Below are 115,343 nucleotides of genomic sequence, written 5' to 3' on the forward strand. Positions count from 1 at the left end.
ATCTCGTTGCTTCCGTATCCGGCAATGGTCTCGACTTCGGAGGAGCGGGTATTCTTCCTGCGCCAGCCACCAGCATCAAATCCATCGGGACGGCGATCAACACCGGTGGTGTAGAAGATCGGGATGCGTTGGTGCCGGGCGGCTTGCAGGAGCTTCTGGATGTAAGGAATGGCTTCCCAGGCGGCTTCACCACAGCTATTACGCCAGTGCTTGACCGAATCCAGAATCGGTTCCTTCTCATGTCCACAAAATCCGTAGCTGACATCAATCACCAGCAGGGCGGGGCGCTGGCCAAAGCCAGCCTTGGCGTCATAACCGGCACTACCGAATACTTGCTTATCACGATCCGTCAAAAAGCGGTCCCATACTTTCATATTGATACAGCCTCCTTAATAGTGCGTGTTCAAAAAGTCGGGTTTTCAGGACCAAGAAGGTTGGATGAAGCTAGGGACTGAGTAGCGGAGCGTACGTATTGGGTACGTGAGCAACGGAAGTCCCGGCTGAATTCAAGATTCGATGTCGAACCTGCTTCTCGAACTGCTTCGTTCTGGAAAGATGACTTTTTGAACAACCTTTAATAGTGTGGTGAATTTGAGTTATTTAACAAATTGGGTGTCTACAATGTCGCTATAGCCGATGTTCTCATCCTTCAGCAAGCCGGCAGCCCGGACAACGGATAGCCCTGTAGCGACAGATTCTTCGGTGATTTGGCCGGAATACTCCCACATTTCATCCTCGTAAGACCGGTCGATCGTGGCCTCGAGCAACTCCTGAGACATGGTCGGAAATTCCAGCTTGGCAATCTCCATGCTTTCTTCCTTGTTGTCGCGTATGAATTCCAACCCCTTATGGATGCCTTCTACAAACTTCTCAACGGTGTCGGGGTCATTTGTAATGTTGTCCAACTTGATATTAATCGTGGAATAGGCGTACGGCCCAAGCTCCTGCGGAACATTGTAGAACGGCTCGCCCCAGATGCCTTCCTCGATGCCTTGCGTCAACAGAGGTTCGGTCACGACGGCCACATCCCCTTGACTTTGCTGCAATACGGCAGGGATGGCTCCATTATCGACTTCCTTGAGCATCAGGTCCTTGTTCAGTTCCATTCCCCATTCGCCAGCCAAGTAACGGATGATCGAGTTGGGCGTTCCGCCGTATTGGGATACAGCAACGGTCTTGCCCTTCATAAAGGCGGCGATATCTGTGCCGGGGTCCAGATCAGACCTTGCTACCAGGTATACGTTGCCACGGTTTACGATGTTGACGATGGCCCGAAGTTCGGCTCCCTTGGCTTTGGCAAAGGCATTATGCTCAGGGCCGCCGATGAAGCCAAAGGCCTGGTCGGTCAAGACGGCATTGGTATGCGCGCTTCCGCCGGAGAGGGTTACTGCCTTAACGCTCAGGCCGTCAAACAGATTTTTGCGAATGGCGATGTATAGTGGCAAGTAACCGGTGCTGTGAACGGGCTCGGCTATCGTCAACTCCTTAACGGAAGTGGAGCCACCTGCGTTGCTGGCTTCTGCGCCTCCAGCCGAAGCCTCTGCTGGGGGAGTTGCCGGATTCGGTGTGGCATTGCTGCCGCATCCTGCAATAAGTGTGATGATTAGCCCAATGGCAAGTAGCCAAACGTGACGAGCAAATAATGAGCGTTGATTCATGATAGTTCCCCCTCCATATCCGCGTGTTCTCTTTATGTGCGAGTTTGTGAACAACCTATTTATGATTTATTTATGGGTGAAGCCCTTGAGCAAATACCCTTCCAGCTTGCCAACCAGGATGTACAGCAGCATGGACAGGATAGACAAGTTAAAGATATTCGCCCAGATCAGGCTGATCTCGTAGGTTTGTCCGGCATAGAAGATCATTCGGCCCAGGCCTCGCTCGGAGCCGATATATTCGCCTACGATAGCCCCTGTGAGCGCCAACCCAATATTGATACGCAGGGCGGAGATCATCGCGGGGATGGCCGTTGGAACGATAACCTTACTGAATACTTGCATCCTGGAAGCGCCCAGAGAATACACCATGCGAACCAGGTCTTTGTCAACGCTGCGCACCCCGTTGTAAGTGGTCAGGGTAGTAATGACAACGGTAATGGCGAAGCCCATGGCTACCTTGGAGCCCATGCCGATTCCGAACACCAGCACGATGATGGGAGCAAGGGCCAGCTTGGGCATGGCTTCAAACATAATAATGAACGGTTCGAAGATACGGGCGTAATATTTGGACCACCAGAAGGATAATCCCAGCAGCGTGCCACCTGCGGTTCCTAGCAAGAACCCATACACGGTGGAGCGGAAGGTATAGAAGGTGTCTTGCCAGACGGCTCCCGTCTGTACGCCGATCAACCAGGTGCGGGCGATCTCCGATGGCTGACTCCAGAAGAAGGAATTAACCAATCCCATACTGGCCCCCAGCTCCCACAGCAGAAGAACGGCGAGGAATAATGCGAGACGGCCAAGGTTGACCAGCCAGGGCTTGGGTGTAGACATTTCATACTTCAAGGCGTTGGTGCGCGTGCGGGGAGCGGAAGAATTCCTTAACTTGCTCAAGCTTCCCTTGCGTTCTACGACATCCTCACTTGGCATCGATGCTCACTCCTTTCTGTTTTGGCATTAAACGGCAGCTTCCTGCTGATACGCCTTGAGGGTTTCTTCGGATAGCGTGCGTAGCGCTTCTTCCTTCAATTGAGTGAATTCTGGCGAAGTAATGATCTGCGGCTTCCGTGGCCGAGGCAAGTCAATCATCAGATGCCGCTTGATCGTGCCTGGACGGGAGGTCATAATGTATACCTCATCAGAGAGGTAAATCGCTTCTTCCATGTCATGGGTGACGAAGAGAATCGTTTTTTGAAAGTCGTCCCAGAGGTCGAGCAGCCATTCCTGCATCATAGCCCGGGTCTGGGCATCCAGAGCGCCGAAGGGCTCATCCAGCAAAATGACATCCCGGTCATAAAGGATGGTGCGAAGTAGTGCAGCTCTCTGTCTCATGCCTCCGGAGAGTTGAGCGGGGAAATGATACTCAAACCCCTTAAGGCCATATTTGTGTAGCAGGGGCAGTGCCTTGGCTTTGGCCTCCCGTTTGGAAGTGCCTTGAATCTCCAAGCCAAGTATTACGTTGTCCAGAATCGTCCGCCAGGGCAGCAGCAGATCCTTCTGCAGCATGTAACCGGTGATGCCGGTTAGTCCATCGACACGGTTCCCGTTGACATAGATGGCTCCTTCCGTATTGTCGAGCAGTCCGGAGATGATATTAAACAAGGTAGACTTCCCGCACCCACTGGGGCCAACGATGCTGACAAAGCGGTGGTTGGGAATCCGCATATCAATCGGACCTAGTGCTTGAACCAGAGTGCCGTCTGCTGACGGATAGGTTTTGCTGATGTTCTCAAGCTCCATCTTGTAAGGGTTCATCTTCATCGCCACCTCCTTTGTGTTAAATATATAGTAGTATATATAACACAACCTGGGTGATAAGAGGTTTTTATGTTAGATAATATAACATTTATATTACATAATTATTGAGGGAGGATGAACGGAGTACTTTATTGATTCCCGTTATTGCGGAATTGATCTACTTGAGCGATAATGCCGGCTTGCAGATTGGGCAGTAAATTGAGGATTTGATCTGATGCGGAATGTGAATATACACAATAGAAGCTTTGTTGCAGGTGGATTTCAGGTAGGGAGATTTTTTCGATGGCGGCATCGCGGCCGGAAGGCCATAGAGAAGATACGGGCAGAAAGGAGCAGCCTGTCCCTTGTTCGACCATTTGGCGAATGACGTGCGAGGCGTCTACCTCAATCAGCTTTTGGGGGTACATGCGTAAGGGGGCAAATAGTTCATGCTCCAGCAGCTCTCGCAAAGGCATATGCCTTTTGAGCAAAATAAAGGGCACCTCCCCCAGATAGGTAGCAAGACTGCGGTAGCGAGGAAATGTGGGTTGTTTGGGTCCGATGAAGGCGAGAGGCTCTTCAAATAGCTTAACGCTGTGAAGCTGAGGGAGTGGTGAGAAGGTTTGGTTGATGAAGGAGATATCGAGTTCTTCCGAAGCCGTGCGCAGCGCCAGGTCCAGTGACTGGCCGGTGCTGATCTTCCATTCAATCAGAGAGGCTTGCTCCTTCATGGATTGTATAATGGAGGGAAGCATCACATGGGTCAGTGATTCGACGATACCGATACGCAGCTTCTTCTCCGTAGGTGGCGCTGATAGCGTGCGAAGGGATTCTTGCCCGGCTTCCAGGGCGCTTAGGGCATATTGGGCATAGAAGTAAAATTTGCGTCCGGCTTCTGTCAGGAATGCGCCCGAGCGTGTCCGGTGAAACAACGAAGCGCCTAGCTCGGCCTCCAGTCCTGCGATGCGAATGCTGACGGCAGGCTGTGTCAAAGCAACATAGTGGGCCGCCTTGCTCATGCTCTCTGTCTCGGCTACGGCAATAAATACTTTCAGATCCAACATGTCCACGGGTGCTGCCTCCTCGCTTCTATTAAACATCCGGTTCAATAGTGTGAGATTATTTTACATGAAAACGTCGGGCGTGGCACTGGTTAAATTTCCCTCGAGTTAAGTTGAATTCTGCTCAAATTTGCCACGGAGGGACTGCTAACGCAGGGTTTAACTTAATTTCGCTTTTCTCTTCAATTCTCTTCAATACGTTACTTGAGTTAGCCCTACTGAAGTATTTAAGCGAAGTAATGAAGTATTATAGAAATCTTTGTACATGAGTGGGAAATCCTCCTGCTAATTTCAGTGAATAGGCTGATTTTGAGCATTTAGCGGGAAAAACTCCCTATAAATTCACACTTTGAGGCTGTTTCTGGCGATATGGTCGAAATTATATGGAGGAATTCCAGTTAATTGTTTGCTGATGGGGAAAATGTGGATTTTAGCTGGAACATTTCCCGCTAATTTAATGAGGGGCGGCACGATAGGCGATAATATGTTAGGTGATTTATTCAAGTGCCATATTAGGTGCCGCATAGTTATTCTGAAATGCAAGTTTCATTCCCTTTATCCATGTCTCAGGCTCCGTCGCTCAGCAGGTGTTATATAAAATATCTTGGAGAAGTCGACCATGGGGGAGCTATTCATTTCCCGTATTTTATGCTATAATAAAAAGTCGTTTACCCCGGTTTATTGAAGAATTATTAGTGGAAGAATTATTGTGAAATGTGAAGAGAGGTGACTTCCCTTGTTGGACCGACTACAATCCCTGGCCGACCGTTATGAGAAGCTCAGCGAGCTGCTTTGTGATCCGGATGTGGCGAATGATTCGAAGAAGCTTCGGGATTACTCCAAAGAACAATCGGATTTGCAGCCGGCTTATGAGGCGTTTGTTGAATATAAGCATGTCATTGAAGAGCTGGATGCGGCAAAGGCAATGCAAGCCGAGAAGCTGGATGATGAAATGCGTGAAATGGTTAAAATGGAGATTGAGGAATTGAGTGCACGCCATCAGGAACTCGAAGAGAAGATTCGTGTGCTGCTGCTTCCCAAAGATCCAAATGATGAGAAGAACGTGATTGTGGAAATTCGTGGTGCTGCCGGTGGAGACGAAGCGGCGTTGTTTGCTTCTGATCTGTACCGGATGTATACGCGTTATGCCGATTCCCAAGGCTGGCGTGTCGATATTATGGATATGAACGAAAGTGACCTGGGCGGCTTTAAGGAAGTGATCTTCATGATCAACGGACGCGGAGCCTACAGCAAGATGAAGTATGAGAGCGGCGCGCATCGCGTGCAGCGTATCCCGACGACGGAATCGGGTGGACGGATTCATACCTCTACCTCCACAGTTGCGGTGCTGCCGGAAGTGGAAGATGTGGATATCGAGATTATGGATAAGGATATCCGGGTGGACACCTTCTGTTCCAGTGGTGCAGGTGGACAATCGGTTAACACTACCAAGTCGGCGGTGCGGGTGACACATATTCCGACAGGTATCGTAGCGACTTGCCAGGATGGCAAGTCGCAGAACTCCAATAAGGAGAAGGCCCTGCAAGTGCTTCGCGCCCGGATCTTCGACCTTAAGCGTCAGGAAGAGGAAGCGAAGTATGCTGGCGAACGGAAGAGTAAGGTGGGTACCGGTGACCGCAGTGAGCGGATCCGGACCTATAATTTCCCGCAAAGTCGGGTAACCGATCACCGTATCGGATTAACCTTGCATAAGCTGGATCAAGTCATGAACGGCGAGATTGAAGATATCGTGTTGGCGTTGACGATTGCGGAGCAGGCTGATCTGATGGATAAAGGAGAATAAGACGATTGAACAGTGAAGGCTACCGGTTATCCGGAACAGTCACCATTTGGGAAGCCCGTAAAGAGGCTTCTTCTTTTTTAGCTGCGGTCGGTATTGCGGAGCCAGATTCCAACGCCGAATTGCTGCTTCGCCATGTGCTGGGACTTGAGGGGGCGGCTTATCTCGCCGCCCTGCGTGATCCTTTCCCGGCGGAGCGCAGAGACGCCTGGGAGGCGGTCATCCGCCGCAAAGCGGCGGGCGAGCCAGCGCAGTATATTATCGGGGAACAGGAGTTTTACGGATTGACCTTTCAGGTCAATTCGGCGGTGCTGATCCCCCGGCCCGAGACGGAGCTGCTCGTGGAGCGAATCGCGCTTGAAGGCGATTCGTTGTGGCCTGGCGGCACGCCCCGCGCCGCCGATATCGGCACCGGCAGCGGCGCGATTGCCGCCGCGCTGGCTTCCCTGCGCCCGGCGTGGCACGTCGCGGCGAGCGATATCTCGCCGGACGCCCTGGCGGTGGCTCAGGCCAATGTCCGGCGGCTTGGCCTTGCCGTCACGTTCAAGCAGGGGAATCTGCTTGAACCGTTCGCTGGCCAGCCGTTGGACATCCTGGTGTCGAATCCGCCGTATATTCCGGCGGAGGAAATCACGCACCTTCAGCCGGAGGTGCGTGATTACGAGCCTCGCGGCGCGCTGGACGGTGGGCCGGACGGCCTCTCGCCCTACCGGATCATGATGGCGCAGCTTGCCTTGTTGCCTCAGCCGCCTCGCTTGATCGGCTTCGAGCTTGGCATGGGCCAGGCCGGGGCGGTGGCTGACCTGCTCCGCGCCTCCGGGCACTGGGACGAAATTATTACTGTGCCCGATTTGGCAGGCATCGACCGCCATGTGCTGGGCGTGGCCCGGAACAAGATGTAGCTGTAGTTGATCAGTAGATGATTGTCCGGAAATCTAGCTGATTATCCCGAAAACCTCAAAAAAATGGATGAATCTCCTCAATCAAATGTCGCTAACCACTATGAAATAGTTTCATAGAATGTGGTATAACCCGAAAGGAGGAGATTCAACATGCCTGTTACTTTCACACTGCCTTATACGCAAGGCGCCGGAGTGGGGCAAGGGTATTTCGTAGCCCCTGATCCGCTGGGTGTCGCCGGGGTTGTCACAATCACGGCAACGGCGGGGAATGTGGAGCTTCGTATTACTCGTTATAATGCTCCTAGCTTCATCCAGCCGGTAGCTGCTGGCAGCACGTTCTCTGTTGGACTTGACAAAATTCAGACCATTGGAGTGTTTGCGGTTACCGCTGCTACGGGAGTGGTGACTTTAACTACTACGGTGTCAGCCTTGTAGTGCTTTACAGGACTTCCGCATGAAGCCTGATACGCAACCCCCGGGTTTGCGTATCGCCTAGTGCAACCTTCCTTGCGCGCCCCCTTTCTATCCCGAGGTTTCTTATTGGACGCCGATGATCCATATCGGCGTTCTTTTTTTATTTGGCAGGAGGAGCAACCATTTGTGCTTTAGCTCCGTATCTCTTAAAGTAGAGATGCGGGAAGTTTAAGCCGAGCAAGCTGGAAAGTCTGCTGATCGACTTGAAGAAAAGAGGGCTTGTCATGCTGAACAAACTGAAGAAAATTGATTACACCATCGTGTTTATCCTTGTGCTACTGATGGGGATCAGCATTGCTGTGCTGTACAGTGCGACATCGAATACAGCGTATCATGGTTATCATTTGCGGATGCTGGTGTATTATCTGATCGGCCTCGCTGTGTTTTTCGGCGTTTCTTTGCTGGATTACCGCCTGGTCATCAAATATGCTCCTTATTTATATCTGTTTGGCTTTGGGCTGCTACTGGTAGTCATGTTCGTTGGTAATACGTATTACAATGCCAAGGGATGGCTAACCATCCCGATCATTAAGCAAAGCTTCCAACCGGCTGAGTTCTTCAAGCTACTGTTGGTTATCTTCCTGGGCTTCATGCTGCTGCGCAAGCGCAAGCCTCGTCTTGCCTTCTGGCGTGATGTCGTTCCAGTCTGTCTCATGACGTTTATTCCGTTCGTGGCCGTTATGGCGCAAAACGATTTGGGGAACGCACTGAGCTACGTCGTTATTCTTGCCGGGATGCTCTGGATTGGCAACATCAAATACATGCACGCTCTGATTGCCATTGTCATTTTTGCCGGGTCCGTCATTGGCGGAATTACCGCTTATAAAACGTATCACGACCAAGTGTATGATTTCTTTGTAGAGATTGGCCGGGAACACTGGATTAGCCGGATTGATCCATGGCTGATTCCGGAGAAGGCAACGGAAGACGCGGCCTACCATACCCGTAACGCCAAGCTGGCGATTGCCTCTGGTGGGATGACCGGGGAGGGTTATATGAAGGGGGAAATGGTACAGTCCGAGCGTGTGCCGCTGACGTATTCTGACTCCATCTTTGTTGTCATTGCCGAGGAATTCGGCTTTATCGGCAGTTCGGCGCTGTTGCTGCTTTATTTTGTGCTAATCCATCGACTTATTCTGATCTCCCTGGAATGCCGGGATACTGGTGGGCCCTACTTAATCGTGGGTATTGTAGCTATGCTGCTGTATCAAATTTTTGAGAATGTCGGTATGTTTATCGGTTTGATGCCGCTGACAGGGATTACTTTGCCCTTTATCAGCCATGGTGGGACCTCGCTCTTGATTAATATGGCCAGCATCGGTATTGCGATGAGTATACGCATCTACGGCCATGAGAAGGAAGAGGAGAAGCACATGCACAGACCACGTTATTCCCTGAGATCGCAGGGGCGTCCAGAGGGGCAACATTAGAAGCGTGACTAGAAGCATGTCTAACGCGTTGGAGTTACTATAACGCTGGTCTGAGGCTGTAACCACCAGGCAGGCAGGTGCCTCAAATACCTTATTTTTCACGTGGCAGGCTTAGGTTTTTCACAAGATTAGTCAAAAGAAAGGTTACGCCGAAAAAAATAGTAGATTTGTAGTTTCATAGGTTTAGGGCTCTCTTAGGCGGGCATACTGATAGACATCAGCCGCTGAAATACCGTTTTACAGGTTAAGGAGAGCACAGGTCATGGGGAACGCCAAATCCGTTTATCAGAAAGTTGCACTTTTCTTTTTTAGTCTTGTTATGCTGGTCATGTCCTGGGAAGGGCAAATGGTCGATACCGCCGCTGCGGCGGAGTCTACAGGAGTTATTCCGCAAAATTCCATTCGCTTGCGCATTCTGGCGAACTCGGATGGGGCTGGAGATCAAGTGGTGAAGCGTCGCGTTCGCGATGCCGTTGTTGAGCAAATGAACGAATGGGTGGGCCAGCTTGATAATCCCCAAAGCCTGGGAGAGGCTCGCCGGGTCATTCGTGAGAATATGCCAGCGATCGAGGCGCAAATTGCCAAGACGCTGGAGGATAATGGGAAAAGCTATAGTTATAAAGTGGAGCTTGGCACGGTGCCGTTTCCGACGAAAATGTATGGTGGTGCTGTTTACCCAGCCGGGGATTACGAGGCGTTGCGCGTCACGCTTGGACAAGGTAAAGGCGCAAATTGGTGGTGCGTATTGTTTCCACCACTGTGCTTCATTGATGCGGGTAGCGGAGATGCGCTGGCTCAGAAGGATGCGGGAGTGGTTCAAGCTTCGGCAGACGCACCCTCCGGTACGATTCAGGCAGACCCGGAAGAGGCAGAAGTACGCTTCTTTCTATGGGACATGCTGGTGAAGCTGTGGGACTGGGTAGCGGGCTTGTTCTCTTAAAATGCTTGTTGGGGATGGACAGCGGAAGACTTCGCGTAACAGAGCCAACAAATCACAAAGCACCGTGCGCTGGGAGTAGCGCGCGGTGCTTTGTGGCATGACGGTGGTTAATTTCATGATGGTGGTTGCTTGAACTACATGTGGCAAAGCTGGTAAATGATATTGAGGATGATAAAAGGTGAAAGGTAACGGGGAAAAGGTAAATGTAGTACGTGAAATGGCGGGATATTCGTTCGAGGATACTTGCAGGTTAGAAGCGAGAAGGATTTAAACTTCACGGAGAATTGAGCGTGGGGCAAAGGGGAAAGGATTGTGAGAGACCGAGTGAGCACGCCTTGGCTTTAAAAAGGAAGATCACAGTTCGGAGGGGCATGGACTATTATTTACTACGAAATAAACTCAAACCAAACAATGGCTAACCACAGACCTCAAACCAAATCTCAAACCAAACCAGAAACCAAACCTCAAACCTGAACATCATCTAACCAGATGAACTGGAAGTCATAAACAACAAAATTGACAGGGGAGATGGGAGAAGTGATATGCAAAATGAAACTTGACGATGTTCTTGCACGCTAGTGGGAATTTCTCCTGCTAATTTGCGTAAATAGGCTGATTTTTGATGTTTAACTGGAAAAGCTCCCTATAAATCGGTATTTTAAGCCTGTTTCTGGGGATAGAGGCAATATTATATGGAGAAATTACCGCTAATTCAACATTATTGATAAATAACTAAAATTTAGTAGGATAATTTCCTGCTAATTGGTCATGCTTGCTGAGTAACTAAGATTTACCTGAAGGGACTTGCGGTTTAATAGGTGCTTTAGGACGTGCAAAAAAGTATTGTCGGCTTTGTTATTTGTGTTTCAGCTTGCCTAAAGCTTGTTTAGGGCTTGTTTCAATCTTCTTAAGTCTTCTTTAAATCCGGCATTTCATTGTTTGTTAGTTACTTTAGTTTTATATACGCCCTGTATCCCATGTGTAATTTGTGATTGAGGCGCTTTCCCTGGCTTGTTCGGTTATAATAGACCATATACTTTGATGTTTGGGATGAGAAATAATGAAGATCAACGAAGATTGGCTTAAGAGTGAGGAGCGAAAGAATGATAAGGGCTTGCCGCCTTTGACAGAGGGAGAACATAAGCATACTCGTTGGTGGACGCTGGGGGTAGGTGAGTCTGTTGCCGGCATGGTGGAGGAAGGGTATTCCGCTTCGGCTACAACGTTGGAGGGTGACGAGCGGGGTGCCTTGGCGGAAGCTGCTGGTCTTCTCGCGTCTGGCGGGACGGTGGCCTTCCCGACGGAGACTGTGTATGGGCTTGGTGCGGATGCGCGAAATACAGGGGCAGTGGAGGCGATCTTTGCCGCCAAGGGCCGCCCGTCAGACAACCCGCTGATCGTGCATATTGCCGACATTAGCCAGCTAGAGGGTCTCGTCACGGAGGTGAACGAAACGGCCAGGCGGCTGATGGAGGTGTTCTGGCCGGGGCCGCTGACACTGGTGCTGCCCGTGGCCCCCGGCGCCGTTTCGCCCCGCGTAACGGCGGGCTTGTCCACCGTGGCCGTGCGTATGCCGGACCACACGGTAGCGCTGCGGCTGATTGCCGCAGCGGGTTGCCCGGTGGCGGCGCCGAGCGCCAACCGGTCGGGGCGCCCGAGCCCCACGCTGGCGAGCCACGTGGGTGAGGACCTGGCCGGCCGCATTGACGGCATCGTCGACGGCGGGCCCACCGGGGTGGGCCTAGAATCGACGGTGGTGGACGCCGGCCGGGACGGGATCGTGACCGTGCTCCGCCCTGGCGGGATCACGGCAGAGCAACTCGCCCGCGCGACAGGCGCGGACGTGCGGCTGGACGCCGCCCTGCATCCGTCCGCGGATGCGGGCAGCGGCGAGGGCAGCCCGGCGCCACGCTCGCCGGGCATGAAGTACACCCACTACGCCCCGCGGGGGGTGCTGCGTGTGGTGCGCGGGTCCGCCGACAGGATGGCGGACCGCATCCGGGCCGAGCTCGCGGCGGCCGCGGCGCGCGGGGAGAAGACGGGGGTGCTCGCCTTCGACGAGCGCCTCCCGTCCTACCGCGCGGACTGCGCGCTCTCGCTCGGCCGCGAGTCTGAGCTGGAGACGGCGGCGCACCGTCTCTATGCAGCGCTCCGCCGCTTCGATGAATGCAGCGTCACTTACATTCTCGCCGAGTCCTGTCCTGAGGAGGGACTCGGCTCAGCCGTGATGAACCGGCTACTGAAAGCTGCCGGTCACCAGGTTATTGATGCCGGTGGATCATCATAGAAGCGGGGGGAGCAAGTAAGCCATGATCCAGATTGGGTTAAGCGGCTGGGGAGATCATGACGATCTATACCCTCCCCGGTTGCCCGCTAGAGATAAATTGTCTATGTACGCACGTTATTTTTCTATGGTAGAAGTAGACAGCTCCTTTTATGCCATCCAAAATCGGACGGTGTATGAACGCTGGCTTGCCGAGACTCCGAAGGATTTTACCTTTGTGATGAAGGCTTACCAGGGAATGACTGGACATATGCGTGGGAAGTCGCCATTTGCCACGCCGGGCGAGATGTTTCAGGCGTATCTTGATTCCGTTCAGCCAATGGTTGACGCGGGGCGCTTGAAAGCAGTGCTGTTTCAGTTTCCGCCATGGTTCGATTGTGTACCGGAACATATTCGGCAGCTTCGTGCTGTTCGCAAGTGGATGGGCGACCTGCCCCTGGCCTTGGAATTTCGCCACCAGAGCTGGTTCGCCTCCGGAACGAAAGAGCGTACCCTGGAATTCATGCGTGAGGAAGGCTGGATTCATGTTGTGTGCGATGAGCCTCAAATTGGCTCGGGTTCGGTCCCTACCGTACTACAGCCGACCTCTTCAATATTGACCCTGGTGCGGCTACACGGCAGGAATGCCGCAGGCTGGAGCCAAGGGAGCTCCCCGCGCTGGCGGGAGCTTCGCAATCTTTACCGTTATTCGCGCGAAGAATTGTTGGAATGGCAGGGGCAACTACAGGAGTTGCTTGCCAAGGGAACACGTGAGATTTGTATGGTATTCAACAATAACTCCGGCGGGGATGCTGCAGGTAATGCGCTGGAAATGCGCGAGATTCTTGGCATGCCACCCCGTGAGCTTCCTCCCCGGCAGATGGATTTGTTTGCTGGCTGGGAGACAGAGTAGGCTAATCAAGTCCAAGCCCTTTCTTTTAAAAGTAAGCTGTACCCCATGTCATGATCTTGTCCTTGTCCGCATATGGTTGTACAAACTACTCGGACATGGGGGACATTGGTTATGGCGGAGGCTTATGAGCGTCTCGGGGAGCTGCTGACCATTCTGTTAATGGCGGTCGCCCTGGGGATGGATGCCTTTTCTCTGGGAATCGGCATGGGCATGAAGGGAATTCGGCGGCAAGTAGCGCTGCGCATTGGAATGATGGTGGCACTATTCCATGTACTGATGCCACTCCTTGGTATTGTGGCCGGACAGTATGTTGGCGTGCTCCTGGGGAATCTTGCTCAATACGTTGCGGGTGGACTTCTCTGCCTGCTGGGTGGTCATATGGTCATCAGCTCGATTCGTGGGGGAGGCGTACAGCGAGTTAATCCTCATTCATGGGTGGGTGTCATCTTGTTCTCGCTCAGCGTCAGCCTGGACTCATTTTCCGTGGGTGTCTCATTAGGTATGTTCCGCGGGGATTGGTTGTTTACGGTACTTGCCTTCGGCTTCTTTGGCGGAGTGATGTCGCTCGCAGGTTTGGCTATGGGCCGGGGGATGGGCCGAAGATTTGGAGAATATGGTGAAGCGGCGGGAGGGGCCATTTTATTGGCTTTTGGTCTGCTCTTCATCTTTTGATACAATACTACTTACAGAATACAACATGGAGGTGATAGGGCATGCGCATTTTATTTGTATGCACAGGGAACACTTGCCGCAGCCCTATGGCAGAGGCACTGCTGCGCAAGCTGGCTCATGAACGAGGGGTTAATGTGGAGGTGCGCTCTGCCGGAGTAGCGGCGGTGTCGGGCGCTTCCATATCCCGGCATGCTGAAGCGGTGCTTCGCGATCATGGGATTGCCGAAGCTTTTGCATCTACCCCGCTCGGGGCCCAATTGACGGAATGGGCGGATTTGATTTTGACATTGACTCAGGGACATAAGCGGCAGGTCGTACAGACTTTCCCTGGGACGGCTGAGAAGATTTACACTTTAAAGGAATATGCCGAGGACGACGCCAAAGTGTTGGCTGATCTGGAAGAGTTGCGACGGTTGACCGCGGAATGGGAGCTAGCTCGGGCGCTTGGTCGTGAATGGACGGAAGCACAAGCGCGTCAGGTGCGTGAATTGCAGCGGCGGATGCCAGCTTATGATATTTCTGACCCGTTCGGCGGGTCACGCCAGGATTATGACCGAACGGCAGCGGAAATTCGGCTGGCCTTGGACAAGCTGATAGACAAGCTTGAACGGGGAGAAAGAGGGCTTTGAAGACCGGCAATATTTGAGTAAAACATGGTTGCATTTGTCGGGTTGTTGTTTTATTCTTAAAGCAGCAAGAGTTGTTCCGATGTAACTGGCGACGAGAGTGGATCAAACCACGATGGAGCATCGGAGAATACGGCCGGTCGCCTGGGCAAAGAGCACGACACACCTGTGTGTGTTATGCTCTTTTTTTGTTGATATGAATGAGGCTCCGGTTGAATCTTGCTTATCATTTTAAGGTACGTCATGGACTGCTTTTAGGTATAATAAGGACAGGCTAGCGGTAATGGTCATAACTTATGATTTCTAAGCGGAAAGAGGCGTCAAGGTGATGGAGCAGGATATGCTGGGAACTATTCGGGCACAAGTGGCGGCGGTTGTGGAGGAAGTGGCGCTTGCTGCCAAGCTGGGTCCGGGCAAGTTGATGGTTGTTGGGACTAGCACAAGTGAGGTCGCAGGCAAGCGAATCGGGACCGCCGGTGCGGAACTGATCGGGGCTGAATTGTTCGCGGGCATCTGGGAAATTCGCGGCAAATATGGCTTCGATCTGGCATTTCAGTGCTGCGAGCATCTTAATCGGGCGTTGGTGCTTGAGCGGAAAGTGCTTGAGCGCCTATCACTGGAAGAAGTGGCAGCGGTGCCTGTGCCGTCTGCGGGTGGTTCGATGGCAGCAGCGGCCTATCGCCGGCTAGGCTCTCCTTGCCTGGCGGAACAGGTGCACGCTCATGCTGGTATTGATATCGGCGAAACACTGATAGGCATGCATTTGCGGCGTGTAGCCGTACCTTTTCGACCGATGATCCGTGAGATCGGGTATGCGCGGGTAACGGCGGCCATCACTCGGCCCAAGCTGATAGGCGGAGAACGGGCAGTCTATGCCTTGCCGTCGCAGCAGGATTCCCAGACTTGTGATTAATGGCAGAGGTAATGTGTAGTAAAGGCAATAATTAAACAACAGCGCGGGAGTGCGAATGAGGAGGATTATGGAACATGGAAAAGTTGAGAAAGCAAGATCCGGCAGTGCTGGAAGCAATGGACCTGGAACTCAAGCGTCAACGCAATAATATTGAACTGATTGCCTCGGAGAATATTGTTAGCGAAGCGGTTATGGAAGCCATGGGCTCTGTCCTGACCAACAAGTATGCCGAAGGTTATCCGGGCAAACGCTATTATGGCGGCTGCGAGAAGGTGGATATTGTAGAAGATATCGCTCGTGACCGTGCGAAAGAATTGTTTGGAGCCGAACACGCCAACGTGCAACCTCACTCTGGAGCGCAGGCCAACCTTGCGGTATACCTGGCTGCTCTCAAGCCTGGCGATACTGTACTTGGTATGAACCTGGCCCATGGCGGGCATTTGACGCACGGCAGCCCCGTGAACGCTTCCGGCTTATATTATAATTTCGTGGCTTATGGCGTACAGGAGGATACCTTCCTGATCGATTATGATGAAGTGCGCAAGACGGCGTTCAAACATCGTCCCCGGATGATTGTGGCTGGGGCGAGTGCTTATCCGCGTATCATCGACTTTGAAAAGCTGGCTTCCATCGCCAACGACATAGGTGCGTTGTTCATGGTTGATATGGCTCATATTGCGGGTCTTGTTGCTGCAGGCTTGCATCCTAGTCCTGTGCCTCATGCGCATTTTGTAACAACTACAACTCATAAGACGCTTCGCGGTCCGCGTGGTGGTATGATCCTGTGCAGACAGCCTTGGGCTGCTGCTATTGATAAAGCGGTATTCCCAGGCACACAAGGTGGCCCACTGATGCACGTCATTGCTTCCAAAGCGGTAGCACTTGGCGAAGCCCTTGAGCCTTCCTTCAAGACTTATGCGCAAAACGTAGTCAACAATGCTAAGGTGCTGGCCGAAACGCTGATCGGTGAAGGGCTTAACATCGTATCGGGTGGTACGGATAATCACTTGATGCTGGTGGATACGCGTAACCTGAACATTACTGGTAAAGAAGCTGAGCATGTGCTGGATGCTGTTGGCATCACGGTCAACAAAAATGCGATTCCGTTTGACCCAACCAGCCCGTTCGTGACCAGTGGTATCCGTATTGGTACTCCTGCGGCTACTTCTCGCGGCATGGATGAGCAGGCTATGCGTGAAATCGGACAGATCATTGCAGTGGTATTGAAGTCGCCGAAGGATGAAGGGGTTCTTGACAGTGCCCGTAAGCAGGTGTCTGCGTTGACGGACCGCTATCCACTGTACCCTGAATTAAAATACTAATAGAGGTAGTTCAAAAAGTCGTCTTCCCAGAACGAAGCAGTTCGAGGAGTAAATTCGACATCGAATCTTGAATTCAGCCGGGCCTTCCGTTGCTCATGCTCTCATGCTTCCGAAGTCGTTTTCTTCGAAAACGTGTAGCTCCGCTACTCAGTCCCTGACTTCATCCAACTCAAGCGTTTTGAAAAAACGCACATCGAAAGCATAGGCTTCGGTTCTGCAAACCCGACTTTTTGAACACGCACTAAATATAGAGATAGTTGAACATTCACTAATAGATTTTTCCTTACCAACCTCCGGCAAGAGGGATGCCTTGATAGGGCTTCCCTCTTGCCGGAGGTTTTGTTCTATTATCGGGATTGGTTACATGGTATAATTGCTTATATACAGGGATATGGTAACGATGGTCATATTTCTTGAAGAGCTGAATACTGGAGGTTGGCACTATTGAAATTATTAGGAGCCATTGAGGCAGGGGGGACCAAGTTCGTTTGCGGAGTTGGTCATGAGGATGGGACAATATTGGATCGTGTAAGCTTTCCGACAACGACCCCGGAAGAAACGATGAAGCGGGTCTTTTCATATTTTGAGGATAAGTCCGTTGAGGCGATCGGAGTGGGTTCATTTGGCCCGATTGATCCGATTCCCGGTAGCCCGACTTATGGTTATATTACAACTACGCCTAAACCGCATTGGAGTAACTTTGATATTGTAGGTGCTATCAAGCAGGTCAAGGATTGTAAAGTAGGTTTTGATACGGATGTTAACGGTGCGGCGCTTGGGGAATTGCGCTGGGGAGCGGCTCAAGGGCTGGATAACTGTCTGTATATTACGGTAGGTACTGGTATCGGAGCAGGGGCAGCGCTTGGCGGTGGGTTGATCCATGGACTCTCCCATCCCGAGATGGGGCATATTCTGGTTCGGCGTCACCCGGAGGATGTGTATGAGGGAACCTGTCCGTACCATGGCGATTGCCTGGAGGGGTTGGCTGCGGGCCCGGCTCTCGTGAAGCGCTGGGGCGTAAGTAATGGTGCCGATTTGCCACCTGAGCATCCGGCTTGGGAAATGGAGGCTTACTATCTCGCGCAAGCGCTGATGAGTTATGTATTGATTCTCTCCCCCCAAAAGATTGTGATGGGCGGTGGGGTCATGAAGCAAAGCCAGCTCTTCCCGCTAATCGGCAGCAAGTTGCAAACGTTGCTGAACGGTTACATCCAGCATCCAAGCCTGCAGGAGAATATTGGCGATTATATCGTTCCGCCGGGTCTTGGTGATAATGCTGGGCTCGCAGGAGCCCTGGCTCTGGCTGAACTGGCACTCAGAGGCTAACCTCCTACCCGAGTGGTTAATCTAGATTAAACAAGTTGCAATACGAAAGAGCCGGCACTGTCCGCCATAGTCTGGCGCGGCGCCGGTTCTTTTTTTGGCTTATATAGCGGGTATACTTGGTTGGGATAGGGTGCTGAGGGATCGTTCGTTTGTGCACAGTCCGGGGAAAGGCGACAAGGTTCGTGGCAATCGAAAAAAGACAGTGATATAATAGATAGGATTTGTGGGACGTACGAGGAAAAGAAACGAACTGGCAAGTCGATACTGAGGCAATAAAAGCGGAGGGACGAACGGATTATGGCAAAATTGGTGGTATGCGATCACCCCTTGATTCAACACAAGCTGACTTTTATCCGCGATATGCGGACGAACACGAAGGATTTTCGTGAATTGGTCGATGAGGTAGCCACGTTAATGGCTTATGAAATTACGCGGGATGTCCCGCTGGAATCGATTAAAGTACAAACCCCGGTTGCTGAGGCGGAATCGAAAGTGATTTCTGGCCGAATGCTCGGACTTATCCCTATTTTGCGTGCAGGGCTAGGAATGCTGGATGGCGTGCTTAAGCTGCTCCCGGCGGCAAAGGTGGGCCATGTTGGATTGTTCCGTGACCCGGATACATTACAACCGGTTGAGTATTATATCAAACTGCCGACGGATGTGCAGGAACGTGAACTCATTGTCATTGATCCGATGCTGGCCACTGGTGGCTCTGCCATTGCGGCAATTACAGCCTTGAAGAAACGTGGCTGCACGCAGATCAAGATGATGAATCTGATTGCCGCTCCGGAAGGTGTGAAGGCCGTGCATGACGTGCACCCTGACGTGGATATCTATGTGGCCGCGTTGGACAGCCATCTGAATGAGCATGGTTATATCATCCCTGGTCTGGGCGATGCCGGCGACCGTCTATACGGCACGAAATAAGCTGTATGACCGGATGAAGATTTGAAAGTTAGGTTTTCAGCGTTGAGTAGGCCTGAAGCCACATCGCGCTGGGAAGCTAACTTTTAAATTACCTCTAAAAGGAAGGAAATGAGCATGGGGAAGATTAAGGTAATGACCATCTTCGGCGTTAGGCCCGAAGCGATCAAGATGGCTCCATTGATTCTTGAATTACAGAAGCATCCGGAGCAAATTGAATCCATTGTTTGCGTGACGGCACAACATCGTGAAATGCTGGATCAGGTGCTGGACGTGTTCAAGATCGTGCCGGACTATGATCTGGATGTCATGAAGCCGAATCAGAGCCTGAATGAAATTACGATTCGTGTGCTGGAAGGACTGGAAGGAGTGCTGCGTGAAGCCAAGCCGGATATCGTTCTAGTGCATGGCGATACGTTGACAACGTTCCTGGCCAGTTATGCGGCATTTTTGCAGCAGATCAAGGTTGGCCATGTGGAGGCGGGACTACGTACCTGGAACAAATTGTCCCCGTATCCAGAAGAAATGAATCGTCAGTTGACTGGCGTTTTGTCGGATATCCATTTTTCTCCTACCGAGTGGTCAGCAGGGAATTTAAGGAAGGAGAATAAGCAAAAGTCAACTATATATGTCACAGGCAATACAGTTACCGATGTGTTTCAATATACAGTACAGCCTGATTATCAACACCCTGTGCTGGATTGGGCCGCCGGAAAGCGGCTTATTCTAATGACGGCTCACCGCCGCGAATCGCAAGGCGAACCACACATGAACATCTTCCGTGCCGTAAGAAGAATCGCCGATGAGTTCGAGGATGTGGCCATTGTTTATCCGGTCCACCTGAGTCCTGCGGTTAAAGAACCGGCTTACAGAACTTTGGGGGATCATCCTCGGATTAAGCTTATCGACCCTTTGGATGTGGTGGATTTGCATAATTTCTATCCACACACGCATTTAATACTTACGGATTCGGGTGGTTTGCAGGAAGAAGCACCTTCTTTTGGCGTGCCTGTTTTGGTATTGCGGGACACCACGGAACGTCCGGAAGGAATCGAAGCGGGGACGTTAGAGTTGGTCGGCACAGATGAGGAGATGGTTTATGAACGGACAAAGGTGCTGCTCAGCGATTCTCAGGTCTACGAATCCATGAGTCGGGCAGCTAATCCGTACGGTGACGGTAAAGCATCACAACGAATCGTCAATGCGATTTATCACCATTTCGGAGTTTTGGACGAGCGTCCTGAAGATTTTCACAGAAAATTCACAGGTTCAAGTGAAGAATAATTGTGTTTTTAAGCAAGATAGCATACAGTTATACTGTATGGTTTAGCGCTTTCTTTAAGATTGCGGGCCTGAAGATGCACTATTTCGCTTTACTGCTTCGTTGACAAAAAGTCGACACATTCAGTAAAATAAGTTGGGATTGCAAAGATGAGAAGAAATGATAACAATGTAAACCCTTGGTTTATGGGCGCCTATATTGGAGGCGCGGGTGTTATGCTTGCGGTTTATATCGTTGCCGGCTATTGGGGCTCAAAGTGGTTGGCGGAATGGCTTGGTGGTCCTAGGTATTGGATTGCAATCGGGACAATCACGGGGCTGTTGTTAGGTATCGCCAATTTATTTATCCTCATCTATAAAGTTGTGGGGGAGAAGGATGGATGACTTGAACTCTATAGTGGCCACGGTGACGCGGACGACGCTAATGTTATTATCCGCTTTGCTGCTTGGATGGGTATTACTCCCGGAGCAAAGACCTCTGTTTGCGGGTTTGCTGCTAGGCTTGGTAGGTGGGCTTTCGTATACGCGGTTTCTATCCGTCAAGGTACGTCAGTTGGCTGAAATAGCAGTTAGCACGGAGAAGAGTCGCTTCAGCTTCGGATTGCTCACGAGGATCTGTTTGGTTTTGCTGACTGTCATGGTTGCGGTTAAGCTGGAGCAAGTCTCATTGGCAGGCACGCTTATCGGTTTTTTTGTCCCGCAATTGTTGACGATTCCGACCAGCATTGTGGTCGGGCTTAGAAACAAGTCTTGAACAGCCTAACGCCAGAAGGGGGGGAGTACATACTATGCATGATGCGCCAATAATCAATCTTGGAGGATTTAACTTGGATTTATCCGCAGTGCTGATGCTCCTGGTTACGATGGGAATCGTGTTCTTGGTCTGCCGATTGGCTGTGGCTAACGTCTCTGTCGAGAATCCGACGAAAATGCAAAACTTTATGGAATGGGTTGTCGAATTCGTTCAGGGCATTATCGGGGGCACCATGGATTTAAAGAAGGGTAAACCTTACGTATCCTTGGGACTCACACTGATTCTTTTTATTTTGGTTTCTAATTTGCTTGGATTGCCAATGGGCTTCATTACTGAAGCGCATAAGCCGGAAATGATTTTTGGTCATGTAATCGAAGCGACAAGAACCTTGTCGAATGGAGCACATGCTGAAATTCTATGGTGGAAATCACCGACGGCTGATATCTCGGTTACGGCAGGACTTGCCCTCGTCGTCTTCATTCTGATGAATTATCTTGGACTGCGTAACAACCGGAAACATTATCTCAAGCATTACATTGAACCGTTCCCGATCTTCCTTCCACTTAATATTATTGAGAATTTGGCCAAGCCGATCGCGCTGGCGATCCGGTTGTTCGCCAATATCTTTGCGGGTGAGGTATTGATCACGGTCATTCTGAAGATGGGATATTTCGGAATTCCGTTTATGGGTATCTGGCAGGGCTTCAGTATCTTCGTTGGTGCGTTGCAGGCCTATATCTTTACCATCCTGACGATGGTGTATATCTCGCAGACGACGATTCACGAGGAAGAGCATTAATAAACTCTGGGACGGCAGTCTTTGCTGATTAGCCTATCAGAGGTCTATTATATTATTTAAAAAACTATTAAACAGGTCTAGAGGAGGATAATAAAGATGGAATTTTTGGCAGCAGCTATTGCAGTAGGTTTGGGTGCGCTTGGCGCAGGTCTTGGTAACGGTATGATTGTAAAAAGTACGGTGGAATCCATTGCTCGTCAACCAGAAGCAGCGAACAAACTACAAACCACAATGTTTATCGGTGTCGGTATCGTCGAAGTTGTTCCGCTCGCGGCAACAGTTATCGCGTTCCTGATCATGTTCTCCTAAATAATAGTAACAGGTTTGGCGGGGAGGGCCGGTGCCATCCGCGCCTTCGCTTTATGAGGACATTTTCGACGGGCGAAATGCCAGTCGTGCTTAACGGAAAGGAGTGACAACGTTGACAGTACTGTGGGAAAATATTGTGATTACCATGCTTGCATTCGGTATCCTTTATTGGCTGTTAAATAAATTTGCTTTTGGCAAGCTTTTTGCAGTAATGGAGAAACGCCGTGAGTTGGTGCTTGGCCAGTTAGAAGAGGCGAAGCAAACCCGGGAGCAGGCTACGGTCTTTGTGGAAGAGCAGAAAGCAGCACTTCAACAAGCTCGCCAGGAGGCTTATGGCATTATCGAGCAGTCCAAGCAAAGCAGCAGCAAGCAAGCGCATGAATTGCTGGAGCAAGCCAAGCATGATGCAACGCGCCTGAAAGAAGAAGCCATTCGCGATATCGAAAGCGAAAGAAAGAAAACACTGGATGCCCTGCGCGGCGAGATTGGCTCTTATTCCGTAAATATTGCGTCCAAGCTGATTGGGCGTGAGGTAGAGAGTAATCCGGCCGAGCAAGAGAAGCTCGTCAATCAGTATTTGAGCGAAGTGGGTACTAAATCATGAGCCGCAATACGGTTGTAGCTGGCCGATATGCTAAGGCGCTGTATGAAATTGCCGCTAAAGAGGAACGTACTTTGGAAGTGGAACAAGAGCTCGGTGCTCTGGTAGCTGCGCTCCATGATGATTCTGATGTGCGAAAATTTCTGCTGAGTCCCAAGTTCTCGGAAGTAGATAAATGGAATGCCCTTCAAGGTGCATTGGAAGGGAAATTATCAGAGTCCGTTGCCTCTTTAGCTAAATTGCTAGTGGAGCGGGGCAGACTCGACATTTTGCCCGATCTTCTGGATAGCTACGTGAAGGTTGCGAGTGATGCGCTCGGATTGGCCAACGCTACCGTGTATACCGCATATCCACTTGGTGAGGAAGAACAGCAGGCGATTGCCAAGGAGTTTGGTGAACTGCTGAAGAAGAAATTGCGCGTTCAGGTACAGCTTGATAAGAGCCTACTCGGCGGCATTAAAATTCGTATCGGCGATACGGTTTATGACGGAAGTCTGGCAGGCAAGTTGGAACGGCTCGAAAAGTCTTTTCGAAGACAAGCACTGTAGATAGGGGTGAAACACTTGAGTATCAGACCTGAAGAGATCAGTACACTGATTAAAAGTCAGATCGAACAATATAAATCAGAAATTGAAGTGGCCGAAGTCGGCACCGTTATTCAAGTTGGTGATGGTATCGCCCGTGTCCACGGACTAGAGAACGCCATGGCAAACGAACTGTTAGAGTTTGAGAACGGCGTTTTTGGTCTTGCTCTTAACCTGGAAGAAAGTAATGTCGGTGTCGTTATTCTTGGTCCTTACAGCGAAATTCGTGAAGGTGACGAAGTAAAACGCACAGGACAAATCATGCAAGTTCCTGTAGGGGACGCATTGCTGGGTCGCGTCGTTAACCCGTTGGGTCAGCCGGTAGATGGCAAGGGACCTGTGGAAACGACGGAATTCCGCCCGGTAGAGAACAACTCTCCTGGGGTTATCGACCGGAAATCTGTTCATGAACCGATGCAAACCGGGATTAAAGCGATCGACTCGATGGTTCCGATTGGCCGTGGTCAACGGGAACTGATCATCGGTGACCGTCAAACGGGTAAAACGGCGATTGCCATCGATACAATTATTAACCAAAAAGGTAATGGCGTGAAATGTATCTACGTCGCTATCGGTCAAAAGCAATCCACCGTTGTTAACGTAGTGGAAACATTGCGTCGTTATGGTGCATTGGACTACACGATTGTGGTTACCGCTGCAGCTTCTGACCCATCACCATTGTTGTATATTGCTCCATACGCAGGTGTTGCGATGGGCGAATACTTCATGTATAAGGGCGAGCATGTACTTATTATTTATGATGACTTGTCGAAGCAAGCTGCGGCTTACCGCGAATTGTCCTTGCTGCTTCGTCGTCCACCGGGTCGTGAAGCATTCCCAGGTGACGTCTTCTACTTGCACTCTCGCTTGCTGGAACGTGCTGCAAAGCTGAGTGATGAGCTTGGCGGTGGATCAATTACGGCGCTTCCGTTCATTGAAACGCAAGCTTCTGACGTATCAGCTTATATCCCAACCAACGTGATCTCGATTACGGATGGACAGATCTTCCTTGAGTCCGACTTGTTCCATGCAGGTCAACGTCCGGCGGTTAACGTAGGTATCTCCGTATCCCGGGTAGGGGGTTCGGCGCAGATCAAAGCCATGAAGAAGGTTGCGGGTACTTTACGTTTGGATTTGGCCCAGTATAGGGAACTTCAAGCGTTCTCGCAATTCGGTTCCGACTTGGATAAATCGACACAAGCGCGCTTGACTCGTGGATCACGTATGATGGAAATCCTCAAGCAAGGCGTCAATCAGCCTTTGGTTGTTGAACTTCAAGTCGTGAGCTTGTATACCGCGGTCAAGGGTTATCTGGATGATATTCCGCTGACGGATGTTCGCCGCTTTGAGTCGGAATTCTTGTCCTTCATTCAACATCAGCATGATGATGTACTGCAATCGATTCGCGATACCAAGGATCTGACGGCAGACAACGAAGCGAAGTTGAAGGAAGTCATTGAGCAATTCAAACGCGGTTTCGCGACGCTGGCATAACATGAGCTGCATGAACCGGCTTGGGCCATAGAGCAAAACGCCGGTCTGCAGTTGTATAAAAAGATAGCTTTGGCACGATGATGTTTTGCCAAAGTTCTGAGGTGGTGAAATCATGGCAAAAGGGATGCGCGAGATCAAGCGTCAAATCAAGAGCGTTCAAAATACCCGGCAAATCACCAAGGCGATGGAAATGGTAGCTTCGGCCAAGCTGCGGAAGGCTCAGGAGAGAGCGCAAGCCTCCCGGCCTTATGCGGATAAGCTGAAGGAAGTGGTTTCCAGCATTGCGGAAGGGACCCAAGAGGTTACCCATCCGATGCTTGAATCGCGTCCGGTGAAGAGAACGGCTTATATTGTAATTACGTCGGACGGTGGACTTGTAGGCGGTTATAATGCCAATATCCTGCGGAGAGTGACGGACTTGATCCAAAGCCGGCATTCATCCAAATCCGAATACGATTTGTTTGTCATTGGACGCAAGGGTCGCGATTACTTGAACCGCCGTAATTATCCGGTAATTCATGAAGTGACCGAGCTCTCGGATGCGCCGAAATTTGCGGATATCAAATCTCTGACTTATGCAGCGGTTCAAGGCTTTGAGGCCGGACAATTTGACGAGATCTATATCTGTTATAACCGTTTCGTAAACGCCATTACGCAATTACCGACGGTAGAGCGCTTGTTGCCATTCGATTCCGTTGAGCACGACGGACCAACCAGCAGCTATGAGTATGAGCCTTCAGCGGAAGGTGTATTGGGAGTCTTGCTTCCGAAATATGCCGAGACGCTTATTTTTGGCGCGTTGCTTGATGGCAAGGCGGGCGAGCTGGCTGCAAAGATGACGGCAATGGGTAGTGCAACAAAGAACGCAAGCAAAATGATCGGGGAATTGACCTTGACTTATAACCGTGCGCGTCAAGCGGCGATTACGCAGGAAATTACGGAGATTGTTGCTGGGGCGAATGCGCAAGGCTGATCGTACCGGGTAGCACTATTAGGAGGGAAACGAAGATGAACAAAGGACGCGTTGTCAGCGTAATGGGTCCGGTTGTCGACATTGAGTTCGAACGTGGTCAACTGCCGGAAATCTTCAACGCAATAAAAATCGAGAAACCAGACGGTGAAGCGGCCTTGATGCTGGAAGCTTCCAATCATCTCGGCGACAACCTGGTTCGTTGTATTGCTATGGCTTCAACGGATGGTCTGGTTCGCGGAACGGGAGCGTTCGACTTGGGCGCGCCAATCTCGGTTCCAGTTGGGGAAGCAACGCTGAGCCGCGTATTTAACGTGCTTGGCGAAACGATTGATAATAAGGGAGCAGCCAATACGGAGCTTAGATTCCCGATTCACCGTGAACCGCCAAAATTCGAGGACTTGTCCACGCAAGCTGAAATGCTGGAAACCGGGATTAAAGTTATCGACCTTCTGGCGCCTTATGCCAAGGGTGGTAAGATCGGTCTGTTCGGAGGTGCCGGTGTAGGTAAAACGGTAACCATTCAGGAGCTTATTCGGAACATTGCTCATGAACATGGCGGGATTTCCGTATTTGCCGGTGTAGGGGAACGTACCCGTGAGGGAAATGACCTTTACATGGAAATGACGGAATCTGGCGTTATCGAGAAAACGGCCATGGTATTCGGACAAATGAACGAACCTCCAGGTGCTCGCTTGCGCGTAGCCTTGACCGGTTTGACAATGGCCGAATATTTCCGTGATGAAGAAGGCCGCGACGTGCTGCTCTTCATCGATAACATCTTCCGCTTTACACAAGCAGGTTCCGAAGTTTCGGCCTTGCTCGGCCGTATGCCTTCGGCAGTAGGTTACCAGCCAACGCTGGCAACGGAAATGGGGCAATTGCAAGAACGGATTACCTCTACCAAGAAGGGCTCCGTTACTTCGATTCAAGCCATCTACGTACCTGCCGATGACTATACTGACCCTGCACCGGCAACGACGTTTGCTCACCTTGACGCAACGACGAACCTGGAACGGAAGATTTCCGAGAAAGGGATTTTCCCAGCGGTAGATCCGTTGGCATCCAGTTCCCGGATTTTGACGCCGGAAATCGTAGGCGAAGAGCATTACGCTGTCGCTCAAGGCGTTAAGCAAATTTTGGCTCGTTACAAGGAGCTTCAAGATATCATTGCCATCCTTGGTATGGATGAGTTGTCGGATGACGACAAAACGCTCGTAGCTCGCGCACGGAAGATTGAACGCTTCTTGTCGCAGCCGTTCAACGTGGCCGAGCAGTTTACCGGTATTTCGGGTAAATACGTACCGATTGCCGAGACAGTTCGGAGCTTCAAGGAAATTCTGGAGGGCAAGCACGATAACCTGCCGGAAGCCGCGTTCCTGTTCGTAGGAACCATCGAAGAAGCTGTTGAGAAAGCCAAGACGCTGTAATACCGCGCCGTGAATGCGGATGTTTCAGAAATGAACGGTCCCGCGAACAGGAGGGATAAACTTGAGCACCTTATTATTGGAAATTGTTACGCCGGAGCATGTGGTGTTCTCTAAAGAGGTGGACAGTCTGACTGTCCGCGGTATTGAAGGGGAACTCGGTGTTCTGCCAGGGCATATCCCGTTGGTAACGCCGCTTCAGGTTGCCCCGGTGGTAGCCAAGAAGGGGAATGAAACGACAACGATTGCGGTGCATGGCGGCTTCGTTGAGATACAGGGCGATAAGGTCATTGTATTGGCCGAAAGCGCCGAGCTTCCAGAAGAGATCGACATTGAGCGGGCCATCGCGGCACGCGAACGTGCCGAACGCCGTCTGGCAGCACGCAGCAACCAGGACCGAATCGATCATCGTCGGGCTGAATTAGCGTTGCAAAGAGCAGTGACCCGGATCACCGTATCCAGCCACGATAAACCGTAAGGCTGTAGGAATCCGGCTTTATTAACGGGTGCCTCATGGGCACCCGTTTTTTTATCCCAGGAATAGTTCATTAGTCTGATTTTTATAGGCTAGAGTAAAATGAAAACCCTTGCATAGGAAAGAAAAGCTGGATTATTTGCGTGGTGGCAAGTATGATATAAAGGGTCTATATTTTTACATGTTTGTGACCGATATATATTAACAGATTGTGAAATTTAACTCAAAAGGTTATAATTGGCGGATTAACCGATTAGAGGCTTGCAGCATAAATATAGAACGTGATGGGGGATTAGATTATGAATCCGATCGACCTGGCATCTGCTTCGGTCGGCGCGGGTGGCCTGACGGCTATCCTGGTATCACTGGCCTGTGTCGCCGCTTCTTGGTGGGCGCTGCAAAACTTAAAGCTGGATTTATTTATCCGAAATCCCAAGGGGCCGCAGGGAAAATTACTGCAGCTTTTGCTGGCCGTCGTGCTAGGGCGTTATGTCGCTTTATTTGTATTGGATTATTGGGGGTACACCCAGATGCTGAGATACATGTTCTGAATGCAGCTTGGCAGAGAAAATGTCGAATAACATCAATTCATTGTGTCAACAATGGTGAATAGGGACTACAACTCGAAAGCAGGTCCATCTACGGGACTGACGGCGGATTCTGAGCCAAAACACGCTTTTTCGACAGGATTAGAGCCTTGTGTGCCTTAAATGACCGGTGATATGATGAAATTTAGGGAATGAACGGGTTAATCTTTTTCCATATCGGGAAAAAAGTGAAAATGAACGCGCGGAGGGAAACATGATGAGCAAATTTATCGTCCGCGGTGGCAATGTTTTGGCCGGGAACGTAAAAGTCAGCGGAGCTAAAAATTCAGTGCTGCCGATTATTGCAGCGTCTTTATTGGGTGAAGAAGGGGTTAGCATCATTCGCGATGCCCCTCCATTAGACGATGTGATGACCATTAATAAAGTGTTGGAATCACTTGGGGCGAGTGTTACATATGACCGGGAAGTGATTACGGTTGATGCGCGCAAGATCGCTTCATGTGAAGCGCCTTATGAGTGGGTGCGAAAAATGCGGGCGTCTTTTCTTGTCATGGGCCCGTTATTGACACGGACGGGATTTACTCGTATCTCCTTACCGGGAGGGTGCGCCATCGGTACAAGACCGATTGATCAGCATCTTAAGGGATTTGAGGCGATGGGCGCCGAGATTAACCTCGGTCACGGGTTTATAGAAGCGAAATCGAATGGCCGCCTCCGCGGCGCAAAAATATATTTGGACGTTGCCAGTGTAGGTGCCACGGAAAATATCATGATGGCAGCGACGCTTGCTGAAGGAACGACATTGATTGAGAACGCGGCTAAGGAGCCGGAAATTGTGGACCTGGCCAATTATTTGAACAGCATGGGAGCCGTTGTACGTGGTGCCGGCACAGGAATGATTCGCATTGAAGGTGTCGAGAAGCTACATGGTTGCGAGCATACTGTTATTCCTGACCGAATCGAAGCCGGGACGTTTATGGTTGCGGCTGCAATCACGGGTGGGAATGTGTTTGTGGAAGGGGCTATTGCTGACCATTTAGGTCCGGTAATTGCCAAGCTGGAGGAAATGGGCGTCAGAGTGGAAGTCAAGGAAAATGGAGTCCGCGTGATTGCCGATAAGCCGCTGAAATCAGTGGATGTGAAGACATTGCCCTATCCGGGGTTCCCAACCGACATGCAATCACAGATGATGGCTTTGCTATTAGTATCAGAGGGCAGCAGCATCATCACGGAGACCGTATTTGAGAATCGTTTCATGCATGTGGATCAATTCCGGTTAATGAATGCGGATATCAAGGTAGAAGGACGCAGTTCCATTCTGGCTGGTAGAGCCAAACTGAGTGGCGCTAAGGTCTGTGCGACGGATTTGCGTGCGGGAGCAGCCCTTATTATTGCTGGCCTTGTAGCTGATGGAACGACAGAAGTAAGCGGCACACACCATATTGATCGTGGCTATGTGGACCTGGCGGAAAAACTGACGGGTCTAGGTGCCGACATATGGCGCATTTCGGCAGAGGAAGCTGTGGCGGAGGCCGATAAGGTAACGGCTAACGTCAAGGAAGAAACCCCTATATTGAAAATACAGCCGTCATGGGCGTAAATTACTCATGCGTTTGTCTATAGTTTAGGAAGAAGAAGTTCTCTCACGGTATCATGTGCAGGGAGCTTCTTTTTTTGCTTTTGATGGAGGTTGTGGTTCTGAAGGTTATGACCTAAAATAAAGAGTACAAACTTAAAAGCATATAGATTACATTTATATACTATTGGGAAGGGACGAGCGACATGGGAAGCCGTGAAAACGGAGATAAGACTTATCCTAGGGGTGATGGTTGTCCCGTAGAATTTACGTTGCATATTATTGGTGGCAAATGGAAGGGATTGTTGCTCTATCATTTGATGGACGGGCCGGTTCGATTCAATGAATTCCGGAGAATTTGTCCAACCATCACTCAACGGATGCTGACCTTGCAGCTTCGTGAACTGGAGCAGGATGGTATTGTGCATCGTGAGGTGTACCGGCAGGTACCGCCCAAGGTAGAATATTCCTTAACGGAATTTGGTACTACGCTAGTACCGATTATTGAAAGAATGAAGGAATGGGGAGAGCTGTACAAGAAAGAGGCCCCACATCGAAGCAAGGATCAGGTAGAAGTGTAATTTCCATAGTGTTGGCGCATGAGAACGACCCGGGACGCCGGGTCGTTTTTTTGTACGGAAGAAGTTGAGCTCAACCTGGGAAGCTTGTATTTGAGAGGGTGTGTTTATTGAGAGAATCGGATGAATACGGGTTCTAGCAACTGGAACAAATTCATATCTATAAGTATAGCGGGGAAAAGGTATAAGAGAGAAGACGCAGGGGAGTGCAGTGGGAATGATGCAGCAGCATAGACCGGCCGATAAGCAGAAGAAGAAAGGAACGGCAGATTCTTTGAAAATAAATGTAATGCCTAGAGTGGCACAATTAGCAGGCAATGAAGAGAAGGAAAAGAAGGAGCAAGTAAGACACAGAGCGCAAGCGCCGGAGGGTACCGGGATTGGAAGGGAAACAAAGAAGCCTGTAGGGCGAGGACTCGTGGCCGTGGCCGATGCTGAGAAAGGCCCGGTTGTGGGGATTGGGAAGAGGACTGTGCCTGAGGCGAGTCCGCTATCCTTAAGAGCTGGCCAGTCGGCGCAGCCTGGCCAAGCGTTAACGGGCCCTCAGCTAAGAGGAGGGCCGATGGTGGGGGCGGCACGGGAGGGTCCAGGCCGAGCTGTTCGGCCTGGACTGTCGGGGCAAGCCGCCCCGCGGGATGGAGCTGCGGTGCCGCCGCTGCTCCCTGGGCCGGACCGCGTGCGGGTACCCGTCCGCCCGCGAGGAAGCGCCCGCCGCGCTGGCAGCGGGCGTCGTGGACCGCGCGCCGCGCCATGGCTGGCGGCGCTGGCCGTGCTTGCGCTGGCGCTGCTGCTGCCAGCGATGCTCGCGTGGCGCGCGGCTGCGCCAGCCGCGCCGCCGGACCCGGCCGCGGCGCAAGCGGCTGAGCCGCCCGCCAGCGCGACCGTGCCGCCTCCGGCGGAGGCGGGCCCGCCAGGCACGGGCGTGGCCGCCCCTCCGTCAGCACCCCCTGCGGGTGTGGCGCTGACGGAGGGGGTGCCGGTGCGCGTTCATCTTACGCGCACCGGCAAGATCGAGACCGTGCCGCTCGAACAATACGTCACCGGCGTGCTCGCCGCGGAGATGCCGGCAGACTTTGAACTCGCGGCCCTGAAGGCACAGGCCATTGCCGCGCGTACCTATATCGTCCGGCGCTTGGCTATGGACGAGACGGGGGATATGGCTGGCCGTGCTGCCGACGTCAATGATACGACGGCCCACCAGGCGTATCTATCCCGCACGGTTCTGATGGCCTGGCCGGAGCAAGGTAAGGCGGCTCAGCTTGCCAAGCTGCAGGAGGCGGTACGTCAGACCGAGGGAATTGTGATGACGTTTCGCGGGCAACCTATTACTGCGGCCTTCTTCTCATCCAGCGGAGGGTATACTGAAAATTCAGAGGAATATTGGTCGTTGAAGGTACCCTATTTACGTAGCGTGGCTAGTCCATGGGATGCTCAAATTCACCCGGAAAGCAAAGAGACTGTGGACTTGCCACTTACGCAGCTTTACCGCAAGCTGGGTCAGCCCGTTCCCAAGACGGTTCAGTCGGCCATGGCTGTTTTTGCTCAGGAAGAGGGCAAGAAGGAAATGAAGCTGAAGGTCGATAAACTCTTTCAAATACTCTCCTGGACGACTGGCAGAAGAGTGAAAGAAATCCGCATCGGAGAGAAGACCTATAGTGGACGAGAATTACGAGAGAAGCTGGAGCTTCGATCCAGCCAGTTCACCTTGGCTCTCAGTGGTGACAAGGTAAAGATTACAACCTATGGATACGGGCATGGCGTTGGGATGAGCCAATGGGGCGCCAACGGCATGGCGAAGCAGGGATTCACGACCACACAGATTCTCAAACACTACTATACAGGGATCGATTTTGAGCAGGCCTCTTCCTTTTTGAAAAAAATTTAATATAAACGAAGTATAAAAGAGTTGACCCCGGTAACACTGGTTACTGAGGTGATGAACAAATGAATGAAAATCAAAACAAACAACCCCACGAGGAGTCTTCTAAAAATGGATTGGGAGAGCCGGTAGCCCCGGTATCCGCGTGGAAGAGATTATTGTCCAAGAGATGGGTTTACCCGGCAGCATATGTGGCGGCAGCGGCAATTATACTAACCTTAGTGTGGGTCTACCAGGATGCGAGCAACAAGCCGATGGATTCGACCCCCGCCAGCGTGACCGATGCCGTCGATCTCTCCGGCGAGGAAGCTGGGACACAACAAGGGATGAACGGGGAAGAAGCGACGGAAGTGATTGCGTCCGCGGAAGACCTGGCCTGGCCGGTAGCTAACAGTGCCGAAGTATCTGTCGTCAAGCCTTTCTATGAGAAAGAAGGTACGGCAGAACAGCATCAAGCTGCTTTGGTTCAGTACAACGATACGTTTACGCCAAATACAGGGATTGACCTGGCGCGTGAAGATCGTAAGCCATTTGAAGTGACCGCTGCGATGAGCGGTAAGGTGACTCGAGTGGAAGAAGTACCGTTGCTGGGGTATGTAGTGGAGATTACCCATGCCAGCAATCTGAAGACTTTGTATGAAAGTCTGTCGGAAGTCACGGTGAAGCAGGATATCGAAGTCAAGCAAGGTGATGTCATCGGAAGTAGCGGGCGCAATGAAATTGAGAAGGATCTCGATAACCATTTGCACTTCGCCATTTACGAGAACGACCAATTGGTCAATCCGGAAACGGTGCTTCCGAAGAACTGAGTTAAACCCATCTAACCTATAAGGCAGGCCGCGTATTCTTCAAGCTAGAATACGTTACTGCTGCCCACGGAGAGCGAAAGCTCTCCTTTTTTTGCGTAGTTATTCACCACGCTTTTCGAGGTTGTCCGTAAAATAAATGGCCTCGCCCAGGCTTGTCAGGCTTGGAAACAAAGAATATATAGGCCCGCCCCTCATATAATGTACCAAACTATCTCGAGTTGAGGGAGGCGGGAGCGTGCACGATTACATCAAGGAACGGACAATTAAGATAGGGCGGTGCATCGTGGAGACGCGGCATACGGTTCGGACGATCGCCAAAGAATTTGGTGTATCAAAAAGCACGGTGCATAAGGATTTAACGGAACGCTTACCGGAGATTAATCCGGATTTAGCCGATCAGGTCAAGCACATTCTCGAATACCACAAATCCATTCGCCATCTACGCGGAGGAGAAGCGACGAAGATTAAGTACAAAAAAAAAGGGGAACCTAAACGAGAGGTGATCAGCTCCTTAAATTAGTGGTGTATGCGGCAGCATTCTATCGGACGATTATCATTGAATCCATCCCCTAAAGTATGGTATTTTTAAATATGGTATAAGATTATGTGGATTTTCATCCAATTATCCCGAAAATCAACGATTTGCATCGACTTTTGTCGAATTACAACTTCTGCGCTAAGGGAGACTTTTACCATATGGCATGGAAATAGGCAGCACTTCCTTTCCGTGATCTACAAAAATACGCTTTGGGGGATCAAATGATGAGCAAGGATATTGGTATTGATTTGGGCACAGCCAATGTGCTGATTCATGTCAAAGGAAAGGGAGTCGTTCTTGACGAGCCTTCTGTTGTGGCGATTGATAGCGACGGGAGACGAGTGCTGGCCGTAGGTGAAGAGGCGAGACGCATGGTAGGCCGCACGCCTGGAAATATCATTGCGATTCGTCCCTTGCGCGATGGGGTTATTGCCGATTTTGAAGTTACGGAAACGATGCTGAAATATTTTATAGATCGGGTAGGGGGCCGAAGCTGGTACAGCCACCCGCGAATTTTGATCTGTGCTCCAACGAATATTACATCCGTGGAGCAGAAGTCAATTCGGGAAGCTGCCGAGCATAGCGGCGCCAAGGAAGTATTTCTGGAAGAAGAGCCGAAGGCCGCTGCCATCGGCGCTGGCATGGATATCTATGAGCCTAGCGGCAACATGGTGGTTGATATCGGCGGTGGGACGACGGACGTGGCGGTGCTCTCTATGGGAGATATCGTCACGGCCTCGTCTATTAAAATAGCGGGGGACAAGTTTGACTCGTCCATTATCAAATATATCAAAACCAAATATAAACTGTTGATTGGGGAACGTACCGCAGAGGACATCAAGATTGGAATCGGGACGGTATATCCGAACGGACGTGTGGCCGAGATGGATATTCGTGGCCGCGACATGGTATCCGGACTTCCGCTGACGATTACAATTACGGCTAATGAGATACAAGAGGCGTTAGCTGATCCAATCTCCTCTATTGTATCTGCGGCAAAATCGGTGCTCGAGCGCACTCCGCCGGAACTTTCCGCTGACATTATTGATCGAGGTGTCATCCTGACAGGGGGAGGCGCTCTGCTGAACGGATTGGACGAGCTACTTGCCGAAGAGTTGCGGGTGCCTGTCTTGATTGCCGAAGACCCAATGCATTGCGTTGTAAAGGGAACGGGCATCATGCTTGATAATTTGGACAAGGTGCTTAAGAAAAAGTTCTGATCCGCCGATATATAAAGAAGTGCGTGTTCAAAAAGTCGGGTTTACAGGACCGAGAAGGTTGGATGAAGTTAGGGACTGAGTAGCGGAGCGTAGATAGATCTACGTGAGCAACGGAAGGCCCGGCTGAATTCAAGATTCGATGTCGAATGTACTCCTCGAACAACTTCGTCATGGGAAGACGACTTTTTGAACAACTTCTAGAAGGAATGAATCGCCTCGTAGGGGCGCTGAATATATAGATAGTTTGGAGGGAAGGCCATGTTAAGAGGTCTCTATACCGCAGCCTCCGGCATGATAGCGGAGCAGCGGCGTCACGACACGGTGACGCAGAATATTGCTAATTTGAACACCCCGGGTTACAAGCAAGTGAACACGGTAGCTCATTCTTTTCCCGAAATGTTGATTTCCTTGGTGGGCGATAAGCAGACGGGTGGCAAGCTTGCGATCGGGAAGCTCATGAACGGAGTGTTTGCGGAAGAGAGCATGGCCTCGTTTGCGCAAGGAGACCTGAAGGAGACCGGTAAACTGACCGATTTCGCATTAATCTCTAGCCTTGGTCTGGTTGATCCAGCTACTGGGGAAGCGATCCCTTTTGATGTCTCCGGGAAGTTTGTAACGGAGGATGGCGAAGTGATCTATCAGCCACAGGCCTTTTTTGCTGTGGAAGATCAGGAAGGCAACGTCCGCTATGCGCGGGACGGCAGCTTTCGGGTAAATACCGAAGGCGAACTGAGAACTTCTGCTGGTCATCAGGTGCTTGATGTGGATGGTGACCCTGTTATTTTACCTGTGGGTGTAGCAGTTGATACTTTGATTAGTGACAACGCAGGAAATTTGACAGGAATCGACGCTGCCGGAGAACAGGTGGACATTGCTACCTTGGGCATTACCGTTGTGGAGCAGCCCCATCAGATGATCCGGGATGGCCACGGGGTCTACCGCATCGATAATGAGCAAGCAGCGGGAGTTCGGGCTTTGGCTGCAGGTGACGCAGCCGAGGTACGGCAAAGATATGTGGAAGTATCCAATGTGGATACAGCCCAATCGATGGTGGATCTCATGACAGCCCAACGGGCTTATGAATCAAATCAAAAGGTCATCCAATACTACGATAGAAGCCTGGATAAGGCGGTTAATGAAATTGGCCGCGTATAATAGGGGCTGTTTAAAACAGGAGGTGCGACATGAATAACTCTGTCATCGGCGCGATGGTAACCATGAGCGGAATACAGCAACGGCTGGATCTGCTTGCTGACAATATAGCCAATGTGAACACGGTAGGATATAAACGCAAGGAAGCCAGCTTTGAGGATACTTTAACCCGGGTACAGCAGCATGCTTCGGATTTCTCTCTGCCTGGGCGGGCAACTCCTTCGGGCTTTAACCTTGGGTTTGGTTCGAGGATGTCTCATATAGGTTTGAGCTTTGAACAAGGCTCCTTCAAGGAAACAGGTAACTTTACTGATTTGGCCATTGAGGGGAATGCTTTGTTTAGTGCTCTGACTCCTGATGGCACCGTGGTCTACACTCGTGCGGGGGATTTTCATGTTCAGCCTGATCCGGATGATGAAGAAGCCGCTTTTCTGGTGAATAATCAAGGCTATGTCCTGCTCAATGCGGAGGGAGATCCGATCACTTTTTCTGCGAATGCAGCACTAAGCATTGATGAGCAGGGAAATATTCTGGCTACAGAGGGAGAAGAGACCACCGCTCTTGGGCGGATTGCCTTGCTCACTCCTGAACGGCCGGAAGCGTTGCAGCAAAGAGGAGATAACTTGTTTGTTCTGGCTGAAGGAGTAGATCCAGCGGCTGCTTTGGTTGATACACTAACCTTGCCGCAGAATCGTCAAGCGCGTGTACGTCAAGGGATGTTGGAAGAATCTAATGTGAATTTAACAGATGAAATGGCTGAGATGGTGCAAGTGCAGCGCGCGTACCAACTGGCGGCCCGGGCATTGACTTCTGGTGAGACGATGATGGGCCTGGCTAACAACTTGCGCGGATAGGTGGTAGTTTGCATGAGTAAGGAGAATGAACCAGTGGTGAGACGTGCGGCATGGGTTTCAATCTTGCGCATTGTCATTATATTGCTAATTCTTGTGCTGGCATTGGCCGGAGGTACGGTCGTCGGCTATGTTGTATTTGGCAAGCAGGACCCTTCCGAGATTTGGAATTGGTCGACTTGGCGTCATGTCTTTGATCTCGTATTCGCACCTTGAACAGGGTCGAGTACCAACGGCAAATTCAACGTATATACAAGTGCATATATAATAGAAGAAACAGAATAAATGAACCAGAAATATCCAAGAACTCTCGGCGAACGGGAGTTTTCTTTTTTTGCGCGGAAAATGTATAATGATGGGGGACTGTATGTGAAAAAAGGGCTTTATCCGTAAACGACATGCGGTCGCTTGTGGATAAGCCCCTTATCTTAACCTTCGCTTCTGCAGAGGCGAAGGATAACTACAGTGTGACCGGAATCCGCTGTTTTTATTCATTTTGAAAGGTAGTTCAGTTGAAAACCAAGATACAGATATAATGAACCGAAAGGAGATATACATATGTTAAATACAAATGAAATTCAGGAGATCTTGCCTCATCGTCCTCCCTTTCTGCTGGTCGATCGGATTATTGAGTTGGAGGAAGGGAAACGTGCCGTCGGAATCAAGAACGTAACGATTAATGAGCCTTTCTTTACCGGACATTTTCCTGGTTACCCCGTAATGCCTGGCGTTCTGATTACTGAGGCGCTTGCTCAAGTTGGAGCTGTAGCTATATTGAATGTGGAAAGCAACCGGGGGAAGATCGGTTTCTTAGCTGGACTAGACGGATTTCGTTTCCGTGGACAAGTTGTGCCAGGGGATACGTTACGTTTGGAGGTTGACGTCATTCGTATGAAGGGCTCCATTGGCAAGGGCCGGGCCGTAGCTAAGGTAGAAGATAAGATCGTCGCCGAAGGCGAAATTATGTTTGCGTTGTCTTAAGATGTTAAGGAGGAGAAACAGCCATGACTGAAATTAGCCAAGCCGTTCTGGAAAAAGTAAAAGGATGGTTGCAAGACCCGTCCATTGATGAAGGCACCAAACAGGAATTACGTGATTTAGAGAAGACTAACCCCGTAGAATTGGAGGATCGGTTCTATCGGGATTTGGAATTTGGTACAGGTGGATTGCGTGGTGTGATCGGTGCAGGTAGCAACCGTATGAATCGCTATACGGTCGCCCGGGCTTCCCAGGGCTTTGCGGAGTATATTTTGAAGGCGCATGCAGGCAAGGCGGGACAACCTTCGGTTGTGATTGCTCATGATTGTCGCCACTTTTCGCCGGAGTTTGCGCTCGAAGCTGCCTTGGTGCTGGCCGGTAACGGTATTGTAGCCAAGCTGTTCCCATCTTTACGTCCCACGCCGCAATTGTCCTTCAGTGTGCGTGATCTTGGTGCTACCGGTGGTATTGTTGTTACAGCAAGCCATAACCCACCTGAATACAATGGCTACAAAGTATACAATGCTACGGGGGGACAGTTGGTTCCGCATGAAGCGGAGGAGGTCATCGACCGGATTCATGCTATCTCATCATTTGCGCAAGTGAAACGTCTGAGCCGCGAGGAAGCCGAAGCCCAAGGGTTGCTGGTTTGGCTCGGAGAAGCTGAAGACGAAGCATTTGCGGAAGTGGTGGCAAATACTAGCGTGAACCGTGAGCTTATGGCCGCAGGCGCTGCCAAGGACGTGGTTGTGGTCTTCACTCCACTGCATGGAACCGGGAATTTGCCGGTACGACGCGTACTTACGAAGATCGGTTTCACCCAGGTTCATATTGTGAAGGAGCAAGAACTACCTGACGGCGATTTTCCTACCGTTAAGTCCCCGAACCCGGAAGAACGCGAAGCCTTTACGATGGCTATTGAACTGGGGAAGAAGGTAGGAGCTGATCTGCTCATCGGTACAGACCCTGATGCGGACCGGATGGGGGCCGTGGTAAGAACGGCTGATGGAGAATATGAAATTTTGACAGGTAACCAATCCGGTTCTTTGCTCGTTCACTATGTACTTAGCCAAATGAAGGAAGCGGGAACGCTACCGAAGAACGGGGCTGTAGTGAAGACAATCGTAACTAGTGAGCTAGGTGCTGTGATTGCTCGCCACTACGGAGCAGAGGTATTTAATACGCTGACCGGCTTCAAATACATTGGTGAGAAGATGAACGAATTTGATGCTAGCGGAGATTATACTTATTTATTCGGTTATGAGGAAAGCTATGGTTATCTGGCGGGGAATTATGCCCGGGACAAAGATGCTATTGTGGCCTCCACGCTGTTCTGTGAAGCGGCAGCTTATTACAAGCGCCAAGGAAAAACGCTGTTGGATGTTTTGGAGGAACTGTATGCCCAGTTTGGCTACTACCGGGAAACTTTGGCTTCCCGTACGCTGAAGGGCAAGGATGGTTTGGCCCAGATCAACGCATTGATGGAAGAGTTCCGTTCTGCTCCGCCGCAGGAGGTTGCTGGTGTAGGTGTTGCAGATGTGCTTGATTACACGCTTGGTCTTGATGGGCTGCCCAAGGGTGATGTTTTGAAATTTTTGCTGACGGATGGTTCGTGGTTCTGTTTGCGTCCTTCCGGCACAGAGCCGAAAATTAAATTCTATTTCGGTGTACGTGGAACCTCAAACGAGGATGCCCAGGCCCGACTGGAAGCGATGCAGCAGGAAGTGCTTGCCCGCGTAGACCGTTAGGAGAAACAGAAGAGCAACTGCAGCAGTGCATTTATGATGAAAGTACGGACTTTACGCGGACGAGCATCGTACTTTTGTGCTGCTGCAGTTATTTACTTGTATTGCATTTTGAGGAGGTACCGAAGTGATTCAGAGTTGGCAACGATGGAATAACGTCTCCCGCAAATGGTTGTGGGTTTTAGTAATCGTGGGAATTTTGGCATCTTTGCCGATAATCGTACAACGGGTGCAGACGGAATCATCTGCAAATAAAGTGGAGTTTGTCTTTAATTATCGGGCTTTGGTGGACATCGCATCTTATCAAGCGGCTCCAGCAACCTATATGGATGAGCAACTGGATCGGTTAAAAGAAGCCGGTGTGACCACGATGGCGATGTTCGAGAGCACGCTGGATGAATTATCGAAGACGCGTCGTATTATGGTCTTCAGTTCATTGGAAGCAGCTAAGCTGAACCAGAGTATCATATCGCCTGATGGTAATTACACCTATATTGCTTTCACAAGTCAGGCAAATGAAGAACAATTGAGTTCATTCATTAGAGAAGCATTTGGTCAACTGGATGTAACGGTGGCTAACTGGAGTTATCAGAATCAAGCTGGACTGGTTATCGGTATGGGCATGGAGGAAGCGCTCATGAAGCCATTGCCGCTGGACCCGATCGCCTTTTCGATGCTACAGGCTAAGGGCTTCCATATTCTACCCCGCTTGTCGGACAATGTGCCGTACGATCAAGAGGCACTGGATGAACAATTAGGCTTTTTTGCCGAGCATGGGGTTACGCGTATTTTGTTTGACGGTGAATCTGTGAAGGGCTTCAATGAGGATGAGTCCAAGAACAGCTTGCAGGCTTTTGCTAATTTACTGAATGAGCATAAGCTTGGCATTGCGGTCATTGAGGGTCTGAAGGCACCGCAAAAAGGTTTTAATACCCTCGCCTATCTCACTGACTACAACGTGGTTCGTCTTCATTCACTGACGGATGGCGAAGCGGTCCAAAGTCCGGAAACGCTAGCAGACCGATTTGCGCTTGCGACCAAGGACCGGAACATTCGGATGATTTATCTTAACGCTTCCGCTTCCAAGGATGCTGCCAAGGCAGCGATTACGAACCCGATAGATAATTTGGTCCGTTCGTTGCAAGCGCCCGGGAATGCGGTTCAGCGTATTGAAAATAACGGGTTTGAGTTTGCTCCTGCGGAAGCCTTTAAGGTATACGATGCAAGCTGGCAAACTTATCTGAAAGCATTGGTTGTACTGGGGAGCGTAGCTTTTATTGCGTTATTAATATCATGTTTCCTACCTTCGTTAACCTTGGCTTCCTTTGTTCTGGGTTTGGTCGGCTCCGGCGGACTATATGTATTGCGCCCCGTTCTGCTCGAGCAGTCGCTCGCGTTGTTTGCTGCAATTAGTGCGCCGACGATTGCTGTAGTGCTGGCTATTCGCAAGGTAGAGGAGCTACGTGAGAAGCATCCCGACATGACAGGGGCACGTAGGCTGACTCATACCATCGTTTTGTATCTGAAAACCTCAGTATTGTCGCTCGCTGCAGTTCCTTTTGTGATTGCTCTGCTCAATAACATTACTTATAGTCTGGTGTTAAACCAGTTCCGTGGTGTTAGTCTGCTGCATCTGGCTCCGATATTGCTTATTGCCATTTATGTGTTCCTGTACCGCGGTAATTCTGTGGCCGAGGAGCTGCGCAACTGGTTGCGGATGCCGATTACAGTGTTGTGGGTCGCGATTGCTGCGGTTCTGGGAGTTGCCGCCTTGTATTACCTCTCCCGTACCGGGAATGCGGGAACGCTGTTGCCTGGGGAAGCTGCTTTCCGATCTTTCCTGGAAAACGCCTTTGGTGTACGTCCTCGTAATAAGGAATTTTTACTGGCGCATCCGTTATTCATCGTGGGCATCTTTGCCGCCTGTCGTTATCGTTGGCCGCTGTTCGCTATGATTCTGGCTGTGATGGGCCAATTATCGATGGTGGATACGTTCGCGCATATCCATACGCCGGCTATCCTTTCCTTGATCCGCGGCGTATTGGGGCTTGGCCTGGGACTGGTAGTAGGCTTAATTGCCGTACTGGTATGGCAAATCATTGAAAGGTGCTGGAGCAAATGGTCGCCACGACTGCTAAAACCATAGTTCTGTCGGGGTATTACGGGTTTCGTAACAGCGGGGATGAAGCGGTGCTTCAGTCCATTCTGTTAGCCTTGGAGGAAGAGGGCTTGACGTCCGGTGTGGACATCAAGCCGGTGGTCCTGTCCATTGATCCGGAATGGACAAGCCGCACTTATGGGGTGGAATCTGTACATCGGATGAAACTCGGTGAGGTAAGGAAGGCTATAAAGAACAGCGATGGTCTGATCAGCGGTGGAGGCAGCTTGCTTCAAGATGCGACTGGATTGAAGTCAATCCCTTATTATTTGGGTATTATTAAGTTAGCACAATGGATGGGCAAGCCCACCTTTGTTTATGCTCAAGGGATTGGACCGGTCCATCGGAAAATGTTCCGCCCGCTCATCGCATCGGTCTTCCGCCGCTGTGACTATATCTCCGTGCGTGATACGGAATCGGCTTCATTGCTTCGCGAGATGGGACTCCGCGGGAAGGATGCCGTTCAGGTCGTCCCCGATCCAGTGATGGGTCTGACACTGGAGGGGACGGGACCTGAGGCTTCAACTCCCGAAGCGTTGCCGATTGTAGGAGTCTCCGTTCGTTTCTGGAATGGAGAACGAACGGATTTGACGCAGCTCGCCGAAGGGCTTGCGCTGCTCTGCCGCCGTAGACCGGTGCATATCCGCTTTCTTCCTTTTCATTTCCCCGGTGATGACGAAGCTTCCCGCTTCGTGATGGACCGGCTTGGAAATGTGGAAGAACGCGGCTGCACGGTAAGCGTTGCGTCAGAAGCAGAGCGCCCGCAGGAGATGCTGCGGGAAGTAAGCCGGTGCAGCCTGCTGGTGGGGATGAGGCTGCACAGCTTGATTTACGCTGCCTCGCAGCAGGTTCCATTGCTCGGCATTTCCTATGATCCGAAGATTGATCATTTTCTTGGCCGAATCAGCAGTGTTCCGGTGGGAACAACGGAGGACCTGGACCCAAGAATTCTGGCAGCGGAGGGCGAACGTCTTCTGCAGGAGGCTCAAGCCTGGCGTAAGACTCGCGCGGCGCAGATTCATGAATTGAAGCGAGAGGCGCGGGTGCCGGCACGGCAGATTGCCGAATTTCTACGAAAGTAATGGGGGAGCAAGAGGATGACCAAGATGAAAAAAGGCATTCCTACGGTTTCGGTGTTTGGCGTTGCTGTAAGCAAATGGGGGATGAAGGAGACGGTAGCTTATTTAACGGAAGCTGTCTCTGCAAGGCAGCCGCATCATATTATTACGGCTAACCCTATTATGATGATGGCAGCCATTGAAAATCCCGAATATAAAGCGATGATGCAAACGGCGGAGCTTATTGTTCCAGATGGTAACGGTCTGGTCTGGGCGGCGCGCAAAGGTGGCGACCCCGTGAAGGAACGAGTCCCCGGTTATGAACTGCTTCATGAATTAATGAAGCAAGGGGAACGGTTGGGATGGAAGGTGTACCTGGTCGGCGCAGCTCCGGATGTAATTAAGGAGACCGCTCGCCGTTTGGCCTTGCAGTATCCTGGAACGGAAGTTGTTGGTTACCGGGATGGGTATTTCTCGACTGAGGAAGACCGGGAAGTGATTGCCGGGATCATCGAGGCAGCACCAGATTTGTTGTTTGTGGCCCGCGGTGCCGATACTCAGGAGCCGTGGATTGCCAAATACAAGGATGAGCTGCAAGTGCCGGTGATGATGGGGGTAGGTGGAAGCTTTGACGTTATCTCGGGACGAGCCAAGCGGGCGCCGATGATATTCCGTAAGCTTCGGCTGGAGTGGTTGTATCGTTTGCTGAAGGAGCCTACCCGCTTCCGCAGAATGCTTGCGCTGCCGAAATTCGCTGTGCGTGTAATGCGCGAGAAAGAAAACCTAACGAAAATGGGCTAAAACGCTCGATTTCTATGGATTAGAGCGGTTTTTTGCACGAAAACGAGGTTGGAGTTTCTTTCTAAACAGAGTATAATTCATTCCGGCAGAACAATTGGAGGTAGAAATGCATGTTGATGATTTACATCATCGGGTTTATTGTTTCTCTTGGCTTGGCTTTGGGCCTAACGCCGCTCGTTAAGAAATTTGCTATTAAGGTCGGCGCTGTAGATGTTCCCAATGCGCGCAAAGTGCATACGCGAATCATGCCGAGACTCGGTGGTTTAGGAATCTTCTTATCCTTTGTCATTACGCTCTTCTTGTTGCTTCCGTTTCTTCCGGATATTTTCACGGTACGCGAAGTGAACTTTATTAAGGCCTTCCTGGTAGGGGGCACATTAACGATATTGCTGGGGGCGCTGGATGATCGCTTTGATTTACCAGCAAAACTTAAATTTTTAGCCCAAATTGCCACCGCTTGTGTAGTTGTATTCGTCTTCGATATTCGTTTGGAATTCGCTAACATTCCGTTCCATACCTATGGTGCGGTCGAAACTTGGGTAGCTATTCCGTTCACAATTTTGTGGATCGTTGGCGTAACCAATGCCATTAACTTAATTGATGGCTTGGACGGTCTTGCGGCGGGTGTTTCGGCGATTGCTATAGGAACGATTGCCGTAATGGCTTTCTTGATGGGCAATATCGTGGTTGCGTTAATCTGTCTGCTGTTGCTTGGTAGCATCATCGGATTTTTATATTTTAACTTCCATCCAGCGAAAATATTTATGGGCGACTCCGGGGCTCTGTTCCTGGGCTTTAGCTTATCGCTGTTATCGTTGCTCGGCTTCAAGCAGGTGGCTATTGTATCATTCCTGACGCCGCTTATCCTGATTGGTGTGCCGCTGTCGGATACGATGTTTGCTATTGTACGACGCTGGATGCAGAAGAAGCCGATCTTCTCGCCTGATAAGGGGCATCTTCATCATTGCCTGCGCGAGCTTGGCTTTAGCCACCGTCAGACGGTATTGATCATTTATGGTATTGCTGCGTTCTTTGGTGTGTTGGCTATTATCCAGTCTTCGGCTGCGATGTACAACGCGAACTGGGTTACTTTTGTCGTTATCTGTGTCATGGTCTTCTTCTTGCAGATCGGTGCCGAGGTTATTGGGCTGATTGGCAAGACGAAGCGACCTGTGCTTGATTTTCTGGCTCGTCTACGGATGAAGGCGGGAGCAGAGCGTACGGGGACGAAGTGACGAAGCAGGGCTTAATATGTTTGAATTGAGACGGATTTATCTAATATCATGACTGTTGAACCTCAACCCGTTGGTAACAGCGGGTTTTTTTGTTGAATCCAATTTTAATGGATTCTTCTTCATGTTTTTCCTAAATTTCTTCCACTTTTCGACCGATAACAAAGTTAAGTGACGTTTTTTGGGCCGCTGTCCGCGAGCCATTGGCGGGAGCATCACACACTACATATCAAAGGAGAGATTTATACCATGCAACGCTTGAAAAAGCCGTTTATCTGGCTGACTTTGCTTTCTCTGGTCATTACCCTGTTGCCGGCCTCGTTTACGCCGGTGGCGAAGGCTGCTCTGTCTTCAACTACCTACTTCAGTCCTGATATTTTGGACATCCGTAAGACAGTGGGTCTGAAAACGAGTGGAACTGCTAATTTAATTAGTAGAGATAATGTATACGTTGTAACTACCCCTACATTGACGATTAACGGTACCTATTCCAAGGTGTCGGGTACGAGCCTGAAGGCGCAAATCGATCAATTGGTGTGGGATGAGACGAAAAAAGAATGGGTCGTTGATGGCCTACGTACGGTGCCAGGCACGGTGATGCAGGATACAACGGATCCGGACAAACGTTTTGTGGCTAGGGATTTGACATTATTCGCAGGTATGAACAAAATTACCTTTACCGGGACTGTAGGGAATTCAGAAGGTTCTGAGTCATTCTATGTGCTTTACGATGCGATTCCTTACGTTTCAGAATTGAGGATCGTAGGCGGTGGGCCTGCGGCAATCAATTTAAATGAAGGAACTAAAGTGGTTGTAACTAACCCAACGATTTCTCTGGAGGGGATTGTTAACAACATCACGAAAGTAGCGGTATCTGTTAATGATGGTACGCCACTCTCGACGGATGTATATAACGACCAATTGTATTCTCCACCATTAAACCTGTCGCCTGGTCTGAATAAGTTGAAGGTCGTCATCTCAAATTCGGCCGACTCGGTGACGATTTTGCGTGATGTTTATTATTTTGATATTAATAATCCATTTACGGATATGTATTTCGTGGATGCTAGTGGTACGCCACAAAAGGCATTTGGCACCAAACCGACAATTACAACTACTTTACCGGGAACGGTAGATATGATCATGCAGGTGCTGGTACCTTATGCTTCCTCAGATCAGCCGTTCAAGGGTAGCGAAACAACGATCACCATTAATGGTGTAGATTATTTAGAGGCAGATATTACTCTGTTAGGTCTTGACTTAAGCACTAACGGGGCCCAAGAAATTATTATTCCTGGTGCAGACGGAATAACGCCAACATACCGTTTAGTGACTTTCAAAGTAAGCGGAATTCCACTTGAGCAGGAAACGAACGGCAATATTAAAGCAACGCAAACGGCACAGGTATCCTTGGAATACGGGAATTATACTGCTTCTTACACTGATTCCAAATATGGACGCGCTACCTTCTCCTATCTTCCGGGACAGGTCGTAATTACGGATATGTATTATCTTCCGGATTACACGACAGGGGTCACTGATATTAAGGACCTTAACGTGCTTCCGCTTAATGGGGCCGAGGTAAGTGATTCAAGCTTTTATATTATGGTAAAGGCAAATAGCACACCAGGAACGCTGACGGCTGACTACTTGCCATTGGGTGCGGCAGGTTTACAACTTACATTAGTAACTAGCAATGTAACAGATGGCACAACAGCATTGCCTAATACACAAATTTACCAAGTAACGAACTTTGCTAATGGTCAGCAGCAAGTTCAGTTTAGATACTCACCTTCTGCGCCATATAATGTGAATATTTCATTTGCTTCAAAAAATTATATCTATATTGATAATCTGATTGATGGCCAAACCTATACCTTTAACTCAAAATCAACTAATAGCTTGAAAATTTCGGGTCGGTATGTTGGCTTTGAGAATATCGCCAGCGCTCAATATACTGTAAACGGGATTAGTGGAACTAATTTGACGGCTGCTGATGGGGCTGATGTCACTTTAGGCGTTGACTCAAACACTCCAAATTTTGCGCTTGAACTAAATATCAAGACGACAGGACCGTTGATCTATGGAGAAAATAGACTGGTATTTACGGGGATTTCTCTGGATGCAGCGGGTAATGAGAAGTTAGTACGCAAAGATCTGCGGATCTATATTATTGATGAAAATGTATCTAATATCAATAAGTTTCAACCAGCATCGATTCCTGATCCTGAATCATCACGTGTAGTTTTCCCCACGGCTGATCAGTTCACCATAGGTGGGGACCCCTTAAGTGAGGCTATCGGGAATATCTTCAAGCTGTCGCCGGAATTTACTTATAAGGACCCTGCTTATGAAACTTCCGAGAAGGAATATGATTTGCTGGTCCGTGGAGGCGGAGCAAGATTTGTCAATGTCTATATGGGTACGGAAAAAATATTCAGTAAAGAAGGCATAGATAACACGATTAATGCAGAGGTTGGTGCAACCTTTGGAAAATATACCTATGATTTTGTAGGGAATGAAAATGACTTTATTTTACGGATTCGTGGCCTTAAATTTGATGCACCTGGAACTCAGGTCTACAATTTGGAGCTAATTAATGATACGGGAGCACGGACCAACCAACGCTTGGAAATTACGCGTGTGCTGGATTCATTGCGCTTATTGGCCCCTGTGCCTACCGTAGGCGAAAAATTTGTAGTTAACAAAAATTTTATTCGCTTTGACGTTGAAGCGGAGGGTGCAGACTCTGTAATTATTGGCAAGGATGAGGCTACCCCTCGTCCTGACTTGGGACCGGACCGCTTTGTATACGATTATGTAGGTCTTAAACCTAATAAATCTACTAAGATAACGGTTAAGGCTGTTCGCGGCGGCGCCACGTCGGAAAAATCCATTGAAGTATACTACACCAGTGAGATCGCTATTGATTCGCAGTATATGGCTGAAAAGGTAGGCACGAAGTATAGTGCCTTCAATAAAACATTGGAATTATCTTTCCCTAAGGGAACGATTCTTCAGTCCGCATCACTTGATGCCAACCGAATCACGAAGTTTTATCCTGACAACAAGATTTTATTTGGGATTGCGGATCCTAAAGATGGCGTAGTTGAACGACGAAATGATTACGGTGCCTATATTAACCGTGGTAGTGAATTTAATAATGTAGTTATTCCTGATAACCTGGTCTACAATTTCAACTATAACGGGAGTACCATTAACTTTACGCGTGTGTCCCAGATCATGTGGGTAAATGGTGGAGTAGGCGAGTTCGGAAATAGGGGGGATAGCGGGTACCTGCCATCTACTAACGGGCTGGCTCCTTACTCGACAGAGGGTTACTTTACGCGTTTTGATACCTTGCGTAAGCTTGTTCCTTCTCAACGGGGAGAAATTACAATTAAATTTAATTCTAATGTAGTGGATGATGCGGGTACGACTGTAACCATGTTCCGCTATGTTGACAAGGGTGGTCAAGGAGTATGGGAGAATATCGGCGGTCAGGTAGACACCAAGAGTAATACGATCACGGCTCCGTTTGACGAGTTTGGGTATTACACAGTCATGAAGCTAAACAAGAGTTATAGCGATGTCACTAATCACCCATGGGCAAGAAATATTCTAACTGCCTTATATTCGAAGGGAATCATGAACCGTCTGCGGGTAGATGCGTTTGGAGCGGATGATCAGACGACCCGTGGTGAATTTGCGGCGTTACTGGTTAAGGGCTTAAATTTGCCGCTTAATTATGAAGGTACACCAACATTCTTTGATGTGGGATCAACCTCCGGTACAACAACCTGGGACTATAAGTACATTGAGACTGCAGCCAGAGCGGGGATTGTCACTGGTAGAACCGAAGGCTTCTTCTCACCAAACGTTCCTATTACAAGACAAGATGCAGCAGTTATGATTGCTCGCGCAGCAGATTTGAAGCTGGCTATCAATGATGACAAGTTAAAGGCAAATGTAGCCAAGACCTTCCTGGATGGTGGAAGTGTTGATCGTTATGCACTTCCTGCTGTACAGGCTGTGACGAAAGCTAAAATCATGTCAGGTAGCCCAGTGACACTGGAAGGAGCTAAGAAGCCTTCTTATAACTTCAACCCAACCAGCAATATGACCCGCGCGGAAGCCGGGAAAATCGCGGTAGAGCTGTTTAAGAAGAGCACGAAGCTGTTCCCTAAGAACTTGAGCTAGGTATCTGCTAAACGATAAAGGAACAGTCTTTAAACTGTGACCCGCAAGAAGGATGCTTTGCAAAAAGCTGCCCTCTTGCGGGTCCCTTATTGTATTTCCAATTACATCTTTTTGTAATTTGGGGAGCTTTGCGATACAATAGGCAGAGTAATAGACATTATGTAAAAGGGTGAACTTGAACAGATGAAACCGATTTTATCTAAACCTCAACTAGGTTACTCCAAGGCAAAGCGTAAATTTGAGGATACATCCAAAGTTTTGGAGAAGAAAATTGAAGAGACGGCTAAATTGCAAGAGGTAACCCAGGAGGTTATGGAAGGGCTTGTAGTTGAAACCGGTTTTCATGAAGCATTTACAGCGCTACGTGCGGCTGAGAATGAATTGATTGAGTGGTCCCGCATCACGATGACGCATGAGAAGACATACAAGGACAATAAAGAAGCAGTTGATAGCATGTACGAGAAATTGAATAGTGATCCGCAGATGCGAGCTCGTATCATCCAATTAGCCATGAGAGTTAGATGATTTGCCGAACGGTTGCGACGAGTGTTGTCCATAGGACGTCCTAAAAAAGGACGTCTTATTTGTCATGTCTGTACATATATTAAGGATAGTGCGAATTGGGAAAAGTTTCTTAATGACTGACATATTTCGGCATGATATACTAATTTCCGTCAGTAGGTAGCGAAGTAAAAAAGATCAAATTGAGGATATTCCTAGAAAAGTTACAATCTCGCAATTTTTTTTTGGAATCCCCGCAACTTTTTGAAATCTGCTGCGTTTAAGTTGTAGAGCATTGACAATGACGACCAATTTAGACATGGCAATACGTTCCTCATAGGGAAACTTGTCTATCTATTAGAAAAATTAGCTTTACGGCACTTGGGACTCATTGTATAATGTTTAGGTAGGATTAGGAAACTAGTCTATTTCTACATTCTACTAATTGAATTGGTTTACAAGTTTCTGCGATTTTGTCGCAGACCTAATTTATAGGAAACCTGCTCAGGCTCTGGAAAGGGGGTGCAATGGCTAATGAGTAACACGAGCTATTCATTTAAAGAAAATTCTCATTTGTTAGTTAATCAAGGAGGAGAAAAAAAGGTTATGAAGAAAATTTTATCCGTAGCTCTGTCTACAGCAATGGCATTCTCTATGTTTGCTTCTGTAGCTTTCGGCGCCGAAGCTAATTTGTCGCCTGAACAACAATTTAACGCTTTGAAAGAAGCTGGTATCGTTACTGGCTACCCAGATGGTTTGTCCCACCTGGAAAGAACTCTGACTCGTGCTGAACTGGCTAAAATCGTTGTTAACGCAATCGCTTTGGAACCAGTAACAGGCGTGGCTACTTACAAGGACAAAAACTACAGTGCTTCCCACTGGGCAGCTCCTTACATTGAAGCAGCTACTGCAGCTGGTATCCTTCAAGGTAAAGACACTGTAAAAGGTTTGTTCGATCCATCGGGTAACGTAACAGTTCAAGAACTGGCTAAAGTTCTGGTAACTGCTTTGGAGCTTGAAGTTCCTGCTGATGCTGAAAACACTGCATCTCCATGGGCTAAAGGTTATGTAGCAGCAGCTGTTGAAGCTGGCTTCATTGCTGAAGGTATCAACTACCAAGCAGCAGCTACTCGTTCCCAAGCTGTAGTTGCAGCATATGCAATCTACGAAAACGCTCAAGTACCTTCTGTAGCTTCCTACACAGTTTCCGAAGGTGGTAAAGTTGTTGAATTCAAACTTTCCAACGACGAAGTTGTAAAAGTTGAATTGGAAACTGCTTTGGTACCAAACAAAGAAACTGAAGTTAAATTCACTCACAACGGTGTTGAGTACACTGAAAAAGTAACTTATGTTACTACTGTGGCTCAAACAGTTCAATCCGTTAAAGCTGAAGACCTGAAGCAAATCGTCGTTACTTTTGACGGTACTGTGGATGCTAAAACAGCTGGAGAAATTGCTAACTACACAATCGATGGTAAGAGCTTTGATAGCGCTGAAGTTTCTGAAGATAAGACTAGCGTTACCTTGTTGTTGGATAAAGTATCCGTTCTTACTAACCAAAAACAAGTTGAAATCAGCTTGAACAACGTTAAGAATGAAGATGGTACTAAAACATTCAGTCAAAAAGTACAATTCACTCCGATTGATGTTACTGCTCCAACAGTGAAAGAAGTAGTTGGATTAGGTACCAAAGCTTTCAAAATTAAATTCAGCGAGCCGGTAAAAGAAGCAGATGCTATTACTTCTGCTAACTACCGTATTGATGGAAAAGTAATCGGTGCTGCTATTAAGTATGCTTATCCTGATACTGTAATTGTTAGCACTCAACTCGAAGAAGGAGAGCATACACTGCGTGTAAGTGGAGTGGCTGATTTCTCTGGTCTGAGTGTTGCACCAGTTGAAAACACGTTCACAACTGTAGTTGATACAGAAGCTCCTGAAATCGAAAGCGTTAAAGCTGATGATTTGACAAAAGTAGTTGTTACATTTAATGAAACTATTAAATCTGTAGGCAGCGCTTATGCAAATACATCATCTAAAACTGCTACAAAGATTGAAATCAACGACAACAAAGTAACGTTGAGCTTTGATGGCGACTCCAAACGTTTGAATCAAGGCGAAAACACAGTAGTTCTGAAGGGTGTTTCTGACTACAGTGGTAACTCTGCTGATCGTGAAGCGAAAGTTACACCAGAACTTGATACTGTACGTCCGGAAGTAACTAATGTTGATTTCAAAAAAGATGGCGTTAATTATGTAGCTGAACTTCAATTTAGCAAAACCTTGAAACTTGAAACTGCCACAGATGCTGAGAATTACAAGCTGGTAGATGCTGATGGGAAAGTTGCTAAAATTGCTGGTGTGAATAATGATGGTAATCCAGTTCGCACTATTGTTTATAACTCAACAACCAAGAAGGTAACTCTTAATTTTGGCCCTGTTTTTGACAAAGAATACACTTTGGAAATTTCAGGCGTAAGAGATAATGCCTTTATTGGTAACGAAATCATTCCTTACTCTGTTAAGTTGAACCCTGAAGGTACAGAACAAGGTGAAATTTCGCGTGTATGGATTGATGATGCAATTACTGCTGATGGTGGTAAATATGTATATGTTGAGTTCAATGCTCCTATCGCTTTGAGTGGTAATGGTAGCGCCTTGGATCCTGCAAAGTATAGCTTTGCTACTTCGGCTAATGCTAATGCGACTAAGACTCGTTTGACTACTAAAGCTGACGATGTTGAACCAGTAACTTCCAGTTCCGTGCGTATTTACACAGAAAAGACAATTGCTAACGGACATACTTTGTATGCAGACTACATCGCTAACACTGATGGTAAGTATCTGACAGGTAGTGATGCAACTGGAAATAACTACACTCTTTCCAAGGTAGTTACTGCGAAGAATGCATCTGTTACCGTTGATAGTGTCGAAGCTACAGGTACAAAAACATTGAAAGTAAAATTTGATGCTGCTCTGAACGTTGTTAATCCACGTGACTTTGTAGTAGAGGATAACAGTGTTACAGGTGTAACTTATGCTCCTAATGATTATACTTTGAGCAACGATGGTAAGACACTTGAGCTGAAGTTTGCTGATAGTCAAAAGTTGCCAGCATCCTTCGACGCTTCCCGATTGACTTTAACAGCAGCAGGTGGTGCCAATTCGGTAACACGTGATACGTTTGGTAATCCTGTAGCTGTTGATGAAGCAGTTTCTGACAAAATTGCTCCAGAAGTAACTGATGTATTCTCTTTTGCTTCTAATGTAGCTACCTTTACTACTACTGAAGAGATTAGAGATAACGTTAATGGAGCTTTCTTGAACTCGCTGTTTAAGGTTGAAGTAACTGACGAGTTTGGTGTTAAAAATGATGTTTCTAATATAACTGTAACGGCAAGTGGAACAACTATTACAGTTTCATTCACTACAGCTCGTACAGTTGGAGATAACGACTATGTACATGTAGCATTAGAGAAAAATGCTGGTGCAATTACTGACCTTCAAGGTAATGATTTGAAAGATTTCAGTAAGAATGTAAGATAATTTACTGTGATCAAAATGAAAGACGTATCCTTCAAAGGGTACGTCTTTTATTTGTTTCTAAGGCTTAACAAGTTAAGTACGTGAAGCATGGGAAACAAAAACCATTTGCGTGGTGGGTGGGGTGACCTCGCAACAGATTTTGTTTTCAGCGAGTCTGGTTTCTTTAGACACAGTTTTTCAGGAGAAACTTACACCCGGGAGTACAGACATCCCCGGTTCAAAGAGGGATCATGATTCTAAGGGAACTTCAATATTATGTTATTGCTTATTTTCAGCGATATTTCAGATTCTTCTGTTAAACTTTTTTTAGTTTGATGCGTATATACTATATAGGACTAAAAAGTAGGAGGACTGAAATTGAATAGAACCAGGATATTTGTAGCTTCAATGGCGGTAACTGCTTTACTTGGCCAAGCTTTTGCGGGGCCTGTTAATGTTGCTGCTGCCGCTACAAAGAAAACAACGACTTCTCAGAAGCAACCTGCAGTGAAGACACTTAGTCAGTTGAAGGCCGTGAGTATTGGTGCGAAGAGTACGGTTAAGTTAACCAACGTTAATATTTTGTCTCAAGATGACGAAAATATATTGACGTATACTTTGACTTATCACAATGGGGGGAGTTCTGCTTTATCCCTGCTTGATTATTGGTCAAAAGTTAAGACGAAATCGGGAACGGTCTATAGTGTGTCTGCGATCAGTACGGACAAAGACAAAAAGACAGTTGTTCCAGGAGCTTCTGTTAATGTCACTTATACGGCCAAGATTGCTAAGGGCTTAAAGTATAGTGACTTGAACTTCCAAGTAATAAAATGGAATTTCAGTGTTGCCGGGTATGAACAATTGCTGGGAAGCATTAGCGTGCCAGCCTCTTACGTGGTGGCTACTCCTGTAAACACAACAGGAAAGCTTGTTTTTGGTGAGAATTCAGCCAATGCTAAAGTAACTTCAGTAAATGTGATTGGGCTAGGAAGCTATAATTATGTAGGGGTTGCCTTGCAATTACATAATTCAGGCTCCAGAACAATTGAAAATCCCAATTTAAAATATATATTACAAACCCCTAGCGGCACCCCATTTGCTCTAACTGCAGATGCGTCTAGTACAAATTATCAAATTCATCCTCAGGAGATCAAAACACTTAATTTGATTGCCAAATTGCCTAAAACGGTAAATACGGCTAATCTACAACTTCTAGTGGCTCAGAATGATGAAACCACCAAGGCCGATCTGCCTTTGGCCACCATGGACTTGGGCACGAAAAAGGGGCAGCAGTCTGTAACTGCTGTAGATAAAGAACGTATTCTGAATGTGAGTAATAATCGAATTGCCACTAGAATAGATAGCGTATCACGGAATCAAAGCTTTGGGGAAAGCAGCTTGTCTGTACAGTTTGCTTTGAGTAATAAAGGTGATCAAACAGTAACTTTGCCTAATTATGCATTTGAAATTCAAGCGGGTGCCAAATCGTATACCTTATCAGCTAGTGGCCTGGAAGGGATAACATTAGGGCCTGGGGAAGAACAGTTGATCTCAGTTGATGGTACAATTCCCGTCATTGTTAACTCAGACGAACTGGAACTGATACTTAAAACACCAGGGAGCACCTCAGGCTCTGGAGAAGGGGCAGCTCCTGAGACGGCTAGTACTTATCCATTAGCAGCCTATAGTTTACCTGATTATACCGAAATGCAAAGCTCGGTAGGTCAAGAGAGAATTGTGAAAAACAATGATGGAACATTTGGTGTTACACTGGATGCTGTTCAGAAGCTTCCTTGGAATGATGGAAACTTGCTGGCTACTAAAGTTACCATTACTAACAAAGGTACTAAAGCGGCGAAATTACCGGAATTGGTTGGAGCATACAAATTGGATTTGACCACACTTAGCAATGATGTGCAATTGGTAAGTAGTAACACTACACAGATTCTGGGTCCTGGTGAAAAGACTAGTGTTTATGTGGTAGCAAATGTTCCAAGTAGTCTTACATTCTCCCAATTGCAGGTTCAACTACTTCAAAAAGTAGGTGCTGATAAGACGAGCAATTGGACGATGTTCTCTAATTATGGGAAAACAAGTGATCTGAAGGAAATTGCAGATGGGTCATACTTCAATTTGGAGACAGCAGGCAAGAAATCTGATCTGCAAGCGCGTAAGACTTATATGTACAAGGGAAGCAGTAACGATATCATCTATTCTGAATTGATTATGAAGAACCGGGAGACTAAGCAAGTGACTCCAAGTCAGCTTACGGGCTACTTCTTAACGGATAAAGGCCAATACTACAAAGCCGAAGCCAATCAGGTAACCCATTCGGTGGGGCCAGATGCGGCAAGCATCGTTTCCTTCTCTGCCAAGGTTCCTAAAGGGACAGTTGTATCCAACTGGCAGCTAGTTGTTGGTGAGAGCATTACGGAGAATAAGTTTACTGAAGGAGAAGCCAAGCCTACAGGTTATGTAAATGCTTCTGCAATGGAGCTTAATATGGATAGCCGAGATATTAAGAATACACTGAAGGATGTTGAGTTGTTCCCTTACACCTTGTCTGTTCGAGATGTGATTGGCAACACAACTTCTGGTGGCCTTGAACTTAAGATGAAGTATGACCTCAAACGTGATCTCGCTTTTGAAATGGGGACATTCCAACATAAATTTATTTTGGAAGTCGTAGATTCTAGTGGTGCTCGTTTTGAGAAAGAAATTGAGTTGGAAAAAGACTTCATTGTTGGTGGTAACTTGTCTTATTCGTACGTAATCAATGATCCTATCTTTGCCACTTCGCGGTCTGGCGGTTTCCAATTCTCCATTTATGATTTGTATCAAGGAGAAAAAACTAAGATTGCAACTCAGGCAGCATACTACAGTAATAATTCTTTATTTGACTGATTAGGATGAACATCGATCGTCTAATTACAAGCCCAAATCCATCCCGGATTTGGGCTTGTTTCACTCTATCAAAACCTCTATCATAGACAGTAGCAGATTCATAGAGGAGGAACATAATGAAGTCAGTTTGGAAAGTTACGGCTGCGGTAGTTCTGATTGGCGGTAGTGTATGGGCAGGATCTTTGTTAAATATGCAAGCAGAGGGAGCAGAGGCCACACCAGGAACCACTAACGACCCTGTGGTGACGAAGAGTTATGTGGACCAGGCTATTCGTCAGGCGTTGGGGGGCGGGGGCTCATCTGAACCATCCAAGGAGACTCCGGTGACAAGCCCTGGTAGTTCAGGCAACTCAGGCGGTAGCTCTAGCGAAGAAACGATTAGCATTGTTGAGGTGAAGCCTGGGAAGATCCTTATTGCTTCCGCGGGAGCAGAATTCATCGTCCGTTCCGGCAAAGCCATAATTTATAGCACAGATTCAAATGGTGTTGCTGATCTTACGGACGGTAAGGATATTGCCAATGGTGGTACGGTAGTGAATAATCATTTGTTATCTTTCCCTCGGGAAGGACGGGGTATTCAAGTGGTGGATGGAGATACCCATAATCTGATTGTAATGGTGCGTGGCGGTTATAAGGTTCAGTAATAGGCCATATAAATTCCATGATCTTGCATAAGTAACAACCATTGATTCGTGTAAATTAGAACCGTTAACACATACTACTTCTGAAGATATTACTTTCTCAGGAGGTGTCTGCAATTATGGCAAGAAGTAATCGTAAAATTGTACCTGAAAGCCGTCATGTGCTACAGCAATGGAAATATGAAATTGCCGCCGAATTTGGGTTACCCGTGGGTTATGGAGCGGCAGGCGTAGCAGATACAGAATTCGCCGGTGAATTAGGCGCTACGAGTAGTGGCGGGCATATAAACCGCGGGGGTTGGGGACATTTGACATCTCGTGAAAATGGATCGATAGGTGGAGAGATCACTAAACGGTTGGTTGCCCATGCGGAGCGGGATTTTTCTTTATAACATAATTCCGACAAAAAAACATGAATTTATTTTGACACGACCTGTCAAATGCGATAATATTTCATTTGAGGATTGTCGATCAAACCTTTTCCAGTGTGGAAAAGGTTCATTTTTTGATTATCAACCGCATTACTGCGATCCTTACATAAAATATTATCTCCATACGCTGGGGAGGAGGTTCCATTTATGTCTATACAAGGAAGACACTTATTTACTTCAGAGTCTGTTACCGAAGGACATCCTGATAAAATTTGTGATCAGATTTCAGATGCAGTACTTGATGCCTTTCTGGAAAATGATCCTTATGCCAGAGTAGCGTGCGAAGTATCGGTTGCTACAGGTCTTGTGCTAGTCATTGGTGAGATCAGCACCAAATCGGAATATGTAGATATTCCGGCTATTGTACGGAAGACGGTCAAGGAAATTGGATATACTCGGGCCAAATACGGCTTTGATTCCGATACCTGTGCAGTGCTTACCTCGTTGAACGAGCAATCTGCAGATATAGCTCAAGGCGTTAATGCAGCTCTGGAAAATCGTGACCCGGATCAAATGGATAAGGAAACAGCGAATATTGGTGCCGGTGACCAAGGCCTGATGTTTGGTTTTGCGACCAATGAAACCCCTGAGTATATGCCTTTGCCGATTGCTTTGTCGCATCGTATTGCTCGTCGCCTTGCTGAGGTTCGCAAGGATGGTTTACTGAGTTACCTGCGCCCCGATGGAAAAACACAAGTAACGATTGAATACTTGGATGGTAAGCCAAAACGTGTGGATACGATTGTAGTATCTACCCAACATGCGGAAGATATTACGTTGGAGCAAATCCAACGGGATATTAAAGAACAGGTCATTCTTCCAGTGGTTCCTGCTGAACTGCTCGATGAGGAAACCAAATACTTTATTAACCCTACAGGTCGGTTTGTAATTGGGGGTCCTCAAGGGGATGCCGGACTTACTGGCCGGAAAATTATTGTAGATACTTATGGCGGTTATGCTCGTCATGGCGGGGGAGCCTTCTCCGGGAAGGATCCGACTAAGGTGGACCGTTCTGCGGCATATGCAGCTCGTTATGTAGCCAAGAACCTGGTAGCTGCGGGCTTGGCAGATAAAGTGGAAATTCAGCTTGCTTATGCCATCGGAGTTGCTAATCCCGTGTCCATTAATGTGGATACTTATGGGACGGGCAAGGTGCCAGAGGCGAAGCTAGTCGAACTTGTTCGTGACAACTTCGATCTTCGTCCGGCGGGTATTATTCGCATGCTGGATCTTCGTCGTCCCATCTACCGCCAGACGGCGGCTTATGGACACTTCGGACGTACAGACCTCGACTTGCCTTGGGAAAGAGTGGACAAGGCAGATGCTTTGAAGCAACAGGCTGGTCTCTAATCAATCAACGCTAGTTTAAAGAACTAACGGACCTTTTTCCTAAACGGAAGAAGGTCTGTTTTTTTGGCAAAATTCTTCCTTACCCAGTTTGATATCGGTCCAGAACGTTTGAATGCTGCCTAAACTTATAGACCCATTTTGCCGTTAATAAATATAGGTGTGTGCCGGTTTAGAGACTGTCTACATAGATTATTTAGCTAGAGAGGGGAACAAGGAAAATGAAAAGGAAAGTATCCACCGTACTTGCTATGTTGTTGACCTTTTGTATGTTGGTCCAGCCTGCATCGTTGGCTACGGCTTCAAGCATGGTAGTTCAAGAAACTGTAACAGGACAGTATACTGGTGAAGAAGCGAACCAGTTGTTGTTCCATAGTTTGGAGAGTAATAGTCAAGTCGTTGGGAAGCCGTTGGCGGCTGTATCTGCGACGCAAGCAACTTATCCACGACAAACGAGTCTAAGTCCTGCGGACAACAGTACGGGAATTAACGTGAATACAGATTTAGTGATCACCTTTGATCGTAGAGTTGCTGTAAATTATAGTAGTGGAATCACCTTGAAAAAAAGCAGTAATAATACATCTATTTCTACTGATGTTCGCGTCAGTGGAACACAAGTTATTATTACACCTAGAAGTGCCTTGGAATCCGCCACAAATTACTACGTTGAAATTGACAAGGGAGCCATAGGGGATTTCCTAGATCCTAGGGTGTTTGTCTTTGACGGAATCAGCGGGAGCAATGCTTGGAACTTCCAAACTGCCAGGACTTATAATGATACCACCCCTCCTGTGCTGAAGGCGACCACAATGTACAATACCATGACGATTCGTCTGCAATATGACGAGCCATTGAATTCAGACTATAGTCTGACGACTAGTTACTTTACAGTCACTGTAAATGGAGATGCTCGGCGAATTAGCAATGCGTACGCATCTGGTGATAGTGTCTACGTGGTATTAGAAGCCGGGGTAGCGATTGGACAAAATGTGAAGATCAGCTATAACGGTAGTGGCTATAGAGCTATACGAGACAACGCTGGAAATATGGCTGCTGCCTTCTCTGCCAAAGACGTAACGAACGGCGTAGATTCAGTCATGCCGAAGCCGAGAGATGGTCATATCTCCGGGAGTACGTTGACGTTGTATTTTAATGAAAGTTTAAAGTCGGTATCGACCTACGCTTACCAGCAATTTACGGTTACCGCTGACGGTTCAGTGAAATCGATAGACCGTCTGAGCCAAAGTGGTTCAACGGTTACCCTTTATTTATCCAGTGCCGTAACGAATGGACAGGTCGTCAAAGTATCGTATACTCCAGACTCTTACCCGCTAAAAAATAGCCGGGATCTGGAGATTTCAGCTTTTAGTGATTTTCTGGTGCGAAACTATAACGATACTAAGCCCCCAGAGTTAGTGGGAGTTGAGGGCTCGGAAAATAAAATCACGATGAAGTATAATGAGGCGTTAAGAACCTCGATTACACCGCCGAAGAGTTATTTTTCGGTGCTGGTCAACAACTCTCCTGTCTATGTTACCAAGGTAGAGGTGGAGTCCGATCAAGTTACACTTACTCTGGCTTCATCTTTTAACAAGGATCAGAATGTGACTTTGTCTTATGTATCTGGGGTGGATGGCATTGCCGATCTAAACGGTAACCTGGCCGGATATATCAACTTGAAGTCTGTTGGGTATGGAGCTGTAGCGGATGGAGTTCAGTCGGCTGCGGTAAACGGTGATATTTTATCCATTGTGTACAATAAATCTTTACGAACCGTGTCCAATTTACCAACTGGTCAGTTCTCGGTACTTGTCAATCAGGTTAGCCGGGGAGTCCAAGCTGGCGAAGTCAGTGGAGATACCGTGCTGCTTAAGCTGACCTCTCCGGTTACGGCAGGACAGACGGTTGTATTAACTTATTACACGGGAACCAATCCATTGTATGATAATCAAGGAAATATGCTAAGAAGCTTCAGCAATATGGCTGTACAAAATTTGACCGGTGGTGGTTCCGGAGCAACGCAACTGGATTATTTGAATACCGTGGCTGCAGGTGAATTAGGCAGCGGCGGGTATTTGCTCAATATGAAAGCTGCTACAACTTCTTCGAGCCAGTCCAGACGTGGACAAGCAATCAAACGCTATGTGCTGGATAACACTAAGCTACGGGATGCCTTGCAATTCCTGGATAGCAGCAAGGCAACCTCCCAAAAGCTGATATTTGAAGTGCCTGCTACAGAGAAGGCCGCTGAGCTAGTTGTGCCGATTGGTGCGCTTATTGATTATTATAGTCTGGGAAGAACAGGTACTATCGCTTTGAAATATAAAGACGTAATGTATGAGCTACCGCTGGAAAAAATTCCATACAACAGCATTTCACGTCATTTTGATAATACTAATCTGATTAGCGCTTTTGTGAGAATTCAATTGGAGCCTGTCTCCAGAATGGAGTTGTCTACTCCTTATGCTCCTACCACTAATATTACTCCACTCGTAGATCCTGTGGAGGTGCAGGTCTCCGCTTACAACGGCTTGATGGCCAGCAACGCGCTGGATTTGGAGATGACAGGGAAGCTTTATTTCAAAACGCCAATGCTTCAGTCAGGCTATGGGACGGTCTTCTTAAGTTCCTATGATAGAGTAACGGGAGCTATTACCTACATTCCTTCAAGTAAATCGGGCAGTGGGAGCGAAGCAGTGCTGACAGGAGTGCTGAATGGCAACTTTATCGTAGGCCCGGCCGAGGGCTACAGCTATTTCTCGGACGTCTCCAAGCATTGGGCCAAAAATGATATTGCAGAGCTGTCGAATCGCTTGATTATTTCGGCACGTTCTTTAGATAGTAGCAAATTTCAGCCTAATGAAAACATAACCCGCGCGGAGTTTGCCGAGTTTATTGTCAAGGGACTTGGACTTGTTGGGGATGAGGAAGGCGTACGTCGCTTCCCGGATGTATCTGCGGGATCCATGGCTGCTTACATTGGCGCTGCTGCCAAGGCAGGGATCATCAACGGCAACTCGGACGGAACGTTCAAACCGAATAGTTATATTACGCGCGAGCAGATGGCGCTGATGATGGTTCGGGCGATGGATTATGCCGGGTATGATATGTCGATGAATGGAGCGAGTGCTGCTACATTAACTCGTTTCAAGGACGTCTCCAAGATTCAATCCAAGGACACGGTGGCCAAAGCGGTGAAGGAAGGGATTATCCAAGGCGTATCGGTGAATACCTTCCAGCCGCAAGGCAATGCAACAAGGGCGCAGGCAGCAGTCATGCTCAAACGAGTTTTGGATAAGCTGAACTATCTATAAGATTATGTTCAAAAGTCGGGTTTACAGGACCGAGAAGGTTGGATGAAGCGAGGGACTGAGTAGCGGAGCTACACGTTTTCGGAGAAAACGACTTCGGAAGCATGGGTACGTGAGCAACGGAAGGCCCGCGTGAATTCAAGATTCGATGTCGAATCCACTCCTCGAACAACCTCGTCAAGGGAAGACGACTTATTGAACAACCTCTATAAGATTGTGAATCATCCCGGTGCGGGGATAACCTGCATCGGGATTTTTTTGTTATATGGCTTTTTATACACAAGTTATCCACCAAAATCACAAAATCCACAAGTAATTCACTTGGGAAAAGAAAGATTATAGATAGTTACCCACAATATCCACAAAACTTATCAACAAAACCCACATTATTCACAATGGTTAGGAGTTAAAATCATAATTTTATAAAGAAATTCTATAAATTGTGGATAGTTCTGCTAGTTTTCTTTAACAATCTCGCTTTTTTTCGTAACTTTTCTGGCTAAATACAGTCTATAAATAGAGTAATAGTTTGGAGATAGGGGATATCCCTAATCCGGAACTGATTTTGTTTAAATAGATGGGAGAGTCGTTATCTAAAATGGTAGTCAAACAAGAGGAAACTGAAGAAGTTGTCGTCAAATTGGAAGCTGCACGTCCTAACTCGAAATTTACCCGGCTGGTCGTTAGCCATGGCAAGAAGTTGGCATTGGTTACACTGGCGGGATTAATATGGATTCAACCTGTCATTGGACTTGGCCCCCTTGGAGGTCCTGCATTAACTGCCGAAGCAGCAGCCAGTCAAACGGTGAAGCGAGGGGAAGAAATCATTACCTCTGGAGCCAGAATTATTAAATATGAATATACGGTCACTCGCTCAGGAAAGCCCGTGAAGGTATTGGCTGATGTGATAGAAGTAGATTTAACCAACCCCTATGTACAGCTTGATGTGATGACTGGCAAGGGGGGGCAAGTTACAACCAGACAAACGGTCGAAAACATGGCGAAAGAAAATGGAGCCGTGGCTGGTGTTAATGGGGATTTCTTTGCCACTAAAGGACAGGGAGTTCCCATGGGAGGGGCCGTTTCTCAAGGCACCATGGTGACTAGTCCAACGCAGTTACAGGGGATGTATGCCTTTGTCGTGCGTAATGATGGAACTCCGATGATTGATCGGTTCAGCTTTAACGGTACCGTATTTGCCGAGGATGGGTCTACCTTTGCTCTTAGTGGAATCAATCAGGAAGCCTACATGACAGAACCGGAGAAGGCCTATAGCCATGCCGGCAAAATGTACATCTACACCAGTGCGTGGAAGGCAGAAGCACGGCCGGCAGATAGCTCAACAACGCCTACGGAGGTAATGGTGCAAGGGGGAGTGGTCACGCAAGTATCCTTGCAGTCGGCCATCCCAGGAGCGGTGCCGCCGGACGGCTATATTTTGCGTGCCCATGGGGCTGCTGCGGAATATGTGGCTTCACATCTTACGGTAGGCGCGCGGGTGGATACTAGTTATGAGCTGCGTTCGCAAACGGATGGGCAAATCGTCAATCCGGCTGACCTGAAAATGATGATTGGTGGACATACCTTGTTGGTTGATCAAGGCAAGGCTTCGGCATTTACTCGTTCTACTACATCGATTAGCGGCGGAAGTGCCGTAGCTCGAACGGCAGTTGGCTATTCCAAGGACGGAAAGAAAGCTTATATTATTACCGCTGAGAAGAATGGCAGCAGCAGTGGGATGACATTGAAAGAATTGCAAAGCTTTATGACAGGAATTGGCGTCTGGAAGGGCGTAAACCTGGACGGTGGCGGCTCTACGACGATGGTGACGCGGCCGCTCGCTGAAACGAATGCCCAGTTAACATTTACTACCTCCAATGGCTCAGCAGGCCAACGTGCGGTTGCTAATGGCTTGGGTGTATTTAGTACGGCGCCGCAAGGAGCGCTGAAGGGCCTGAAGGTGAGTGGTGCCTCAACGCTGCTCATTGGACAAACCGTCCCTTACTCTTTGAAGGGCTATGATACTTACTATAATCCGATCGATACGGGAAGCATTCAGGCTTCATGGAAAGCTAGCAATGGCAATGTAGTCTGGACGGATGGAGGTTTTAAAGGCGTAAAGGCAGGAACCACCAAAATTACGGCATCCAGCGGAGAAGCTAACACTAGTATGGATGTGAAGGTGCTGGGAGGCTCAGATCTGGAGAGCTTAACGCCAGGCACTACCTTTGCTCCATTGGAGGCGGGAGCTAGCGTAACGGTTGCCATCACGGCGCAAATCAAAAATGGAGCTGCGGTAGAAGTACCTTCTGAATCTGTAAAATGGACCTTTAGTGGTATGAAGGCCAGCGTGCAAAATGGTGTCTTGACCGTGCAGTCGATTAATGAGGGGGCGAAGTTTGCCTATGCAACGCCTTCTTATGACGGATTTACTGGTACACCGGTCGTACTTGCGGCTTCCTTAGAGACAATTTGGGAAAGCTTCGAGAATATCACCTACCCGATTTCCTTTACCGGGCTTCCGGCGGGAGTGACCGGCTCGGCGACGATCGTGCCAGGCAGCGGCGAGCGTGCCAACTCTCAGGTACTTCAGCTTGATTATGATCTGACCGGAGGAAGTGGCGGCAAGTTTGCTTATGCAGAATTTAACGGGGGAAGCGGTCGAGCCATTCCGGACAATGCTACGGCATTAACAGTGGATGTGTTTGGCGATGCCAGTCTGAACTGGGTGCGGGCAGAGTTGTCCGATGCTGATGGGAAGCCGGTATACGTGGATCTGGCACGTCCGATGGATTTCACCGGTTGGAAGACCGTGACCGCTGACTTGACAGCAAATACAATTAAATACCCGGCCAAACTCAAACGGCTGTATGTCGTGAACGTAGAAGAAGGTCAGGATGAGCGAGCGTTGACAGGAAGCGTATCTTTTGACAATGTACGCTTCACAGCACCGGCCCTAGAGGGAGACACAGGCTTCCCAAGTGCCAAGGCTGTGATGGTGCTGGGTCAAAAAACGATGACTGTTAATGGGAAGCAGCAAAGTCTGGAAGCAGCACCGTTGTTGCAAAACAATACTACTTATGTTCCGATCAAATATGTGTTGGACGCTTTTGGCGGCAATGCAGCCTGGAATAGCGCAGCTAAGAAAATTACGGTCACCCGGGGGGCAACTACGTTAGAATTAACGGTGGGCAAGAAGGAATTTCTGCTGAATGGGGCCGCAAATAAAGCAGAGGTTTCACCAATAATTGTAAATAGTAGGACTTTAGTCCCGCTTCGAATGGTATCTGAACAACTTGGGATTGGCGTAAATTGGGAACAGAAAACCAAATCCATTACTCTCGAATCATGATATGATTAGTCTTGAACTATATGGACTAAAGAACGGAGAAGGATAAGTGGATTTCCAAGCCGATGCCATTGATCGCGTCATTAACAATGCTGTAAACGTAATGGAAAATAGCAAGCTGCAAATCCTTGAAATACTGGACTCGGCGCGTAATGAGCTGAAGACCCTCAACAATGAACTGCAAAATGTCATGAAGGAAACGGCAGAAACGGTAGAGAAGGTAGATCAACTTGAAGTGAATTATCGTCTTTCCCGCATCCGGCTGACGGAAGTCAGCCGGGATTTTGTGCGGTACAATGAGGAGGATATCAAGCAAGCTTACGAAAAGGCCACGCAGCTTCAACTTGATCTGCTGATTTATCGAGAGAAGGAGATGTATCTGAAAGCTCGCCGTGACGAGCTCCAGAAGCGGTCCCGGGATGTGGAAAAATCGGCTGAACGTGCAGAGACGATTAGTACACAGATGGGGGTCGTGCTGGAGTACTTCTCAGGGGAACTGGGTCAGGTGACCCGCATTCTGGAATCGGCGAAGAACCGGCAAATCATCGGGCTAAAGATTATTTTGGCTCAAGAAGAGGAGCGTAAGCGGATATCTCGCGAAATTCATGATGGGCCTGCACAACTACTTGCCAATCTAGTGCTTAGGACGGAAATTGTAGAAAGAATGCTCGCTAAGCAGGAATTTAAGATGGTACAGGACGAAATAGTAGATTTGAAGGCACAGGTACGTTCGAGTCTGGAAGAGATGCGTAAGGTTATTTTCAATTTGCGTCCGATGGCTTTGGATGACCTAGGTCTCATTCCGACCTTGCGCAAATATGTGCATGACTATGAAGAGAAAACAAAGATTCGAGCTACCTTTGAAACTCGGGGCAAGGAACATCGGCTATCCTCTTCTATGGAGGCGGCAATTTTTCGTCTGGTACAGGAGGCTCTCACCAATGCGGCTAAGCATGCTTATCCCACCTATGTGAGTGTTGAAATAACCTATCAGGTGCAGATGCTGCGTATTATGGTAAAGGATAACGGGTTAGGTTTCAAGGTGGAGCAGTTGGAACAAAAAACAAATGGACACACTCATTTTGGTTTGATCGGCATGAGGGAGAGAGTGGAACTGCTTGAGGGCAGGATGGAAATTGAATCCACAGCGAATTTGGGAACCCAAATCGTCATCCACATCCCGACCAACACAGAGAAGCGAAAGGAGTACCAGGATGGATAATGTTATAAGTGACAGCAGAAGAGCAATACGAGTTCTCTTGGCTGACGATCACCAATTGTTTCGTGAGGGTCTTAAGCGGATTTTGAATATGGAGGAAGATATTGAGGTTGTCGGCGAATGCGCGGATGGTGCGCAAGTGCTGGAGGGCTGCCGTCAATATCAGCCTGAAATTGTTTTAATGGATATCAATATGCCGCAACTGAATGGCGTTGATGCAACTGCCGAGCTTCGTGAGGCTTTGCCAGAAGTGAAGGTCATCATTTTGTCGATTCATGACGATGAAAGCTATGTGTTTGAGACGCTGCGCAAAGGGGCAACCGGCTACTTGTTAAAAGATATGGAAGCCGAATCCCTGATCAACGCTATTCGTACCGTAGCTGAGGGCAATGCCTTTATTCACCCGAAGGTTACCGGAAAGCTGATTCAGCAGTTACGTCGTATGGAGTATTTGAGCGAGACCGGAGCTATTGCTGAGGATAACGCGATACGTGAAGCAGGCGTCAAGTTTGTGGCGGGGGATGACAATCCGCTGACGCGCCGGGAGGCTGAAGTGCTTCGCCTGATGGCTGAAGGGCGCAGTAATAAGATGATTGGTGAGCATCTGTTCATCAGTGAGAAGACGGTTAAGAACCATGTCAGCAGCATTTTGCAAAAAATGGACGTAGACGACCGGACGCAGGCTGTTATCAATGCCATCAAATTTGGCTGGGTTACTTTATAGAGGTAAAGAGGATCATTAGGTACATATCGACTGGCTAGTAGATAAATAATTTTAATCTGGTGGATTTCCTGAAAAGCTAACGGTGGGAGCCCAGTAACCGACCTCTAAGTGGCGGCATATATTGTCGCTATAGGGAGGTGAGTCCTGTGGTTCCTTACATGGGTTGGGTACTGCTGGGTTACGGGCTGGCTGCAGCACTCGTGCATGTATTTCATGGCTTGCATTTGCGGAAAGGGCCCAGGGAAAATCCGGTTCTTCATTATATCTTGGTGACAAGCAATCATGGACAGCAGATGGAATGGTATTTGAGGGCTCTTTCGTGGTATGCCCGTTTGCGGGGGATGCCACTCAAGGTAACGGTATTGGATGCCGGGTCCGAGGATGATACGGTAGCAATCGCATGGAGATTCCACGCGCAAGGTGAAATGGAATTGACCGTGATTGGGTTGCCTGTGGTACAAAGCGAGGATATGGAGGATCGGGCCACGGATGCAGTGGATGGCTCGCCCATTTATATTGACCTTCGTATTCCGCAGGAGGCAGGCAAGATCCCCTATGTCCATGTATAAATGGGGTAACGACCAACAGCATAGGAATAGACTGGCGCATAGGCATGCGCAGTACAAAGTGTGAAGCACACTCTCATGAATGGCGATAAGCCGGAGAGTGTGCTTTTTTGCGTTCAGGGACATTTAAAAGTGTGGAACAGCAGATTTGGACCGTTTCGAAAGGAGGTGATTTATACGGGAAACATGATTCATGAAAGGTGAAAGAAAGATGAATAAAACCATGCCTGCAGGGAGGAAGAGTTAATTATGTAAAGTCATGGGAAACCGCATTACAAAAGGATTTTTTTCAAAAAGAGGAATTATCTCAGAACTGTTGAAATATGCTTAAACTTGCTATATTTTAGGGGGATTTGCAAGTGAAACTAGGCTTATATGCCATTAGGATGATACACGGCTGGGAAATACGCGTGAGCTTGGATATACGAATGGACTGCATATGGTGGAACAGCGGGGAGAGACTCTGCCCTTCTGCCATGTATTTATTGGCCGCTGAACTGCCCTTGGGATGGGCAATAGCCGTCAGGGACCGTTTTGTCCCGAGCGAGGAAATGGAGCGCTGGGACGGGCGAAATTGGGATCGCTACTTGCAAGAGATGCTGAGGGAAGAATGGGCTGATGAGGTGACTTTGAGAGAGGGACAAGCAGGAGAAGCCTGGGAAGGGCTCAAAGGGTCGTCGGGGTGGATATGGGGGCAAATGGGGGGATTGCCGAGGGGAGAGGTACTGGTGCAGAGGATGATGACCCACCCGCTTACTCATGATGAAGAGACGGTGCGGCGTCTCACGGCCTTACTTGAAGGACGCTCGCTGCTGGAGGCGGAGCTGCAGCAGCTACTCGCGGAACGCTTGCCCAGCGTAGCGGGGGCTTGGCGATCGGTAGTGCAGCACGCGCATCTGCAAGGGCGCGTGGAACTGACGGCGGGCGTGGAGCGTCTGGCCCGCCGCCCCGGCTCGGGCCTGCGCATGCGCCAGGCCCAAGGCCGCTTCCGCTGCCGGCGTTGCGGCAGCGAAGTGCACCGCCGCACGCCCTGCGGGTCGTGCGGCTCTAGCGGCTGCGCCTACTGCGAGGCCTGCCTCGCGCTTGGGCGCAGCCGCTCTTGCGCGCTGCTGCTGCGCGGCAGCAGCGCGGGCACTGTGCCGCCTGCCATTGGCGGCGGCACCACCCCTGGCCCCACCGGGTCCGTGCTGGACCGGTGGGGGCTCAGCCCCGCCCAGCGTAGCGCGGCGGGGCAGGCCCTGCGCTTCCTGGCGGGGGCGCAGGAAGCGTCTCCCGCGCCGCAGGATGCGGCGGCGCGGCCAGCGGCGGGCTTCCCGGGGGAGAAGCCCGCCCGTCATAAGGCGCAGGCACAAGGGAGCCTGCGCAGCTTCGCCAGCCGCCTGAGCACGGCTGGCAGCTACCTGCTTCATCGCCTCCGGACTGGAGGCGATGAAGGCCGCGGGTCTATCCGTCCGCCCCGCTTTCTACTGTGGGCAGTGACCGGAGCGGGCAAGACCGAGATGATTTTCCCACTAATTCGCCATGTGCTAGACACTGGCGGCAGGGTGCTTGTGGCGACGCCACGCCGAGATGTCGTCCTGGAACTGGCTCCGCGTCTCGCCAAGGCCTTCCCTGAGGATAGGTCAGCAGTGCTCTATGGTGGCAGTCCTGACCGCTGGGCGACTGCACGTCTGGTCGTATCCACTACTCACCAATGCCTAAGATTCTATCATGCTTTTGATTTAGTCATTATCGATGAACTGGATGCTTTCCCGTATCATAACGATCCCATGCTCGCCTTTGCTGCCGAAGCAGCATGTAAACCGGAAGGACGATTTATTCTGTTGTCGGCCACGCCGCCTTTAGCAATGCAGAGAGAAACCCGGACAGGCCGTCTCCCTCATGCCAAGGTACCAGCACGATTTCATGGGTACCCTCTCCCCGTGCCCAAGCGAGTGGGTATGGTTCCTCTGGTACAAAGCTTGCACCGTCAGTACTTGCCGTCTTGCTTGCTAAATCCTTTGCGTCACTCTGCTCAGCGTGGAGCCCAAATTTTTATATTTGTTACACGTATCCGCCAAATTGCTCCTTTTACAACGTTATTAAAACGTTATTTTCCCGGAATTCCGATTGAAGGAACTTCATCTCAGGACGAACATAGGGCGGAGAAGGTGATAGCTTTTCGAAATGGGGAAATCAGAATGCTGGTCACAACGACGATTCTAGAGCGTGGGGTTACGGTACCTAAAAGCGATGTATACATAGTTGATGCGGACAGTGATTTATTTGACGAGGCCTCACTAGTTCAAATGGCAGGGAGAGCCGGGCGTTCTATAGAGGACCCGCAGGGGATCGTGATTTTGACCTCCAAAGAGTGGACGAGGTCTCAGCGGGGGGCTATCCGGCAAATTAAAATGATGAATGCTTATGCGAAACAAAATGGATTTTTGAAGGAAAAGGAGGCTATATAAATAATGATTAATGCATCTCTTGGCTTGAAGATCGAAGGAGTTCGAGACCGAAATAGAAATTGGGAACGGGCGAAGGCCGCCTGGATTCCCCGAGTCAGTACCCTACCTCGAACAGTAGCATCAACGGTGGCCATTCCTTCATACTACGATAACAATAATATGGAGAGCTCATTATGGTCTAATGTGATTTCTCCTTTGCATAATTTGCTTGCTCCTCCCGGCATTCCTTGCCTGACGTGCGGAAAGATGATTTCTGATCGGGTTCGGGGTTATCCGGAGATTTGCCTTTCTTGCTATGGGGCCATTCCCTGGATCCAAAAACCTCGTTGTCTGACCTGCGGTCGTCATGTGGGTTGCCCGGATTGCACTCGCGAAACTCAAAATGCTCGTAGCTTTGTCATGAACAGGAGTGCCGTAGCTTACAATTCGGTTATGCGTGGATGGCTTAGTGAGTACAAATTCAAAGGAAATGAAATGTATGGTACGGTAATGGCAAGGATGATTGGTTGTGCTTACCGAATCATGGTTAAGGAACTGGAAGAAGCGGCGCAGGGCAGAAGAATCCGTTTTGACGCAGTTACTTATGTACCCGTTAGTAAGGATCGGATGCAGGAGCGTGGATTTAATCAAACGGCCCGTCTCGCTTATGGGGTAGCCTCGATCGGGAAACTCCCGATTATATCGCTTCTGGAGCGTCCACAGCATGCGGAGAAGCAAAGCTTCAAGAGCAGGTGGAAACGGCTGCGTGATATGCATCAGGCGTTTTGCCCGTCGGCTCAGGCGCTGGAACGGTTAACGAATACATTGGCGGAAGCGGATAAGAAGCGTCAAGGCTTCGCTTTATTTACACGTCCCCCGTTTACTCCAACCAGCCCAAACGATCCTTTCACTCGTATTCTAGCGGATCACCCCACTCCTGTTCGTATCCTGCTGATTGACGATGTTTATACCACAGGCAGCACCATTGAAGCCGGTTCGCAGGCGCTTCATGAGCTATGCAACCAGTTGGGACGAGATGCGGAGATATATAGTTTAACTTGGGCAAGAGCCTAAATATTGCAATATTTTGCGTGGCGTTTACAAAATGATGGACGAACTCCTCCTGAATGAGTTAATCTAACATCAGGTGAAGTTTTCATTTTGGTAAAGGGGACGAAGAGCATGGGGTTGAATCTTGGAAATTGTCCGCGTTGCGGAAAATTGTTTGCCAATAATTTCAGAGACATTTGTCCTGCCTGTATAAAGGAAATAGAGGAAGAATACGAGCGGTGTTTAAAATATTTGCGTGAGGAGAAGACAGCCACGATCCAGGAAGTTCACGAGGCGACGGATGTCTCCATTAAGCAAATTACCAAGTTTATTAAAGAAGGTCGCATTTCCGTGGCCAACAATCCAAACATGATGTATCCTTGCGAGGTATGCGGTACGATGATTCGCGAGGGGAACATGTGCGACTCCTGCCGTTCCCGCTTGACTCGCGACTTGGCTGCTGCGGCCAAGGAGGAGACGAAAAAATCGAGTGAGTTGAATAATAAACAAAGTAGTAGTGGGGCATATAATGCTATCGACAAGTTTCGTAGTCCTTAACGACTAAATCTGTGAGCTTCTGGCATAATAATGTGAAACATCCAATGCTTCGCTATTAAAAATGATTCGAAGGTGGCCGATAAACTTATTAAAGATTATCGGCTTTTTTTATTGGGTTTTATTAAAAAGGATGGTGAGTGGGATGAAAGTAAATGAAACGGGGCGGGTAGGAGGAATAAATCCTTATCAACGAAATTTGGAGCCACGTGATCACCTTTCAGATAAAAAAGGTAAAATGTTAGATCAGGTTTCGATTTCGACTGAAGCGCAAGAAATGCTGGATGCACAAAAACGCGTTGTTGATCCTGCACGTGTAGAACGTTTGGAACAATTGAAACATGAGGTATCCACGGGCACCTATAGCGTTGATAATAAGAAGATTGCCGAAAAGTTAGTGCCATATTTCAAATCTTATTTGAAGTCAGGAGAATAACGGTGAGCGTTCAAAAGATCATCTTGGCAATGAAACAATTGAATAAAATTCACTTGGATATGCTCCAAACTGGACAAGAGAAGCAACGTGCAATCATAGCAAATAATACGGAAGCATTAACTAAATATATGACAATGGAAGCTCGTATGCTGAAAAATATGAATGAAGCCGAAGAAGAGCGAGCAGAAGCTGTTAACCATTTTTTAATAGATAAGGGTATACGGTCTCAATTGAACTTAACAGTTACTGAATTGACTCGTTTGGTTTTTGATCCAGATGAAAAACGGGAACTGTTAACCATTCGGGACGAGTTAATTACTAACGCATCCGAATTAAAAAAACAAAATGAAGCCACTCAGCAATTATTGGAACAGTCACTGACCTTTATCGATTTTTCACTGAATGTTCTGGTAGGTATTGATGATGAAATGGTTTATCAAAAACCGACAGATACACCTACCAAATTGAAGAAGAATAATTATTTTGATGCCAAAGCTTAGTTTTTTTGTTGAGGGGGGAAATTATGCCGTCTACTTTTCATGGAATTGAGACAGCGAAACGTAGTTTATTTACACAAATGGCGGGAATGAACACAACAGGACATAACATTGCTAATGCGGGTACTCCGGGATACTCACGCCAGATGGTGGGAATGGTTGCTTCACGCCCTTTGGAAATGCCAGGAATGTTCAAATCCATTGCTCCTGGTCAGTTGGGAACGGGTGTGGAAGTCAGCTATATTAAACGTGTAAGGGATCAGTTTTTGGATGAGCAATACTGGAATGCCCATCGGTCGTTAGGGGACTGGGAGATTCAAGCCGAAACCTTAGCTAAACTGGAGACAATTTTTAACGAACCATCGGATTCTGGTTTGACGACAGTTGTTGATAACTTTTGGAAATCATGGTCCGAATTTAGTAAGGATCCTGAGAATGTAACCTCCAGGAAAATTGTTAGGGAAAATGCTTTGGCTCTCTCGGATGCTTTTAACGAGATAAGTAAGAAGCTAACAGATATGCAGGACGACTTGACTCGAAGCATTAACGTAAACGCTGAGCATATTAACACATTAACCAGTCAGGTTGCTCAGCTCAATTATGAAATAAACCGCATTGAAGGTTTCAAAGATAATGCCAATGATCTTCGCGATCAAAGAGATCTCATTATCGATGAGTTATCCAAGCTAGGGAACGTTACAGTTTTAGAAGAGGATACGGGATATGTAGTTACCTTTGGCGGACTTGAGCTTGTAGCAGGGGATAATTCAGTTCCTGTAACTGCTGCGGCCATTGAAACAGCCTATGGTGCTAACACATTGAATAGTGGTACGATGGCAGGCATTATCCACTCTAGGGATAGCCTAGTTAGTGATTATTTAGAGCAGTTAAATGAGATGGCAAGAACGATTGCAGATGGTGCCGTAACAATTACTATTCCGGCAGGTTCAGTATTGCCAGAAAATACGATCTTCAATGGCATTACTTATACAGGAGCCAACAGAACGTTAACTTCAGATCTAACAGTGACTGTTAACGGAATTAATGGACTCCACAAATTGGGTTATTTATTTACTGATCCTGCTCAGCCAGCCGGGGATTTCTTTGGTTCGAAAGATGGCGGTCCTATTACCGCAGCTTCTTTTAGTGTAAATGCTCTTATTGAACAAGATCCTAACAGAATAGCATCTTCCTTAAGAGTTGAGATTGGTGCTGGTGGCGATAAAGTTGTGAAAGGGAATAATACCCTTGCCCTTCTAATGTCTCAACTTAAGGACTCTGCATTTACGTTCAATCCTATTTCAAGCAATAATGGGATTACCCAAGGTACAGTTGATGATTATTACCGTGCGATGATGGGGCAACTAGGGGTACAAAGCCGTGAAGCATTAAGACAACAAGAGAATAATCAGTTATTGGTGGATCAGGTTGACTCTAGAAGATTGTCGGTAAGCGGTGTATCTCTAGATGAAGAAATGTCCAATCTCATCAAACTTCAACATGCTTATGGTGCTGCTTCTCGGTTTATGACAACAATGGATCAAAATCTAGATAAAGTTATAAATAGTATGGGTATTGTAGGTAGATAAAGGAGGCGTTAAACAATGGCTCTACGTGTGACACCAGGAATGATGAACATGCAAATGATGAGAAATATAAACTCCAACTTGTTAAGAATGGATAAAAACCAAAATGTATTGTCAACCGGTATGAAGTTGAATAAACCCTCTGATGATCCGGTTGGAATTACTTATTCCTTAAGATATCGAAGTGAGCTCTCGATTAATGAGCAATATCAGAAGAATGCAGATGCTGCTACCTCGTGGCTTGATTATACGGATACCGTAATAGGGCAAGTTAATGATATCGCTCAAAGGGCAAATGAGTTGTTAGTTCAATCGGTAAATGGCACAAATCCTCAAGAGGGTGTAGATGCTGTGAACATTGAACTTAAGCAAATTTATGAGCAGTTGATAACTCTTGGGAATAGTCAATTTAATAATAAGTATATTTTTAATGGACAATACACAGACCAAGCACCATACGATGCTGTATTAGCTCCTACACAAGGAACTGATAATTTTGGTATAGAGTATAAATTTACAGAAGGAGCCTCTCTATCTATTAATGTAACAGGAGAAGATGTGTTTGGAGCGCCTACTGATGCCGATAATTTATTTGCCACTATGCAAAGAATTCAAGATGCGCTTGCCTCAGGGGACAAGGATGCGGCTCGAAACGAGCTCGTCAATATGACAAGTAGAATTTCTAAAATTAATGAGTCCAGGTCTGAAGTTGGGGCTAAAAGAAATCGTGTCGATTTGATTAGCACTAGATTAAGCGACTTGGATATTAATCTCACAAGTATGCAATCCAAGGTGGAAGATGCTGATTTTGCAGAAGTAATTATGAAATTGAAGCAGGATGAGGGTGTATATCAAGCCTCATTAGCCACTAGTGCTAAAATTGTACAAACTAGCCTATTGGATTACTTAAGATGAATTTACAGAGACTATCCATTCGGCAGGTTAATGCGTATATTGGCATGGAAACACAGAGGGGAGAGCTGAAAATAGAGTCCCCTCCAGGAGACTTGCAGATTCAAAGTCCTCAAGCTGAGATGAGTGTTGATAAAGAAAAAAAGGGTCTGCAGATTGATAGTTCTAGCGCATGGATGGCATTAGGAAAAGGAGATCATTTGCAGTGGTATAAAATGGTCTCTAATCAGATGGAACAACAATTTTTACTTAATTTAACAAGAATTGTGGAAGAAGGGAACCGTTTAATTAAGTTTAAACATAATACTATTGCAGACATGGTAGTAAATCGGGTTCAGGAAAAACCAATTATTGAGTATTTAGGAGAGCCCTCATTTAATAATGTTCAGATGGGGTATACTCCTGACCACATGGAAATAGACTGGAAAATACATGAAGCTAACATTCAATATACTCCTCAAAAGCCTGAAATTAACTTTCAGCAAGGTTTGGTAAACATATACATGAAGCAAAAAAACAGTATTCAAATGTGGGTTAGTAACTATGATATATATAGTTAAACAAAAAACTATGGCTATAAAAGCTGTAGTTTTTTTTAGGAGGATAATACGGAAATGAAAAGATTTGACCAAATGCAAATTTCTTTTAATGGCAGTATCTTTGGTTTTGAGAATCTAGATCTCTTTGTATTTGAAGTTATGGAAGATACTCCCTTTGCATATTTGAAGAGTAGGGAAGACTCCACTATTTCGTTTATTATAACCTCCCCTTTTTACTGGTATGAGGAATATAGTTTGCACTTGGATAATTCTTTAAAAAATAAGCTTGAAGTAAAAAGAGAAGAAGATATTTTAGTCCTCAGCATTGTTACAGTTAGAGAGAACTTAGAGGAATCAACAATTAATTTATTAGCTCCTATTGTCATAAATGTTCAAACTCAAAAGGGTATTCAGCATGTTTTTCACGAAAAAACAGAGTACCTAACGACAGCCCCACTTTTAAACATAGGTCATAATAAGCAAGGGGGGAGATAAGTGCTTATACTCACTAGAAAAAAGGGGCAAGCTATTAAAATTTCTGGGGATATTGAAATTTTTGTTTCTGCCATTGAGGGGGACAGTGTAAAGATTGGAATTCGTGCTCCCAGTGATGTGCTTATTATGAGGAAAGAGCTATTGGAGGAAGTACAAGCTAGCAATAGGGAAGCAGTATTGAATTCAATAGATGAGGGCAGTAAGCTTTTGAAAAAAATAAAAAAATAATGAGTTAAGGTATAAAGTTTTAAAAATTATGTCCGATAAATAATATAGGGCGATAAGCCTACTCACAAGGATGTGAAAATTAAAATTCAGGGAGGAAGAATCAAATGATTATTAACCACAATCTTAACGCAATGAATTCTCATCGTAATTTGGTGTTCAACAACACGCAACAAGGAAAATCGAGTGAGAAATTGTCCTCAGGTTATCGGATTAACCGTGCTGCCGATGATGCTGCTGGACTGTCCATCTCCGAAAAAATGCGTTCCCAAATTAAAAGTATGAACCAAGGTATCCGTAATGCTCAAGACGGTATTTCCATGGTACAATCAGCAGAAGGTGCAATGAATGAAGTTTCTGACATGCTTACTCGTATGAAAGAACTTACTGTTCAAGCTTCCAATGGTACGTACAATTCTACTGACCTTACAGCTATGGATGCTGAGTACCAAAAATTGGCTCTTGCCATCGGTGACATTGCAGATAACCAAAACTTTAACGGAATTACTTTGTTGGATGGTACTGCTGGTGCAATTACGATCCAAACTGGTGGCAGTGAAAATGATCGAGTTGTAGTTGACCTTTCGGAAGCAGACCTTTCGGGTCTGACATTTGGTGGTTTGACTGATTATGCTAGTGCTATTGCTCAAGGACAGTTAATTGATGCGGCAATTGAAACGGTTAACTCAGCACGTTCAGCTTTGGGGGCTTACCAAAATCAACTGGAGCATGTGTACAATAACGTAAGCGTTAATGCTGAGAACTTGCAAGCAGCTGAATCACGAATTCGTGATACGGATATGGCTGCAGAAATGATGAAATACACTAAATTCAACATCTTGCAACAAGCATCGACGGCCATGCTGGCCCAAGCAAATCAAGCGCCTCAAGGCGTACTGCAATTGCTTCGTTAATTTTTTTCAAGAAAGGGGCCCACAATCATGTGGGCCTTTTTTCATTAAGGAGTGAGATTTTATGAAGGTAAGCGTGTGTATAATTGCAAAGAACGAAGAAGACCAAATTAGAGAGGCCTTATCAACGGTACCTTCGATATATGAGACTATAGTCCTGGATACGGGATCCACAGACAGGACGGTTGAAATATCTCAAGCAATGGGAGCGCGAGTATTCCATTTTGCATGGAACGATAATTTTGCTGATGCACGAAATGCAGCAATTGACAAAGCGACAGGAGACTATATTCTCTGTCTAGATGCGGATGAACGTTTACCGACTGATGTTATCGAACGCTTAGATCAGTTTGTAAAGAAATTTCCTTTAGAAGCCGGAGCTGTAAGAATCAAGAATGTTACAAATGAGCAAACTCACGTTCATAGAATGATTCGTTTTTTTCCAAATAGTCCAGAATTTCGTTTTCATGGAATAGTGCATGAAAGGATCTTGAAAAAAGATCAAGAGATGGAACCTATAGATTGTGAAGTGGAAATTGTTCACTATGGATATCAACCAGAGCAATATGAAAAAAAACAAAAATTTGAGCGCTATATTAAACTCTACCAACAAATGCTTGAGCAAAATCCTGCTGATGGTTATATGTTATATCAATTGGGTAAGTTATATTTTTCCAATAAACAGTATAAAATGGCGTATGATTCGTTCGAGCGTTGTTTAAATCTTGAGCAATATGACCGTCTTTACTTTGCTCCCATGCTTGTACAATTGGGATATACACTCAAAGAGCTAGGGGTTAGCGGGCAAGCTATTGATTTATTAAAAGTTTTTCTATCGGTATATCCCAAATATCCGGATTTACCCTATACGATAGGTATGTTGTCGATTGAGAGTGGCAATATTTCTGAAATTGAAGAATATCTAAGGTTGGCATTAAATATAGGGGAGACAAAGCATTATTCAACTTTAACAGGTAGTGGTAGTTATTTGGCTGCTTATCATCTGGCTGTTTATTATGAAGTAACGAATCAAATAGACGAGGCGAAACATTATTATGAGATATCTGCTTCATTAGGTTTTAAAGATGCGCATTCGCGTTTAGAAAATTTGAAAAACACTAAATAAATCCCACATTAAATTCGATATATATTATATCTAGCTAGTATAGATCGGGAGGGAATAAAAAATGCCTATGAGAATAGTTGGCTTGTCATCGGGAATGGATATCGACAAAATAGTTTCCGATTTGATGAAAGCTGAAAAGATACCCCAAGATTCACTCAAGCAAAAAAAGGAACTTCTAAATTTCCAAACAAGTTTATACCGTGAAGTCAATACAAAAATAGCTTCCCTGCGAGAAGCATTAAATGCTTTGAGATTTGGATCAGGGTTATCTGGAATGAAGGCGACGGCATCTAATACTAACGTTACTGTTTCTTCTACTGGTCCATCTTCTAAAGCTAGCTATTCAATTAAGGTAAATGAATTGGCTACTCCAGCAACAACTTCAGGGGAGGGGGGAGTCTCAAATTATGGTTTGAGTGGGGAGAATTATTCTGAGACCTCTATTGTCCAAGGAGTTAATGATCAATTTATTGTTACTATTGACAATCAAGCTAAAGCTATCACCTTGAAGCCAGGTAACTATACAATTGATGAAATGAAAACAGAACTGCAGGAACAATTCGATACTCAATTCGGTAAGAATAAATTGTCGGTTACGGTGAAGGATGGAAGTCGTTTTGCGATTGAGTCGGTGACTACTTCAAATAATAAGCCACAAGTTATTCTTAATGAAATGAATGGCGGTACGGCTTTAGATACTCTTGGTTTTGCAGATGGTCAGTCTTATCGTATAAATTTAAATGCAAAACTCGATGATTTAGCATTGAGCGGGAAATTTGGCAGTACCGAGGTACTGCAGGGTTCTGGTGAGTTTACTGTAAATGGAGCATCCATCAAGTATGATGAGAATGATACGCTGCAAAGTATTATGACTAAAGTCAACACATCATCAGCCGGAGTTACTATGAGTTATGATGCAGTAAATAATAAATTCATGCTAAAGAGTCGTTCCTCCGGTGCTTCATCTGAAATATCTATTGAGAATACATCTGGTAATTTATTAACTATGTTGAAGATACCTGTCGGTACAAGTAGTGGATCAGATGCAAGGGTAACAATAGATGGAGAAGAAAAGACATTTGCATCCAACTCAATTAGTTATGATGGATTAAGCATTCAACTAAATAAAGCTTCGACGGAAGAGACTACTGTAACTGTTGCCGGTGATGCAGATGCGGTAATTGATAAAGTTAAAAAATTTGTAGATACCTATAACGAGTTAATGGATCTTGTCAATACACGTCTTTCAGAGACTCGAGACCGCAGTTATAATCCACTGACAGATGAAGAAAAAAGTGCAATGAAGGACACAGACGTTACGAATTGGGAGAATAAAGTTAAAGAGGGACTGCTTACAAACTCTCCGATACTAAAAAATATAAAGAATTCATTGCGTGAGTTGCTTAGCAAACAGGTTGACGGAATTGTCGATGAATTTAATACCCTTTCAGAAATTGGTATTACTACGGCGCCTTATGTTAGAGGGGTAAGTAAAGATGCTGGTAAGATTGTTATTGATGAGACCAAATTGAGAGCGGCTGTGGAAGGTAATCCGGAAGCGGTAAGTATGTTATTCACTAATAACCCTGGGTTTGAAAGTCAAGAAGGAATAGCAGTGACGATGTACAACAGAGTAAATGATTTAATGAGCTCACTCATGCAGCAGGCAGGACGGGTAGAGGGTGCAAGAAACGATAGAAATACTACATTAGGAAAGCAAATCTATGATCTCGAGGACAAAATTCAAATTATGACCACACTTCTTTCCAAAAAGGAAGATAATTACTTTAAACGTTTTTCGGTAATGGAACAAGCTATTGAGAAGGGAAATGCACAACTGGCATGGCTCTCTCAACAATTAGGATAAGATTAGGAGGTGAACTGGCATGGAAATTCAACCTCAGAATCAACTGATTAAGCCGGAAGCAAAAGTATTGGAAGCATTGCCTGTTAATAGGGTCGTTGGGGAATACAATGTGTTGAAAGAGAAAAGTAAGAGTGAGATACTCTCGGTTAGTGAAAAAGCTTTAATTAGTGCTATAGAAAGAGCTAACAAAGCAGTCGAAGGCTCACAACATCAATTTAATTTTAAGCTACACGAGGCCACGGGAGATATTATAGTTCAAATTCTCTCCAGTGATACTCATGAAGTGCTACAGGAAATTCCTTCTGAAAAATTAATTGATTTGGTCGAAAAGCTTAAAGAACTGTCTGCCGGTATGTTTGTAGACGAAAAGAGGTGAGTAAGCTTGTTGATTAGCGCGCAAGATCGGTATGTTAATGCGCAGATTAAAACTGCTTCTCCAGGAGATTTGACACTGCTACTTTATAATGGCTGTGTGAAATTCTTGAAGGCATCTGCAAAGTGTATGGAATTGAATGATATTGAGGGTAAACATCAAAATTTAGTAAAAGCACAAAATATCATTGAAGAGCTACAATCGACTCTAAACATGAGCTATGATATTTCGAAAAATTTGTACAGTCTTTACGAGTATATTCAGTTCAAATTGAATGAAGCCAATACAAAACAAAGCAAAGAGGCACTTAATGAGTCTATTAACTTAGTAAGTGAGTTAAGAGAGACTTGGGCTCAGGCTGTAAAATTAGCTCGTAAAAGTGATGCGGGTTTATGACGGGAAAAGCGGTTATGGATTACTTGATAGAGCTGGAAGATTTGGCGAATCAGATATTGGCATTGAATTTTCAAAATGAGACATTAGTGGATGAGCTTCCAAGACTACAAAATAGGCAAGAGGAAATAAGAGGATTTATCGAAAGTGCCTTAAAAGTCCAAGGCTCTCTTGGTAAAGATGAAAAAAAGAAATTAGAGTTGTGTTTGGTTAAGGAAAAAGAAATCGCATTATGTTTAATGACCTCTAAACAATTGATTGAACAAGAACTTAGTAAACTTACGTCTGGCAGGAGAGTCAGGGAACATTACAATATGGAAAATGGTCAAACGGGATATTTTATTGACAGCCATAGATAATACAATGCATAATTATTCCATTTTGAGTAATGTGGAATTAATCAAACAATAACTAAAATATTGTTTGATTTTTTTATAAAAAAAACAGGAGGTAAAAAATGGTAATTTTAAAGAGGGAATTGAAATTGTTTTTATCTTTTTGTCTATTATTAACGGGGCTCTTTACTGGAGTTCCCCAAGCAAACTCTGCTCCAAATGATTATGTGTCAGTAATTAAGAGGGTTGAGCCAGGAACAATCACAACTAAAGAGGAAGCATTGGTTACTCTGGATATTACAGGAACTCCCCCTGTAAACGTTATTGTTCCGAATGACGTAGTTTTAGTTATAGACAAATCAGGGAGTATGCTTCCGTCCAATAATAATGGTGAGGATAAAATGAAAAATGCTAAGGAGGCGGCAAAAGGTTTTGTAGATCTAATGGATTTGACAAAACACAGAGTGGCAGTTGTAGATTATTCATCTGTATCTGCTACCAAATCTTTTGCATTTACAACGGATAAATCGGAGGCCAAAAGTTATATTGATGGAATTAATGCTAATGGCTCAACAGCTACAGGTGATGCAATACAAATTGCAACAGAACTATTAGCTGATCACCGACCTGAGGCTCAGCCAGTCATTGTAATCATGACCGATGGGGACGCAACGGTTTCCTCACTCCCTCCATTATCTCCTTATGATTATGCAAAATATAAAGCAGATGAAGCGAAAAATGCAGGTATTATTTTTTATACCATTGCTCTTCTGAAATCTACAGATGATCCTAATACAAGTGGCCCCAATGTATTGTTGAAAGAAATGGCAACAACAGCCAATCACCATCACTTCGTTCTTGGTTCTACAGGCCTGGCAGAGATATATGCTGCTATAGTACGCGAGATTGGGTTGGCTAGTGCCTATGATGTAACAGTTGCGGATATAGTAGGTGCAGATTTTGAAATTGTGCCTAACTCTTACGATGATAATATTCCAAAGCCAATTGTAACGGGAAACACCCTTACTTGGACTTTTAACGAATTAAAAAATAGCACTCTAAGTTTTACATATAAAATTCGACCAGTAGGCGAAAAAACAGGGAATCTCCCGATAACGGCTAGCTCGTCAAGAATTGATTATAAAGATTATGCAGGTGCAAGTCGATATAAACTAATTCCTTCAGTAAATTTAAAAGTAAAGTTGCCTGCTCCTGAAATCACTTCTATCGTAGAAGAGACCGGCCATCCTGATGGTGGGGAAATTGTGACTATTAACGGAGAAAATTTTGTGGAGGGAGCAAAGGTTCAATTTGGATCTGCTAATGCAACTAATATTACTGTAATTAGCAGTAATCAAATTACAGTAACTGCTCCTAAGGGGACCCAGGGAACTGTAAATGTTACGGTGAAAAATCCGGATGGGCAAGCGGCTTCTGGTCAATATCAATATAAAGCTGACCCAACAGTTACAAGTTTTACACCTGCAAATGGTCCTTTAACAGGGGGAACAACTATAGCGATATTTGGTAATTATTTTATGAAAGGCTTAACTGTAAAGTTTGGAGAAAATATAGGAACAATATCCCAATATAATAATTCTACTTATATTAGAGTTTTGTCTCCGCCGGGAAAAGAGCCAGGAGCGGTAGACGTGACCTTTATCAATCCTGATGGGACAAGTCTTGTTCTTCCAGGAGCATTTACTTATGATACCCCACCATCTACGGATCCTGAGATTATTACAATTTCTCCAAACAGTGGTCTAATAACAGGAGGGGGAATTTCTTATATAGATGGTAAGAATTTCACAAGAGATCTGTCAGTTAAAATTGGTGATAAAAATGCAGTAAGTACTTATGTATCGGTAACTCGTCTCAAAGTTACTATTCCAGAAGGAGATAAGCCTGGGGTAGTTGATGTAGGTGTTGTTGATTTGGAGGGAGCAACCTATACTCTAGCTAATGCTTATACTTATGAGGCTATTGTGTATCCGGTTCCTACAATTACATCTGTGTCTCCAAATAGTGGACTGATTGATGGTGGGCAGACTATTTACGTCAATGGTAGCAATTTTGTCAAGGATATATCAGAAGTATATATCGGTGGTAAGCTGGCTGTTAGTACTTATGTGAGTGCTAGCCGCTTAAAGGTAACCGTTCCACCTGGGGAACAGGAAGGAATGGTGGATGTAAGAGTAGTTAACGATACTCATGAAGCTGAGTTATTGGATGGTTACGAGTATACACTTCCCGTAATTGTTCCTGTAACCGTTACTTCTCTGACACCCAATTCTGGGTTAGCCTCAGGCGGTAATGTTGTTTATATTGACGGAAGTAATTTTAAATCTGGAGCCACTGTTTTATTTGGGACGGTTAGCATAGGAAGTAGCTATGTCAGCAACTCCAGGCTTAAAGTTACCGTTCCTCCTTCTGTAGTAGGAGATGGCAAGGTGGATATTACCGTCACTAATCCTGATGGTGGGACTGGTACACTTGTTGAAGGATATGAATACACCAAGTTAATCCCGGTAATCACTGCTCTCAATCCAAGCAATGGTAATAGAACAGGTGGTAGTGTTACGTATATAGATGGTAACAATTTTGAGAGCACGGCGGTGGTTACTATTAATGGTGTGATAGCGGATTCCAATTTCGTAAGTGCTAAACGGCTGAAGGTAACTATACCAGCTAGTCCAACAATTGGAGAGGTTCCTCTTGTTATTACATTGGCTAACGGAGAATCAGCCTCAGCAGTATTCACCTATGATAATGGTCCTGTTTTACCTTCTCCAACAATTAAGACCCTTACAGCCACTAGTGGAGTTGGAGGGAGTATCATCTATATAACCGGTACAAATTTTGTCAACAAGCCCCAAGTATTCTTTGGAGATATCGAGTCGACAAGTGTAACTTATGTTGCTGCGAGTAGATTGAAAGTTACGGTACCACATGGAAATTCTGGACCTGTGGAAATAAAAATAGTAAACCCAGACGGACAAGCTAGTAATACCTTAACATACACCTATGAATAGAAACTAAAATATGGCAGGCAACTTCCTATTATTTTCGGAAGTTGCCTGCCATATTTTCATAATGAAAATGATTGTATTTCAGAGTGTTTTTTAAAAAAGATTGGTAATAGTTCTCTTTTTTGATGATCTTTAAAATTCTCACTAATGATTCCAAATGTATTAATAGTAGGGTTGTCATTGCATGAAGCCATTATAAAGGTGTATGCTTCATCAAATTCGCCCATATTTATATACCATTGACTCAAGAGTGTTAAGCCTGCTGAGTCAAGTAACTGATTTTTCAATAAGAGATCAAGTAATTCCAATGTATCATTTAAGCGTCCTGAATCGTAAAACATTCCAACAAGAATATTTAAGGTCTTAGCGTTAGCTATTTGCTGTATAAGTGCAAAATAAATATCTTTATAATTGTATTTCCACATCAAAAAGAGAGTACGCGCTAGCAACTGCTCATGGTCTGGGGGAAGCGTGGAGACCTCTTTCTCAGTTATAACCTCTAAGCCTATTTGTATTAAAGTGTGACATAAATCTTTCTGACTGGACGCCCGTTCTGCCCAGGCTGCTTCTCGATCAACCCAAGCAGCCATAATAGATAAATGAGGATCTACAACCTCATCAGATTCGATTTCAAGAAGAGAACCACTATATAGTTTTAGTTGAAGTAGATCGTTAGCATTTAATTGGATACCTGAGAAATCTGAAAGTTTTTTATAATAACCAATTAATTCAGCATGGCCATTATTCAATAATATTTTTAATAACAAGATAGAATTAATAGCATTCTCTTTAGGATAAAGTGCACTTAGTATATCAATTATTTGCTCCTTAGATTCAACTTCTGTCAAATGATCCACTAACTGCTGGAGAACACGATAGTTTTTTGGCTGATTTGCTAATACACGAATCCAATACTGGATAGCATTTGCAATATCCCCTTTCTTACGATAAATCTCTCCTAACATTTGAAGGGGGGTGATTATTCCTGATAAGGGCTGAACAATCCAGTATGGCTCTTTGTTTTTATCAGCTAAATCAGCAAGTTGAATACATCTTTCAAATTCACTAGTGGCTTTTTTGAAAAATCCTAAAGAATCCAGAAGGATTCCTTTTAGACAGTAATAATCTGTTTGCCTTGGTTTACAGTTAATACCGATTTCTATATGGCGATACGCTGCTAAGTAATATTCTTGCTGAAGTTCTACGGTGATAAGACGGTCAAGCAAGTGGTGGTACCAGGCATCGTTTGAAGTGCTCTTATCTAACGAAAGGGTATAGGCAGCTAAGGCTTTCTCTGGTTGCTCCATATTCATGTATTCATTACCTAATATAAATTGGAAGTACGGGTCCTCTTCTTTACCTTGTTGCATTGTTTGGAGGATACTCATATTTCGTTGGGATTTATTTTTCTGTTGGACTATGCTATGAGTATAACCAGAATGATATACAGTAAAGGGTATTTTTTCGAATCTAATTTTACCCAAGCTTGATGTTAGCTGTTCATGAATAGGTTGGGTATAGCTTATCTGACGAAAATTATTGAAGATTCGAGGATTACTTGACTCCATAAATTTTGTCTCATCATAGCCGCTATCAGTAAAGTTCAAGATACGTACATTGTAAGCTTTAGGCTGAGGAGTATTATGGGTTGAAAGGTAGTCTCTAAGCTGCTTGGAATCAGTACTATTTGTTTCTAGATATTCATCTGCATCCAAAACAAGAATCCAGCGCCCAGTAGCATGACGAATGGATTTATTGCGAGCCTCCGCAAAGTTAGAATTCCATTCAAAGTCATATACATGGTTGGTAAACTGACTTGCAATTTGCTTGGTATTATCGGTTGAACCGGTATCAACGATAATTATCTCATCAACTAGATGTTGTACACTGCTTAAACAACGAGCAATTACCTGTTCTTCATTTTTGACAATCATACATAGTGAAATTAAATTCTCCATATGTCCTCCTTGTTGAGTACGCAATTCTTGAGCCCTACATCTAATATTCTGTAAAAATAGCTTTTTTCCTCTATAGGAGCCGGTGGGCCTCTAAAAATGTGTATTAGCTAGTATTGAATTTTCTATCAATTATGCCGATATATATTTGATAAATTCATACTAATATATCTTGTATAGTCAACAATAATAGTTATTTATTTGGAGGGTTTAAAGTGAAAACCAGCATAGTCATTCTCACATATAACCAGTTATCTTATACCAAACTTTGTATCGAAAGTATACGAACATTTACGGATCCTAAAACTTATGAACTGATTGTTGTAGATAATGCCTCAAATGATGGCACACAAGAATGGTTAAGACAGCAAAAAGATATTAAGACCCTCTATAATGAATGCAATGTAGGATTCCCTAAGGGTTGTAATCAAGGAATAGAGGTTGCTTCAGGAGAAAATATCCTGTTATTAAACAACGATGTAGTTGTTACATCTAATTGGTTAGTCCAATTGGTTAAAGCCTTGTATAGTGCAGAGTCCGTTGGAGCAGTAAGTTGTGTAACGAACAATTGTTCAAATGGACAGCAAATATCAATAAACTATAATAATATGCAAGAAATGCAGAATTTTGCCAAGGACTATAACTTTCCAGACCCTAATAAATGGGAGGAGAGACTAAAGCTCGTTGGATTTTGTATGTTAATTAAAAGGCAGGTAATACGTGAAGTAGGTAATTTAGATGATAGATTTAGCCCTGGGAATTTTGAGGATGATGACTTATCGTTAAGAATTCGCTTAGCTGGTTATAAATTGCTTGTATGTACAGATACGTTTATTCATCATTTTGGTGGTGCATCTTTCAAGAAGGATCCCAAATATGCACAATTGCTTAGGAAGAATCAAAAAAAATTTACTAAGAAGTGGGGATTTGACCCGGCTTATTCTCAAAATGTCAGAATAGAAATTATAGATTTAATTCAAGAATCACCTACAGCGGACCTAAATGTGTTAGAAGTGGGATGTGCCTGTGGTGGAACACTATTAGGAATAAAAAACAGGTACAAGAATAGCCACTTATATGGTATTGAGTTAAATGAAAGCAGTGGTAAAGTAGCATCGATAATAGCTGATGTGCAGGATATAAATATAGAAACTGATGAATTAACGTATCCTGAATCTTTTTTTGATTTTATCATTTTTGCAGATGTGCTGGAACATATGTATAATCCATGGCAGGCACTTCAGAATATGAAAAAGCATCTGAAATCTACAGGCAAAATTCTTATTAGTCTCCCTAATATTATGCATTATAGTGTACTAAGGCCGCTTGTTAATGGGTTTTGGACTTATGAGGATGCTGGAATTTTAGATAGAACGCACATGCGTTTTTTTACACTTTCAGAAATATATAAGATGTTGTTAAGTACAGGATATCAGTTGGACGATTTTGCGGGAACTGTTCTTTCAGGTGAACCTGCCGATAAATTGTTTATTGAAAGGCTTGCTTTAGTAGAGGGCAATCAGAAAGTTAAAGAGCAATTTGGTATATATCAATATATTCTACAAGCATCAAAAAGCAAATTGTATGATACTTTGCATGCTATACAAACTATTAAAGAACCTAATCAAGATGACCGCCAAATGATAATAAAGGAACTTGATGAATATACAACTGAAAAAATTATAAAACTTGTCTCCATGATGTTTGAAGATGAGGAGCAGGTAGAATTACTTAATATGCTTGGTGTCATTTATTTTGAAGCAGGATATTATGATAATGTTATTCCTTATCTTGAGAGGGCTCATAATACAGATCTTTATAATAAGGAAGCAGTCTTTAATTTAGCATATTTCTTGAATTTTTTCAGTCATCATGAAGAAGCTGAGGTTTTTGAGGAAAAGCTAAGACAACTTGATAAAGAGAGTTATCTCGCTCTGAAGGAAGCGGTGGCTTCCCTTTAAATAATTAATGGAGAAATTTGTTTTATACCTGAATGTTTTGGTTAATAATAAACAGACATATTATGACACCTTTTTTCTACAATTTATTTACAGGAAAACCTTTTCTTTGGTAATTGACATGAGCCAAGCTTGGGTGGTATATTCAGAAATGTGAGCTTGGTTACAGGATCACACTCTTATTTGATAATGAAGGGAATGTTAGTGCATGCAAGGTAAAGTAAAATGGTTTAACGCAGAGAAGGGTTATGGCTTCATCGAAACTGAAGAAGGCGGCGACGTATTCGTTCACTTCTCCGCAATTCAATCCGAAGGCTTCAAGACTTTGGAGGAAGGTCAATCCGTTGAGTTTGAAATCGTGGAAGGCGCTCGCGGACCGCAAGCAGCTAACGTAATCAAACTGTAATCATCCCGGCATAGCCGACCTACATATGAACGGTACGATGGTTAACAATTGAAGATTTCGCTAGCACACACCCTGGGGTAACCCAGGGTTTTCTTATGTTTTTTGCTCTTATATCGTTAGCGGATGTTCACTGAAATGAGGGGAACGTTTTGCATAAAATTAAGACTTTACTCCGCTTCCTGCCAGCGCTGCTTCTTATGCTTGTCCTGTTTCTGTTCTCTTCACAGTCTTACCAGGAACAGACCCTGGTGCCTGATATTGAGAAGACTACGTCAGATCAGTCTATCTCTGATTTCTTTGGCGGAATTCGCTTCAGTTATGGTGGCCGGGAAATCAGCGTAGAGAGTGTAGGGGGCGCCAGCTTTATTGAGTTTCTTATTCGCAAGTTTGCGCATTTTGGCAGCTACGCTCTCTTAGCTATGCTGTTGGTGTACGCATTAGGTGGAAGACAGCGCGAAATGGGGCGCAGGCGTTATGTGTACGCATGGGGAATAGCGCTTCTATATGCTTGCAGCGATGAACTGCATCAGAGCTTCACGCCAGGGCGAACCGCTATGGTGCAAGATGTCATCCTGGATGGAATAGGCGCGGCTTTTGGTACAGCAATAGCCTGGGGCGGGCGTGGCTGGTGGCATATTCGTGAAAGAATTATTTCATCCAAAAGGAAGTGAAATTTGCATGACACTTCCAAATTTAATAGGAAATGAATGGTAGCCTAGTTGTTGTAATATAAAAGGAATTTTATTACTATAAAGGTAGTGAGATGGATGCGTGTCTCGCTATAAGCTCCAACGTTCAAGGCTTGTCAAATCCCAAGGAAAAGAGGAGAAGATAAGATGCGGAGAAGGAAGAGCAATAGTGGTAAGATTCTAGCGATGTTACTGGTTGTCGTCATGATGTTTGGGTTGGTAGGTTCAGTGGCATCGGCAGATGAGCCGGAGAAGCAACCTGACTTGGAGCCGTTTAACGAATTGGCTTTGAAATTCCCGGGTTCTTCGGGAGTGGATGAGGAAGAATTAGATATGAAGGTGTTTGATAGCCTGGATGTGGATAAGGAAGCGGCTATAGCGGTGGAGGCTCCTATCGTGACTAACGCTGTTTACGAACTGGATGGGGCACTGATGAACTTTACTGAAACCCTCCAACCGGAAGATCCGGAAGATATGTTCTTCTTTAGTGTGGATAGTGACCGAAGCATGATCTTGAAGCTGCTGTCGGGCAATGCTGATTACCTGGCCCAGCTCTATATCGTTGACTGGAGCACTGGGGATGCCTATCCAACAAGTGTGGGAGCCTATGCGCAAACACAGATTACTCTAAAGAATCTGCCGGCAGGAGATTATTTGTTCCGGGTGTATTCAGAGGGCAGCGTGGGGAATGCCTACAACCTGCGAATGAATGCCACCAATCCGGCTAATTTCCAGAACTTCACCTCCGTTTCAGATTCCCTGAAATACGTGGTTGCTTCTTATGCCAACGGAGATTTGTACGCTAGCGGCACTTTTATCGGTAATACGGTGAATCACAATACTCATATGGACTGGACTCGAGAGTTCTACTTTTCTTGGGGAAGCGGGTATAATTCTAGAACCCATAAGGTATCGTTTGTAAAAATTGGCTCGATATCTGCACCGGTGAGCTATTCCTCAGCTTATGCCAGCTCTAATAATGCTATTTTAATTTATTTGGACGTGGACTCTTCATTTATGCATCATGAAGCTTACTATCAATCCGGACCTAATCATATTTATGAAAGCAGCTTTTACGATACGTTAGGCAAGAGAACACCAAGATCTCTGGATGCCGAAGACATCAACAGCTTTGGCCCACACCTTCTGGTCTATGACCTCAATACTCAGAAGGCCATCGACTTCTACAGTGTGTTGAATTACTATTACGCTGCGGGGATCGAGTCTCCGCCTACCGTACAAGCACTGAATTAATAAACGGCAAGGGAGAATTTACGAACCGCTAACACTTTTTACTTTGGCTTTACACCGTGTTATAATGAAGGTGCAAAGCAAAGGAGGAGTGCCCAATGAATTTTAGTATTCGTGGACAGCAGATTGAAGTGACTGAGGCCTTGCGTGACTACGTAGACAAGAAGCTCAGCCGGCTTGACAAGTACTTTGATGCACCCCCCAACTCTGACGGTACAGTAACGTTAAGTGTAGTACGAGGCCTGCATGCGGTCGAGGTAACCATTCCTCTGACGGGCGTATTGCTTCGTGCGGAGGACCGTAGCGATGATATGTATGCTTCCATTGATGCGGTTGTGGACAAGCTGGAACGTCAGATACGCAAGCACAAGACGAAGATTAACCGTAAGCTTCGCCAACGAGGCGCGAAGGACATTCTGTTCGCAGAAGGTCAGGCTAACGGCGCTGTCGCTGTAGAAGAGAGCGATGATGAACTTGAAGTGGTTCGTACCAAGCGCTTTATTATGAAACCGATGGATGTGGAAGAAGCCATTCTGCAGATGAACATGGTAGGACATAACTTTTATGTCTTCTCCAACATTGATACTAAGGAAGTCAGCGTAGTATACAAACGAAATGACGGCAAATATGGTTTGATTGAGCAAGACTAAACGGCATTTTCGTTTCAAATTCAACGTTTGTTAGTCCAGGTGGTAATTCCTGTGAGCTACAACGTAAATGAAACGAGCCTTATCCGCCCGCGGATAGGGCTCTTTATTCGTATACAAAGTCGCTTTAACGTGGTAGAGACGTGATAGAGCGTGTTGCGGCATGTCCTGCAAACTGTTACAATTTAGGCAAATCATCTGTTTATGCGTGAAAGGGGTAAACCATGCTGGGATTAGTAAAGAAAATCTTTGGCGACACGAACGAGCGTGATGTCAAACGTCTGATGAAGACGGTAGATTATATTAACTCACTAGAGCCACAATTCGAGGCGCTTTCGGACGAACAACTGAAGGCTAAAACCGTGGAATTTCGGGAGAGAGTCGAAAAGGGAGAAACATTAGAAGAACTGCTACCCGAGGCGTTTGCTACGGTAAGAGAAGCCTCTAAGAGAACGCTGAGCATGCGTCATTTTGACGTGCAATTAGTCGGGGGTATGGCTTTGCATGAAGGACGTATTGCCGAGATGAAAACCGGTGAAGGGAAAACATTGGTCGGAACCCTCCCGGTTTATTTGAATGCGCTCTTGGGTAAAGGCGTTCACGTCGTTACGGTCAATGATTATTTGGCACAACGCGACAGCGAGCAGATGGGCCAGATTTATAACTTTCTCGGCATGACGGTTGGAGTTAACCTGAACGGCATGGAGCATGAAGACAAGCAAGAGGCTTATGCTTGCGATATTACGTATGGTACGAATAACGAATTCGGGTTTGATTACCTGCGCGATAATATGGTGCTTTATAAGGAACAGATGGTACAGCGGCCACTTTATTTCTGTATCATTGACGAAGTGGACTCCATTCTCATTGATGAGGCGCGGACGCCACTGATTATTTCCGGACAAGCACAGAAGTCAACCCAGTTGTATTATGCAGCGGATCGTTTTGTTAAGCAATTGACAGCGGAAGAGGACTTCACCGTAGATATTAAAGTCAAAGCCGTATCGCTGACCGAAAAAGGGGTCGCCAAAGCGGAACGTGCTTTCGGCATCGATAACTTATATGACCATAAACACGTCACACTTAATCACCATGTAGTCCAAGCGCTCAAGGCAAACGTCATTATGCGCCGGGACGTTGATTATGTCGTAACCGATGAAGAGGTTATGATCGTTGATGAATTTACGGGCCGTCTGATGGCGGGCCGCAGATATAGCGATGGATTGCATCAGGCGATCGAAGCCAAGGAAGGTATTGAGGTTCAAAATGAGAGCATGACACTGGCGACGATTACGTTCCAGAACTACTTCCGGATGTACCGCAAGCTGGCCGGGATGACCGGTACGGCGAAGACAGAGGAAGAAGAGTTTAAGAAAATTTATGGTTTGGAAGTATTGCAGGTTCCAACCAATCGTCCTAATCAACGTGCTGATATGGCAGATGTTGTTTACAAGAGTGTTGAGGGCAAGTTCAGAGCAGTTGTTGAAGAAATCGTCAAGCGGCATAAGAATAATCAACCGGTCCTGGTTGGGACAATTTCCATTGAGAACTCCGAGTTAGTGGCGGAAATGCTGAAGCGTAAAGGCGTACCGCATAAAGTGCTCAACGCGAAATACCATGCGGAAGAAGCTGAGATCATTTCTCGTGCGGGTGAGCCAGGGGCTGTGACCATTGCCACCAATATGGCGGGCCGTGGTACTGACATTTTGCTTGGCGACGGTGTATCTGCTCTGGGTGGTTTGCATATCATTGGTACAGAACGCCATGAATCGCGGCGGATTGATAACCAGTTGCGCGGTCGTGCTGGTCGTCAAGGGGACCCGGGTTCTACCCAGTTCTATCTGTCGCTGGGCGATGAATTGATGAAGCGTTTTGGTGCAGATAACGTCATGGGCATGATGGAGCGTCTTGGCTTTGATGAAGATCAGCCGATCGAGAGCAAGATGATTACCCGTGCTATCGAATCTGCCCAGAAACGGGTGGAAGGCAATAACTTCGATCTTCGGAAAGTCGTCTTGCAATATGACGATGTGATGAACCAACAGCGGGAGATTATTTACAAACAACGTCGCGAATTACTGGAATCTGAAAATATTAAGCAAATTATTATTGATATGATTAAGCCGGTTATTGAGCGGGTAGTTGAAGCTCACACGGCGGATGAATTGCCGGAGAACTGGGAACTACAAGACGTTGCTGAATACATCAACACCAAGCTGCTGGACGAAGGTGCGATCACGAAGGACGACCTGTGGGGCAAAGAGCCTGCCGAGATGGTGGAATTCATCTTTAATCGTGTCATGACCAAATATGATACGCGCGAAGAAGCCATTGGACCTGAAATGGTGCGCGAGTTTGAGAAAGTTATCGCTTTGCGCGCTGTAGATAGCAAATGGATGGACCACATTGATGCTATGGACCAACTGCGTCAAGGGATTCACCTGCGGGCTTACGGCGGAACCGATCCGTTGCGTGAATACCAATTTGAAGGATATGAAATGTTTAACAACATGGTTGCCAGCATCCAAGAGGAAGTTGCCACATATATTATGAAAGCTCAAGTCGAAACGAACCAGGAGCGCCAAGCAGTGGTGGACGAAGACAAAATCTCTACCAGTGGCGAGCCAGCCGAGAAACGCCCGGTCAAACGTGGCGACCAAGTCGGACGTAACGATCTGTGCCCATGTGGCAGCGGGAAGAAATACAAGCATTGCCACGGCCAGAACGCTTAGCATTGCGTTGAGCAACTAGGCTAGGGAGAGGCGGGGGATTCAAGGATTTCCTTGGATCGCCCGTTTTTGCCCGTAAAGAACAAACCTTACTAAAGAAGGGTGATATAGTATATGATCGATCCGAACACCAAGCACGACATGCGTGAAATAGCCAAGAAATTATCCAACCTTAGGGGGTCTCTTTGACTTAGATCTTAAGCAAGAGATGATCGCTAACTATGAAGAGAAAATGGCGGCTCCTGATTTTTGGGATGATAACGATAAGGCTCAGGCCCTGATTGCGGAAATGAATGGGGTCAAGTCGTCGGTGGACCAGTATACAGCGCTGCAGAATGAATACGATGAGTTGGAAATGATGATTGAACTGGCCGACGAGGAAGGCGACGAAGCATTGGCCGGGGAGATCGGTGGTTCGGTTGTCGGGCTGTTGAAGAAGCTTGAGGATTTTGAACTGCAACTGCTGTTGAATCAGCCTTATGATAAAATGAATGCCATTCTGGAATTGCATCCCGGAGCAGGGGGCACGGAGTCCCAGGATTGGGGGCAAATGCTGCTGCGCATGTATACAAGGTGGGCTGAGAAGCGTGGCTTCAAGGTAGAAACGTTGGATTATCTGCCAGGCGACGAGGCGGGAATCAAGAGCGTTACGCTATTGATCAAGGGATACAATGCCTATGGGTACCTGAAAACGGAGAAGGGGGTTCATCGGCTGGTGCGGATTTCTCCCTTTGATGCCTCGGGACGGCGTCATACCTCGTTTGTTTCCTGCGATGTTGTACCCGAGATTAGCGATGATGTCGAAGTTGATATTCGCACCGAGGATTTAAAGATTGATACGTACCGCGCCAGTGGTGCAGGTGGTCAGCATATCAACACGACCGACTCGGCTGTACGGATTACGCATATCCCTACCGGTATTGTGGTGACGTGTCAGAACGAGCGCTCCCAGATCAAGAACCGGGAACGGGCGATGACGATGCTTCGCTCCAAGCTGTATGAGCGCAAGATTGAAGAGCAACAGAAGGAACTGGACGAAATTCGCGGCGAGCAGTCCGATATTGCCTGGGGTAGCCAAATTCGCTCCTATGTGTTCCATCCCTACAGCATGGTGAAGGATCACCGAACTTCCGTGGAGACCAGTAATGTAGGTGCTGTGATGGATGGAGATCTGGATGCCTTCATTGACGGATATCTGCGTAGTCAGATTCGGACAGAAAGCTAAACAGACGGACATCTCGTCGATTAGGAGCAAAACCCACCTTGGCTGAGGCTGTTGTCCCGGGTGGGTTTTGTCATGATTTTATTAAAGGAGGAGCCCTAGTGCCGCCCAAGGTTCACAGACGTAGACTTCAACAATATTTTCCGGTGACAGGCCCGGTCAGGCATACATTAGATACAATCATGATCATTGCAGGATCTCTGATTACGGCCCTGGCCTTCAACCTGTTCCTGGTGCCCAATGACATTGCCTCCGGAGGGGTGTCCGGGCTTTCCATTATCGTGCAGTACATCTTCGGGATTGAACCGGCCTATACCCAATGGGCCTTAAATATCCCGTTATTCGTGGCAGGCTTCTTGCTGCTGGGACGTGATTATTCGATTCGCTCCCTGCTGGGAACGGTCATTTTGCCGTTGTTTGTATTTCTGACCAAGGATATTCCGTTACCGACGACAGATCCTTTGCTGGCTTCGCTGTATGGCGGGATCGGGGTAGGGTTTGGATTGGGTATTGTCTTTCGGGGGCGGGGTTCGACCGGGGGCTTATCCACGCTGGCGCAAATTATTCAGAAATACAGCGGCTTGAGCTTGTCGATGTGCGTTGTGCTCATGGATGGAATCGTCATTACGATGGCAGGCTTTCTGCTATCGCCGGAGAAGGCGCTATACGCTCTGATCGGTCTATACATTACGGGTAAAATGATCGACTTCATCGAGCTTGGCTTCAACTATACCAAGGTGGCTTACATCATTGCAGAGCGGACCGAGGAGATTTCGCAAGCCGTGCTTTCTCAACTGGACCGGGGCTTGACCAAGCTGGATGGGCGGGGTGGCTATACCGGGGATGATCGCACGGTACTAATGGTCGTTGTTGGTCAGAGTGAGGTAACGCGGCTGAAGACACTGGTGCAGAGTCTGGACCCGACCGCCTTCGTCATTATCACCAATGCTCATGAGGTACTCGGTGAGGGCTTCAAACGTGAATAAAAGAAACTCCTCTATTTCAGCGAGAGCTTGTCTCTCGCCGAGATAGAGGAGTTTTTTGCAATTTGGTTCGTCACACTTCTAGACGATCAAATCATCGTAGATGGAACGCTCCGATTTCTGCGGATACGGAGTGCCACGCTCCCAGGCAAGCTCGAAGAACTCGTGATGATGATCCGGCGGAACCTCCGGTCCCAGCTTGCCAAATACCCGTTCCACGCTGAACACTTGCGATTCGTGAGCTTCCAGTGCCTGACGTTTGATCTCCCACCGATGGCGGCCCTCAATACGCAGCACGCCGGGGCGCTCTGAAGCCAGGGGAGCAAATAAGTTGTAGTATAATTTTTGTACAGAGGGAGCTTGCCCACTCGTGACAATGTCCTTAACCACATGGTGAAGGACGATATGGTCCCGGTGTCCCGAAATGCCGTCCTCCGGAAAGGTCACGACAATATCAGCCTGATGCTCACGCAAAAAATCGGCAATCTTCTCCCGTAACAAGTCAGCATCGACCTCATCCAGCTTGCCATCTTTCATCCCCAACTGCTCGGCGGTAGAAATTCCCAGGATGCCCACGGCTTTCTCCAATTCAAACTCTCTTAGGGTGGCCAGCTCATCCTCGTTCATAGGGTCTAAATGTCCCGTCTTGCCAGCATCACCACGCGTGGCTGTCAGCAATATGGGGTTGCCACCTTCGTCAGCAATTTGACGAATCAGATAGGAACACCCGAAGGTCTCATCATCCGGGTGAGCATAAATAAAGGCAACCGTCCTGTTGGTTAAAGTCATGAATTAATTCCTCCTTCATGATGATTCTTCATTAACTATACTGCAAGACAGGCTCATAGTGTAAGTTGAACAACCTCTTATATTTAAGATAGCAAGGTGGGGCGAGGGCAAAGCCTGACACAGCCGTGTAATTTTTTGCTCAAGCGGTTGTATTTATATAAGTGTAGTCGTATAATAATACATATTTATGACGGATTATACAACTTAGTTATTCATAGCTTCATAGAAGCACAGTGAACAAGTTGCGGGAAAGCGAGGTTGGCCAGATTGAACGAAAACAAGATAAGAGTAGCAATCGTCGGTTCTACGGGCTATGGAGGCGTGGAACTGATTCGTTTTTTAGGGGGGCATCCGTATGTTGAGATTACCTCTGTGATATCCGCATCCAGTGCGGGCGAACGCTTGACGGATAGCTTTCCTCATCTCTCGGACATTGTGGTCCAGCCTCTGGACGGCGTGAACCCGCAAGAGATTGCCGAGAAGGCCGATGTCGTGTTTACGGCCACCCCATCGGGGGTCAGCGGGAAGCTGGTACCTGAGCTGCTGGAAGTGGGACTCAAAGTCATCGACCTTTCCGGGGACTTTCGTATTAAGGATGGAGCCGTTTACGAGGCTTGGTATAAGCATGAAGCACCGGCACCTGAGCTGCTGGAAGAGGCTGTTTACGGCTTGGCTGAAATTTATGGCGAGGATGTTCGGGGCAAGAGCCTGATTTCTAACCCGGGTTGCTACCCGACAGCTACGTTGCTAGGATTGATTCCAGCGCTGAGCGCAGGATGGATCAAGGGGCAAAGCATTATTATCGATGCCAAATCCGGTGTGTCCGGTGCGGGACGAGGAGCTAACTTGACGACGCATTATGCGGAAATCAATGAAAATATGAAAGTGTATAAAGTGAACAAACATCAGCATATCCCGGAAATTGAGCAGGTGCTGACCCAGGTTGCTGGCGAGACGGTGACCGTGACGTTTACGACCCATTTAGCCCCAATGACACGGGGGATCATGAGTACAATGTATGCAGAGCTACAGGGGGCCTACACGGAAGAGGACCTGATTGGGCTATACCGTCAGTATTATGCCGGACATCCCTTTGTACGCATCCGGGAGAACGGTAAGTGGCCAGCCACCAAGGAAGTGTTTGGCTCCAACTATTGTGATATCGGCTTTGCCGCCGATTCCCGTACGGGACGTGTGACGATTATTTCGGTGATTGATAATATCGTCAAGGGTGCCGCGGGCCAGGCCATACAGAACCTGAACCTCATGATGGGCTGGGATGAAGCGACGGGCCTGCATTTAACACCTGTATATCCTTAACGGGGATATCTTTTATATATGAAAGCTGAAGGGAGAACAGTAATGGGAGTGGTTCGGTTATTTAGCGTAGAGTCGGCGGGGGGCGTAACCTCTCCAAAAGGATTTAGTGCCGGTGGACTGCATTGCGGGTTGAAGAAAACTTCGCGTAATGACCTTGGTGCGATTGTATGCGAGGTGCCTGCGGTAGCGGCGGCAGTATATACAACCAATGTATTTCAGGCGGCACCACTTAAGGTGACGCGGGAAAGTATCGTGAGCGGAGGCCAGCGGCTGCGTGCCGTTGTGGTGAATAGCGGCAATGCCAATGCCTGCACCGGAGCACAAGGGGAAGAAGATGCATATGCGATGCGTGCGGCGGCCGCCAAAGCATTTGGACTAGACGAGCAAGAGGTGGCGGTTGCTTCTACCGGGGTCATCGGAGAGCTACTGCCGATGAATTGCGTGTATGACGGAATTGCCGGATTGCCTGCAGCTCTGGATGCTAGGGCAGAGGGAGCGGAGCAGTTCTGTCAGGCCATTCTCACCACGGACCTGGTGAAGAAGGAGATCTGCGTGAAGCTTGACGTGAACGGGCGCGAGGTGACGATTGCGGGAGCAGCCAAGGGCTCGGGCATGATACATCCGAATATGGCGACGATGTTGGCATTTGTTACGACCGACGCCGCTGTCCAAGCACAGTCGCTGCAAGAACTGCTCGGCCAAACGACAAATGTCACCTTCAACATGATTACCGTGGATGGAGATACGAGCACCAACGATATGCTGTTAACGATGGCGAGTGGTCTTGCTGGCAATGAGGAGCTGTCGCCGGCCCATGCCGATTGGGATGCCTTCTCCGCCGCGTTTCGTCATGTGTGTCAGACGCTGGCTCAGATGATCGCCCGAGATGGCGAAGGGGCTACACGTTTGGTGGAGGTAACGGTTAATGGGGCGGTCAGCGACCTCTCCGCTCAAGCCATCGCCAAGACCGTCGTTGGCTCAAGCTTGGTCAAATCGGCCGTGTTCGGAGCTGATGCTAACTGGGGCCGGATCATTGCGGCGGTTGGTCGGGCTGGCGAGCCGGTCAATCCGGAGACGGTGGATATCAGGTTAGGCGAGATTGTGGTGCTGACCGGATCGCGCCCGATTCCTTTTGACGAAGAGCAAGCTTTGGTTTATTTGCAAGGAGATACGGTAGTTATTTCCGTTGATCTGCATCACGGCAACGGCACAGCAACGGCCTGGGGCTGCGACCTCACGTATGACTATGTCCGCATCAATGCGGCTTATCGAACGTAATAGATTGGGGTGGCACTTCACGATGGAACACCACGCTTGAACATATCATTTTTATAAAGGAGTTGTGGATGACTGATGACTACTGCGCTGAATAACGAACGAATTCCAGCCAAGCCGCTTTCCGGAGGACAGCGGTTTGTGATGAAATGTGGGGGCAGTACGCTTGCGGAACTGCCGGAATCTTTTTTTGGCGATCTTGTCAAGCTACAGCAGTCGGGTATTCAACCGGTGATTGTACATGGCGGAGGGCCGGCCATTTCCGATAACCTGGGCAAGCTCGGGATCGAAAGCAAATTTGTCGGCGGGTTGCGCTATACGACAGAGGAAGTGCTGGATGTCGTTGAGATGGTGCTCTCCGGCAGTATTAATAAAGCTATCGTAAGACGTATTGCGCAGGCTGGCGGCAAGGCCTTGGGTTTGTCGGGGACGGACGGAGGTCTGCTGCAAGCTAAACCGGTAGCTAACCATAAAGAAGTAGGGCTTGTTGGTGAGGTGACCGATGTCAATGCGGACCTGATCGGGGGCGTAGTCGAACTAGGATATATGCCAATCATCGCCCCGGTAGGTATCGGGGCCAGCGGTCAGCGCTACAATATCAACGCAGATACGGCGGCGGGAGCGGTAGCTTCTGCACTCGGCGTCGCACAGATGATCGTCGTTACGGATGTGCCAGGAATTTTAAAGACGGTAGGCGAAGAGAAGAAGGTGCTTCCGTCCGTGACGGTACAGCAGATTGAGGATATGATTTTGACCGGTGAAATTTACGGGGGCATGATCCCGAAAGTGCGGGCAGCGGTGGCCTGCATTAGCGGCAAAGTGAACGAAGTTGTGATTGTAGACGGTAGCGAGCCAGGAGTGCTGGGCAAGGTGCTGGCCGGTGAAGCCATCGGGACGAAGATTGTACGCATGATGTAACGGTAAATCTCAGGTGAGGGATGGGAGTGGAACAAGCGATGACACAACAAAGTGATGTGAAAGAAGTAACGACAGGTGCGGTGAGCAGTACGGGAGCCGCATCCTCCACAGAAGCGGGGGGCGCAAGTGCAAGTGCCCTCTTCCCTAGCTATGCCCGTTATCCAATTCAATTGGTCAAGGGTAAGGGCAGCTTGCTATGGGATGCCCAGGGCAAGCAATACCTTGATTTTATGAGCGGGCTGGCGGTAGCTAACTTGGGCCATGCGCCGGAGAAGGTGGCAGCCAAGGTCAAGGCGCAATTGGATGAACTGTGGCATGTCAGTAATTTGTTCCATATCCCGCAGCAGGAGGTGGCGGCGCAGAAGCTGACGGAGCTTAGCTGTGCGGACGCCGTATTCTTCTGCAATAGTGGGGCTGAAGCGAATGAGGCAGCCATCAAGCTCGCACGCCGTTATCATCAGAAGATCAAGAATAATGGACGTTATGAGATTATTACCTTCGAGCACTCGTTCCACGGCCGGACATTGGCTACGCTAACGGCGACGGGGCAGCAGAAGGTGAAGGATGGTTTTCTGCCGTTGCCAGCAGGCTTCGTGACCGTGCCCCTATATGATATCGAAGCTTTGAAGGCCGCCATTGGCCCGCAAACGGCCGGAATTATGCTGGAGATGGTTCAAGCCGAGGGCGGCGTTTATCCGGTTGAGCCGTCCTTCGTGGAAGAACTGGCGGCTATATGTGAGCAGCAGGAGCTACTGCTGATTGTGGACGAGGTACAGACCGGTATGGGCCGTACGGGAAAATGGTTCGCCCATCAGCATTATGGCATTGAGCCGGATATTTTTACATCGGCCAAAGGAATTGCCAGTGGCTTACCGGCAGGCGCCATGCTGGCCAAGGAGTATTTGCGTGAAGCCTTCTCCCCAGGCAGTCATGCATCGACCTTCGGCGGTAATCCTATCGTATCGACGGCGATTATCGCTACGCTTGAGACGATGGAGGAGGAGCACATTCCTGAGCAGGTGGCCGAGAAGGGGGACTATTTGAAGGCCCTCTTGCAGGAGACCTTTAAGGATGAGCCGTTTGTGCAGGAGGTTCGCGGTCTGGGGCTTCTGATCGGTATAGAATGTGTTGCTCCTGTTGGAGAAATTGTGCTGCTTGGGCAGGAACGGGGGCTTCTATTTGTTACGGCTGGGCCAAATGTTATCCGGCTGTTGCCGAACCTCAAGGTGACGAAGGAAGAGATTGATCAGGCTGTGGCCATCTTGGCGGAGATTATTGCCGCGTATATTTCGGGAAGGGGAACTGAAGAATGGGATTGCTGGAGCAAGCAAAGCAGAGTACCATTGATTTAAAGGGACGCGATTTGGTTGAACTGACGGACTATACAACCGATGAGATTCATTACTTGATTGATTTGGCCGTCGAACTCAAGCGGAAGCAGAAGCAAGGGGAGGTCTATGAGCCACTCAAAGGGAAAACGGTAGGTTTGATTTTTGAGAAATCCTCCACGCGGACACGGGTATCTTTTGAAGTGGGGACCTATCAATTAGGGGGACATGCCCTCTTCCTTAGCAAAAATGATATTCAGCTTGGACGTGGCGAGACGATTGCGGATACAGCAGGGGTGATGTCCCGGTATCTGGACGGTATCATGATTCGTACCTTCGGTCACGATAAAGTCGTGGATTTGGCCCGCTACGCTACGGTGCCAGTCATTAATGGACTGAGCGATCAGGCGCATCCGTGTCAGGTGCTGGCCGACTATCAGACCTTATACGAGTACAAGGGTACGTTAAAAGGGTTGAAGCTGGCCTACATCGGAGATGGCAACAATATGGCCCACTCCCTGATGCTTGGTGGAGCGAAGCTGGGTGTGCATGTATCCGTAGCCAGTCCGGAAGGGTATGAGCCGGACCCACAGGTCGTAGCGGAAGCCAGAGAGATCGCCAAAGAGACGGGAGCGATGATCGAGGTCGTTCGCGACCCTAAGGCTGCTGTGCAGGCTGCTGATGCGATTTACACGGACGTCTGGGCCAGTATGGGCTTTGAGGCTGAGCAGAAAGCGCGGGAGGCGGCCTTTAAGGACTATCAGGTTGACGAAGATTTGGCGCAACACGCGAAGCCGGATTATGTATTTATGCATTGTCTGCCGGCCCATCGCGGCGAGGAAGTCAGCGAAGGCGTCATTGATGGCAAGCATTCCATTATTTTTGATCAGGCAGAGAACCGGTTACATGCGCAAAAAGCATTGATGGCCGCTTTAATGGGATAATTTAGAGGAGGAACACCAACATGGCAAAGGAAAAGATTGTACTCGCCTATTCCGGGGGACTGGATACGTCCGTCATTCTGAAATGGCTAAAAGAAACTTATGATGCAGAAATTATTGCGTTTACCGCTGATATTGGCCAGAAGGAGGAACTCGACGGGCTGGAGGAGAAAGCGCTGGCCACAGGTGCATCGAAGGTATATATCGATGACCTGCGTGACGAATTTGCCAAGGACTTCATCTATCCGATGTTCCAATCGGGAGCACTCTATGAAGGTCAATATTTACTCGGAACCAGCATCGCGCGTCCACTGATTGCCAAGCGGATGGTGGATATCGCTCGTGCTGAAGGCGCAACAGCTATTGCTCACGGCGCTACTGGTAAAGGAAACGACCAGGTGCGCTTTGAACTGGCGGCGGCAGCGCTGGCTCCGGAGATCGCCGTTATTGCTCCTTGGCGTCTGGACGAATTCCGCGAGCAGTTCCCGGGCCGGGCTGAGATGATTGCCTACGCAGAAGCGAACGGCATTCCCGTCACCGCTTCCGCAGCGAAGCCTTACTCTATGGACCGCAATCTACTGCACATCAGCTATGAAAGCGGCATGTTGGAAGATCCATGGTTTGATGCCTCCGCTCCGGAGAACAAAGACATGTATCTGCTTAGCGTCTCGCCAGAAGATGCACCAAATGAGCCGGAATATGTGGAACTGGAATTTGATAAGGGTGACTGTGTAGCCATTAATGGGGAGTCACTGAGTCCGCTGGCTGTCATGGAGAAGCTGAACGAACTGGGCGGCAAGCACGGCATCGGGCGGGTAGACATGGTCGAGAACCGTTTTGTAGGCATGAAGAGCCGTGGTGTTTATGAGACACCGGGGGGGACGATTTTGTTCACGGCCCACCGGAAGATGGAATCGTTGACCATGGACCGCGAGGTCATGAATCTACGTGATAGCTTGATTACCCGTTACAGCACGCTAGTATATAATGGCTTCTGGTTCGCGCCAGAGCGTCTGACCCTGCAAGCGTTAGTGACGGAGAGTCAGCAGAATGTGACCGGTACGGTACGAGTGAAGCTGTACAAGGGGAATATTATCGCAGCGGGCGTGAAGAGCCCGGTCAGCTTGTACAACCCTGACATTGCCACGATGGAAGCCGATCCAACGCAAGCTTATGATCAAGGGGATGCGACTGGCTTTATCCATCTGAATGCCTTGCGTTTGAAGGTAAGTGCGGGCGTTGCCCAAAACAAGAAATAAATCGAAGAGATAAGAACCGGTATCAAAAAGGAGTGGGTCATGTGAGCAAGCTGTGGGGTGGACGCTTTACGAAGCAGACCAACCGTTTAGTCGAAGAATATACCGCTTCGATCGGATTTGACAAGACGCTGGCGGAAGAGGATGTGCAGGGGAGTCTGGCCCATGTCACCATGCTGGGCAAATGCGGCATCCTGCCGGAAGAGGATGTAGAGACCATTAAGGAAGGTCTGCATGCCGTCCTGCACAAAATTGAACGCGGCGAGCTGGAATATTCCGTAGCCGACGAAGATATTCATATGAACATTGAGAAGCAACTGATCGACGAGGTTGGTTCTGTTGGAGGTAAGCTGCACACCGGACGCAGCCGGAATGACCAGGTCGCGACGGACATGCATTTGTACTTACGCAAGCGGGTCGTTGAATTTGTGGGGCTGCTGCAAAACCTGCAAGAGTCCTTACTCACGCAGGCCAAGGCCAATCTCGATACGATCGTTCCCGGCTATACCCATTTGCAACGGGCTCAGCCCATTTTGTTCGCGCATCATCTGCTAGCTTATGTCTCGATGTTTGGGCGGGACATCGAACGCTTGCAGGACAGCTACAAGCGCATCAATGTACTACCGCTTGGTGCTGGGGCGCTTGCAGGAACCACCTTCGAGATCGACCGCCATTTTGTGGCGGAACAATTGCACTTTGATGCGGTCTACGAGAACAGCCTGGATGCGGTCAGCGACCGTGATTTCATTCTTGAATTTTTGGCCGATGCGTCCATTCTGATGATGCACCTCTCCCGGCTCAGCGAGGAGCTGGTGCTGTGGAGTAGTACGGAGTTCCGTTTTGTTGAACTCGATGATGCCTTCTGTACCGGAAGCAGCATCATGCCGCAGAAGAAGAACCCGGATGTTCCGGAGCTTGTCCGTGGCAAAACAGGCCGGGTATACGGTAATTTGATGGGTCTGCTGACTGTATTGAAGTCGCTGCCGCTGGCCTATAACAAGGACATGCAGGAGGACAAGGAAGGCATGTTCGACACCGTAGCCACCCTGCAAGGGGCGCTGCAATTGTTCGGACCGATGATCGCTACGATGAAGGTGAACAAGGAGCGGATGCGCGAAGCCGTTAACAAGGACTTCTCCAATGCGACGGATATCGCTGATTTTCTGGCCAACAAGGGCTTGCCCTTCCGGCAAGCGCATGAGGTCATTGGCAAAACCGTCCTGTACTGCATTCAGAACGACAAGTATTTGCTGGATTTGACGCTCGATGAATTCAAACAATTCTCCACGTTGTTTGACGATAGCATTTATCAAGTGTTGCAACCGGAATCGGTTGTTAACGCCCGGAATGTATATGGTGGTACAGCAACCGAACAGGTGAATGCCGCGATTGAGCGCGCTGAGGCCAAGCTGGCGAGCGGCCGGGATTGGACCGAAGAGTACGCAGAGCGCAGCAAGTAGCAAACGGGTATCCGGTTTGGCAAAATTCAAGAGTCGCTGCTGCAGCACAACGTAGGTATAAGAAGAAAAGAGATAGATCCTCAATGAACAGAGGATTTATCTCTTTTTTTATCGACTATTATGAAAAAAAGAAAAAGTTTACTTAAAATTTACACTGAATTACACAGAAATTTCAGAAAACGATAAAGGATTCGTCGTAAAATGTCGAAATATATGTTATATCAACACTTGCTAGATCGTTTGGATTAGTGCTAAGGGCCTTGGAAGTTTGGTGGACACAGGAGCTTGTAGTTGAAATGGGCTTATCCAGTCGTTGGATCAGTTCCATATGAGTGCTCCGTCAACTTGTTCACTGTACTTTTCAAGTCATTTGTAAGAAGGGGAGAGGAAAAAATGAAAAAGTGGGATGTATCCAGGTTGAAGCATCGTTTAGGGAGAATGGGGTTGCGTAACCGCATGATGCTTATTTTTACCGTGTTGCTAATCCTTCCTAATCTGTTGATTGCTTATTCCAGTTATTGGAGAGCTACAGAGCAACTACAGGATCGCATGAATGACAGTACGCAATCAAGTGTTGCCTTGCTAAATAATTCGCTTACGCATATCGTAGAGGCTGGCGTGCGCAATGTGGAGCAATTGGCCATGGAAATAGATGCGGCACAGGTAGACAGCAAATCGCCGGAGGTTCGCGAATTGATCGATTTGTTTGTCGAGAAGCATCCTGAACTGGAAATCGCCGTCGTAGGCAATCAGAATGGAGCCTGGATGAAGTCTCCCGATCCTGGTAACCAGGAATATGATCCTCGCGAGCGGGATTGGTATATAGCATCTCTAGAGAGCCCAGAGGAAACAGTGATTATTGATCCGTTCAAATCAGCCACTAGCGGGAACTACAATTTATTTATTAGCCGGGCGCTTCGGGATCATCAAGGCGCACTTACTGTAGCTCTTGACCTGGCTGTATTAAATGAAGAGGTCAGCCATATTACGCTGGGCGAACATGGGTATGTGTACATTCTCGACCGAACCAACAGGTACGTCTCCCATCCAAGCCTTGCACTTGGTGAAGAGAGTCAAGGGGAGCATCTCCCTCGGATTCAACAAGATCAATCCGGACCGATTGACTATGTCGATCCGCTGACAGGGGCAGAGCATAGCGGCTTCTTCGTGACTAATGAGCTTACAGGTCTGAAGATCGTCGGCGTGCTGGATGTTGGAGAGTTTAAGGAAGCTTCCTGGCCTATCTTCCGGGATTCCATAGTGGTGCTTGCTGTATCTCTGCTGGTAGCCGGAAGCATTATCTACTTTGTCGTTCGCAGAATTACCCGGCCTATCGAACAACTGAACTATTCCGCCCAGCGAGTAAGCGAAGGGGAACTGAATGGGGATGTGGAGAGCAAGCGCAGGGATGAAATTGGGCAACTTGCAGTTAATTATAACAACATGTTGGCCTCCTTGCGCAACATGGTGCAGGAGATGGCCGAAACAGCGAGCCAACTGGCCGTATCCAGTGAAGAGCTTACCGCAGGGACGGAGCAAAATGCCAAAGCGGTAGAATATGTCGTCGAGCTTGTTCAAGAGGCCTCAGACAATGCGGAACATCAAGCCGGGGCATCAGCGGAAAGTGCCAGAACGATGGAGGACATGTCGGCAGGTATTCGCAAAATCGCCGAAGCTTCCGGGACGATTGTGGAGTCTTCTGCGCAGACGGTGGATGATGTGAAGCGGGGAAGCGAACGGGTGACCGAGGTCAGCGCCCAAATGGAACAGATTCGCCAATCCACGCGGCAGTCTGCCGAGTTAATGGAGAAGATGAACGAGCTAAGTTTGCAGGTCGTTGGAATGAGCAGTGCGATCTCCAATATTGCCGGCCAGACGAACCTGCTGGCACTGAATGCAGCTATTGAAGCAGCGCGGGCCGGGGAGGAAGGACGAGGATTTGCCGTCGTAGCCGGAGAAGTACGGAAGCTAGCGGAGCAGTCAGGGGAGACGGCGGAAATGATTCAGCATCATATCGGACAAATGACCGAGATGGCTGGAAGAGCCTATGAGGTGATGGATCAGGAAGTGAACGCCAACGTTGAGCGGGGAATTGCGGTTACAGAGGCAGCCCAGCAAGCCTTTCAGGAGATAGAACTCTCCACCCAGCGAATTTCCGAGCAAATTCACGAAGTATCAGCCATTACCGAGCAGATGTCAGCCAGTGCGGATGAAATTGCTCAATCCGTCGAACAGATTGCAGTCACATCAGCGAAGAGCCAGGAAAGCTTCCAAGGCGTTACGGCAGCTACCCAAGAGCAACTTGCTTCCATGGAGGAAATCTCCTCTGCGTCGGAGGGACTTTCCCGTATGGCAACCGATATGCATACGCAAATTGAGCGTTTTAAATTGTAACAAGAGATTAGACAGGGCCCCTCCATTTTACGGAGGGGCCCTGTCTATTGTGAGTTCAGCAGAGAGGTGCGGTGCACCTTCTCTGGATGCTGAATGAACACTAGCAGGAAATCCTCCTGCTAATTAGCGCAAATAAGCTGATTTACGGAACTTAGCGGGAAAAGCTCCCTATAAATTTGTGGTTTAGGTCCAATTCAGACGTTAGAGGCAAAATTATAGGGAGGAATTCCCTATAAAGGTGGGTAACCAGGGGGTGAATCAAGTTTTATATGGAGGATTTCCCGTTAGCTAGAGCGGGGAATCCAAGGGACTACGTGCCTATCCCATATCGCGAATCCTATATCCAGCATTCCGCATCGTCTATCCCATATCCTATATCCCATATTCCATATCCTGCATCCCCGTAGTAGGCCGCAAGTGATTTGAACAGCCATACTACGGAATGAGAGCTTCAAGATCCAACAGGTTCCTATTTAGCGTCTACATATCCTCTTCGGCCAGCGGCATAGCCAAATACAATTGTGAGCAACGAGAGGCCGATGACGACAGCCAGTGGTGTGTTCCAGCTACCACTCTGGTCATGGATGAAACCGAGCAATGTGGGCCCGACGGCAGCCAGCAGGTAACCTACAGATTGAGCCATGCCGGATAGCTGGTTGGCCTGCAGCGCGGTACGTGAACGTAACGAGAAGAAGACAATGACCAGACTGAATGTTGCGCCCGATCCGCTCCCGATCAGAATGATGAAGAGGGGAGCCAACGAAGTTGGGGCGAGCCAAATTCCGCCGAATCCGAGCAGGAAGAAGGCGGCTGAGGCAGCGGTGAGCAACTTCTGGTTGTGGGTGCGCACAGCAACGAGCGGCATCAGGAAGGAGCCAGCCATGCTAACCATTTGCATCAATGACAACATCCAGCCGGCTTGAGCTGCACTCATGCCTTGTTCGTGCAGGATATCCGGTAGCCATGAAATACTGATATAGAACATGATGGATTGAGAACCCATAAAGATTGTGACCATCCAGGCTACAGGAGAGCGCCAGACGCTCCCGGTCCGGGCCGGAGTGGTCGTATCGGTATTAGTTTGAGCCGAAGACATTCCGCTTGTCTCGGAGCTTGTCCCTTGTCTTCCGGTACGGCGTTGCAGCAACGAAGGCAACCAAAGAATAGCTGCAATTGCTGTTAATAGCGCCCAACTTGCCAGCATACCTCTCCAACCTAATGGTGATTGTGCAAGGGGAACGCTGATCCCCGAGGATATAGCAGCCCACAGATTCAATGAGGAAGTAAACAGACTTGTCATGAGTCCGACACGAAGTGGAAAATTGTGTTTGATCAGACCAGGTAACAAGACGTTACATACCGCAATGCCCATTCCTATTAAGGCCGTCCCGGCAAAGAGGGCCACTGTGAAAGGCAAAGATCGGATAAGAATTCCCCCGGTCATCAGAAGCAGGCAATAAAATAAGGTCCGCTCCGTTCCGAGCTTGGCTGCAAGTCTGGGAGCAGTTAGTGCAAATATGGCAAAGGCCAGTAACGGTAAGGTAGTCAGTAGACCGGATAAGGTATGAGATAGGCCGGTAGTGGCCTCGATTTCGCCAATGATGGAACCAACCCCGGTAATAGGGGAACGCAATGCGGCTGCGGTTAACAAGATGGCTGTGACCAGCAATGGAGCCGAGACGTTGCGTGATTCACTGATCGGTGAAGCAATAGTCTTATGCATGAGAAAAGAAGCGCCTCCTTAGAATGTTGGCCAACAATATCGATTCAGCTAAGCTGACTTGCCTAGCCCATCGAGCATGGGACCAACTGCTGATCAAGTATACAGCAAGGCGGTAAGAATCGGCAAATGGCGACTACACCCGCGATAAGGTGGGAGAAGGAAGGCGAATTCATTTATTTTGCGGATTTTATCTGAGTAAAACAGACAATTTCCGGGGAAATATTTAGATTGCTGAGAAAGGGGGCCTTACAATTTTTCTCATCATTTTGAAATATCAGCGAAAATTTGGCCCAGTAACTCCATCTTCTAATAGTTGGCGACGAGGTTGCTGCGACGACTTCTTCCCGGAACCACCCGATTGATGGACGGCGATGACAGTGGGTTGTGCAGGATAGGTATCCCGTGAAAGTCGGGTCCGCTCCACCGGACTTCCATTAATGCGTTTCACACGATACGTCTCAACGACATACCCCTGCTTTCCAGGAATAAGCACCTGACGGCCTCCCTTGGGTAATGAGGGATTAGCAACATATTTATTGGGCGCGGGTAATGTTTTGGTCGTCTTCGATTCCATGGTATAGCTTATATTCTCCGGCATATCGCCGAATAACTTCACGGTCAGTATCCGGTTCTTCACTTCCGCTCGAATGAGCAGATGTTGGCCGGTGGTATTCTGGAAGCGAAAGTTAATGTATCCCTTGGCAAAAGTCGCATCCTGCCCCTTCGGTAAATAACTGACAGGCAGCGAGTGATTGCGGCGTTCAATAATGTCCAGGCCTGCCCGGACCGCTGCATTGTAGAGAGTACTGGACACCTGACAGATGCCACCTCCGACCCCTGGAACGAGCTTGCCTCCGAAAATGACCGGGGCCTCGCGAAAGCCATAAGTCTTCTCGGCATATTCCACGGCCTCCCCATAATCAAAGATACCGTTTGGTTCCAGCACAATGCCGTCAATACTTCGGGCTGCCGAATCGATATTGTGTACGCGTCCTGTTCCGCTAGAGAGCAGGCGGGTAGAGAATTGAACGATCTTGCGGCGAATGCCTTCTTTCTTTAAGGATTCTATCGTGACCTCAGGAGAGACCGCTCTCAGAGGCAGCGAGATGGTCAGTGGGGTCATCGCCTTTGAAAACGGCATTCTTACACCACTATTTGCTTGTGCCTGCTCTATACGCTTCAATTCTTTGGCAAGTTGCATTGGTAAGCTCGTTTTTAGCTCTTCCCAGTGGATTCGCTGAGCGGAGGTGCCTGGTGAATAACGAATTTGATCGTCTGTCGTAATCGTCCTTACTGCGTTTACGGGGTTGCCGAATTGGCCTGTTTCCCATTCTGCCGAGAAGATCAGCTTCAACACTGCTGGATCGAAGGAAGTCTGGATGGGCCATGAACGAGCAAAATGCTTGCGTACCTGTGCGCGTTGCCACAGGCTCCCCTGTGTAAGTCGTTCCAGTTCCTCGCGAAGGCCTCTGACCTGGAACGTGATGCCAGCCTCTGCCCAGGATAAGGTCTGAGCATGATCCCCTGCCGAGATAATAACCTTTTTGTGCTGAAGAGCGGCCAGTTCTTGCTCCAGCTTCTTTAGTGCTTCCTCCGGCGAGAGCCGTCCAAGCTCTATGCCAGCTATGGCAACACCGGGCGGAAGAGTATCCCGCGCAGCGTACATATATAATGCTCCGAACATAGCTAGACTTAGGATTACAGCACTGGCAATGAGTGCAATCCAATATTTCTTACGCATCGCAGCCTCCCTGAAATGGCGGAATATATGGCTTCCCGCAAGGAAGCCAGCCTGTACCATTATATATATGTTCCATTTCCGAAAACTTTCAGGTACTCAAAAAGTAACATATTTGTTACAATAAAAATCGGACGGTCATGAAATTGCTCGTCTTTTAAAGGATTTGGCGGGAACGTGTCGAAAGTATGATAGGGTCATTTAAAAGATTTAGGACGTGATGAATTGATAGAAATGCAAGATGTCTGGAAGACATACACGAATGGAACCCACGCCCTCAAAGGCGTTTCAGTCAAAATTGATCGTAATGAATTCGTATATCTGGTCGGGCCCTCAGGTGCAGGGAAATCGACATTTATGAAGCTTATATACCGGGAGGAAGTGCCTACGAAGGGGCAGATTTCCGTTAACGGATTTAATATTGGCAAGCTCAAGCCTCGAAAAATCCCTTATGTGCGTCGAAATATCGGAGTTATATTTCAGGATTTCCGCTTGCTTCCCAAGCTGTCGGCTTATGAGAATGTGGCCTTTGCTCTAGAAGTTATCGAGGCGCCTAAGAAGGTCATCAAGAAACGTGTCATGGAAGTGCTTGATTTAGTTGGTCTGAAGAATAAAGCAAATCGTGATCCATCCCAGCTCTCCGGCGGAGAGCAGCAGCGTGTGGCCATCGCTCGGGCTATTGTCAATAACCCGTCTGTCATTATTGCGGACGAGCCTACCGGCAACCTCGACCCTGAGACATCATGGGGCATTATGCAACTACTGGATGAGATCAATTTCCGGGGAACAACCATCGTAATGGCTACTCATAATAAAGAAATCGTCAATACCATGCGCAAGCGTGTTATCGCAATTGAACATGGCAATATCGTGCGAGACCAGTTGAGAGGGGATTACGGCTATGAGCATTAGTACCCTCTTGCGGCATTTGCGAGAGGGCGCCAAGAGCGTATTTCGCAATGGCTGGATGTCAGTGGCCTCGGTCACTTCCATTATTGTCTCGCTATTCATTTTGGGTGTATTTTCTTTACTGGTTCTTAATGTGAACTCCTTTGCGGATGACGCGGATAGTCAGGTGCAGCTTAAGGCTTATCTGAGCTCTGGCGTATCGCAGGCCATGATCGATCAACTCCACAGCGATATTGCCGCTATGGAGGAAGTGAGTCAAGTGAGGCTCATTCCCAAGGCCGAAGGCCTGAAGGATTTTAGAGAGAAGCTGGGGGATGAAGGTAAGGACCTGCTTGAAGGGTATGACGAAGAGACCAATCCGATACCTGATACGTTTGAGGTTAAGGTTGTAGAGCCGACAACGGCACCCCAGGTAGCAGACAAAATATCGGCTTTAAATGATAAGTACGAAGACATACCTATTTACAAGGTTAATTATGGCCAAGGTACGGTGGAGAAGCTGTTCAAGGTTACTCGGGCAATTCGCAACATTGGTTTTGCCTTTGTGGCAGGACTTGCCTTGATGGCTATGTTTCTGATTTCCAATACAATTCGGGTTACTATTCTGGCCCGTCGCCGCGAGATTGGAATTATGAAGCTGGTAGGAGCAACCAATGCATTTATCCGTGGGCCGTTTTTTATAGAGGGAGCGATGATTGGTTTGATCGGCTCTTTAATTACCGTAGCTGTCCTGTTTGTCGGCTACAATCAGTTGGTTCAGTCGGTGAGCGCAGATATTACTATAGCGATTCAACTGGTTCCCATTAATGAGGTAGGCCTGGAATTGGGCGGTCTGCTGGTGGGGTTGGGATTGTTGATCGGAGTTTGGGGCAGCACCATGTCTATTCGCAAGTTCTTGAAGGTGTAGTTGGAGGAGAAGAAGTCTGTTTTGTTGATTATGACGAGGTTCTAAAGAGGGGCCTCTAAGAGAAGGATGGGGAAACGAAGTTGAGAAAATGGGTATCCGTAATCGCAGCAGTTGCCGTGGCCGCTCTGATCTTTCAGCCTGCGGAAGGTACGGCAAAAACGAAAACCATTAGCCAAATCGACAAAGAACTGAAGCAACTTCAGGAACAAGCCAAGCAAGCGAAGCAGCAGCAGGAAAATGCAGCTAACCAGAAGCAAGAAGCCCAGCATTACGTAAACAAGAACACGAACTATTTGAACGAATTGCTCGTACAGATTGATGCCGTAAGCAACCAATTGAGTCAAATTGCGCTGGATATCGAGAACACAGAGCAGGACCTGCGCGTAACGGCTGAGAAATTGGACGAGACGAAGGCGAGAATCGAGGAACGTTCTCACTTGCTCGATTCCCGCATTCGGTTAATGTATACGGATGGAGCGGTATCTTATCTGGATGTGCTCTTATCCTCCACGAGCTTTACTGATTTCCTGGAGCGCGCCGATTCCTTACAGGCTATTGCCGATCAGGACCATGTATTGCTGGAGGAACATAAGCACGACAAGGAATTGATTGTGCAGCAGCAGCAACAATTGGAGCAGGATTATGCGAAGGTAAAGCAGCTCTATGCGGATGCAGAATCTCACAAGAGTGAACTTGAAACCAAAGAGGTAGAGAAGCAACAGCTTATTGCTAAGTATAGTGAAGAAATTGAGCAATCGGAAGAAATCAGTGAGGAGCAGGAAGCTCTGCTCATCGAGCTGGCAACCAAACGTGCGGCCTTGGAGAAAGAAAAGAACAAGCTTAAGGCTGCTCAGGTATATACCTATAAGAAGAGTTCAAACGGTTCTGGAGGCTTCAAAGGCAACGGCGGATCGATGAGTGTGCCTGTTAGTGGTGCTCGGCTTTCTTCAAATTACGGGACGCGTATCCACCCGATCACTGGCGTGAAGAAGAAGCACACCGGTGTGGATATGGCAGCTCCTCAAGGTACGGATATTCATGCGGCAGAGGGCGGTGTCGTTATCGTCGCCGAATGGTGGAGCGGTTACGGGAATACGGTCATCATCGACCATGGTGATGACGTCTGGACGCTTTACGGCCATATTCGCAATGGTGGGATTAAGGTCGAGAAGGGCCAGCAGGTGAAGAGAGGCGAAAAGATTGCCGAAGTAGGTAGCACCGGTAACTCGACAGGCCCGCATCTTCACTTTGAAGTACGTATTAATGGTAACCCAGTAGACCCTATGCCGTATTTGTAATAAAATAATGCTGTGTTCGAAAAACGGATACCCACCCTGGTCAGGGGTTGGACTATCCGTTTTTCCGGTTGTAAATATTTCTCATTAGCTGGACATATACTATGGGACGTTCAGATTCCATCATCAGAGGCGGTGAATTCATCGATGTTTAAGGGGCGTACAGTGGCCTTGCTTGTGGTCGTGACTATGCTGGTCAGTTGTATACTGACATTGACTTTTACGGGAGAATGGAGCTTCGCTGGATCGGGTCCGCTGCGCAGCGGGATTTTTGCCGATACGGCCAGTTCCGGGGCAAAGGAAGATATTCGGAAGATCGAGACGGCACTGGAGCTTGTACAGAATAATTATGTAGAAGAGGTAGACCGGACAAAGCTGGTTAATGGTGCCATCGACGGAATGATGGATGCATTGGAAGACCCGTTCTCCTCTTATATGGCTCCGGACACGGCGCAACAATTCTCGGAACAGATCGAAGGTTCGTTCACGGGCATCGGTGCTGAGGTGTCATTGGAGAATGGCAATGTGGTTGTGGTTTCTCCTATTAAGGGCTCCCCAGCGGAGAAGGCAGGCATCCAGCCCAAGGACATCCTGCTGGCGGTTAACGGAGAGTCACTGGAAGGGCTCGGCCTCAATGAAGCCGTGGCCAAAATTCGCGGTCCCAAAGGTACTGTGGCGAAGGTGCGGGTCAAACGTAATGGCGCGGCTACTCCGCTGGAGTTTAGCATCAAGCGTGATGATATTGCGCTGGAGACCGTATATGCCAAGATGGAAAGCGGCGGTGTAGGCGTCCTTGAGATTACGGAATTCTCGATGAATACTGTAGAACGGTTCAAGAAAGAGCTGGACACGCTGGAGAAGCAAGGGCTGAAGGGCTTGGTCATCGACGTACGGAATAATCCGGGTGGCGTGCTTGATGTCGTGGAGGCCATGTCAGAAATGTTTGTGCCCAAAGGCAAGGTTATTGTGCAGGTAGAGAACAAGAACAAGCAGCG

The 115,343-nt window shown here is 47.5% G+C and carries 98 protein-coding genes and 1 riboswitch (2 of these 99 only partly in view); of the genes, 89 read left to right on the forward strand and 9 right to left on the reverse strand.

Going from position 1 to position 115,343, the window contains the following annotated elements; translation table 11 throughout:
• The 5 genes from AC1VOR_RS12145 to AC1VOR_RS12165 all read right to left on the reverse strand — a co-directional run.
• Window positions 1-374: the 5' end (the start) of an isochorismatase family protein gene (locus tag AC1VOR_RS12145; RefSeq protein ID WP_482618127.1), read on the reverse strand. It extends 379 nt beyond the left edge of the window; the window shows 374 of its 753 coding nt (coding positions 1-374); the start codon lies at window positions 372-374; its stop codon lies beyond the left edge, outside the window.
• Window positions 375-596: 222 nt separating this feature from the next.
• Entirely contained in the window at window positions 597-1,658 is a 1,062-nt protein-coding gene (locus AC1VOR_RS12150; RefSeq protein WP_482618128.1) for an ABC transporter substrate-binding protein, read from the reverse strand.
• 66 nt (window positions 1,659-1,724) lie between these two features.
• Window positions 1,725-2,588 (reverse strand): ABC transporter permease, encoded by an 864-nt coding sequence (locus tag AC1VOR_RS12155; protein ID WP_482618130.1) that lies wholly within the window; start codon window positions 2,586-2,588, stop codon window positions 1,725-1,727.
• Window positions 2,589-2,615: 27 nt separating this feature from the next.
• Window positions 2,616-3,413, reverse strand: coding sequence for an ABC transporter ATP-binding protein (locus tag AC1VOR_RS12160; protein WP_059050483.1), 798 nt, complete (start codon window positions 3,411-3,413; stop codon window positions 2,616-2,618).
• Window positions 3,414-3,544: 131 nt separating this feature from the next.
• Entirely contained in the window at window positions 3,545-4,459 is a 915-nt protein-coding gene (locus tag AC1VOR_RS12165) for a LysR family transcriptional regulator (protein WP_482618324.1), read from the reverse strand.
• A 733-nt stretch (window positions 4,460-5,192) separates the two neighbouring features.
• Between AC1VOR_RS12165 and prfA the strand changes: the two genes are divergently transcribed.
• The 69 genes from prfA to AC1VOR_RS12510 all read left to right on the forward strand — a co-directional run bounded on the left by prfA (window position 5,193) and on the right by AC1VOR_RS12510 (window position 84,258).
• Window positions 5,193-6,260 (forward strand): peptide chain release factor 1, encoded by a 1,068-nt coding sequence (prfA, locus tag AC1VOR_RS12170; RefSeq protein WP_482618132.1) that lies wholly within the window; start codon window positions 5,193-5,195, stop codon window positions 6,258-6,260.
• A gap of 5 nt (window positions 6,261-6,265) precedes the next feature.
• A complete protein-coding gene (prmC, locus tag AC1VOR_RS12175) occupies window positions 6,266-7,159 on the forward strand; it encodes a peptide chain release factor N(5)-glutamine methyltransferase (protein ID WP_482618133.1) in 894 nt (297 codons plus the stop codon).
• Between the two features lie 150 nt (window positions 7,160-7,309).
• Window positions 7,310-7,594: a hypothetical protein gene (locus AC1VOR_RS12180; protein WP_059050076.1), complete on the forward strand. Its 285-nt coding sequence runs from the start codon at window positions 7,310-7,312 to the stop codon at window positions 7,592-7,594.
• A gap of 263 nt (window positions 7,595-7,857) precedes the next feature.
• Window positions 7,858-9,063 carry an FtsW/RodA/SpoVE family cell cycle protein gene (locus AC1VOR_RS12185; protein ID WP_482618136.1) on the forward strand — a complete coding sequence of 402 codons (1,206 nt, stop codon included), beginning with the start codon at window positions 7,858-7,860 and terminating at the stop codon, window positions 9,061-9,063.
• A gap of 262 nt (window positions 9,064-9,325) precedes the next feature.
• Complete coding sequence (gene spoIIR, locus AC1VOR_RS12190; RefSeq protein ID WP_482618138.1) at window positions 9,326-10,003, forward strand: stage II sporulation protein R; 678 nt, start codon at window positions 9,326-9,328, stop codon at window positions 10,001-10,003.
• 1,060 nt (window positions 10,004-11,063) lie between these two features.
• Entirely contained in the window at window positions 11,064-12,290 is a 1,227-nt protein-coding gene (locus AC1VOR_RS12195) for an L-threonylcarbamoyladenylate synthase (RefSeq protein WP_482618140.1), read from the forward strand.
• Between the two features lie 22 nt (window positions 12,291-12,312).
• Window positions 12,313-13,179 (forward strand): DUF72 domain-containing protein, encoded by an 867-nt coding sequence (locus tag AC1VOR_RS12200; protein ID WP_482618142.1) that lies wholly within the window; start codon window positions 12,313-12,315, stop codon window positions 13,177-13,179.
• A 111-nt stretch (window positions 13,180-13,290) separates the two neighbouring features.
• Window positions 13,291-13,851 carry a manganese efflux pump MntP gene (locus AC1VOR_RS12205; RefSeq protein WP_482618144.1) on the forward strand — a complete coding sequence of 187 codons (561 nt, stop codon included), beginning with the start codon at window positions 13,291-13,293 and terminating at the stop codon, window positions 13,849-13,851.
• A 41-nt stretch (window positions 13,852-13,892) separates the two neighbouring features.
• Window positions 13,893-14,480, forward strand: coding sequence for a low molecular weight protein arginine phosphatase (locus AC1VOR_RS12210; protein ID WP_482618147.1), 588 nt, complete (start codon window positions 13,893-13,895; stop codon window positions 14,478-14,480).
• 71 nt (window positions 14,481-14,551) lie between these two features.
• A riboswitch (ZMP/ZTP riboswitch) is annotated at window positions 14,552-14,634 on the forward strand.
• 171 nt (window positions 14,635-14,805) lie between these two features.
• Complete coding sequence (locus tag AC1VOR_RS12215) at window positions 14,806-15,390, forward strand: TIGR01440 family protein (RefSeq protein WP_482618325.1); 585 nt, start codon at window positions 14,806-14,808, stop codon at window positions 15,388-15,390.
• Between the two features lie 74 nt (window positions 15,391-15,464).
• A complete protein-coding gene (locus tag AC1VOR_RS12220; protein WP_482618150.1) occupies window positions 15,465-16,712 on the forward strand; it encodes a serine hydroxymethyltransferase in 1,248 nt (415 codons plus the stop codon).
• Window positions 16,713-17,156: 444 nt separating this feature from the next.
• The gene (locus AC1VOR_RS12225) at window positions 17,157-18,038 is read left to right on the forward strand and encodes an ROK family protein (RefSeq protein ID WP_482618152.1); all 882 of its coding nucleotides are present in this window, start codon (window positions 17,157-17,159) and stop codon (window positions 18,036-18,038) included.
• 297 nt (window positions 18,039-18,335) lie between these two features.
• The gene (gene upp, locus AC1VOR_RS12230) at window positions 18,336-18,965 is read left to right on the forward strand and encodes a uracil phosphoribosyltransferase (RefSeq protein ID WP_482618154.1); all 630 of its coding nucleotides are present in this window, start codon (window positions 18,336-18,338) and stop codon (window positions 18,963-18,965) included.
• Between the two features lie 114 nt (window positions 18,966-19,079).
• The gene (gene wecB, locus AC1VOR_RS12235) at window positions 19,080-20,246 is read left to right on the forward strand and encodes a non-hydrolyzing UDP-N-acetylglucosamine 2-epimerase (protein WP_482618156.1); all 1,167 of its coding nucleotides are present in this window, start codon (window positions 19,080-19,082) and stop codon (window positions 20,244-20,246) included.
• 147 nt (window positions 20,247-20,393) lie between these two features.
• Window positions 20,394-20,627, forward strand: coding sequence for an AtpZ/AtpI family protein (locus AC1VOR_RS12240; protein WP_482618158.1), 234 nt, complete (start codon window positions 20,394-20,396; stop codon window positions 20,625-20,627).
• Window positions 20,620-20,997: an ATP synthase subunit I gene (locus AC1VOR_RS12245; RefSeq protein ID WP_059050063.1), complete on the forward strand. Its 378-nt coding sequence runs from the start codon at window positions 20,620-20,622 to the stop codon at window positions 20,995-20,997. Before AC1VOR_RS12240 ends, AC1VOR_RS12245 begins: the two co-directional genes overlap by 8 nt.
• A gap of 34 nt (window positions 20,998-21,031) precedes the next feature.
• Window positions 21,032-21,796 carry a F0F1 ATP synthase subunit A gene (gene atpB, locus AC1VOR_RS12250; protein ID WP_482618163.1) on the forward strand — a complete coding sequence of 255 codons (765 nt, stop codon included), beginning with the start codon at window positions 21,032-21,034 and terminating at the stop codon, window positions 21,794-21,796.
• A 96-nt stretch (window positions 21,797-21,892) separates the two neighbouring features.
• The gene (gene atpE / locus AC1VOR_RS12255; protein ID WP_059050061.1) at window positions 21,893-22,105 is read left to right on the forward strand and encodes a F0F1 ATP synthase subunit C; all 213 of its coding nucleotides are present in this window, start codon (window positions 21,893-21,895) and stop codon (window positions 22,103-22,105) included.
• Window positions 22,106-22,217: 112 nt separating this feature from the next.
• Window positions 22,218-22,709, forward strand: coding sequence for a F0F1 ATP synthase subunit B (gene atpF, locus AC1VOR_RS12260; protein ID WP_059050060.1), 492 nt, complete (start codon window positions 22,218-22,220; stop codon window positions 22,707-22,709).
• On the forward strand, window positions 22,706-23,254 hold the full coding sequence (locus AC1VOR_RS12265) for a F0F1 ATP synthase subunit delta (RefSeq protein ID WP_482618166.1): 549 nt from the start codon (window positions 22,706-22,708) through the stop codon (window positions 23,252-23,254). The genes atpF and AC1VOR_RS12265 overlap by 4 nt, the downstream gene beginning before the upstream one ends.
• 15 nt (window positions 23,255-23,269) lie before the next feature.
• Window positions 23,270-24,784: a F0F1 ATP synthase subunit alpha gene (gene atpA, locus AC1VOR_RS12270; protein WP_482618168.1), complete on the forward strand. Its 1,515-nt coding sequence runs from the start codon at window positions 23,270-23,272 to the stop codon at window positions 24,782-24,784.
• Between the two features lie 112 nt (window positions 24,785-24,896).
• Window positions 24,897-25,757, forward strand: coding sequence for an ATP synthase F1 subunit gamma (gene atpG, locus AC1VOR_RS12275; protein WP_482618172.1), 861 nt, complete (start codon window positions 24,897-24,899; stop codon window positions 25,755-25,757).
• A gap of 35 nt (window positions 25,758-25,792) precedes the next feature.
• Window positions 25,793-27,184 (forward strand): F0F1 ATP synthase subunit beta, encoded by a 1,392-nt coding sequence (gene atpD / locus AC1VOR_RS12280; RefSeq protein WP_482618174.1) that lies wholly within the window; start codon window positions 25,793-25,795, stop codon window positions 27,182-27,184.
• A 61-nt stretch (window positions 27,185-27,245) separates the two neighbouring features.
• Window positions 27,246-27,659: a F0F1 ATP synthase subunit epsilon gene (locus AC1VOR_RS12285; RefSeq protein ID WP_059050055.1), complete on the forward strand. Its 414-nt coding sequence runs from the start codon at window positions 27,246-27,248 to the stop codon at window positions 27,657-27,659.
• 296 nt (window positions 27,660-27,955) lie between these two features.
• Window positions 27,956-28,207, forward strand: a complete 252-nt coding sequence (locus tag AC1VOR_RS12290) for a DUF1146 family protein (RefSeq protein ID WP_059050054.1) — start codon at window positions 27,956-27,958, stop codon at window positions 28,205-28,207.
• Between the two features lie 253 nt (window positions 28,208-28,460).
• Complete coding sequence (murA, locus tag AC1VOR_RS12295; protein ID WP_482618326.1) at window positions 28,461-29,804, forward strand: UDP-N-acetylglucosamine 1-carboxyvinyltransferase; 1,344 nt, start codon at window positions 28,461-28,463, stop codon at window positions 29,802-29,804.
• A gap of 182 nt (window positions 29,805-29,986) precedes the next feature.
• Window positions 29,987-30,361 carry a winged helix-turn-helix transcriptional regulator gene (locus tag AC1VOR_RS12300; protein WP_482618180.1) on the forward strand — a complete coding sequence of 125 codons (375 nt, stop codon included), beginning with the start codon at window positions 29,987-29,989 and terminating at the stop codon, window positions 30,359-30,361.
• Window positions 30,362-30,575: 214 nt separating this feature from the next.
• Window positions 30,576-32,243, forward strand: coding sequence for a stage II sporulation protein D (gene spoIID, locus AC1VOR_RS12305; RefSeq protein ID WP_482618183.1), 1,668 nt, complete (start codon window positions 30,576-30,578; stop codon window positions 32,241-32,243).
• Window positions 32,244-32,302: 59 nt separating this feature from the next.
• The gene (locus AC1VOR_RS12310; protein WP_059050051.1) at window positions 32,303-33,046 is read left to right on the forward strand and encodes a M23 family metallopeptidase; all 744 of its coding nucleotides are present in this window, start codon (window positions 32,303-32,305) and stop codon (window positions 33,044-33,046) included.
• A 235-nt stretch (window positions 33,047-33,281) separates the two neighbouring features.
• On the forward strand, window positions 33,282-33,566 hold the full coding sequence (gene spoIIID / locus AC1VOR_RS12315) for a sporulation transcriptional regulator SpoIIID (RefSeq protein ID WP_018750018.1): 285 nt from the start codon (window positions 33,282-33,284) through the stop codon (window positions 33,564-33,566).
• Window positions 33,567-33,805: 239 nt separating this feature from the next.
• Window positions 33,806-34,804, forward strand: a complete 999-nt coding sequence (gene mreB / locus AC1VOR_RS12320) for a rod shape-determining protein (RefSeq protein ID WP_059050050.1) — start codon at window positions 33,806-33,808, stop codon at window positions 34,802-34,804.
• 258 nt (window positions 34,805-35,062) lie between these two features.
• On the forward strand, window positions 35,063-35,959 hold the full coding sequence (locus AC1VOR_RS12325; protein ID WP_482618191.1) for a flagellar hook-basal body protein: 897 nt from the start codon (window positions 35,063-35,065) through the stop codon (window positions 35,957-35,959).
• Window positions 35,960-35,988: 29 nt separating this feature from the next.
• Entirely contained in the window at window positions 35,989-36,810 is an 822-nt protein-coding gene (locus AC1VOR_RS12330) for a flagellar hook-basal body protein (RefSeq protein WP_482618193.1), read from the forward strand.
• Between the two features lie 12 nt (window positions 36,811-36,822).
• Entirely contained in the window at window positions 36,823-37,023 is a 201-nt protein-coding gene (locus tag AC1VOR_RS12335; RefSeq protein WP_059050047.1) for a DNA-directed RNA polymerase subunit beta, read from the forward strand.
• A 342-nt stretch (window positions 37,024-37,365) separates the two neighbouring features.
• Window positions 37,366-37,788 carry a 3-hydroxyacyl-ACP dehydratase FabZ gene (gene fabZ / locus AC1VOR_RS12340; protein WP_059050046.1) on the forward strand — a complete coding sequence of 141 codons (423 nt, stop codon included), beginning with the start codon at window positions 37,366-37,368 and terminating at the stop codon, window positions 37,786-37,788.
• Window positions 37,789-37,811: 23 nt separating this feature from the next.
• Window positions 37,812-39,533 (forward strand): phospho-sugar mutase, encoded by a 1,722-nt coding sequence (locus AC1VOR_RS12345; RefSeq protein WP_482618195.1) that lies wholly within the window; start codon window positions 37,812-37,814, stop codon window positions 39,531-39,533.
• A 124-nt stretch (window positions 39,534-39,657) separates the two neighbouring features.
• On the forward strand, window positions 39,658-41,676 hold the full coding sequence (locus AC1VOR_RS12350; RefSeq protein ID WP_482618196.1) for a DUF5693 family protein: 2,019 nt from the start codon (window positions 39,658-39,660) through the stop codon (window positions 41,674-41,676).
• Window positions 41,649-42,770: a polysaccharide pyruvyl transferase CsaB gene (csaB, locus tag AC1VOR_RS12355; RefSeq protein ID WP_482618198.1), complete on the forward strand. Its 1,122-nt coding sequence runs from the start codon at window positions 41,649-41,651 to the stop codon at window positions 42,768-42,770. The genes AC1VOR_RS12350 and csaB overlap by 28 nt, the downstream gene beginning before the upstream one ends.
• 15 nt (window positions 42,771-42,785) lie before the next feature.
• Window positions 42,786-43,547: a WecB/TagA/CpsF family glycosyltransferase gene (locus tag AC1VOR_RS12360; protein WP_482618199.1), complete on the forward strand. Its 762-nt coding sequence runs from the start codon at window positions 42,786-42,788 to the stop codon at window positions 43,545-43,547.
• 110 nt (window positions 43,548-43,657) lie between these two features.
• Window positions 43,658-44,782, forward strand: coding sequence for a glycosyltransferase family 4 protein (locus tag AC1VOR_RS12365; protein WP_482618202.1), 1,125 nt, complete (start codon window positions 43,658-43,660; stop codon window positions 44,780-44,782).
• 246 nt (window positions 44,783-45,028) lie between these two features.
• Window positions 45,029-48,979 (forward strand): S-layer homology domain-containing protein, encoded by a 3,951-nt coding sequence (locus AC1VOR_RS12370; protein ID WP_482618205.1) that lies wholly within the window; start codon window positions 45,029-45,031, stop codon window positions 48,977-48,979.
• A 183-nt stretch (window positions 48,980-49,162) separates the two neighbouring features.
• Window positions 49,163-49,504 (forward strand): hypothetical protein, encoded by a 342-nt coding sequence (locus AC1VOR_RS12375; RefSeq protein ID WP_482618207.1) that lies wholly within the window; start codon window positions 49,163-49,165, stop codon window positions 49,502-49,504.
• Between the two features lie 510 nt (window positions 49,505-50,014).
• Window positions 50,015-53,026 (forward strand): S-layer homology domain-containing protein, encoded by a 3,012-nt coding sequence (locus AC1VOR_RS12380; protein ID WP_482618208.1) that lies wholly within the window; start codon window positions 50,015-50,017, stop codon window positions 53,024-53,026.
• Between the two features lie 357 nt (window positions 53,027-53,383).
• Window positions 53,384-55,909: a hypothetical protein gene (locus AC1VOR_RS12385; RefSeq protein ID WP_482618210.1), complete on the forward strand. Its 2,526-nt coding sequence runs from the start codon at window positions 53,384-53,386 to the stop codon at window positions 55,907-55,909.
• Between the two features lie 116 nt (window positions 55,910-56,025).
• Window positions 56,026-56,553 carry a hypothetical protein gene (locus tag AC1VOR_RS12390; protein ID WP_482618211.1) on the forward strand — a complete coding sequence of 176 codons (528 nt, stop codon included), beginning with the start codon at window positions 56,026-56,028 and terminating at the stop codon, window positions 56,551-56,553.
• A gap of 116 nt (window positions 56,554-56,669) precedes the next feature.
• On the forward strand, window positions 56,670-56,942 hold the full coding sequence (locus tag AC1VOR_RS12395) for an alpha/beta-type small acid-soluble spore protein (RefSeq protein ID WP_482618212.1): 273 nt from the start codon (window positions 56,670-56,672) through the stop codon (window positions 56,940-56,942).
• A 186-nt stretch (window positions 56,943-57,128) separates the two neighbouring features.
• On the forward strand, window positions 57,129-58,331 hold the full coding sequence (metK, locus tag AC1VOR_RS12400; RefSeq protein ID WP_482618214.1) for a methionine adenosyltransferase: 1,203 nt from the start codon (window positions 57,129-57,131) through the stop codon (window positions 58,329-58,331).
• A gap of 218 nt (window positions 58,332-58,549) precedes the next feature.
• Entirely contained in the window at window positions 58,550-61,642 is a 3,093-nt protein-coding gene (locus AC1VOR_RS12405; RefSeq protein ID WP_482618216.1) for a SwmB domain-containing protein, read from the forward strand.
• Between the two features lie 574 nt (window positions 61,643-62,216).
• Entirely contained in the window at window positions 62,217-64,991 is a 2,775-nt protein-coding gene (locus AC1VOR_RS12410; RefSeq protein WP_482618217.1) for a stalk domain-containing protein, read from the forward strand.
• Between the two features lie 46 nt (window positions 64,992-65,037).
• On the forward strand, window positions 65,038-66,210 hold the full coding sequence (locus tag AC1VOR_RS12415; protein WP_482618220.1) for a sensor histidine kinase: 1,173 nt from the start codon (window positions 65,038-65,040) through the stop codon (window positions 66,208-66,210).
• The gene (locus AC1VOR_RS12420; RefSeq protein ID WP_482618223.1) at window positions 66,203-66,931 is read left to right on the forward strand and encodes a response regulator; all 729 of its coding nucleotides are present in this window, start codon (window positions 66,203-66,205) and stop codon (window positions 66,929-66,931) included. Before AC1VOR_RS12415 ends, AC1VOR_RS12420 begins: the two co-directional genes overlap by 8 nt.
• A gap of 146 nt (window positions 66,932-67,077) precedes the next feature.
• A complete protein-coding gene (locus AC1VOR_RS12425; RefSeq protein WP_482618225.1) occupies window positions 67,078-67,500 on the forward strand; it encodes a hypothetical protein in 423 nt (140 codons plus the stop codon).
• Window positions 67,501-67,883: 383 nt separating this feature from the next.
• On the forward strand, window positions 67,884-69,947 hold the full coding sequence (locus tag AC1VOR_RS12430; RefSeq protein WP_482618327.1) for an ATP-dependent helicase ComFA: 2,064 nt from the start codon (window positions 67,884-67,886) through the stop codon (window positions 69,945-69,947).
• A gap of 3 nt (window positions 69,948-69,950) precedes the next feature.
• Window positions 69,951-71,000 (forward strand): ComF family protein, encoded by a 1,050-nt coding sequence (locus AC1VOR_RS12435; protein WP_482618227.1) that lies wholly within the window; start codon window positions 69,951-69,953, stop codon window positions 70,998-71,000.
• Between the two features lie 114 nt (window positions 71,001-71,114).
• Window positions 71,115-71,534, forward strand: a complete 420-nt coding sequence (locus tag AC1VOR_RS12440; protein ID WP_482618328.1) for a TIGR03826 family flagellar region protein — start codon at window positions 71,115-71,117, stop codon at window positions 71,532-71,534.
• Between the two features lie 142 nt (window positions 71,535-71,676).
• On the forward strand, window positions 71,677-71,967 hold the full coding sequence (gene flgM / locus AC1VOR_RS12445; RefSeq protein WP_482618230.1) for a flagellar biosynthesis anti-sigma factor FlgM: 291 nt from the start codon (window positions 71,677-71,679) through the stop codon (window positions 71,965-71,967).
• A gap of 2 nt (window positions 71,968-71,969) precedes the next feature.
• A complete protein-coding gene (locus tag AC1VOR_RS12450; protein WP_482618232.1) occupies window positions 71,970-72,467 on the forward strand; it encodes a flagellar protein FlgN in 498 nt (165 codons plus the stop codon).
• Window positions 72,468-72,490: 23 nt separating this feature from the next.
• Window positions 72,491-74,053 carry a flagellar hook-associated protein FlgK gene (flgK, locus tag AC1VOR_RS12455; protein ID WP_482618233.1) on the forward strand — a complete coding sequence of 521 codons (1,563 nt, stop codon included), beginning with the start codon at window positions 72,491-72,493 and terminating at the stop codon, window positions 74,051-74,053.
• 15 nt (window positions 74,054-74,068) lie between these two features.
• Window positions 74,069-74,965, forward strand: a complete 897-nt coding sequence (flgL, locus tag AC1VOR_RS12460; protein WP_482618235.1) for a flagellar hook-associated protein FlgL — start codon at window positions 74,069-74,071, stop codon at window positions 74,963-74,965.
• On the forward strand, window positions 74,962-75,522 hold the full coding sequence (locus tag AC1VOR_RS12465) for a DUF6470 family protein (RefSeq protein ID WP_482618237.1): 561 nt from the start codon (window positions 74,962-74,964) through the stop codon (window positions 75,520-75,522). Before flgL ends, AC1VOR_RS12465 begins: the two co-directional genes overlap by 4 nt.
• Window positions 75,523-75,576: 54 nt before the next feature.
• The gene (gene fliW, locus AC1VOR_RS12470) at window positions 75,577-75,996 is read left to right on the forward strand and encodes a flagellar assembly protein FliW (protein WP_482618240.1); all 420 of its coding nucleotides are present in this window, start codon (window positions 75,577-75,579) and stop codon (window positions 75,994-75,996) included.
• Window positions 75,997-76,224 (forward strand): carbon storage regulator CsrA, encoded by a 228-nt coding sequence (gene csrA, locus AC1VOR_RS12475; RefSeq protein WP_482618242.1) that lies wholly within the window; start codon window positions 75,997-75,999, stop codon window positions 76,222-76,224. It abuts the gene before it with no gap.
• A gap of 104 nt (window positions 76,225-76,328) precedes the next feature.
• A complete protein-coding gene (locus AC1VOR_RS12480; protein WP_482618244.1) occupies window positions 76,329-77,135 on the forward strand; it encodes a flagellin N-terminal helical domain-containing protein in 807 nt (268 codons plus the stop codon).
• Between the two features lie 61 nt (window positions 77,136-77,196).
• Entirely contained in the window at window positions 77,197-78,258 is a 1,062-nt protein-coding gene (locus AC1VOR_RS12485; RefSeq protein ID WP_482618246.1) for a tetratricopeptide repeat-containing glycosyltransferase family 2 protein, read from the forward strand.
• A 61-nt stretch (window positions 78,259-78,319) separates the two neighbouring features.
• A complete protein-coding gene (gene fliD / locus AC1VOR_RS12490; RefSeq protein ID WP_482618248.1) occupies window positions 78,320-80,125 on the forward strand; it encodes a flagellar filament capping protein FliD in 1,806 nt (601 codons plus the stop codon).
• Between the two features lie 19 nt (window positions 80,126-80,144).
• Window positions 80,145-80,501 (forward strand): flagellar protein FlaG, encoded by a 357-nt coding sequence (locus tag AC1VOR_RS12495; RefSeq protein ID WP_482618250.1) that lies wholly within the window; start codon window positions 80,145-80,147, stop codon window positions 80,499-80,501.
• A gap of 6 nt (window positions 80,502-80,507) precedes the next feature.
• Window positions 80,508-80,894: a flagellar export chaperone FliS gene (gene fliS, locus AC1VOR_RS12500; protein WP_482618252.1), complete on the forward strand. Its 387-nt coding sequence runs from the start codon at window positions 80,508-80,510 to the stop codon at window positions 80,892-80,894.
• 14 nt (window positions 80,895-80,908) lie between these two features.
• Window positions 80,909-81,250: a hypothetical protein gene (locus AC1VOR_RS12505; protein ID WP_482618254.1), complete on the forward strand. Its 342-nt coding sequence runs from the start codon at window positions 80,909-80,911 to the stop codon at window positions 81,248-81,250.
• A 98-nt stretch (window positions 81,251-81,348) separates the two neighbouring features.
• On the forward strand, window positions 81,349-84,258 hold the full coding sequence (locus AC1VOR_RS12510; RefSeq protein ID WP_482618256.1) for an IPT/TIG domain-containing protein: 2,910 nt from the start codon (window positions 81,349-81,351) through the stop codon (window positions 84,256-84,258).
• 56 nt (window positions 84,259-84,314) lie between these two features.
• On the opposite strand, the gene AC1VOR_RS12515 is transcribed toward AC1VOR_RS12510, so the two are convergent.
• Window positions 84,315-86,213, reverse strand: a complete 1,899-nt coding sequence (locus AC1VOR_RS12515) for a tetratricopeptide repeat-containing glycosyltransferase family 2 protein (protein WP_482618258.1) — start codon at window positions 86,211-86,213, stop codon at window positions 84,315-84,317.
• Between the two features lie 212 nt (window positions 86,214-86,425).
• Between AC1VOR_RS12515 and AC1VOR_RS12520 the strand changes: the two genes are divergently transcribed.
• The 8 genes from AC1VOR_RS12520 to AC1VOR_RS12555 all read left to right on the forward strand — a co-directional run bounded on the left by AC1VOR_RS12520 (window position 86,426) and on the right by AC1VOR_RS12555 (window position 96,098).
• Window positions 86,426-88,171, forward strand: a complete 1,746-nt coding sequence (locus AC1VOR_RS12520; protein WP_482618259.1) for a glycosyltransferase — start codon at window positions 86,426-86,428, stop codon at window positions 88,169-88,171.
• A 205-nt stretch (window positions 88,172-88,376) separates the two neighbouring features.
• On the forward strand, window positions 88,377-88,574 hold the full coding sequence (locus tag AC1VOR_RS12525; protein ID WP_007132290.1) for a cold-shock protein: 198 nt from the start codon (window positions 88,377-88,379) through the stop codon (window positions 88,572-88,574).
• A gap of 149 nt (window positions 88,575-88,723) precedes the next feature.
• Window positions 88,724-89,245, forward strand: coding sequence for a VanZ family protein (locus AC1VOR_RS12530; RefSeq protein WP_482618261.1), 522 nt, complete (start codon window positions 88,724-88,726; stop codon window positions 89,243-89,245).
• A 165-nt stretch (window positions 89,246-89,410) separates the two neighbouring features.
• Window positions 89,411-90,517 carry a hypothetical protein gene (locus tag AC1VOR_RS12535; RefSeq protein WP_482618263.1) on the forward strand — a complete coding sequence of 369 codons (1,107 nt, stop codon included), beginning with the start codon at window positions 89,411-89,413 and terminating at the stop codon, window positions 90,515-90,517.
• Between the two features lie 95 nt (window positions 90,518-90,612).
• Window positions 90,613-91,164 carry a ribosome hibernation-promoting factor, HPF/YfiA family gene (hpf, locus tag AC1VOR_RS12540; RefSeq protein ID WP_482618264.1) on the forward strand — a complete coding sequence of 184 codons (552 nt, stop codon included), beginning with the start codon at window positions 90,613-90,615 and terminating at the stop codon, window positions 91,162-91,164.
• A 221-nt stretch (window positions 91,165-91,385) separates the two neighbouring features.
• Window positions 91,386-93,893: a preprotein translocase subunit SecA gene (gene secA, locus AC1VOR_RS12545; protein ID WP_482618266.1), complete on the forward strand. Its 2,508-nt coding sequence runs from the start codon at window positions 91,386-91,388 to the stop codon at window positions 93,891-93,893.
• A gap of 111 nt (window positions 93,894-94,004) precedes the next feature.
• Window positions 94,005-95,115 (forward strand): peptide chain release factor 2 gene (gene prfB / locus AC1VOR_RS12550; RefSeq protein ID WP_482618268.1). Its coding sequence is split into 2 segments (ribosomal slippage): window positions 94,005-94,076 and window positions 94,078-95,115, totalling 1,110 coding nucleotides; the frame shifts between segments, so codons are not numbered across the junction.
• A 98-nt stretch (window positions 95,116-95,213) separates the two neighbouring features.
• Window positions 95,214-96,098, forward strand: a complete 885-nt coding sequence (locus AC1VOR_RS12555; protein ID WP_482618270.1) for a YitT family protein — start codon at window positions 95,214-95,216, stop codon at window positions 96,096-96,098.
• A 78-nt stretch (window positions 96,099-96,176) separates the two neighbouring features.
• Here AC1VOR_RS12555 and AC1VOR_RS12560 read toward each other — a convergent pair whose 3' ends face one another.
• A complete protein-coding gene (locus AC1VOR_RS12560; protein WP_482618273.1) occupies window positions 96,177-96,884 on the reverse strand; it encodes a PIG-L deacetylase family protein in 708 nt (235 codons plus the stop codon).
• 267 nt (window positions 96,885-97,151) lie between these two features.
• On the opposite strand from AC1VOR_RS12560, the gene argC reads away from it, so the two are divergent.
• The 8 genes from argC (at window position 97,152) to AC1VOR_RS12600 (ending at window position 107,776) form a co-directional block, all read left to right on the forward strand.
• Window positions 97,152-98,204, forward strand: coding sequence for an N-acetyl-gamma-glutamyl-phosphate reductase (gene argC, locus AC1VOR_RS12565; RefSeq protein WP_482618275.1), 1,053 nt, complete (start codon window positions 97,152-97,154; stop codon window positions 98,202-98,204).
• Between the two features lie 42 nt (window positions 98,205-98,246).
• A complete protein-coding gene (argJ, locus tag AC1VOR_RS12570; protein ID WP_482618277.1) occupies window positions 98,247-99,482 on the forward strand; it encodes a bifunctional glutamate N-acetyltransferase/amino-acid acetyltransferase ArgJ in 1,236 nt (411 codons plus the stop codon).
• 75 nt (window positions 99,483-99,557) lie between these two features.
• The gene (gene argB / locus AC1VOR_RS12575) at window positions 99,558-100,397 is read left to right on the forward strand and encodes an acetylglutamate kinase (protein WP_482618279.1); all 840 of its coding nucleotides are present in this window, start codon (window positions 99,558-99,560) and stop codon (window positions 100,395-100,397) included.
• Between the two features lie 38 nt (window positions 100,398-100,435).
• Complete coding sequence (locus AC1VOR_RS12580; RefSeq protein WP_482618281.1) at window positions 100,436-101,749, forward strand: acetylornithine transaminase; 1,314 nt, start codon at window positions 100,436-100,438, stop codon at window positions 101,747-101,749.
• The gene (gene argF, locus AC1VOR_RS12585) at window positions 101,707-102,669 is read left to right on the forward strand and encodes an ornithine carbamoyltransferase (RefSeq protein WP_482618283.1); all 963 of its coding nucleotides are present in this window, start codon (window positions 101,707-101,709) and stop codon (window positions 102,667-102,669) included. Before AC1VOR_RS12580 ends, argF begins: the two co-directional genes overlap by 43 nt.
• A gap of 20 nt (window positions 102,670-102,689) precedes the next feature.
• Window positions 102,690-103,925, forward strand: a complete 1,236-nt coding sequence (locus AC1VOR_RS12590; RefSeq protein WP_482618285.1) for an argininosuccinate synthase — start codon at window positions 102,690-102,692, stop codon at window positions 103,923-103,925.
• Between the two features lie 41 nt (window positions 103,926-103,966).
• On the forward strand, window positions 103,967-105,382 hold the full coding sequence (gene argH / locus AC1VOR_RS12595) for an argininosuccinate lyase (protein WP_482618287.1): 1,416 nt from the start codon (window positions 103,967-103,969) through the stop codon (window positions 105,380-105,382).
• A 393-nt stretch (window positions 105,383-105,775) separates the two neighbouring features.
• On the forward strand, window positions 105,776-107,776 hold the full coding sequence (locus AC1VOR_RS12600; protein WP_482618289.1) for a methyl-accepting chemotaxis protein: 2,001 nt from the start codon (window positions 105,776-105,778) through the stop codon (window positions 107,774-107,776).
• A gap of 469 nt (window positions 107,777-108,245) precedes the next feature.
• Here the strand turns inward: AC1VOR_RS12600 and AC1VOR_RS12605 are convergent, their stop codons facing one another.
• Both AC1VOR_RS12605 and AC1VOR_RS12610 read right to left on the reverse strand, forming a co-directional pair.
• On the reverse strand, window positions 108,246-109,499 hold the full coding sequence (locus AC1VOR_RS12605; RefSeq protein WP_482618291.1) for a CynX/NimT family MFS transporter: 1,254 nt from the start codon (window positions 109,497-109,499) through the stop codon (window positions 108,246-108,248).
• Window positions 109,500-109,773: 274 nt separating this feature from the next.
• Window positions 109,774-111,240 carry a VanW family protein gene (locus AC1VOR_RS12610; protein WP_482618293.1) on the reverse strand — a complete coding sequence of 489 codons (1,467 nt, stop codon included), beginning with the start codon at window positions 111,238-111,240 and terminating at the stop codon, window positions 109,774-109,776.
• Window positions 111,241-111,462: 222 nt separating this feature from the next.
• Here AC1VOR_RS12610 and ftsE point away from each other — a divergent pair, with 222 nt between their 5' ends.
• The 4 genes from ftsE to AC1VOR_RS12630 all read left to right on the forward strand — a co-directional run.
• The gene (gene ftsE / locus AC1VOR_RS12615; RefSeq protein ID WP_059049953.1) at window positions 111,463-112,149 is read left to right on the forward strand and encodes a cell division ATP-binding protein FtsE; all 687 of its coding nucleotides are present in this window, start codon (window positions 111,463-111,465) and stop codon (window positions 112,147-112,149) included.
• Entirely contained in the window at window positions 112,139-113,053 is a 915-nt protein-coding gene (gene ftsX / locus AC1VOR_RS12620) for a permease-like cell division protein FtsX (protein WP_482618296.1), read from the forward strand. Before ftsE ends, ftsX begins: the two co-directional genes overlap by 11 nt.
• Before the next feature lie 80 nt (window positions 113,054-113,133).
• Window positions 113,134-114,351 carry a murein hydrolase activator EnvC family protein gene (locus tag AC1VOR_RS12625; RefSeq protein WP_482618298.1) on the forward strand — a complete coding sequence of 406 codons (1,218 nt, stop codon included), beginning with the start codon at window positions 113,134-113,136 and terminating at the stop codon, window positions 114,349-114,351.
• A gap of 144 nt (window positions 114,352-114,495) precedes the next feature.
• Window positions 114,496-115,343 carry the 5' portion of a S41 family peptidase gene (locus AC1VOR_RS12630; RefSeq protein WP_482618300.1) on the forward strand. The gene runs 604 nt beyond the window's last position, so only the first 848 of its 1,452 coding nucleotides appear in the window; its start codon is at window positions 114,496-114,498; its stop codon lies beyond the right edge, outside the window.

It is taken from the genome of Paenibacillus sp. 1SOY10, from assembly GCF_056836745.1.

Bases quoted from the DNA above. Each gene is read 5' to 3' on its own strand.
- AC1VOR_RS12150 (WP_482618128.1), bottom strand. From the start codon at position 1,658: ATGAATCAACGCTCATTATTTGCTCGTCACGTTTGGCTACTTGCCATT.
- AC1VOR_RS12155 (WP_482618130.1), bottom strand. From the start codon at position 2,588: ATGCCAAGTGAGGATGTCGTAGAACGCAAGGGAAGCTTGAGCAAGTTA.
- AC1VOR_RS12160 (WP_059050483.1), bottom strand. From the start codon at position 3,413: ATGAACCCTTACAAGATGGAGCTTGAGAACATCAGCAAAACCTATCCG.
- AC1VOR_RS12165 (WP_482618324.1), bottom strand. From the start codon at position 4,459: ATGTTGGATCTGAAAGTATTTATTGCCGTAGCCGAGACAGAGAGCATG.
- AC1VOR_RS12180 (WP_059050076.1), top strand. From the start codon at position 7,310: ATGCCTGTTACTTTCACACTGCCTTATACGCAAGGCGCCGGAGTGGGG.
- AC1VOR_RS12185 (WP_482618136.1), top strand. From the start codon at position 7,858: ATGCTGAACAAACTGAAGAAAATTGATTACACCATCGTGTTTATCCTT.
- spoIIR (WP_482618138.1), top strand. From the start codon at position 9,326: ATGGGGAACGCCAAATCCGTTTATCAGAAAGTTGCACTTTTCTTTTTT.
- AC1VOR_RS12195 (WP_482618140.1), top strand. From the start codon at position 11,064: ATGAAGATCAACGAAGATTGGCTTAAGAGTGAGGAGCGAAAGAATGAT.
- AC1VOR_RS12200 (WP_482618142.1), top strand. From the start codon at position 12,313: ATGATCCAGATTGGGTTAAGCGGCTGGGGAGATCATGACGATCTATAC.
- AC1VOR_RS12205 (WP_482618144.1), top strand. From the start codon at position 13,291: ATGGCGGAGGCTTATGAGCGTCTCGGGGAGCTGCTGACCATTCTGTTA.
- AC1VOR_RS12210 (WP_482618147.1), top strand. From the start codon at position 13,893: ATGCGCATTTTATTTGTATGCACAGGGAACACTTGCCGCAGCCCTATG.
- AC1VOR_RS12215 (WP_482618325.1), top strand. From the start codon at position 14,806: ATGGAGCAGGATATGCTGGGAACTATTCGGGCACAAGTGGCGGCGGTT.
- AC1VOR_RS12220 (WP_482618150.1), top strand. From the start codon at position 15,465: ATGGAAAAGTTGAGAAAGCAAGATCCGGCAGTGCTGGAAGCAATGGAC.
- upp (WP_482618154.1), top strand. From the start codon at position 18,336: ATGGCAAAATTGGTGGTATGCGATCACCCCTTGATTCAACACAAGCTG.
- wecB (WP_482618156.1), top strand. From the start codon at position 19,080: ATGGGGAAGATTAAGGTAATGACCATCTTCGGCGTTAGGCCCGAAGCG.
- AC1VOR_RS12240 (WP_482618158.1), top strand. From the start codon at position 20,394: ATGAGAAGAAATGATAACAATGTAAACCCTTGGTTTATGGGCGCCTAT.
- AC1VOR_RS12245 (WP_059050063.1), top strand. From the start codon at position 20,620: ATGGATGACTTGAACTCTATAGTGGCCACGGTGACGCGGACGACGCTA.
- atpB (WP_482618163.1), top strand. From the start codon at position 21,032: ATGCATGATGCGCCAATAATCAATCTTGGAGGATTTAACTTGGATTTA.
- atpE (WP_059050061.1), top strand. From the start codon at position 21,893: ATGGAATTTTTGGCAGCAGCTATTGCAGTAGGTTTGGGTGCGCTTGGC.
- AC1VOR_RS12265 (WP_482618166.1), top strand. From the start codon at position 22,706: ATGAGCCGCAATACGGTTGTAGCTGGCCGATATGCTAAGGCGCTGTAT.
- atpG (WP_482618172.1), top strand. From the start codon at position 24,897: ATGGCAAAAGGGATGCGCGAGATCAAGCGTCAAATCAAGAGCGTTCAA.
- atpD (WP_482618174.1), top strand. From the start codon at position 25,793: ATGAACAAAGGACGCGTTGTCAGCGTAATGGGTCCGGTTGTCGACATT.
- AC1VOR_RS12290 (WP_059050054.1), top strand. From the start codon at position 27,956: ATGAATCCGATCGACCTGGCATCTGCTTCGGTCGGCGCGGGTGGCCTG.
- murA (WP_482618326.1), top strand. From the start codon at position 28,461: ATGAGCAAATTTATCGTCCGCGGTGGCAATGTTTTGGCCGGGAACGTA.
- AC1VOR_RS12300 (WP_482618180.1), top strand. From the start codon at position 29,987: ATGGGAAGCCGTGAAAACGGAGATAAGACTTATCCTAGGGGTGATGGT.
- spoIID (WP_482618183.1), top strand. From the start codon at position 30,576: ATGATGCAGCAGCATAGACCGGCCGATAAGCAGAAGAAGAAAGGAACG.
- AC1VOR_RS12310 (WP_059050051.1), top strand. From the start codon at position 32,303: ATGAATGAAAATCAAAACAAACAACCCCACGAGGAGTCTTCTAAAAAT.
- mreB (WP_059050050.1), top strand. From the start codon at position 33,806: ATGATGAGCAAGGATATTGGTATTGATTTGGGCACAGCCAATGTGCTG.
- AC1VOR_RS12325 (WP_482618191.1), top strand. From the start codon at position 35,063: ATGTTAAGAGGTCTCTATACCGCAGCCTCCGGCATGATAGCGGAGCAG.
- AC1VOR_RS12330 (WP_482618193.1), top strand. From the start codon at position 35,989: ATGAATAACTCTGTCATCGGCGCGATGGTAACCATGAGCGGAATACAG.
- AC1VOR_RS12335 (WP_059050047.1), top strand. From the start codon at position 36,823: ATGAGTAAGGAGAATGAACCAGTGGTGAGACGTGCGGCATGGGTTTCA.
- fabZ (WP_059050046.1), top strand. From the start codon at position 37,366: ATGTTAAATACAAATGAAATTCAGGAGATCTTGCCTCATCGTCCTCCC.
- AC1VOR_RS12345 (WP_482618195.1), top strand. From the start codon at position 37,812: ATGACTGAAATTAGCCAAGCCGTTCTGGAAAAAGTAAAAGGATGGTTG.
- csaB (WP_482618198.1), top strand. From the start codon at position 41,649: ATGGTCGCCACGACTGCTAAAACCATAGTTCTGTCGGGGTATTACGGG.
- AC1VOR_RS12360 (WP_482618199.1), top strand. From the start codon at position 42,786: ATGACCAAGATGAAAAAAGGCATTCCTACGGTTTCGGTGTTTGGCGTT.
- AC1VOR_RS12365 (WP_482618202.1), top strand. From the start codon at position 43,658: ATGTTGATGATTTACATCATCGGGTTTATTGTTTCTCTTGGCTTGGCT.
- AC1VOR_RS12370 (WP_482618205.1), top strand. From the start codon at position 45,029: ATGCAACGCTTGAAAAAGCCGTTTATCTGGCTGACTTTGCTTTCTCTG.
- AC1VOR_RS12375 (WP_482618207.1), top strand. From the start codon at position 49,163: ATGAAACCGATTTTATCTAAACCTCAACTAGGTTACTCCAAGGCAAAG.
- AC1VOR_RS12380 (WP_482618208.1), top strand. From the start codon at position 50,015: ATGAGTAACACGAGCTATTCATTTAAAGAAAATTCTCATTTGTTAGTT.
- AC1VOR_RS12390 (WP_482618211.1), top strand. From the start codon at position 56,026: ATGAAGTCAGTTTGGAAAGTTACGGCTGCGGTAGTTCTGATTGGCGGT.
- AC1VOR_RS12395 (WP_482618212.1), top strand. From the start codon at position 56,670: ATGGCAAGAAGTAATCGTAAAATTGTACCTGAAAGCCGTCATGTGCTA.
- metK (WP_482618214.1), top strand. From the start codon at position 57,129: ATGTCTATACAAGGAAGACACTTATTTACTTCAGAGTCTGTTACCGAA.
- AC1VOR_RS12405 (WP_482618216.1), top strand. From the start codon at position 58,550: ATGAAAAGGAAAGTATCCACCGTACTTGCTATGTTGTTGACCTTTTGT.
- AC1VOR_RS12410 (WP_482618217.1), top strand. From the start codon at position 62,217: ATGGGAGAGTCGTTATCTAAAATGGTAGTCAAACAAGAGGAAACTGAA.
- AC1VOR_RS12420 (WP_482618223.1), top strand. From the start codon at position 66,203: ATGGATAATGTTATAAGTGACAGCAGAAGAGCAATACGAGTTCTCTTG.
- AC1VOR_RS12430 (WP_482618327.1), top strand. From the start codon at position 67,884: ATGATACACGGCTGGGAAATACGCGTGAGCTTGGATATACGAATGGAC.
- AC1VOR_RS12435 (WP_482618227.1), top strand. From the start codon at position 69,951: ATGATTAATGCATCTCTTGGCTTGAAGATCGAAGGAGTTCGAGACCGA.
- flgM (WP_482618230.1), top strand. From the start codon at position 71,677: ATGAAAGTAAATGAAACGGGGCGGGTAGGAGGAATAAATCCTTATCAA.
- flgK (WP_482618233.1), top strand. From the start codon at position 72,491: ATGCCGTCTACTTTTCATGGAATTGAGACAGCGAAACGTAGTTTATTT.
- flgL (WP_482618235.1), top strand. From the start codon at position 74,069: ATGGCTCTACGTGTGACACCAGGAATGATGAACATGCAAATGATGAGA.
- AC1VOR_RS12465 (WP_482618237.1), top strand. From the start codon at position 74,962: ATGAATTTACAGAGACTATCCATTCGGCAGGTTAATGCGTATATTGGC.
- fliW (WP_482618240.1), top strand. From the start codon at position 75,577: ATGAAAAGATTTGACCAAATGCAAATTTCTTTTAATGGCAGTATCTTT.
- AC1VOR_RS12480 (WP_482618244.1), top strand. From the start codon at position 76,329: ATGATTATTAACCACAATCTTAACGCAATGAATTCTCATCGTAATTTG.
- AC1VOR_RS12485 (WP_482618246.1), top strand. From the start codon at position 77,197: ATGAAGGTAAGCGTGTGTATAATTGCAAAGAACGAAGAAGACCAAATT.
- fliD (WP_482618248.1), top strand. From the start codon at position 78,320: ATGCCTATGAGAATAGTTGGCTTGTCATCGGGAATGGATATCGACAAA.
- AC1VOR_RS12495 (WP_482618250.1), top strand. From the start codon at position 80,145: ATGGAAATTCAACCTCAGAATCAACTGATTAAGCCGGAAGCAAAAGTA.
- AC1VOR_RS12505 (WP_482618254.1), top strand. From the start codon at position 80,909: ATGGATTACTTGATAGAGCTGGAAGATTTGGCGAATCAGATATTGGCA.
- AC1VOR_RS12510 (WP_482618256.1), top strand. From the start codon at position 81,349: ATGGTAATTTTAAAGAGGGAATTGAAATTGTTTTTATCTTTTTGTCTA.
- AC1VOR_RS12515 (WP_482618258.1), bottom strand. From the start codon at position 86,213: ATGGAGAATTTAATTTCACTATGTATGATTGTCAAAAATGAAGAACAG.
- AC1VOR_RS12525 (WP_007132290.1), top strand. From the start codon at position 88,377: ATGCAAGGTAAAGTAAAATGGTTTAACGCAGAGAAGGGTTATGGCTTC.
- AC1VOR_RS12535 (WP_482618263.1), top strand. From the start codon at position 89,411: ATGCGGAGAAGGAAGAGCAATAGTGGTAAGATTCTAGCGATGTTACTG.
- hpf (WP_482618264.1), top strand. From the start codon at position 90,613: ATGAATTTTAGTATTCGTGGACAGCAGATTGAAGTGACTGAGGCCTTG.
- secA (WP_482618266.1), top strand. From the start codon at position 91,386: ATGCTGGGATTAGTAAAGAAAATCTTTGGCGACACGAACGAGCGTGAT.
- AC1VOR_RS12560 (WP_482618273.1), bottom strand. From the start codon at position 96,884: ATGACTTTAACCAACAGGACGGTTGCCTTTATTTATGCTCACCCGGAT.
- argJ (WP_482618277.1), top strand. From the start codon at position 98,247: ATGGGAGTGGTTCGGTTATTTAGCGTAGAGTCGGCGGGGGGCGTAACC.
- argB (WP_482618279.1), top strand. From the start codon at position 99,558: ATGACTACTGCGCTGAATAACGAACGAATTCCAGCCAAGCCGCTTTCC.
- AC1VOR_RS12580 (WP_482618281.1), top strand. From the start codon at position 100,436: ATGACACAACAAAGTGATGTGAAAGAAGTAACGACAGGTGCGGTGAGC.
- argF (WP_482618283.1), top strand. From the start codon at position 101,707: ATGGGATTGCTGGAGCAAGCAAAGCAGAGTACCATTGATTTAAAGGGA.
- AC1VOR_RS12590 (WP_482618285.1), top strand. From the start codon at position 102,690: ATGGCAAAGGAAAAGATTGTACTCGCCTATTCCGGGGGACTGGATACG.
- AC1VOR_RS12600 (WP_482618289.1), top strand. From the start codon at position 105,776: ATGAAAAAGTGGGATGTATCCAGGTTGAAGCATCGTTTAGGGAGAATG.
- AC1VOR_RS12605 (WP_482618291.1), bottom strand. From the start codon at position 109,499: ATGCATAAGACTATTGCTTCACCGATCAGTGAATCACGCAACGTCTCG.
- AC1VOR_RS12610 (WP_482618293.1), bottom strand. From the start codon at position 111,240: ATGCGTAAGAAATATTGGATTGCACTCATTGCCAGTGCTGTAATCCTA.
- ftsX (WP_482618296.1), top strand. From the start codon at position 112,139: ATGAGCATTAGTACCCTCTTGCGGCATTTGCGAGAGGGCGCCAAGAGC.